101 protein-coding genes, 1 tRNA gene, 3 pseudogenes and 2 riboswitches (2 of these 107 cut by a window edge) are annotated in these 114104 nt (G+C 74.1%); of the genes and pseudogenes, 32 read left to right on the top strand and 73 right to left on the bottom strand.

The annotated features are described in order from the left end of the window. The 3 genes from rplT to infC form a co-directional block, all read right to left on the bottom strand. On the bottom strand, positions 1 to 75 hold the 5' portion of the coding sequence (gene rplT / locus RVR_RS04545; protein ID WP_202232605.1) for a 50S ribosomal protein L20. Its footprint begins 309 nt before the window's first position; only the first 75 of its 384 coding nucleotides appear in the window; it begins with the start codon at positions 73 to 75; its stop codon lies beyond the left edge, outside the window. Positions 76 to 173: 98 nt separating this feature from the next. Further along, a complete protein-coding gene (gene rpmI / locus RVR_RS04550) occupies positions 174 to 368 on the bottom strand; it encodes a 50S ribosomal protein L35 (protein WP_103886374.1) in 195 nt (64 codons plus the stop codon). A 133-nt stretch (positions 369 to 501) separates the two neighbouring features. Further along, on the bottom strand, positions 502 to 1143 hold the full coding sequence (gene infC, locus RVR_RS04555; RefSeq protein WP_202238382.1) for a translation initiation factor IF-3: 642 nt from the start codon (positions 1141 to 1143) through the stop codon (positions 502 to 504). Positions 1144 to 1508: 365 nt separating this feature from the next. Between infC and RVR_RS04560 the strand changes: the two genes are divergently transcribed. Then, positions 1509 to 1901 carry a DUF1844 domain-containing protein gene (locus tag RVR_RS04560; protein WP_202232606.1) on the top strand — a complete coding sequence of 131 codons (393 nt, stop codon included), beginning with the start codon at positions 1509 to 1511 and terminating at the stop codon, positions 1899 to 1901. Positions 1902 to 1921: 20 nt separating this feature from the next. Here the strand turns inward: RVR_RS04560 and RVR_RS04565 are convergent, their stop codons facing one another. The 4 genes from RVR_RS04565 to RVR_RS04580 all read right to left on the bottom strand — a co-directional run bounded on the left by RVR_RS04565 (position 1922) and on the right by RVR_RS04580 (position 5927). Then, positions 1922 to 2722, bottom strand: coding sequence for an MIP family channel protein (locus RVR_RS04565; RefSeq protein WP_202232607.1), 801 nt, complete (start codon positions 2720 to 2722; stop codon positions 1922 to 1924). A gap of 216 nt (positions 2723 to 2938) precedes the next feature. Then, positions 2939 to 3676 (bottom strand): SseB family protein, encoded by a 738-nt coding sequence (locus tag RVR_RS04570; protein WP_202232608.1) that lies wholly within the window; start codon positions 3674 to 3676, stop codon positions 2939 to 2941. Positions 3677 to 3852: 176 nt separating this feature from the next. Next, entirely contained in the window at positions 3853 to 4995 is a 1143-nt protein-coding gene (mycP, locus tag RVR_RS04575) for a type VII secretion-associated serine protease mycosin (RefSeq protein ID WP_346731437.1), read from the bottom strand. Between the two features lie 173 nt (positions 4996 to 5168). Continuing rightward, positions 5169 to 5927, bottom strand: a complete 759-nt coding sequence (locus RVR_RS04580; protein ID WP_202232610.1) for a hypothetical protein — start codon at positions 5925 to 5927, stop codon at positions 5169 to 5171. Positions 5928 to 6614: 687 nt separating this feature from the next. Here RVR_RS04580 and RVR_RS04585 point away from each other — a divergent pair. Then, positions 6615 to 7820, top strand: a complete 1206-nt coding sequence (locus tag RVR_RS04585; protein WP_202232611.1) for an amino acid deaminase/aldolase — start codon at positions 6615 to 6617, stop codon at positions 7818 to 7820. Positions 7821 to 7994: 174 nt separating this feature from the next. Here RVR_RS04585 and RVR_RS04590 read toward each other — a convergent pair whose 3' ends face one another. Then, on the bottom strand, positions 7995 to 8999 hold the full coding sequence (locus RVR_RS04590) for a DUF2510 domain-containing protein (protein ID WP_202232612.1): 1005 nt from the start codon (positions 8997 to 8999) through the stop codon (positions 7995 to 7997). 58 nt (positions 9000 to 9057) lie between these two features. Next, positions 9058 to 9945, bottom strand: a complete 888-nt coding sequence (locus tag RVR_RS04595; RefSeq protein WP_237404568.1) for a helical backbone metal receptor — start codon at positions 9943 to 9945, stop codon at positions 9058 to 9060. 96 nt (positions 9946 to 10041) lie between these two features. Here RVR_RS04595 and RVR_RS04600 point away from each other — a divergent pair, with 96 nt between their 5' ends. Continuing rightward, positions 10042 to 10941: a 5'-3' exonuclease gene (locus tag RVR_RS04600; protein ID WP_202238384.1), complete on the top strand. Its 900-nt coding sequence runs from the start codon at positions 10042 to 10044 to the stop codon at positions 10939 to 10941. 13 nt (positions 10942 to 10954) lie between these two features. Here the strand turns inward: RVR_RS04600 and RVR_RS04605 are convergent, their stop codons facing one another. Further along, on the bottom strand, positions 10955 to 12409 hold the full coding sequence (locus RVR_RS04605) for an MFS transporter (protein ID WP_202232613.1): 1455 nt from the start codon (positions 12407 to 12409) through the stop codon (positions 10955 to 10957). Positions 12410 to 12531: 122 nt separating this feature from the next. On the opposite strand from RVR_RS04605, the gene RVR_RS04610 reads away from it, so the two are divergent. Continuing rightward, positions 12532 to 13128, top strand: coding sequence for a winged helix-turn-helix transcriptional regulator (locus RVR_RS04610; RefSeq protein ID WP_237404569.1), 597 nt, complete (start codon positions 12532 to 12534; stop codon positions 13126 to 13128). Between the two features lie 87 nt (positions 13129 to 13215). Here the strand turns inward: RVR_RS04610 and RVR_RS04615 are convergent, their stop codons facing one another. Beyond that, the gene (locus RVR_RS04615; RefSeq protein WP_202238386.1) at positions 13216 to 15048 is read right to left on the bottom strand and encodes a 2-isopropylmalate synthase; all 1833 of its coding nucleotides are present in this window, start codon (positions 15046 to 15048) and stop codon (positions 13216 to 13218) included. 342 nt (positions 15049 to 15390) lie between these two features. Between RVR_RS04615 and RVR_RS04620 the strand changes: the two are divergent. From RVR_RS04620 to RVR_RS04635, 4 genes and pseudogenes are all read left to right on the top strand, one after another. Further along, positions 15391 to 15795, top strand: a pseudogene (locus RVR_RS04620) (FadR/GntR family transcriptional regulator); the annotation flags it as partial. Positions 15796 to 16167: 372 nt separating this feature from the next. Then, positions 16168 to 16506, top strand: a pseudogene (locus tag RVR_RS39060) (FCD domain-containing protein); the annotation flags it as partial. Then, positions 16503 to 17162 carry an alpha-ketoglutarate-dependent dioxygenase AlkB family protein gene (locus tag RVR_RS04630; RefSeq protein WP_202232614.1) on the top strand — a complete coding sequence of 220 codons (660 nt, stop codon included), beginning with the start codon at positions 16503 to 16505 and terminating at the stop codon, positions 17160 to 17162. The pseudogene RVR_RS39060 and the gene RVR_RS04630, both read left to right, overlap by 4 nt. 162 nt (positions 17163 to 17324) lie before the next feature. Continuing rightward, on the top strand, positions 17325 to 18176 hold the full coding sequence (locus RVR_RS04635; RefSeq protein ID WP_202232615.1) for a siderophore-interacting protein: 852 nt from the start codon (positions 17325 to 17327) through the stop codon (positions 18174 to 18176). A 142-nt stretch (positions 18177 to 18318) separates the two neighbouring features. Here RVR_RS04635 and RVR_RS04640 read toward each other — a convergent pair whose 3' ends face one another. The 19 genes and pseudogenes from RVR_RS04640 to RVR_RS04730 form a co-directional block, all read right to left on the bottom strand. Continuing rightward, positions 18319 to 19524, bottom strand: a complete 1206-nt coding sequence (locus RVR_RS04640; RefSeq protein WP_202232616.1) for an NAD(P)/FAD-dependent oxidoreductase — start codon at positions 19522 to 19524, stop codon at positions 18319 to 18321. Next, positions 19521 to 19715, bottom strand: coding sequence for a ferredoxin (locus tag RVR_RS04645; protein ID WP_202238388.1), 195 nt, complete (start codon positions 19713 to 19715; stop codon positions 19521 to 19523). Before RVR_RS04645 ends, RVR_RS04640 begins: the two co-directional genes overlap by 4 nt. Before the next feature lie 41 nt (positions 19716 to 19756). Further along, positions 19757 to 20998, bottom strand: coding sequence for a cytochrome P450 (locus RVR_RS04650; RefSeq protein WP_202232617.1), 1242 nt, complete (start codon positions 20996 to 20998; stop codon positions 19757 to 19759). A gap of 111 nt (positions 20999 to 21109) precedes the next feature. Then, positions 21110 to 21727 (bottom strand): TetR/AcrR family transcriptional regulator, encoded by a 618-nt coding sequence (locus RVR_RS04655; protein WP_202232618.1) that lies wholly within the window; start codon positions 21725 to 21727, stop codon positions 21110 to 21112. Between the two features lie 171 nt (positions 21728 to 21898). Continuing rightward, positions 21899 to 22579, bottom strand: coding sequence for a hypothetical protein (locus tag RVR_RS04660; protein ID WP_237404570.1), 681 nt, complete (start codon positions 22577 to 22579; stop codon positions 21899 to 21901). A gap of 32 nt (positions 22580 to 22611) precedes the next feature. Beyond that, on the bottom strand, positions 22612 to 22752 hold the full coding sequence (locus RVR_RS04665) for a hypothetical protein (RefSeq protein ID WP_202232620.1): 141 nt from the start codon (positions 22750 to 22752) through the stop codon (positions 22612 to 22614). A 144-nt stretch (positions 22753 to 22896) separates the two neighbouring features. Then, positions 22897 to 24147 (bottom strand): acyltransferase family protein, encoded by a 1251-nt coding sequence (locus RVR_RS04670; protein WP_202232621.1) that lies wholly within the window; start codon positions 24145 to 24147, stop codon positions 22897 to 22899. A gap of 289 nt (positions 24148 to 24436) precedes the next feature. After that, positions 24437 to 27256: a DEAD/DEAH box helicase gene (locus tag RVR_RS04675; RefSeq protein ID WP_202232622.1), complete on the bottom strand. Its 2820-nt coding sequence runs from the start codon at positions 27254 to 27256 to the stop codon at positions 24437 to 24439. A gap of 132 nt (positions 27257 to 27388) precedes the next feature. Next, the gene (locus RVR_RS04680; protein WP_202232623.1) at positions 27389 to 28300 is read right to left on the bottom strand and encodes a diacylglycerol kinase; all 912 of its coding nucleotides are present in this window, start codon (positions 28298 to 28300) and stop codon (positions 27389 to 27391) included. Between the two features lie 205 nt (positions 28301 to 28505). Further along, positions 28506 to 29453 (bottom strand): twin-arginine translocase subunit TatC, encoded by a 948-nt coding sequence (gene tatC / locus RVR_RS04685; protein WP_202232624.1) that lies wholly within the window; start codon positions 29451 to 29453, stop codon positions 28506 to 28508. A 112-nt stretch (positions 29454 to 29565) separates the two neighbouring features. Further along, positions 29566 to 29841 carry a Sec-independent protein translocase subunit TatA gene (gene tatA / locus RVR_RS04690; protein WP_202232625.1) on the bottom strand — a complete coding sequence of 92 codons (276 nt, stop codon included), beginning with the start codon at positions 29839 to 29841 and terminating at the stop codon, positions 29566 to 29568. Positions 29842 to 30051: 210 nt separating this feature from the next. Further along, entirely contained in the window at positions 30052 to 30255 is a 204-nt protein-coding gene (locus RVR_RS04695) for a hypothetical protein (RefSeq protein ID WP_202232626.1), read from the bottom strand. A 164-nt stretch (positions 30256 to 30419) separates the two neighbouring features. Next, the gene (locus RVR_RS04700) at positions 30420 to 30689 is read right to left on the bottom strand and encodes a hypothetical protein (RefSeq protein ID WP_202238389.1); all 270 of its coding nucleotides are present in this window, start codon (positions 30687 to 30689) and stop codon (positions 30420 to 30422) included. 25 nt (positions 30690 to 30714) lie between these two features. Further along, a complete protein-coding gene (locus RVR_RS04705) occupies positions 30715 to 31671 on the bottom strand; it encodes a helix-turn-helix transcriptional regulator (RefSeq protein ID WP_202232627.1) in 957 nt (318 codons plus the stop codon). Positions 31672 to 31697: 26 nt separating this feature from the next. After that, a pseudogene (locus tag RVR_RS04710) lies at positions 31698 to 32639 on the bottom strand (helix-turn-helix transcriptional regulator). Positions 32640 to 32816: 177 nt separating this feature from the next. After that, the gene (locus RVR_RS04715; RefSeq protein WP_202232628.1) at positions 32817 to 33188 is read right to left on the bottom strand and encodes an FKBP-type peptidyl-prolyl cis-trans isomerase; all 372 of its coding nucleotides are present in this window, start codon (positions 33186 to 33188) and stop codon (positions 32817 to 32819) included. 49 nt (positions 33189 to 33237) lie between these two features. Next, a complete protein-coding gene (locus RVR_RS04720) occupies positions 33238 to 34263 on the bottom strand; it encodes an FKBP-type peptidyl-prolyl cis-trans isomerase (RefSeq protein ID WP_202232629.1) in 1026 nt (341 codons plus the stop codon). Between the two features lie 207 nt (positions 34264 to 34470). Beyond that, entirely contained in the window at positions 34471 to 35832 is a 1362-nt protein-coding gene (gene pafA, locus RVR_RS04725; RefSeq protein ID WP_202232630.1) for a Pup--protein ligase, read from the bottom strand. A 9-nt stretch (positions 35833 to 35841) separates the two neighbouring features. After that, complete coding sequence (locus RVR_RS04730; RefSeq protein ID WP_202232631.1) at positions 35842 to 37098, bottom strand: MFS transporter; 1257 nt, start codon at positions 37096 to 37098, stop codon at positions 35842 to 35844. Between the two features lie 47 nt (positions 37099 to 37145). Between RVR_RS04730 and RVR_RS04735 the strand changes: the two genes are divergently transcribed. Next, positions 37146 to 38210: a LacI family DNA-binding transcriptional regulator gene (locus RVR_RS04735; protein WP_202232632.1), complete on the top strand. Its 1065-nt coding sequence runs from the start codon at positions 37146 to 37148 to the stop codon at positions 38208 to 38210. Between the two features lie 108 nt (positions 38211 to 38318). Here the strand turns inward: RVR_RS04735 and prcA are convergent, their stop codons facing one another. The 5 genes from prcA to arc all read right to left on the bottom strand — a co-directional run bounded on the left by prcA (position 38319) and on the right by arc (position 43826). Then, the gene (gene prcA, locus RVR_RS04740; protein ID WP_202232633.1) at positions 38319 to 39068 is read right to left on the bottom strand and encodes a proteasome subunit alpha; all 750 of its coding nucleotides are present in this window, start codon (positions 39066 to 39068) and stop codon (positions 38319 to 38321) included. A gap of 81 nt (positions 39069 to 39149) precedes the next feature. Beyond that, positions 39150 to 39995, bottom strand: coding sequence for a proteasome subunit beta (prcB, locus tag RVR_RS04745; RefSeq protein ID WP_202232634.1), 846 nt, complete (start codon positions 39993 to 39995; stop codon positions 39150 to 39152). A 108-nt stretch (positions 39996 to 40103) separates the two neighbouring features. Continuing rightward, entirely contained in the window at positions 40104 to 40322 is a 219-nt protein-coding gene (locus RVR_RS04750; protein ID WP_202232635.1) for a ubiquitin-like protein Pup, read from the bottom strand. A 132-nt stretch (positions 40323 to 40454) separates the two neighbouring features. Then, a complete protein-coding gene (dop, locus tag RVR_RS04755; protein ID WP_202232636.1) occupies positions 40455 to 41966 on the bottom strand; it encodes a depupylase/deamidase Dop in 1512 nt (503 codons plus the stop codon). Positions 41967 to 42059: 93 nt separating this feature from the next. Further along, positions 42060 to 43826 carry a proteasome ATPase gene (gene arc, locus RVR_RS04760; RefSeq protein WP_202232637.1) on the bottom strand — a complete coding sequence of 589 codons (1767 nt, stop codon included), beginning with the start codon at positions 43824 to 43826 and terminating at the stop codon, positions 42060 to 42062. Between the two features lie 253 nt (positions 43827 to 44079). On the opposite strand from arc, the gene RVR_RS04765 reads away from it, so the two are divergent. After that, positions 44080 to 44382 carry a ferredoxin gene (locus RVR_RS04765; protein WP_237404571.1) on the top strand — a complete coding sequence of 101 codons (303 nt, stop codon included), beginning with the start codon at positions 44080 to 44082 and terminating at the stop codon, positions 44380 to 44382. 84 nt (positions 44383 to 44466) lie between these two features. Here RVR_RS04765 and RVR_RS04770 read toward each other — a convergent pair whose 3' ends face one another. From RVR_RS04770 to RVR_RS04780, 3 genes are all read right to left on the bottom strand, one after another. Continuing rightward, entirely contained in the window at positions 44467 to 45048 is a 582-nt protein-coding gene (locus RVR_RS04770) for a hypothetical protein (RefSeq protein WP_202232639.1), read from the bottom strand. 196 nt (positions 45049 to 45244) lie between these two features. Further along, positions 45245 to 46156, bottom strand: coding sequence for a tRNA (adenine-N1)-methyltransferase (locus tag RVR_RS04775; protein ID WP_202232640.1), 912 nt, complete (start codon positions 46154 to 46156; stop codon positions 45245 to 45247). A 77-nt stretch (positions 46157 to 46233) separates the two neighbouring features. Then, positions 46234 to 47454, bottom strand: coding sequence for a site-2 protease family protein (locus RVR_RS04780; protein ID WP_202232641.1), 1221 nt, complete (start codon positions 47452 to 47454; stop codon positions 46234 to 46236). Between the two features lie 133 nt (positions 47455 to 47587). On the opposite strand from RVR_RS04780, the gene RVR_RS04785 reads away from it, so the two are divergent. Both RVR_RS04785 and RVR_RS04790 read left to right on the top strand, forming a co-directional pair. After that, positions 47588 to 48622, top strand: a complete 1035-nt coding sequence (locus tag RVR_RS04785; protein ID WP_237404572.1) for a RecB family exonuclease — start codon at positions 47588 to 47590, stop codon at positions 48620 to 48622. A gap of 73 nt (positions 48623 to 48695) precedes the next feature. Beyond that, positions 48696 to 49367: a response regulator gene (locus tag RVR_RS04790; RefSeq protein ID WP_202232642.1), complete on the top strand. Its 672-nt coding sequence runs from the start codon at positions 48696 to 48698 to the stop codon at positions 49365 to 49367. Positions 49368 to 49459: 92 nt separating this feature from the next. Here the strand turns inward: RVR_RS04790 and RVR_RS04795 are convergent, their stop codons facing one another. The 3 genes from RVR_RS04795 to metH all read right to left on the bottom strand — a co-directional run bounded on the left by RVR_RS04795 (position 49460) and on the right by metH (position 55646). After that, positions 49460 to 51055, bottom strand: coding sequence for an ABC transporter substrate-binding protein (locus RVR_RS04795; protein ID WP_202232643.1), 1596 nt, complete (start codon positions 51053 to 51055; stop codon positions 49460 to 49462). A gap of 211 nt (positions 51056 to 51266) precedes the next feature. Next, on the bottom strand, positions 51267 to 51974 hold the full coding sequence (locus RVR_RS04800) for an HAD family hydrolase (protein WP_202232644.1): 708 nt from the start codon (positions 51972 to 51974) through the stop codon (positions 51267 to 51269). A 141-nt stretch (positions 51975 to 52115) separates the two neighbouring features. Continuing rightward, the gene (metH, locus tag RVR_RS04805; protein WP_202232645.1) at positions 52116 to 55646 is read right to left on the bottom strand and encodes a methionine synthase; all 3531 of its coding nucleotides are present in this window, start codon (positions 55644 to 55646) and stop codon (positions 52116 to 52118) included. 285 nt (positions 55647 to 55931) lie between these two features. On the opposite strand from metH, the gene RVR_RS04810 reads away from it, so the two are divergent. The 4 genes from RVR_RS04810 (at position 55932) to RVR_RS04825 (ending at position 61190) form a co-directional block, all read left to right on the top strand. Further along, positions 55932 to 56696: an IclR family transcriptional regulator gene (locus RVR_RS04810; RefSeq protein ID WP_202232646.1), complete on the top strand. Its 765-nt coding sequence runs from the start codon at positions 55932 to 55934 to the stop codon at positions 56694 to 56696. Positions 56697 to 56913: 217 nt separating this feature from the next. Then, entirely contained in the window at positions 56914 to 57792 is an 879-nt protein-coding gene (locus tag RVR_RS04815) for an MIP/aquaporin family protein (protein ID WP_202232647.1), read from the top strand. 262 nt (positions 57793 to 58054) lie between these two features. Next, positions 58055 to 59569 (top strand): glycerol kinase GlpK, encoded by a 1515-nt coding sequence (gene glpK, locus RVR_RS04820; protein ID WP_237405237.1) that lies wholly within the window; start codon positions 58055 to 58057, stop codon positions 59567 to 59569. Between the two features lie 7 nt (positions 59570 to 59576). Continuing rightward, entirely contained in the window at positions 59577 to 61190 is a 1614-nt protein-coding gene (locus RVR_RS04825; RefSeq protein WP_202232649.1) for a glycerol-3-phosphate dehydrogenase/oxidase, read from the top strand. A gap of 151 nt (positions 61191 to 61341) precedes the next feature. On the opposite strand, the gene RVR_RS04830 is transcribed toward RVR_RS04825, so the two are convergent. After that, positions 61342 to 62112, bottom strand: coding sequence for a nucleotidyltransferase family protein (locus tag RVR_RS04830; RefSeq protein ID WP_202232650.1), 771 nt, complete (start codon positions 62110 to 62112; stop codon positions 61342 to 61344). Between the two features lie 165 nt (positions 62113 to 62277). Here RVR_RS04830 and RVR_RS04835 point away from each other — a divergent pair, with 165 nt between their 5' ends. Then, positions 62278 to 62949 (top strand): FadR/GntR family transcriptional regulator, encoded by a 672-nt coding sequence (locus tag RVR_RS04835; RefSeq protein WP_202232651.1) that lies wholly within the window; start codon positions 62278 to 62280, stop codon positions 62947 to 62949. Between the two features lie 160 nt (positions 62950 to 63109). Here the strand turns inward: RVR_RS04835 and RVR_RS04840 are convergent, their stop codons facing one another. The 4 genes from RVR_RS04840 to RVR_RS04855 form a co-directional block, all read right to left on the bottom strand. Next, positions 63110 to 63985 carry an amidohydrolase family protein gene (locus RVR_RS04840; RefSeq protein ID WP_202232652.1) on the bottom strand — a complete coding sequence of 292 codons (876 nt, stop codon included), beginning with the start codon at positions 63983 to 63985 and terminating at the stop codon, positions 63110 to 63112. A gap of 8 nt (positions 63986 to 63993) precedes the next feature. Next, complete coding sequence (locus tag RVR_RS04845; RefSeq protein WP_202232653.1) at positions 63994 to 65004, bottom strand: aldo/keto reductase; 1011 nt, start codon at positions 65002 to 65004, stop codon at positions 63994 to 63996. Between the two features lie 430 nt (positions 65005 to 65434). Then, positions 65435 to 66280, bottom strand: coding sequence for an SDR family NAD(P)-dependent oxidoreductase (locus RVR_RS04850; RefSeq protein WP_202232654.1), 846 nt, complete (start codon positions 66278 to 66280; stop codon positions 65435 to 65437). Beyond that, entirely contained in the window at positions 66277 to 67593 is a 1317-nt protein-coding gene (locus RVR_RS04855) for an L-fuconate dehydratase (RefSeq protein WP_202232655.1), read from the bottom strand. Before RVR_RS04855 ends, RVR_RS04850 begins: the two co-directional genes overlap by 4 nt. A gap of 384 nt (positions 67594 to 67977) precedes the next feature. Between RVR_RS04855 and RVR_RS04860 the strand changes: the two genes are divergently transcribed. Further along, positions 67978 to 68949, top strand: coding sequence for a PAC2 family protein (locus RVR_RS04860; protein ID WP_202232656.1), 972 nt, complete (start codon positions 67978 to 67980; stop codon positions 68947 to 68949). A gap of 111 nt (positions 68950 to 69060) precedes the next feature. On the opposite strand, the gene mshC is transcribed toward RVR_RS04860, so the two are convergent. The 4 genes from mshC to RVR_RS04880 form a co-directional block, all read right to left on the bottom strand. Then, the gene (mshC, locus tag RVR_RS04865) at positions 69061 to 70290 is read right to left on the bottom strand and encodes a cysteine--1-D-myo-inosityl 2-amino-2-deoxy-alpha-D-glucopyranoside ligase (RefSeq protein ID WP_202232657.1); all 1230 of its coding nucleotides are present in this window, start codon (positions 70288 to 70290) and stop codon (positions 69061 to 69063) included. 83 nt (positions 70291 to 70373) lie between these two features. Beyond that, complete coding sequence (locus tag RVR_RS04870; RefSeq protein WP_237404573.1) at positions 70374 to 71432, bottom strand: SCO1664 family protein; 1059 nt, start codon at positions 71430 to 71432, stop codon at positions 70374 to 70376. Then, entirely contained in the window at positions 71396 to 71986 is a 591-nt protein-coding gene (locus RVR_RS04875; protein ID WP_202232658.1) for a DUF3090 domain-containing protein, read from the bottom strand. Before RVR_RS04875 ends, RVR_RS04870 begins: the two co-directional genes overlap by 37 nt. 172 nt (positions 71987 to 72158) lie before the next feature. Beyond that, the gene (locus tag RVR_RS04880; protein WP_202232659.1) at positions 72159 to 72917 is read right to left on the bottom strand and encodes a histidine phosphatase family protein; all 759 of its coding nucleotides are present in this window, start codon (positions 72915 to 72917) and stop codon (positions 72159 to 72161) included. 435 nt (positions 72918 to 73352) lie between these two features. Between RVR_RS04880 and RVR_RS04885 the strand changes: the two genes are divergently transcribed. Beyond that, positions 73353 to 73940, top strand: a complete 588-nt coding sequence (locus tag RVR_RS04885) for a hypothetical protein (protein ID WP_237404574.1) — start codon at positions 73353 to 73355, stop codon at positions 73938 to 73940. 212 nt (positions 73941 to 74152) lie between these two features. Here RVR_RS04885 and RVR_RS04890 read toward each other — a convergent pair whose 3' ends face one another. After that, on the bottom strand, positions 74153 to 75208 hold the full coding sequence (locus tag RVR_RS04890; RefSeq protein WP_202232661.1) for an LLM class F420-dependent oxidoreductase: 1056 nt from the start codon (positions 75206 to 75208) through the stop codon (positions 74153 to 74155). A 133-nt stretch (positions 75209 to 75341) separates the two neighbouring features. On the opposite strand from RVR_RS04890, the gene RVR_RS04895 reads away from it, so the two are divergent. Both RVR_RS04895 and RVR_RS04900 read left to right on the top strand, forming a co-directional pair. After that, positions 75342 to 76319, top strand: a complete 978-nt coding sequence (locus RVR_RS04895) for an aldo/keto reductase (protein WP_202232662.1) — start codon at positions 75342 to 75344, stop codon at positions 76317 to 76319. A 289-nt stretch (positions 76320 to 76608) separates the two neighbouring features. Continuing rightward, positions 76609 to 78996: a helix-hairpin-helix domain-containing protein gene (locus tag RVR_RS04900; RefSeq protein WP_430393215.1), complete on the top strand. Its 2388-nt coding sequence runs from the start codon at positions 76609 to 76611 to the stop codon at positions 78994 to 78996. Between the two features lie 200 nt (positions 78997 to 79196). Here RVR_RS04900 and RVR_RS04905 read toward each other — a convergent pair whose 3' ends face one another. Then, complete coding sequence (locus RVR_RS04905) at positions 79197 to 79802, bottom strand: hypothetical protein (RefSeq protein ID WP_202232663.1); 606 nt, start codon at positions 79800 to 79802, stop codon at positions 79197 to 79199. 48 nt (positions 79803 to 79850) lie between these two features. Here RVR_RS04905 and RVR_RS04910 point away from each other — a divergent pair, with 48 nt between their 5' ends. Next, positions 79851 to 80039 (top strand): DUF5703 family protein, encoded by a 189-nt coding sequence (locus tag RVR_RS04910; RefSeq protein WP_202232664.1) that lies wholly within the window; start codon positions 79851 to 79853, stop codon positions 80037 to 80039. A gap of 248 nt (positions 80040 to 80287) precedes the next feature. Here RVR_RS04910 and RVR_RS04915 read toward each other — a convergent pair whose 3' ends face one another. From RVR_RS04915 to RVR_RS04925, 3 genes are all read right to left on the bottom strand, one after another. Beyond that, the gene (locus RVR_RS04915) at positions 80288 to 81004 is read right to left on the bottom strand and encodes a chaplin family protein (protein ID WP_202232665.1); all 717 of its coding nucleotides are present in this window, start codon (positions 81002 to 81004) and stop codon (positions 80288 to 80290) included. A 202-nt stretch (positions 81005 to 81206) separates the two neighbouring features. Beyond that, the gene (locus tag RVR_RS04920) at positions 81207 to 81440 is read right to left on the bottom strand and encodes a chaplin (protein WP_202232666.1); all 234 of its coding nucleotides are present in this window, start codon (positions 81438 to 81440) and stop codon (positions 81207 to 81209) included. Positions 81441 to 81594: 154 nt separating this feature from the next. Further along, positions 81595 to 82932: a M20/M25/M40 family metallo-hydrolase gene (locus tag RVR_RS04925; protein ID WP_202232667.1), complete on the bottom strand. Its 1338-nt coding sequence runs from the start codon at positions 82930 to 82932 to the stop codon at positions 81595 to 81597. A 221-nt stretch (positions 82933 to 83153) separates the two neighbouring features. On the opposite strand from RVR_RS04925, the gene RVR_RS04930 reads away from it, so the two are divergent. Continuing rightward, positions 83154 to 83241, top strand: a tRNA-Leu gene (locus RVR_RS04930). Positions 83242 to 83675: 434 nt separating this feature from the next. Here RVR_RS04930 and RVR_RS04935 read toward each other — a convergent pair. From RVR_RS04935 to RVR_RS04965, 7 genes are all read right to left on the bottom strand, one after another. Then, positions 83676 to 84530 carry a hypothetical protein gene (locus RVR_RS04935; RefSeq protein ID WP_202232668.1) on the bottom strand — a complete coding sequence of 285 codons (855 nt, stop codon included), beginning with the start codon at positions 84528 to 84530 and terminating at the stop codon, positions 83676 to 83678. Next, positions 84511 to 85416, bottom strand: a complete 906-nt coding sequence (locus tag RVR_RS04940; RefSeq protein ID WP_202232669.1) for an aldo/keto reductase — start codon at positions 85414 to 85416, stop codon at positions 84511 to 84513. Before RVR_RS04940 ends, RVR_RS04935 begins: the two co-directional genes overlap by 20 nt. Continuing rightward, positions 85413 to 86600: a cupin domain-containing protein gene (locus RVR_RS04945; RefSeq protein WP_202232670.1), complete on the bottom strand. Its 1188-nt coding sequence runs from the start codon at positions 86598 to 86600 to the stop codon at positions 85413 to 85415. Before RVR_RS04945 ends, RVR_RS04940 begins: the two co-directional genes overlap by 4 nt. A 14-nt stretch (positions 86601 to 86614) precedes the next feature. Next, the gene (locus RVR_RS04950; RefSeq protein ID WP_202232671.1) at positions 86615 to 86752 is read right to left on the bottom strand and encodes a hypothetical protein; all 138 of its coding nucleotides are present in this window, start codon (positions 86750 to 86752) and stop codon (positions 86615 to 86617) included. 495 nt (positions 86753 to 87247) lie between these two features. Further along, a complete protein-coding gene (locus RVR_RS04955) occupies positions 87248 to 88081 on the bottom strand; it encodes a helix-turn-helix domain-containing protein (protein WP_202232672.1) in 834 nt (277 codons plus the stop codon). Then, positions 88078 to 88590: a DUF6879 family protein gene (locus RVR_RS04960; protein ID WP_202232673.1), complete on the bottom strand. Its 513-nt coding sequence runs from the start codon at positions 88588 to 88590 to the stop codon at positions 88078 to 88080. The genes RVR_RS04955 and RVR_RS04960 overlap by 4 nt, the downstream gene beginning before the upstream one ends. Beyond that, entirely contained in the window at positions 88574 to 88783 is a 210-nt protein-coding gene (locus RVR_RS04965) for a hypothetical protein (RefSeq protein WP_202232674.1), read from the bottom strand. Before RVR_RS04965 ends, RVR_RS04960 begins: the two co-directional genes overlap by 17 nt. A 502-nt stretch (positions 88784 to 89285) precedes the next feature. On the opposite strand from RVR_RS04965, the gene RVR_RS04970 reads away from it, so the two are divergent. From RVR_RS04970 to RVR_RS04990, 5 genes are all read left to right on the top strand, one after another. Further along, positions 89286 to 90116, top strand: coding sequence for an ABC transporter ATP-binding protein (locus RVR_RS04970; protein ID WP_202232675.1), 831 nt, complete (start codon positions 89286 to 89288; stop codon positions 90114 to 90116). Positions 90117 to 90161: 45 nt separating this feature from the next. Then, positions 90162 to 91016: an ABC transporter permease gene (locus RVR_RS04975; protein ID WP_237404576.1), complete on the top strand. Its 855-nt coding sequence runs from the start codon at positions 90162 to 90164 to the stop codon at positions 91014 to 91016. A gap of 159 nt (positions 91017 to 91175) precedes the next feature. Next, positions 91176 to 92300 (top strand): ABC transporter substrate-binding protein, encoded by a 1125-nt coding sequence (locus RVR_RS04980; protein WP_202232676.1) that lies wholly within the window; start codon positions 91176 to 91178, stop codon positions 92298 to 92300. Positions 92301 to 92366: 66 nt separating this feature from the next. Next, on the top strand, positions 92367 to 93428 hold the full coding sequence (locus RVR_RS04985) for an LLM class flavin-dependent oxidoreductase (RefSeq protein WP_202232677.1): 1062 nt from the start codon (positions 92367 to 92369) through the stop codon (positions 93426 to 93428). A gap of 181 nt (positions 93429 to 93609) precedes the next feature. Then, positions 93610 to 94794 carry a beta-ketoacyl-[acyl-carrier-protein] synthase family protein gene (locus tag RVR_RS04990; RefSeq protein ID WP_202232678.1) on the top strand — a complete coding sequence of 395 codons (1185 nt, stop codon included), beginning with the start codon at positions 93610 to 93612 and terminating at the stop codon, positions 94792 to 94794. Between the two features lie 25 nt (positions 94795 to 94819). On the opposite strand, the gene RVR_RS04995 is transcribed toward RVR_RS04990, so the two are convergent. Then, the gene (locus tag RVR_RS04995; RefSeq protein WP_202232679.1) at positions 94820 to 96985 is read right to left on the bottom strand and encodes a SpoIIE family protein phosphatase; all 2166 of its coding nucleotides are present in this window, start codon (positions 96983 to 96985) and stop codon (positions 94820 to 94822) included. A gap of 352 nt (positions 96986 to 97337) precedes the next feature. Between RVR_RS04995 and RVR_RS05000 the strand changes: the two genes are divergently transcribed. Next, on the top strand, positions 97338 to 98144 hold the full coding sequence (locus RVR_RS05000; RefSeq protein WP_202232680.1) for a phosphatase PAP2 family protein: 807 nt from the start codon (positions 97338 to 97340) through the stop codon (positions 98142 to 98144). A 119-nt stretch (positions 98145 to 98263) separates the two neighbouring features. On the opposite strand, the gene RVR_RS05005 is transcribed toward RVR_RS05000, so the two are convergent. Next, positions 98264 to 98680, bottom strand: a complete 417-nt coding sequence (locus RVR_RS05005; protein ID WP_237404577.1) for an SH3 domain-containing protein — start codon at positions 98678 to 98680, stop codon at positions 98264 to 98266. 140 nt (positions 98681 to 98820) lie between these two features. Continuing rightward, positions 98821 to 99426 (bottom strand): TetR family transcriptional regulator, encoded by a 606-nt coding sequence (locus RVR_RS05010; RefSeq protein ID WP_202232681.1) that lies wholly within the window; start codon positions 99424 to 99426, stop codon positions 98821 to 98823. Positions 99427 to 99574: 148 nt separating this feature from the next. Here RVR_RS05010 and RVR_RS05015 point away from each other — a divergent pair, with 148 nt between their 5' ends. Both RVR_RS05015 and metE read left to right on the top strand, forming a co-directional pair. Beyond that, positions 99575 to 101068, top strand: a complete 1494-nt coding sequence (locus RVR_RS05015) for an MFS transporter (protein WP_202232682.1) — start codon at positions 99575 to 99577, stop codon at positions 101066 to 101068. A 129-nt stretch (positions 101069 to 101197) separates the two neighbouring features. Next, positions 101198 to 101417, top strand: a riboswitch (cobalamin riboswitch). 158 nt (positions 101418 to 101575) lie between these two features. Next, positions 101576 to 103924: a 5-methyltetrahydropteroyltriglutamate--homocysteine S-methyltransferase gene (gene metE / locus RVR_RS05020; RefSeq protein ID WP_202232683.1), complete on the top strand. Its 2349-nt coding sequence runs from the start codon at positions 101576 to 101578 to the stop codon at positions 103922 to 103924. A 93-nt stretch (positions 103925 to 104017) separates the two neighbouring features. Here the strand turns inward: metE and cobF are convergent, their stop codons facing one another. The 8 genes from cobF to RVR_RS39065 form a co-directional block, all read right to left on the bottom strand. Beyond that, positions 104018 to 104842, bottom strand: a complete 825-nt coding sequence (gene cobF, locus RVR_RS05025) for a precorrin-6A synthase (deacetylating) (protein ID WP_202232684.1) — start codon at positions 104840 to 104842, stop codon at positions 104018 to 104020. A gap of 274 nt (positions 104843 to 105116) precedes the next feature. Further along, positions 105117 to 105956 carry a DUF1684 domain-containing protein gene (locus RVR_RS05030; protein ID WP_202232685.1) on the bottom strand — a complete coding sequence of 280 codons (840 nt, stop codon included), beginning with the start codon at positions 105954 to 105956 and terminating at the stop codon, positions 105117 to 105119. A gap of 138 nt (positions 105957 to 106094) precedes the next feature. Then, on the bottom strand, positions 106095 to 106739 hold the full coding sequence (locus tag RVR_RS05035) for a flavin reductase family protein (RefSeq protein ID WP_202232686.1): 645 nt from the start codon (positions 106737 to 106739) through the stop codon (positions 106095 to 106097). Continuing rightward, the gene (locus RVR_RS05040; RefSeq protein ID WP_202232687.1) at positions 106736 to 107869 is read right to left on the bottom strand and encodes an LLM class flavin-dependent oxidoreductase; all 1134 of its coding nucleotides are present in this window, start codon (positions 107867 to 107869) and stop codon (positions 106736 to 106738) included. Before RVR_RS05040 ends, RVR_RS05035 begins: the two co-directional genes overlap by 4 nt. Before the next feature lie 14 nt (positions 107870 to 107883). After that, positions 107884 to 109083 (bottom strand): LLM class flavin-dependent oxidoreductase, encoded by a 1200-nt coding sequence (locus RVR_RS05045; protein WP_202232688.1) that lies wholly within the window; start codon positions 109081 to 109083, stop codon positions 107884 to 107886. Further along, the gene (locus RVR_RS05050; RefSeq protein WP_202232689.1) at positions 109080 to 110477 is read right to left on the bottom strand and encodes an NtaA/DmoA family FMN-dependent monooxygenase; all 1398 of its coding nucleotides are present in this window, start codon (positions 110475 to 110477) and stop codon (positions 109080 to 109082) included. Before RVR_RS05050 ends, RVR_RS05045 begins: the two co-directional genes overlap by 4 nt. A gap of 35 nt (positions 110478 to 110512) precedes the next feature. Next, a complete protein-coding gene (locus RVR_RS05055; RefSeq protein ID WP_202232690.1) occupies positions 110513 to 111718 on the bottom strand; it encodes an LLM class flavin-dependent oxidoreductase in 1206 nt (401 codons plus the stop codon). A gap of 386 nt (positions 111719 to 112104) precedes the next feature. Beyond that, a complete protein-coding gene (locus tag RVR_RS39065) occupies positions 112105 to 112344 on the bottom strand; it encodes a putative leader peptide (RefSeq protein WP_430393105.1) in 240 nt (79 codons plus the stop codon). Beyond that, positions 112301 to 112415: riboswitch (SAM riboswitch) on the bottom strand. (Overlaps the previous gene by 44 nt.) Before the next feature lie 714 nt (positions 112416 to 113129). Between RVR_RS39065 and RVR_RS05060 the strand changes: the two genes are divergently transcribed. Further along, positions 113130 to 114104, top strand: the 5' portion of a protein-coding gene (locus RVR_RS05060) for an amino acid ABC transporter permease (RefSeq protein WP_202232691.1). The gene runs 78 nt beyond the window's last position; the window shows 975 of its 1053 coding nt (coding positions 1-975); its start codon is at positions 113130 to 113132; the stop codon falls past the right edge of the window.

The following is a 114104-nucleotide window of genomic DNA, read 5'->3' on the forward strand; positions in this document are numbered from 1 at the left end:
GCGGTAGCCGCTGGCCTGCTCGAGGATCGCCCGGCGCTTCTTCTGGGCGTTGACTGCCCGCTTGACGCGTGCCACTTGATAACTCCTTCTGCGGGACCGCGGTATGCGTCACACGGTCCGAAAGCGATGGGGGTCCCGGATCGGACCGCGCGCCCCGGTCGGGGGCGCGCGGCTCACTTGCCGAGAAGCTTCTTGATCTTCTTGGCGTCGGCCGGGGCCACCTCGACGGTGCCGGTCAGGGCGCGCGTCTTGCTGGACGGCTTGTGCTCGAGCAGGTGGCGCTTGCCCGCACGCTCGCGGAGCACCTTGCCGGAGCCGGTGATCTTGAAGCGCTTGCTCGCACCACTGTGGGTCTTGTTCTTCGGCATGGCGCCGTGGTCTCCTCGTCGCTGGCCCTCCCGGGCGCCCGCGTGAGGGCGTACGGGGAGCGTCAGTCCTGCTATTACCACCCGAAGCCGCCAGGTGCGGCGGGGCTTTCGGGGTACCTCTCGAACCGCGGTGTCAGCCGGCGTCGGCCGGGGCCTCGACCTGCGACTGGGCGTCGGCGGCCTCGCCGTCGCCCTCGTCGTCACCCTGGCGGCCCGCCTTGCGGGCTGCCTGGGCCTCACGGGCCTCGGCCATGGCCTCGGTCTTCTTCTTGTGCGGACCGAGGACCATGATCATGTTGCGGCCGTCCTGCTTCGGGTTCGACTCGACGAACCCGAGGTCCTGGACGTCCTCCGCGAGCCGCTGGAGCAGGCGGTAGCCCAGCTCCGGGCGGGACTGCTCACGGCCGCGGAACATGATCGTGATCTTGACCTTGTCGCCCTGCTTGAGGAACCGGACGACGTGACCCTTCTTGGTGTCATAGTCGTGCGGGTCGATCTTCGGCCGGAGCTTCATCTCCTTGATGACCGTGTGCGCCTGGTTCTTGCGCGCCTCACGGGCCTTCATGGCCGACTCGTACTTGAACTTCCCGTAGTCCATGAGCTTGCACACGGGCGGACGGGCGTTCGCCGCGACCTCGACCAGGTCGAGGTCGTACTCCTGCGCAAGCTCCAGGGCCTTGGCAAGCGGCACGATGCCGACCTGCTCGCCACTGGGACCGACAAGTCGCACCTCGGGAACGCGAATCCGGTCGTTGATGCGGGGCTCGGCGCTGATGGGGCCTCCTCGGTTGCACGACGCGACTGACTGGCCGACAGCCGCGCTTCGGGTCTTCTTCTGCTCCTACCCCGTGCACCGTGCCCGGACGTCAGAAACGCCCCGTACGGCACACAGGCGGGCTCCTCACAACCGGGAGCACCGCCGCGTTATTCCGCGGGGCGCATCGGACGGCGGAGGCCGGACGCGGGAAACGCCGACCGAAGCCGTCTGACCGGGGACCCCTCGGCCGACAGGCCGAGCAGGTGGGAGTTCGGAGCCTCCACTTGGTGGCCGGACACGCTGATGTCCGACCGGTCGTCTTCAAGCATAGCAGCGCGGGCCCCCGGGTCGTAATCGGCCGGACGGGGCATATCGTGGCGGCCATGAGCGACGCACCGGCCTCCACCTCCGCCTCCACCCCCGCCGCGGCACCCGCGACCGCACCCGGCTTCGACGACATGACCCGCGACATCGCGGACGTCCCCGCGGTGGAGGTGATCACCACGGTGGCGGTCCACCTGATGAGCGCCGCCGCGGTGAACCTGGGGCTGGCCGAGAGCGGCGAGCAGCACAAGGACCTCGACGAGGCCCGCAAGCTCATCCAGGCGCTGGCCGGACTGGTCACCGCCGGCGCGACGGAGATCAGCTCCTTCCACGCGGCCCCGCTGCGGGACGGCCTGAAGTCGCTCCAGCTCGCCTTCCGCGAAGCCTCCCTCGTGCCGGACGAGCCCGGCCAGGGCCCCGGGGAGAAGTTCACCGGCCCGGTGTACGGCTAAGGGCCGGACTCCGGCCCGTCCTAGGCGCCGCCCTCCTTGGTGCGGGCGGCCGCCTCGGCCTCGACGGCGGCGGCTCGGGCGGCCCTCGCCGCGGCCATCGCGGGGTGGGTCGCCTGGTGCACGAGCGCGGCGATCGCCGCGCCGACCAGCGGGGCGACCAGGAACAGCCAGACCTGGGTGAGCGCGGGGCTGCCAGCGAACAGCGCGGGCGCCAGGCTGCGGGCCGGGTTCACGCCGGTGCCGGTGAGCGGGATGCCGACCAGGTGGACCACGGCGAGGGCCAGGCCGATCGCCAGACCGTCGAAGCCGACCACGGCGATCTTGTGCGTCACCGCGAGCACCACGAAGACCAGCAGGAACGTCATGAGCATCTCCGCGACGAACGCGCCGAAGATGTCGATGCCGACCGCCGACCGCGTGCCGTAGCCGTTGGTGCCGAACGCACCGTGCCGCTGGAAGCCGGGGACCTGCTCGGACACCAGCAGCAGGAGCGCGGCGCCCACGATCGCCCCGACGAACTGCGCCACCCAGTACTCGACCGCCCGGCGCAGCTCGATCCGCCCGGCCAGCAGCATGCCGAGCGTCACCGCGGGGTTGACGTGGCTGCCGGAGATCGGCCCGATCGCGTACGCGATGGCGAGCAGCACGAAGCCGAAGGCCAGCGCGATGCCGAGGGTGCCGATGTACGACCCGGACAGCACCGCGGCGCCGACCGCGAAGAAGACGAGTGCGAGCGTGCCGACGAACTCGCAGACGACGGCGCGGGGGTCCGTGAGCCGGTAGCTCGTCACATCCGCCGCGGTGAAGGTTCGCCGGTCCATCGTGCCTCCTCGAAACGACCAGGCCCCGCCCATTGCATTGTCAGCACCATGGGCGAATCCCACATCTCGGGGCATATACGGCATGCGGCGGCGCGCCGGGCGTCCGGCCGTCCGGCACTACGGGGGTCCGGCGGAAGTCCGGCGGTCCGGGCCACGGAAGGCCGGACGGCCGGTGTCCGGCGCTACGACGCCGGGGCGATCCGGCCCGCGCGGCGCTCAGCGGGCGAAGAGCGGCTCCCCGGGAGGGCTCGCCGTCGGCGGGAGGAGCGCCAGGTCGAGCCCCTGGAGCAGCGCGGCACGCAGCGTCTCGTCGGCGGCCAGGGCACCGGCCACCCGGTTCGCGGCCGCGGAGACGTCGGTGTCCTCGGCGAGCACCAGGCTCAGGGTTCCGTCGCTGCCCGGGCCGCCGGGGGTGAGGTGCGCGCGGGAGATCCCCGGTTCCGCGGCCACGGCGGCCCGCAGCGCCGACCGCACCGCCGGGTCGGCCAGCGGGTCGGTCCGGTCCGGTCCGGCCGCCGCGGCGCGCAGCGCGGCCCCGGTCAGTTCGTACGTCACCGGTCCGGCCATGTCGATCAGCAGGGTGTCCGCCCGCTCGTGGGCGAGCGCCTGGAGCGCCTGGTGCAGCGGGACCGCCACCGGGCGGGCGTCCGCGCGCCAGCGCGCCAGCGAGGCGACCCCGGTGAAGGCCGGCAGCGCGCGTCGGCCGTCGGGTGCCTGAATGGTCGGCACCGCCATGTCGCTGCTCTTCTCGCGGGTCAGCCCGTCGGGCCCGGTCTCCGCCTCGCCGAGCACCGCCACCACCGGGACGAGCAGCCGGGCGCCGTGCAGCGCCGCCACCACGTCCGCGTCCGCGGCCCGGCCGGCCGCGTAGGCCGCGAGCGCCTCCGCCAGCCCCGCGTCCGCCGATCCGTCGTCCTGCGCGAACCCTGGGTCCGGAATGTTCTTCAACGCCACACCGGCACCCTATCCGCCGCCCTGCCGGGCCCCGGCGACGGGCCGCTTCCCGCCCGCGGAGCCGCCACCCGCGCGGCCGGGTCGGCACCGGGGCCGCACCCCGCGGCGGCCGGCGCCAGGCGACGGACCGGCGGCGAGTGGCCGGCGGTCGGCCGGCGGGCAGCGGCCGGGGGTGGTCAGCGGGTGCGGCGGAGCCGGAAGTGCAGCAGGGCCGCCACGGCGATGAGCACCGCGCCGGCGGCGGCGAACCCGGTGGCGGCGCCGTTGGCGAGGAGTTGCGAGGAGGAGCCGGCCTTGGCCGGGTCCGCCGGGCCGGGCGCGAAGTACGCCTGCGGGTAGGCCGCGGGCGTGGGCTGCACGGGCCCGGGCGTGAGTTTCCCCGCCGCGGCGAGCGCGGCCGCCGGGTCGATCAGCCCGGTGCCGACCTCGTCGTCGCGCCCTCCCGCGGGCTTGTCCCGCGTGGTGTCCTCCAGCACCTGCTTGACCTGCGCCGGGCTGAGCTTCGGGTACGCGGAGCGGATCAGCGCCACCGCGCCCGAGGCGTACGCCGAGGCGGCGCTGGTGCCCCAGCCGTTGTAGTACGTCCGGTCCGGGTCGGCGATGACGACCTCGACGCCGGGCGCGGACACCGACGTGTACCAGCGGTGGGTGGAGAACGAGGCGTGCTCGCCGTGCCGGTCGACCGCCGCCACCGCGATCACCCCGGGGTAGGCGGCGGGGTACGAGGAGCGGTCCGCGGCGTCGCCGCCGTTGCCCGCGGACGCCACGACGACCGCGCCCTTGCCGAGCGCGTAGCGGATGGCGTCGTCCTCGGCGGCGACCGGCGCCGCGGTGGCGCTGTCGTCGCCGAGCGAGAGGTTGATGACGTCGGCGCCGTGGTCCACGGCCCAGCGGATGCCCGCGGGCAGCGCGTCCCCCCGGTCGGTCCTGGCCTTCTGCCGCTGCGGGTCCTTGTCCTCCAGGATCACCCGCACCGGCAGGATGCGGGCCTCGGGGGCGATGCCGAGCACGCCGTCGCCGTCCCCGGGGCCGTGGCCGTGCCCGGCGATGATCGCCGCCATCCCGGTGCCGTGCTTGGCCCACGCCTTGTCGCCGGGCTTCGCGCCGAACCCGACCTCGTCCTTGCCCTTGAGCACCTGGCCGGTGAGGTCCGGGTGGGTCGCGTCGACCCCGGTGTCGAGCACCGCCACGGTGACGCCCGCGCCCTTGGTGGTCCGCCACGCCTGCTGCGCGTGCAGCGCGGACAGCGCCCAGTCCGAGGCACGCGCGCTGTCGGCGGCAGCGGGGGCCGCGGCGAGCGCGACGGTGCCGACGGTCACGGCCAGCGCGGTGAGGGCCCGTCCGAGGGCGTGCGGACGACGGGGCGGGCGCGGAAGGCGTGACCGGCGCGGGCGGCTCCCGGCGGGGGCGGGGCGGGCCGTGCGGCGGTGGCGCTCGCCCGCGGCGGTGCCCGTCGCGGGCGGCAGACGGCGCGGGGAGGGGGCGGCGGGGGTCATGCGTGGTGCTCCGAGCCGGTGGTCGGCGGTTGGCGGAGGGCCTTGACGGCCGTGTGCAGCCGGTCGTCGACGGCGGAGGCGAGCCCGCTGGCGTCGAACCCGAGGCCGGCCTGCCCGGTCGCGGTGGTGCTGCCCTGGGCGTCGGCCTTGTCCGCCGGCTCCGGCTGGGCGACGGTGCGGCCGTCGGCGAAGCCGCTGACGGCGTAGACCACGAACGGCAGGTCCGAGGAGACCCGGACGTCCCAACTCCCGCGCTGGTGGTCGCCGAAGCCGGCGGCGGGGGTGCCGGGGAAGGCGACCGGCCGCGGCAGCAGGTCGATGCGTTCGCCGAGGTGCTGGCCGGTCCACCGCTTGCCGAGCGCGCTCATGGCGGCGGCCTCGCCCGAGCCGACGAGCAGGCCCACGGTGGTGACGGTGGTCGAGGTGCTGTCGACGTACGTGGCGCGCAGCAGGCGCACGCAGCCGGCCGGTGCCAGCACTTCCTGGAGCAGCGGGTCGAAGGCGCCGGCGCAGCCGGCGGGGGTGGCCACGCCGACCCGGACCCAGGAGCGGTCGGCGCCTCCGGGCCCGCCGTCGCTGCCGTCGACGGTGGGCGGGAACAGCTTGTCCACGGGGGTGTCGCGCCAGACGTCGCGGGCCTGTGCGAACGCCTGCGGGCTGCCGTCGGCGACCGGGGCGGGCCGGTCGGGCGTGTGCGTGACGGCGGCGCCGGCGACGGCCCCGCCGACCAGGCCGAGTCCGACGACCAGGCTCACCGCGGCGAGCAGTCGCCGCCCGCGGGTGGCCGCCGGCCCGGCGGGTGCGGCGGCCGGGTACGACGGCGCGGGCGGGGCCGTGGGCGGGGCAGGCGGCGCGAACGCGGCCGCCGGCCGGTCGTCTGACGGTCGGTCAGGGGAGCGGCGGCCGACGGAGGGCTGCCGCACGGGCGGTGGGGGCACGGCCCGCGCGGGCGGCGCGCCCGCCGGGGGCGCCGGGGCCGCTGCCGGGCGGGCGGTGGGCGGGGCACCCGGCGGAGTCGGAGGGGGCGCGGCGGCCGGGTGCGCGGCGGGCCGGGGCGGCGTGGAGGGCGGCGGGGGCACGGGAGTCGGGCGCCCCGGCCCCGGTGGTCCGGACGGCGGCGGCCCTGCCATGGATCCGGTCGGGGAGCCGCTCGCGAACCCTCCCGGGGGCGGCGCGGATGCCCCGGCCCGCGCTCCGGACGAGGGTCCGGCCGGCGGTCCGGACGGCCGCTCCCCCGGTGGTCGCCCGGAGGTCGGACGCAGCGTGGGGAAGGAGGCTGGCGGGGTGCTTCCGCTGTCCACTCCGGTGCTCACCCGGCGCTCCCTCGTGACCGTTCCCGTCGATGTGCGCGTCACTCTACGGGGTTGCCGGGGGGTGCGGTTGCCACCGGGCGGAGCCGCGAGGTCTACCGCTCGGTAGGGCGGGTCTGGCAGGCTGCGGTCATGTCCCACCGCACTGCCGACCGCGCCCGGTATGACCGGGCCACCGCACACCTCGACGCGCCGCTGGCGATCGTCGACCTGGACGCCTTCGACGCGAACGCCGCGGACCTGGTCCGGCGGGCGGGCGGCAAGCCGATCCGGATCGCGTCCAAGTCGGTGCGCTGCCGCGCGCTGCTCGAACGGGCCCTGGCCCGCGAGGGGTTCGAGGGCATCATGTCCTTCACCCTCGCCGAGTCGCTGTGGCTGGCGCGCACCGGGTTCACGGACGTCCTGCTGGCGTACCCGTCGGCGGACCGGGACGGCTTCGCGGAGCTGACCTCGGACCCGAAACTGGCCCGCACGGTCACGGTGATGGTCGACGACCTCGCCCAACTCGACCTGATCGACGCCTCGCGCGGCGCCGGCGGCACCGAGAGGGTCCGGGTCTGTCTCGAACTCGACACGAGCCTGCGGAAGTTGGGCGGCCGGCTGCGGATCGGCGCGCTGCGCTCACCGCTGCACTCACCGGAGCGGATCGCCGACACCGCCCGCGCCGTCGGCGCCCGCCCGGGGTTCCGGGTGGTCGGGATCATGGCCTACGAAGGGCACATAGCCGGGGTCGGCGACGCGGTGAGGGGCCGGCCGGCGCGGTCGCTCGCGGTCCGGCTGATGCAGTCCGCGGCGCGGCGGGAGTTGGCGGTGCGGCGGGCGGAGGCGGTGCGGGCGGTCCGCGCGGTCGTGCCGGACCTGGAGTTCGTCAACGGCGGCGGCACCGGCAGCGTGCAGTCCACCGCGGCGGAGAACGCGGTCACCGAGATCGCGGCCGGCTCCGGCCTGTACGTGCCGCGGCTGTTCGACAACTACACGTCGTTCACCGGGCGTCCGGCCGCGCTGTTCGGGATGCCCGTGGTGCGCCGTCCCGGGGTCGGCGTGGTCACCGTGCTCGGCGGCGGGTACCCGGCCTCGGGGGCGCCGGGCGCGGACCGGCTGCCGGTGCCGTACCTGCCCGAGGGGCTGCGCTACGACGCGCAGGAGGGCCCGGGCGAGGTGCAGACGCCGCTGCTCGGCTCGGCCGCCGACGACCTGCTGATCGGCGACAAGGTGTGGTTCCGGCACGCCAAGGCGGGCGAACTGTGCGAGCGCTTCGACCGGTTGCGGCTGATCGAGGGCGACCGGGTGGTGTCGGAGGTGCCGACCTACCGCGGCGAGGGCAAGACGTTCCTGTGAGCGGCGGGCCGGCGGCTTCCCGGTGGCCGGGAAGCCGCCGGCCGGGTGCCGACCGGGCTGCCGGGGCTGTCAGGTCCCAGGGGCCGTCGGCTGCCGGGCGCGTCCCCGCGCGGGTGCGGGGGGACGCGCCGGCCAGGGGGGCGGGTGGAAGGTCGAGGGGCCGGGCCGGCCGGCTCAGACGCCGGTGCCGCCCGTGCTGCCGCTGGACGATCCGGTGCTGTCGGCCTTGATGCCGTCGGTGATCTGGTCGATGACGTCCTGCCCGGGCGCCTTGGCGGAGATGTCGAACCCGAAGCGGACGATGACGATCTGGCTGCTCTTGCCCGGTGCGGGGAAGGCCAGCGACTCGACGTACCCGTCGGTGCCGGACTTGGTGGCGACCTTCCAGCGGACCAGGTAGCCCTTCTGCCCGGCGACCGTGACCGCCTTGGACTGGAGCTCCTGGTGCGAGGTCGTCGCGCCGTAGGTGTCCGAGCTGTAGGCGGTGGAGGCGTTGCCGGAGATGTCCTGCTTGGCGGCGGCCTCCGCGGTGGTCGCGGTGACCTTCAGTTCCTTGGCGGGCTCGGAGTACGCGCCGCCGAGCGAGCACGCCTGGTCGCCGCTGGTGTCGTTGGGGCAGTCGTAGCTGCCGGTCGAGATGCTGGCGCTGCCGTCCTGCGCGGTGCCGCCGGTCCAGCCGTCGGGTACCGGCAGGCTGATGCCGTCGAGGAGGTCGACGGCGGGGCCGCCGGTGGAGGGGGCGCCGGGCGCGTCCGGGTCGCTCGGGTCGTCCGGGTTCTGCGACTGCGGGGCCTGCGGCTGGCCGGAACGCTGCGGCAGCGTGGCGGTCGGCCCGGGGCCGTTCTTGCTCGCGCTGTCGTCCCCGTTGTTGTTGCCGACGGCGACGACCGCGGCCACGATGCCGCCGATGACGACGAGGGCGACGCCGATGGCTATCGCCACGGTGCGCGTACGCCGGCTGCCGCCGCCCGGCGAGCCTATGACGTCGCCCGAGGGGTACGGCGCGTACGCGGGCGGTCCGCCGTAGGGCTGCTGCCCGTTGACCGGAGCCCCGGCCGGCACGGGCGCCGTCCTGGTGTACTCCGTCCACGCGGTCCCGTCCCACCAGCGTTCCATGGCCGGGCCGTTGCCTGTGTGCCCGGGCTCCTGGTACCAGCCGGGCGGGGTCGTCGTCGTCACGGGCGTCACCTTATGACCCCAGGATGAGAATCCTGTAAGGACGGGGGTCACATCCCGGTCACGCCCCGCGGGCCGGCCCCGCCGGGCGGGTGCGCGCGGATCGCAGCGCCGCCCCGAGGACCGCGGGCGCCTCGACGAGCGAGGGGCCGTACCAGGTCAGGTGCCGGCCGCTGACGAGCGCGGCGGGCAGGGCGGGGAACGCCTCGGGGCCGTCGTCCGCGGTGAAGCGGTAGGGCTCGTCGGGCAGCACCACGAGGTCGGCCGGGGGCAGGGCCGACGGGTCGAAGCGGGGGTAGCGCTCGGCGTGGCCGGCGAGGACGTGGTCGACGCCGAGGCGGGCGAGCAGGTCGCCGGCGAACGTGTCGCGGCCGAGCGCCATCCAGGGGCGCCGCCAGACCGGCACGATCGCGCGGCGCCGGGCCGCGGTGCGGACGGCGTCCGCGGCCCCGCCGCGGCGAGCGGTTCCGGGGCCCGTGCCGGAGCCGGCCCCGGCACCGGGGCCCGTGCTCCCGCCGGGTCCGGCGTCCGCGGACGTCTCGGCCCGCCGCGCCAGGCCCCACGCGGACCGTGCCGCGTCCAGCCAGCCGGGGCGGGGCAGTCCGCACCCGTCGACCAGCACCCGGTGCAGTTCGGTGAACGCCTGCGGCAGCGAGCGGACCTCGGTGACCAGCACCCGCAGCCCGGCCGCGCGCAGCTCCGCCAGGTCGGGCGCGCGGTTCTCCTCCTCGTTGGCGATCACCAGGTCGGGGGCGAGGGCGGCGACCGCCCGTGGGTCGGGGTTCTTCGTGCCGCCGATCCGCACCACGTCCAGGCCGGCCGGGTGGGTGCACCAGTCGGTGGCGCCGACGAGCAGGCCGGGCGCGCTGCGGGCGACCGCCTCGGTCAGCGACGGCACCAGGGACACCACCCGCCGTACCGGCGGTCGGACGGACTCGTGTGCGGTCACCGTCCCACGGTACGGCCGGCTGTCGGTGGGGCGTGCGATGCTGACCGCGTGACCAACGTGAAGCCCGGCGACGGCGACCGTACCTCCGGGGAACTGCTGCTGCTCGACACCGCGAGCCTGTACTTCCGCGCGTACTTCGGGGTGCCGGAGTCGGTGCGCGCGCCGGACGGCACACCGGTCAACGCGGTGCGCGGGCTGATCGACTTCGTCGCCCGGCTGGTGGCCGACCACTCCCCCGCCGCGCTGGTGGCGTGCATGGACGCGGACTGGCGGCCGCAATGGCGGGTCGATCTCATCCCCTCGTACAAGGCGCACCGCGTCGCCGACGAGGAGGCGGGCAGCGAGGAGGTCCCGGACACGCTCTCCCCGCAGGTCCCGGTGATCGAGGCGGTGCTCGACGCGGTCGGCATCGCCCGGGTCGGCGTGCCCGGTTACGAGGCGGACGACGTGATCGGCACCCTCGCCACCGCCTCCGCGGCGCCCGTGGCCATCGTCACCGGCGACCGCGACCTCTTCCAACTCGTCGACGACCGGCGCGGGGTGCGTGTGCTCTACCCCCGCAAGGGCGTCGGGGACTGCGACGTGGTCGACGGCGAGGCGATCGAGACGCGGTACGGCGTGCGCGCGGAGCAGTACGCCGACTTCGCCGCGCTGCGGGGCGACCCGAGCGACGGGCTGCCCGGGGTGAAGGGGATCGGCGAGAAGACGGCCGCCGAACTGGTCACCCTCTACGGCGACCTGGCGGGCGTGCGGGCCGCGGCCGGCGAGCCCTTCTCCAAGCTCACCCCGGCCCGCCGCCGCAACATCCTCGCGGCCTCGGACTACCTGGACGTCGCCCCCCGGGTGGTCCGCGTCGCGACGGACGTCCCGCTGCCGCCGTTCGACCCGGCCCTGCCGGGCGGCCCCGCCGACCCGGCGGCCTTCGCCGCCCTGTCCGACCGCTGGGGCCTGAACTCGCCGCTGTCCCGGCTGTCCGCGGCCCTCGGCTGGACCTGACGGCCGGCCGGCGTCAGCGGCGGGCCCACCGGCCGGGCTCGGCGAGGAGGACGCCGCCCGACGCGAGGCCGACGGCGCCCAGCACCCACCACACGTGGTGGTACGCGGACACCAGCGCCGTGGGCGCGGGGGTGCCCAGCAGCGCCACGAAGAGGCTCACCCCGAGCACCGCCCCGAGCTGCCGGAAGCTCGCGCTGATCGCCGATCCCACGGCGAACCGGGCCGGCGGCAACTGCGCCACCGCGGCGCCCGACTGCACGGGCAGCGTGCACCCGATCGCGACACCGGTCCCCACCGACAGCGGCAGCCAGTGCGTGAGCCACTGCGGCTGCTCCCCGACCGCGAGCGCGAAGCCCGCCAGCGTGGCACCCCAGACCACCGCGCCGGCCAGCAGCACCGGGCGCGGCCCGATCCGCCCGGCCAGCTTGCTGGACTGCCGGGCGAGGAGGGTGACGACGACCGGGCCCGGCGCGTTCGCGAGGGCGGCGCGCAGCACCGAGTAGTGCCATCCGGTCTGGAGGAAGACGATGTTGGCCAGCAGCATCCCGTAGAACGCGGTGGAGAACAGCAGCGACGCCGCGTTGACCAGGCGGAACTGCCGGACCCGGAAGAGCGACAGGTCCATGACGGGCTGCGCGGCGCGCGCGGTGCGCAGCAGGAACACCGGCAGCAGCGCCGCGGCCAGGACGAACGACCCGACCACCCGGGCGTCGGACCACCCCCACGACGAGCCCTCGATGATGCCGAGGCTCAGCAGCGCGGGTACCGCGGCGACCAGCAGCACACCGACCGGGTCGGGCAGGCCGTGCGCGCCGGGGTCGCGGGACTCGCGCAGCATCCGCCGGGCGAGCAGCGCGATCACCGCGCAGATCGGCACGTTGACCAGGAAGATCCAGCGCCAGGAGGCGTACTGGGTGAGCAGCGCGCCGAGCGTGGGTCCGAGCGCGGCCGCCGCGGCGCCCATCGCGCCCCAGGTCCCGACGGCGACGCTGCGCCGCGCGGGCGGGAACTCCGGCAGGACCAGCGCGAGCGACGTCGGCACCACCAGCGCGGCGAAGACCGCCTGGAGCGCGCGGCCCGCGTCGAGCACGCCGGGGTCGGGCGCGGCCCCGCACAGCGCGCTCATCGCGGCGAAGCCCGCCAGCCCGGTCAGGAACATCCGCTTGCGGCCGTAGCGGTCGGCCACCCGTCCGGCCGGGATGAGCATGGCGGCGAAGACCAGGCTGTAGGCGTTGAGCACCCACGCCAGGTGGTCGGTCGTGGTGTCGAAACTGCGGCTGATCGTCTCGAAGGCGACGTTCACGATCGTGGTGTCGAGGAACACCACGAACACGCCGAAGCTGCCGAGCGCCAGCACGCGCAGCGCGTGGCGGCGCGCGGCCGGCGACGGCGGGTCGTCCGCGCCGGCGGCCGCGGGCGGGCCGGGCGGCGCGGTCTCGGGGGTGGGCGGGGTCCCGGAAACGGTCATGACGGGCCTCACGGGGGACGGGCGAGGGTCTCGCGGCGAGTGTGTTGTGATATCCAACCGACTCCGAAGGACGCTAGCAGCAGTCGGTAGGAAAGGACAACCGACCCGGTTACAGTGGGTTCATGGACACGCGAACGGAATCCGCGCCGGCGCGGGCGGACGAGCCGGCGGACGGTCGGACGAAGGCCCCCTCCGCGGACGGACCGGCGACGGCGCGGACGGACGGATCGGGGCACGGAGCGGGGGCGGGGCGGGCGATGGTGGACATGGCCGGGGCCCCGCTCGGGGTCCGCCCCTGCTCCATGGCCGCCGCGCTCGACGTCCTCGGCGAGCGCTGGTCCCTGCTGGCGGTGCGCGAGATGGCGTACGGCGTGCACCGGTTCGCGCGCATCGCGGCCTTCACCGGGGCGTCGCGGGACATCCTGGCCGACCGCCTGCGGAAGCTGGAGGCCGCGGGCGTGGTCGAGCGGCGCCGCTACAGCGAGCACCCGCCGCGGTACGAGTACCACCTCACCGCGGCGGGACGGGAGCTGTTCCCGGTGATGGTCTCCCTGCTGCGGTGGGGCGACCGCTGGGCGGTGGACACCCCGGCGGTGGACGTACGGCACACCTGCGGTCGCGTGGTGGACGCCGAGTTGCGGTGCGCGCACTGCGGCGAGCCGGTCACGCGGGAGTCGCTGGCCCTGTCGCCGCACCGGGACGAGGACGCACGGGCGTGAGGGCGGGGCGCCCGGCCTGCCCCACCCCGGTGCGGGCCGGCCGCGGGGGGCGGCCGGCCCGCACAGGCTGTCGGCTCCGACCGGCCGTCACGAACGGTCGGCGCGGGCCCGGTTGACGGCCGACAGCACGGAGCGGACCGAGGCGGTCAGGACGGAGGTGTCCTGCCCGGCGCCCCACCAGCCGTCCTCGCCCGACCTGATGCGGACGTAGGCGACCGCGGGGCTGTCGGGGCCGGGGCCGGTGGCGTGCTCGGCGTAGTGCTCGATGTGCACCGGGACCCCGGCGGTGGCGAGCGCCCCGGCCAGCGCGGACAGCGGCCCGTTGCCGGTGCCCGTGATCGTGCGACCGCCGCCGTCCCGGCCCCCGGCGCCGTCCCCCGGGCCGCGCAGGATGCCGGTGAACTCGTGCCGGCCCGGGGCGGCCTCGACCGCGCGCCAGCCGGTCAGCGTGAGCGGGCCGCGGTCGGCGGGCGCCAGGTAGGCGGCGTCGAACAGGTCCCACAGCGCCTTCGCGGTGATCTCCTCGCCGCTGTCGTCGGCCGCGGCCTGCACGATCCGGGAGAAGTCCGCGCGCAGGGCCGGCGGCAGGTCCAGGCCGTACCGGTCCTTGAGCAGGTAGGCGATCCCGCCCTTGCCCGACTGGCTGTTGACGCGGATCACCGCTTCGTAGTCGCGGCCGAGGTCGGCCGGGTCGATCGGCAGGTACGGCACGTCCCACGGCGCCCGGGCCGCCGGCACGCCCAACTCGGCGGCGCGGCGGGCGTGGTGCTCGAAGCCCTTCTTGATCGCGTCCTGGTGGGTGCCGGAGTAGGCGGTGTGCACCAGGTCGCCGACGTAGGGGTGGCGGCCGGGCACCGGCAGGCGGTTGCAGTGCTCGACGGTGGCGCGGATCGCGTCGATGTCGGAGAAGTCCAGCATCGGGTCGACGCCCTGGGTGTGCAGGTTCAGCGCGAGGGTGACCAGGTCCACGTTGCCGGTGCGCTCGCCGTTGCCGAACAGGCAGCCCTCGACGCGCTGCGCCCCGGCCAGCAGGGCGAGTTCGGCGCAGGCCACACCGGTGCCGCGGTCGTTGTGCGGGTGCACCGACAGGATCACCGCGTCCCGGCGGTCGAGGTGGCGGTGCATGTACTCGATCTGGTCGGCGTAGACGTTGGGCGTGGCGATCTCCACGGTGGCCGGCAGGTTGTGGACCACCGGCCGGTCCGGGGAGGCGTCCCACAGCGCGGTCAGGCCGTTGCACACCTCCAGGACGAAGTCGGGCTCGGTGAGGTTGAAGACCTCCGGCGAGAACTGGAAGCGCACGCCGGGCGCCCGGTCGGCGAGCCGGGCCATCAGGGTCGCCGCCTCCTCGACCAGTGACCGCAGCTCGGCCCGCTCCCGGCGGATCACGACCTCGCGCCAGACCGGCGCGGTCGCGGTGTACAGGTGCACCACCGCGCGCGGCAGGCCGGCGATCGAGGCGAAGGTGCGCTCGATCAGGTCGGCCCGGGCCGCGGTGAAGACCACCGCGGTCACGTCGTCGGGCACCGCGCCGGAGTCGGCGAGGTGGCGGACGAAGTCGAAGTCGGCGCGGCTGGCCGAGGGGTAGCCGACCTCGATCTCCTTGAAGCCCATGGCGACCTGGACGTCGAACATCCGGCGCTTGCGGGCGGGGTCCATCGGTTCGGCGAGTGCCTGGTTGCCGTCCCGCAGGTCCACCGGGACCCACAGCGGCGCCCGCTCGATCTGCCGGGAGGGCCACTGCCGGCCCTCGGGATTCGTCCGTACCTCGACGCGCTCCCGCGCCGGGCGGTAGCGGTGGAAGGGCATCGCGCTGCCGCGCTGCGGGTTCCACCAGGGGGCGCCGGCGGGGACCGGGCCGGCCGGGGTGCGCAGGGCGGGTGCGGCCGCGGGTACGGCCATGGCCGCGGACGCGGTCATGGCGCCGGGCGCGGCGGGGCCGGTTCCGTCGCCGGCGGAGGTGTCGGCAGATCGGGGCGCGGGGTGCGGGTCGCCCGGGCGGGCGCCGCCGCGCGGGTGGTCTGCGGAGTGCGTGGTCATGGTGGGGCCGTTCCGTTCGTGGTCGCCGGTGTTCGACCGGCAGCACCGAACCCCGCGGCGGGGTGCCGGTCCCTCAGGCCCCGCCGCGGCGGCCGAGGAGAAGGCTCCGCTGCGTCATGGGCGCCACCCTAGCCACCTCTCAGGTCCTCAGACAAGCTGAGCGGTCGCGGCAGCCGATAGAGTCGGCGCACACGAGGGCGGACGACGAGGTGGGAGACGGCGATGACGCTCGGTTCGCTGCGGCCCAGCCCGCTGGTGGAGCAGGCCGCGGAGCGGTTGCGGGAGCAGATCACCGGCGGGCAGTGGCCGGTCGGCACGAAGCTGCCCGGCGAGACCACGCTCGCCACGCTGCTGGGCGTGGGCCGCTCGACCGTGCGCGAGGCGCTGCGGGCGCTGGCCGGGGCGGGGATGGTGCGGACCCGCCAGGGCGCGGGCGTCTTCGTCATCGCCGACCGTCCGGTGCAGGACTGGCCGGCGAGGCTGCGGCGGGCCGCCCTGGCCGACGTGTACGAGGTGCGGGTGCTGATGGAGGTCCAGGCGGCCCGGCTGGCGGCGGCCCGGCGCACCCCCGAGGACGTGGCGGCGCTGCGCGCGGCGCTCGCGGCGCGGACGGTGGCCGCGACGGCGGCGGGCCTGCGCGGGGCGCGCCCCGCAGGCGAGGTCCCGGGCCCGGCCGCGGCCGGCGGATCGGCACCCCCCGCCGCCGGCGGCCTCCAGGCCCCGACCCCGAGCGGACGCTCGGCGCCCTCGTCCGCCTCCGACGTCCCCGGCCCGGCCGCGGCCGACGTCCCGGCGCCGTCCGCCGCCGGCCTTCCCGGTCCCGCCGCCGCCGGCCTTCCCGGTCCCGCCGGCGGCCTCCCGGCCCCCGCGCCCGGGGGCGCCGCGGGGCGCTCGGCGGCGGAAGGCGGCGCCGCCCCCACCGCGGTCGTCCGCTCCCGGGCCGGCGAGGACGCCGGAGTCCTGGGGCCCCGCGACGTCTCCGGCCTCCGCGCGGAGCGCGCGCACGGCGGCACGGCCTCCGCCGCCGCCCGGGCCGCCTTCGTCGACGCGGACATCGCGCTGCACACCGCCGTCGTCGCCGCCGCGTACAACCCGGTGCTCACCGACCTGTTCGCCGAGTTCACACCGGTGCTCCGGGAGAACGTGCTCGCGCTGCTGGACCTGATGGACGTGCGCACCCACGACGAGGAGCACGGCGAGGCCGCCCACGCCGCCCTGGTGGAGGCGATCGCCGAAGGGGACGCCGACCTCGCCGCGCGCGTGCTGCGCGACGAACTTGCCACCACCCAGGCCCACTTGGCGGACCGCCACGCACCGGTCGGGGACGAACCGTCGTGAACGCGCTGCTTCCGCGCCCCCGCAGCAGCCCCGCGCCCGGCGCGGTCCACGTGCCCGGCTGGCTCGACCTGGACCGGCAGCGCGAACTGGTCGCCGCCTGCCGGGAGTGGGCGAGGGGGCCGGTCCCGATGCGGCACACCCGGCTGCCGCGCGGCGGTGTGATGTCCGTGCAAAGCGTCTGCGTCGGCTGGCACTGGCGCCCGTACTCCTACTCGCGCACCGCGCTCGACGTGAACGGCGCGCGGGTCGCCGACTTCCCCTCCTGGCTGGCGGAGTTGGGCCGCGCGGCCGTCGCCGACGCCTACCGGGACCCGGCGGCCAGCGCCGCGTACGCGCCCGACACCGCGCTGGTCAACTTCTACGGCGCGGACGCCGTGATGGGCATGCACCAGGACCGGGACGAGCGCAGCGACGCGCCGGTGGTTTCCCTGAGCATCGGCGACACCTGCGTCTTCCGCTTCGGCAACACCCGTACCCGCACGAAGCCGTACACCGACGTGGAGCTGGAGTCCGGGGACCTCTTCGTCTTCGGCGGGGCGTCGCGCCACGCCTACCACGGCGTTCCCCGGGTCCGTCCCCGCACCGGCGACCCCGCGACCGGCCTGGCCGCCGGCCGGCTCAACCTCACGCTGCGCACGACCGGCCTGCCGGGCTGATCCCCCCGGGCCCCGCGCCGGGCGCGCCGGGCGCGGAGGGACGCGTGGGGGTCCGGCGGGAAGGGCCGACACCCGGCACAGGGCCATCGGTTAGGCTTACCTAAGTACACGAGGACACGGAGAGCCGAGCGCGCGAGACAGCGCGAGGAAGCGGGCGCACCGATGGCGGACCGACCGCAACGCAGGACCCCCACCCCGAAGCGCGCGACCGTGGTGCGCGGCGAGAGGATCACCCCGCACATGGTCCGGGTGGTGCTCGCCGTGGACCCGGCCGCCGCCCTCGACATCGGGGAGTACACCGACCACTACGTGAAGCTGCTCTTCCCCGCCGAGGGCGAGACCTTCCCCGAGCCGCTGGACATCGAGGCGATCCGCCGCGACCTGCCCCGCGAGCGCTGGCCGCGCACCCGGACGTACACCGTGCGGTCCTACGACGCGGCGACCCGCGAGATGACCGTGGACTTCGTGGTGCACGGCGACGAGGGCGTCGCCGGGCCGTGGGCGGCCGCGGCCAAGCCCGGCGAGGTGCTGTACTTCATGGGCCCGGGCGGCGCCTACGCCCCGGACCCGGCCGCCGACTGGCACCTGCTGGTCGGCGACGAGAGCGCGCTGCCCGCCGTCGCCGCCGCGCTCGACCGGCTGCCGGCCGACGCGACCGCGAGGGTCTTCGTCGAGGTCGCCGGCCCCGAGGAGCAGCAGGAGGTGCAGGCCGGCCCCGGCGTCGAGGTGGTGTGGCTGCACCGCGGGAGCGGGCAGGTCGGCGCCGCGCTGGTCGACGCCGTCACCGGACTCGACTTCCCGGCCGGCCGTGTGCACGCCTTCGTGCACGGCGAGGCGACGTTCGTCCGCGAGTTGCGGCGCCACCTGCGCCTGGACCGCGGCATCGGGCGGGAGGACCTGTCGATCTCCGGGTACTGGCGCCGCGGCAAGGACGAGGACGGCTGGCAGTCCTCCAAGCGCGAGTGGAACGCGGAGATCGAGCGCGAGCAGGAAGGCGCTCCCGCGGCCTCCTGACCCGTCCCGCCGACCGCGACGACCTGCGGGACGCCCCACCCGACGACCACCTCGGGCGGCGCCCACGGCGACGGCCCTGCCCCGGCACCGGCGTGCCCGGCAGGGCCGCGCTCGTTCGGCGGCCGCGCGGCGGACCCGCCCGTCACGGCACGGACAGGGCCTCCTCCCACGCGGTGCGGTCGGCCACCGCGGTCCGCCACCCGCGCAGGGTCCGCGGCGGTATGCCCGCACCCAGCACACCGGTCAGCCGCTCTCCGGTGCGGTAGGCGACGAGGAAGCGGCCGTCCGCGAGGTCGCCCTCGACCACCCGTGCCTGGCTGCTGCCGCGCAGCACGCCGTACGCCTGGAACTTCACGTCGTACTGGTCGGACCAGAAGTACGGGACCGGGGCGAAGGGCCTGGCCTCCCCCGGGTGCAGGAGGTTGCGGGCGGCGGCCATGCCCTGCTCGGCGGCGTTGGTGCGGTGCTCGATCCGCATCGGTGTGCCGAAGAGCGGGTTGGGCCAGCGCGCGACGTCCCCGGCGGCATAGACGCCGGGCGCGGCGGCGCAGTGCTCGTCGCACTCGATCCCGTCCGCCACGCGCAGGCCGCTGCCCCGCAGCCATTCGGTGTTGGGGGTCGAGCCGATCGCCACGAGCACGTCGTCGGCCGGCAGCCGGGTGCCGTCCGCCAGCCGTACCCCGGTCACCCGGCCGTCCGCCGCCACGATCTCCGCGACCGCCGTCCCGGTCCTCAGGTCCACCCCGCGGTCGCGGTGCGTGCGCGCCAGGTGGGCGCCCACCTGCTGCCCGACCAGGTGGGCGAGGGGTACCGGGGCCGGCTCGACGACGGTCACGGCGGCGCCGAGCGTCAGGGCGGCGGCGGCCACCTCGGTGCCGAGGAACCCCGCCCCCACCACGACCAGGCGCCGTCCGGGGCCCAGCCGCTCCCGCAGGGCGACGGCGTCCTCCAGGTCGCGCAGCACGTGGACCCCGTGGGTGCCGGCCGGCACCAGCCGCCGCGGGCGCACGCCGGTGGCCAGCACCAGGCCGTCGTAGGCGAGTTCGGCGCCGTCGGCGAGGGTGACGCTGCGCGCGGCCACCGACAGGGCCGCGGCCGGCACACCCAGGCGCAGGTCCACGTCGAGCGCGTCCAGGTCGGCCTGCCCGCGCAGGGCGGTGCGCTCGACCGGCCAACTGCCGCTGAGCACCTGCTTGGACAGCGGCGGCCGGTCGTACGGGAGGTGCTTCTCCGCGCCGACCAGGGTCAGGGAGCCGTCGTACCCGTCGCGGCGCAGGGTCTCGACCGCCGCCAGACCGGCGGCCGAGGCCCCGACGACCACCACCCGGCCGGGGTGGGCGCCCGTCACTCACTCACCAGCCGGATGGCCGCGGCGGGGCAGAGGGCGGCCGCCTCCTTCACGTCGTCGTGCCGGTCGGCGGCGGGCCGGTCGGTCAGGATCTCGACGATGCCGTCGTCGTCCTGGTCGAAGACGTCGGGCGCCGCCAGGACGCACTGCCCGGACGCCACGCACTTGGGCTGCTCCACCTCGACACGCATGTCGGCACTCATGGGAACCTCGCTTTCGAAGGGGACCGCTGCTACCAGGTGACGGGGAGTTCGTACACGCCGTAGACCAACCCGTCGTGCTTGTACTCCAGTCGGTCGGCGTCCACGGCCAGCCGCAGGGTCGGGATCCGGGAGTACAGGGTGCTGTAGACGACCTGCAGCTCGACCCGGGCCAGCGGCTGGCCGAGGCACTGGTGGACGCCGTAGCCGAACGCGACGTGGTGCCGGGCGTTGCGGGTGACGTCGAGCCGCTGCGGGTCGGGGAAGGCCCGCGGGTCGCGGTTGGCGACGTCGCCGGCCAGGATGACGCCGTCTCCGGCGCGGATCAGCCGGCCGTCGATCTCGATGTCCTCCAGGGCCACGCGGCGCCGCCCGGAGTGCGTGATGGTGAGGTAGCGCAGCAGTTCCTCCACCGCGCCCGCGACCACCTTCGGGTCGTCGGTGTCGCGCAGCAGGGCGAACTGGTCCGGGTGCTGGAGGAGCGCGACGGTGCCGAGCGCGATCATGTTCGCGGTCGTCTCGTGGCCGGCGCTGAGCAGCAGCACGCCCATCTGGGCGGCCTCGCGCCGCGTCATCTGCCCGGTGTCCACGCGCTGTCCGGCGAGCTTGGACAGCACGTCCTCGCCGGGCCGGGTCAGCTTGTCGCCCAGCAACTCGTCGAGGTAGTCGATGAGGGCGGTCTGCGCGGCGACGACCTCCTCCGTGGTGGAGGTGCGGCGGACGATGACCCGGGTGTTGCGCTGGAAGAAGTCGTGGTCGGCGTACGGCACGCCGAGCAGGTCGCAGATGACCAGGCTCGGCACCGGCGTCGCGAACGCCTCGACCAGGTCGACGGGTTTCGGACCGGCCAGGAGGCGGTCGATCAGGTCGTCGACGATGGCCTGCACGGCCGGGCGCAGGGCCTCGACGTTCCTGATCGCGAAGGGCCCGGTGACCATGCGCCGCAGCCGGGCGTGGTCGGGGTCGTCCATGGTGATGAAGGTCCGCCGGACCTGGTCGCTGACCCGGCCCGCCTCGCTGCGGTGCGGGTAGCCGGCGCGGGTGGTGTCGGAGCTGATCCGCGGGTCGCCGAGCAGGGCCCGCACCTGGTCGTAGCGGGTGACGATCCAGGGGGTGGTGCCGTCCCATATGCGCGCCCGGGCCAGGGGCTGTTCCTCCTCGTGCAGGGCCAGCAGCGCGGGCGGCGGGTCGAAGGGGCACCCGGTCGCGCGGGGCGCCGGGTATTCGAGGTCTTCGAGGTGTTCGGACGGTGCGACGGTCGAGGGCTCGGCCATACGTGCCTCCTCGGCAGGAGCGGCCACCCAACATCCCTAACGGCGTTAGGTGCCATGGCCAACGGTATCCACCCCGCGTGTCACATCAACACCACGCAGTCACCGCCGCCGCTATTCGGCCATCACGCGGTCGAACAGGTCGTCCGCCCGGCGCGCGATCCCCTCCCGGTCGGTCTCGAAGGGCAGCGCCATGGCGATGGCCACGATCCCGTGCAGCGCCGACCACAGCAGCAGCGCGTCCTTGCGGTCCCGCTCGGCGCACGGACGCGCGGTGCGGCAGGCGGCGACCGCGTCCTGCCAGGCGCCGTACAGCAGCCACACCGGGTGCTGCGGGGACTGCTCGCGCGGCGCCGTCACCCGCTCCAGGCCGAACATCAGCCGGTACCGGGTCGGGTTCTCCAGTGCGAAGCCGCAGTACCGCCGGGCCATGGCGCGCAGCGCGGGCAGCGGGCCGGCGCCCGCCTCCCGGTCCCAGGTGGCGCGCAGGTCGGCCAGCAGCGTCGCGTACGCCTCCTGCGTCACCGCCGCCACCAGGTCGGAACGGTCCTTGAAGTGCAGGTAGATGCTGGGCGCGGAGATCCCGACCTCCCGGGCGACCGCGCGCAGCGAGACCGCGTCCTCCCGGCCGGACGCCGCCAGCAGCCGCGCCGCCGCCGCCAGGATCTCCGCCTTCAGGACGGCGCCCTCCCCCCACTGGCTGGGCGTGCGCCGCTTGAACCCCTCCGCCATCCCCACTCCTTCTGCCGCCTCCCGCCCTGTCGAAGCTGACCGGAATACCCCGCCCCGGCACCCCGCCCCCTTGCGCCGCGCCCGGGACCGACCGTAGGGGCCCGCGCGGGCGGCCCGCCCGCCTTCGGACGCCCAACCCGGACGCCCACCCGGCACGCCGCCGGACCGGCCCTAGACCAGGAAGGCCGTGGACGGGCGGGGGCGCCGCGGCCGCAGCGACTGGGCCGCGGCACTGGTCGCGAGGAACAGCAGGGTGCCGACGAGCATGCACCAGAACCCGAAGTCCACGTGGACGGCGTAGGACATGTCGCGCCGCCCCGGGTCGGTGCCGCCGACGGCGAAGACGGTCAGGCGGGTCGGCACGGTCGCCCGGGTCACTTCGAGCAGGGCCCGGGCCTGTCCGGCGGATCGTGCCGGTCGAGCTCGCGGCGTCCGGTGCCGTGCATCGCAAGGCGGAGAACCGTCCTCGTACCGGGTCGTACGTGGAGGGTTCGACAACGCGGGGAGGTGCGGCGCCGGGCGTCGCGGGCCCGGCAGGATCCGCCGGACAGGCCCGAGAGCGCCGAGACCGATCAGGGCGCCCGGCAGGGCGCCCCGGGCCGGATCACCGCCCTCCTCCCGGCGGGCGCCGCGCCGCCAGTCCGACGGCGCGGGGACGCGCGACCACCCGCGCGCCGCACCGAGCCAGCGCGCGGCCTCGTAGATCATGAAGACCGGTCCGAGCACGCCCAGCCAGTCGAGCGAGAACGCGCCGTAGCCGTGGCCGGCGGTGCCGAGCGGCGCCCCCGCGGGCGGCACCGTGGTGTACCAGTGCGCGAAGAGGCCGAGCAGGGCGGCGGCCCCGCCCGCCACGAACCCCCACCCCCACCAGGGCGCCGGCCCGTTCACCGGGCGTCCCGCCCGCGGACGTCCGGGCGGGTGGACGGCGCCACCGTGCCGTCGGTCCCGACGCCGTGCACCAGGTCCACCCCGAGCGCCCGCGGGTGCTCCCCAAGCAGCGGACCGAGCCGCACTGTTGTGGCCATGGCGTCGAACCTACGCGAACGACGCGGGAGTTCGGGGACGATCCGCCGGAGTCGCCGGGCCCCGGCGGCCGGACTCCGCGCACGGGGCGTGACCGGTGCGGGAGTCGGGCCGCGAGGGGCGTGAGGGGCCGGCGTGCGGGGCCGCTACCCGGCCTGGCCGGGCACCGCGACCGGCGCGGTGACGAGCGGCTCCTGCGGCCGCTCTCCCCCGCCGCGTCCGCTCGGCTTGCCGCGGCGGCGCTGCTTGAGGCGCCGGCAGGGCTCCTCCACCAGGAAGTAGGACGCCAGCGCCATGATGAACGTGGCCAGCAGGGTGGACGGGAAGAGCATCCGCTGCACGCCCAGGTCGCTCAGCAGGTGCATGAGCGGGTAGTGCCACAGGTAGAGGCCGTAGCTGAGGTTGCGCCCGATCCACGCGACCGGAGCGACCGAGAACACCTTCGTCAGCGGTGAGGACGGCAGCAGTTCGAGCGCGGTGAGCAGGACCACCGCGAGCAGTGCGGTGACGAGGAACCCGACGGTGTACTCCGGCGCGATCCAGGCGCTGTTGCCGGTGATCTGGACCTGCCAGACCATCAGGCCCAGCAGCACGACGGCGGGCGCCCACAGCCGCGCCGCCCAGGTCCGCATGGTCTCCCGCCACGGGTCGTCCGGGGCGAGCCGGGCCAGCACGATCGCCAGCACCGCGCCGGCCAGGAGCTGGTCGGCGCGGGTGTCCGGGCCGTTGTAGATGCGGTGCGCGGCCCCCGAGCCCCACAGGTGGAAGCGCCAGAGCACCGGCAGCAGCGTCAGCACGACCGCGGCCACCAGCACCGTGCGGGCCTTGAGCCGGCGCAGCAGCAGGAGCAGCACCGGCGGCCACACCAGGTAGAACTGCTCCTCGACGCCGAGCGACCAGGTGTGGCCGAGCGGCGCGGTGACGCCGCTGTACGCGCCCGGCTGGGCCGCGCGGACCAGGTTCACCAGCGAGAACGCCGACAGCAGGGACGCCGAGACGCCGTGCCGGAAGGACTGCACCGGCGTGAAGCTGAGCAGCGCGGTCAGCACGCAGACCACCAGGAGCGCGGGCACCAGCCGCAGCCAGCGGCGCCGGTAGAACTGCCGCAGCCCGATGTCGCCGGTCCGGGCGAACTCCGCGATCAGCAGCCGCGTGATCACGAAGCCGCTGATCGTGTAGAAGATGTCCACCCCGATGGAACCGCCCGGCAGTATCTCCGGGTGGAAGTGGTAGACGATGACGAGCATCACGGCGAGCGTGCGCAGCCCGTCGATGCCGTCGACCCGTTTGCCGGGCACCCGGACGGCCGACGGGAACGGCTCGGCCTCCGGTCCTTCTCGTACCGCTTCTCGCTGGCCGTCGTGCTGCCGCGTGCTGGTGGGGGGTTGACTGCTCACGCAGGTACCGCTTCCCTGCTGTCGCTGATTGATGGCAAATGCATTCGCCTCAGCCAAGCAGTGTTTCGGTAAACGCCCGATAAAACGGAACCGGTCCCTCACACGATCCTCACAGCTCAGCGCCCGTCGGCGGGGCCGATCCGCAGGTCGCGGCGGGACCCCGGGAGGCTCCCGGAACCGCCGGACCACCGGGCGTGGCCAGGGAGTTGACCGGCCGGGGCCAGACCGCCGCGGTGCGCCGCCCCCGGGGAGGGCGACCACCGCGACCGTCAACACGGCGTGGCGAATTTCACCCCACCGAGGAGTACGCCACCACGCCCCGCAGCAACCCGTCGACCGCCTTGTGGGCGTTGCGCCGCACCGGGCTCCCCTCCGGTGCCGCGTTGCCGATCTGGCCGAGCACGTCGATGAGCTGCTTGCACCAGCGCACGAAGTCGCCGGCGGGCATGTCGGCGTCGGAGAGCACCGTGTCCAGGCCGTGCCCGGACGCCCACCGGTACGCCGGCCAGGCGAAGCCGAGGTCGGGCTCGCGCTGCCCGACCCCCTCGGTCTGGTTGATCCGGTGGTCCTCCTCCAGCGCGTCCAACCGCCCCCAGATCCGCACCATCTCGCCGAGCGCCGCCTTCGCGTTGCCGGTGGGCAGCTTCGGCATCACCGCGTCGTCGGACTGCCGGGACTCGTAGACCAGCGCCGAGGCGCACGCGGCCAGTTCGGCCGGGCCCAGCCCGTCCCACACCCCGTCCCGCAGGCATTCGCTGGCCAGCAGGTCGAGTTCGCCGTAGAGCCGGGCCAGCCGGCGTCCCTCGGGGGTGACGGTGTCGCCCTCCAGGTAGCCCAACTCGTCGAGCACCGAGCACACCCGGTCGAAGGTGCGCGCGATGGTGTTGGTCCGGCCGGCGATCCGCCGCTCCAACTGCTGGGTGTCGCGGCGCAGCCGGTGGTACCGCTCGGCCCACCGGGCGTGGTCCTCGCGGTCGGCGCAGCCGTGGCAGGGGTGCGCGCGGATCTCGGCGCGCAGCCGGGCGATCTCGGTGTCGTCGGCGGCCGCCGAGCGCTGCTTGCGGTGCCGGGCCGGCGCCGCCCAGCCGGCGGTGCCGGCCTTGGTGCGCATCGCCGAGGCGAGGTCGCGCCGGGACTGCGGGCTGCGCGCGTTGAACGACTTGGGGATGCGCATCCGGTCCAACGCCTCGACCGGCACCGGGAAGTCCATCTGGGCCAGCCGCTTGACCTGGCGCTCGGCGGTGAGCACCAGAGGGCGCGGCCCGTCGTGGTACTCCTCGCCGCGCCGGTGGCCGGCGGCCCGGCCGGCGGGCACCCCCGGGTCCAGCACCAGCGCGAGGCCGGCGTACTTCCCGGCCGGCACGTGGATGATGTCGCCCGGCTTCAGCTTCTCCAGCGCGTCCGAGGCGGCCGCGCGGCGCTGCACGGCCCCCTGCCGGGCCAGGTCGGCCTCGCGGTCCTTCAGCTCGCGGCGCAGCCGCATGTAGTCGCCGAAGTCGCCGAGGTGGCAGGTCATCGACTCCTGGTAGCCGTCGAGCCCTTCCTCGTTGCGCTGCACCTGCCGGGAGATGCCGACCACCGAGCGGTCCGCCTGGAACTGCGCGAACGACGTCTCCAGCAGTTCCCGCGAGCGGTGCCGGCCGAACTGGCCGACCAGGTTGACCGCCATGTTGTACGACGGCTTGAACGACGAGCGCAGCGGGTAGGTGCGGGTGCCGGCCAGGCCGGCCACGGCCGCCGGGTCGAAGCCGCGCTGCCACAGCACCACCGCGTGGCCCTCGACGTCGATGCCGCGCCGTCCGGCGCGCCCGGTGAGCTGCGTGTACTCGCCGGGGGTGATGTCGGCGTGGGTCTCGCCGTTCCACTTCACCAGCTTCTCCAGCACCACCGAGCGGGCCGGCATGTTGATGCCGAGCGCCAGCGTCTCGGTGGCGAACACCGCCTTGACCAGGCCCTTGACGAACAGCTCCTCGACCACCTCCTTGAAGGTGGGCAGCATGCCGGCGTGGTGGGCGGCGATGCCGCGCTCCAGGCCCTCCAGCCACTCGAAGTAGCCGAGCACGTGCAGGTCCTCGTCGGGGATGGCGCGGGTGCGCTCCTCCACGATGGACCGCACCCGCAGCCGGGCCTCGTCGTTGTTCAGCCGCAGGCCCGCGTAGAGGCACTGCTGGACGGCCGCCTCGCAGCCGGCCCGGCTGAAGATGAAGGTGATCGCGGGCAGCAGCCCCTCGTTGTCGAGCCGGTCGATCACCTCGGCCCGGCTCGGCGTCCAGATCCGGCTGCGGGCACGCCGCTCGCGCTCCCGGTCGGCCTCCCGGCCGCGCCGGCCGCGCGGGTAGGTGCGCTGGTTCTCCATCCGGGCCAGCCGTTCGAGGTCGGCGTTGACCTCGCGGCGCCCGCCGGGGTCGGCGGGCCCGGACTTCTCCTCGAACAGGTCGTACATCCGCCGCCCGGCCAGGACGTGCTGCCACAGCGGCACCGGCCGGTGCTCGGAGACGATCACCCGGGTGTCGCCGCGCACGGTGTCCAGCCAGTCGCCGAACTCCTCCGCGTTCGAGACCGTCGCGGACAGCGACACCAGCGTCACCGACTGCGGCAGGTGGATGATCACCTCCTCCCACACCGCGCCGCGGAAGCGGTCGGAGAGGTAGTGCACCTCGTCCATCACCACGTACCCGAGGCCGTCGAGCGCGGCGGAACCCGCGTAGAGCATGTTCCGCAGCACCTCGGTGGTCATGACGATGACGGGCGCGTCGCCGTTGACGCTGTTGTCACCGGTGAGCAGGCCGACCTTCTCGGCGCCGTAGCGTTTCGCCAGGTCGTTGTACTTCTGGTTGGACAGGGCCTTGATCGGCGTGGTGTAGAAGCACTTGCGGCCCTCGGCCAGGGCCAGGTGGACGGCGAACTCGCCGACGATGGTCTTCCCGGAGCCGGTGGGCGCGGCGACCAGGACGCCGCTGCCGCCCTCCAGGGCCCGGCAGGCGTCTATCTGGAACGGGTCGAGGCCGAACTCGTACAGCTCGCGGAACTGCGCGAGCGCGGTGGCGTTCTCTTCGGCGCGGCGACGGCTTGCGGCGTAGCGCTCGGCTGGCGACATCTCTTCGGTCATCTCCCGCACGAGCCTACCCGGGGCGGCCGACACCGTGCGTGACCTTTACCGCCCGGCTTCCCTTCCGCCGGCGGTACGGCCCCGGGTCGCGGCCCCGGGGCGGCGTCCGGGGCCGCGCACCGCGGGCGTGGTTCAGACCAGCAGCCGGAGGGCGCCGGGCACGGTGGCGGCGGTCAGCGGGAGCGGGCCGATCGGCTCACCGTCGGCGTACCCGGTGACGCCTTCGGCGCTCAGCCGCACGCGCGCGGCGCGGTGCACGGTGACCACCGGGTGGCCGGGGTGGGTGCCGCGGTAGACCCGGGGGAAGACCCGCAGCAGCGTGGTGCGGCTGCACGGCCCGACCACGCACACGTCGAAGAGCCCGTCGTCCATCCGCGCGTCCGTGCAGATCCGCATCCCGCCGCCGTAGGAGGAGCCGTTGCCGACCGCGACGAGGGTCGCCTCCAGCTCCCGTTCGTCGGTGTCGTCGAAGGCCACGGTGTAGCGGATCGGGCGCAGCGCGGCCAGCTCGGCGAGCATCGCCACGTCGTAGCGGAAGCGGCCGCCCGGGAAGCGCATCCGGTTGCCGCGGTCGTTGACCCGCGAGTCGAAGCCGGAGGCGAGCACGGTGCCGAACCAGCGGGGGGCGCCGGGGCCGCCGGGGCCGCCCTCGACCCGACCGAGGTCGAGCGACCGGGTGCGGCCCGCGGACAGCGCCGCCGCGACCACGGCGCCCGCGGCGGCGGGGTCGCGCACCGGCAGGCCGTTGACCCGGGCGAAGTCGTTGCCGGTGCCGACGGCGACGACGCCGAGCGGGGTGCCGGTGCCGGCGACCGCCTGGAGTGCCAGGGAGACCAGGCCGTCGCCCCCGACGGCCACGAGGGCGCGGGTGCCGCCGGCGACGGCGGCGCGTGCCCCGGCGAGCGCGTCGGCGGCGTCGGCCCCGACCACCTCGCGGACGTCGAAGCCGGCGGCGCGGAGGGCGCCGGCGGCGGGCCCGGCCGCGCGGGCACCCCGTCCGCGGCCGGCGGACGGGTTGACGAACAGGGTGATCTCGCTGGTCACCGGCGTGACGATATCCGCCCCCGGCCGACCAGCGGAAGATCCCCGCCACACCAACGCTTCCGGGTGCCCGCGGCCCGCCTCGTGCGCTGCGGAGGGACGCCTCCCCAGGGGCGCGGGAGGACTGCGCGACCAGCCCACCACCGGGCGGCAGCCGGGAACGCGGCGCGGGCCCTACGGCGGGAAGCGGTGCGACGGGGAAGCGGGATCAGGTCGCGTCGTCGTAGCCGTCGTCGGCGGCGCGGCGCTCCGCCTCCGCGTCGAACGCCTGCGCGTCGACCTGCTCCGGCACGTAGTCGAGGTTCGCCGCCTCGTCCGGGTCCAACCCGAAATCGGGGTCCGCCGCGCGGCGGCGGTCCCTGCGCCGGTCGTTGAAGAAGCAGACCGCCATCGCCAGGAAATACAGCAGCACGATCGGCGCGGCCAGCAGCGACATCGTCAGCGGGTCGCCGGTCGGCGTGGCGACCGCCGCGAAGACGGTGATGCCGACGACCATGCCGCGCCACCACCCCAGCATCCGGCGCCCGGTCACGATCCCGGTGAAGTTCAGCAGCACCAGCACGAGTGGCAGCTCGAACGCGAGGCCGAAGACGACGATCATCCGGGCCACCAGGTCCAGGAAGTCGTCCAGCGGCAGCAGGTTCGTGGTGTCGCTCGGCACGAACCCGATCATGATCCGCGCGGTCTGGGGCAGGATCGCGTAGGCCAGCACCGCGCCGGCCAGGAACAGCGGGACACCGGCGGCCACGAAGCCGAGGGTGTAGCGCTTCTCGTTCTTGTGCAGGCCGGGCGCGAGGAACGCCCAGAGCTGGTAGAGCCACACCGGGGAGGAGACGACCACGCCGGCCATCAGCGAGACCTTCAGCGCGATCGAGAAGCCGCCGAGCAGACCGCTGACGGTCATCTGCGCGCACGCCTCGGTGTGCGTCTTCTGGTCCGCCGAGGGCATCGCGCCGTTCACGCAGCGCACGGTGGACGGGATGCGGTGCTGGAGCAGCTCGATGATGTGCTTGTAGAACACCGCTGCCACGATCGTGACGACGAGGATCGCCAGGACCGACTTGAACAGCCTGTTGCGCAGCTCACGCAGATGGTCCGCGAGGGGCATCCGACCCTCGGGGTCCTTCGTCGCCTGCTTGCGGGCAGTCTTGAGCACCCACGTCCTCGTCTCGTGCGGCAGCCGCCACCGGAGCGACCGGTCCCGGCTTGGTCCTTCACCTGTCGCCGGTCGCCGCGGAGAACGGCCGGGCGCGGTTATCGGTCTCGGATCAGCTCTGGCTGGTGGTGCGCTCCGGCTCGCTCACCGGGCGGGCGCTGGCGGTGTCGCCCGGGGCGGACTGGATGGTGCGGGCCGCGGTCTGCGGCGCGGTGGAACCCTCGGCCGGCGACGCGCCCTCGCTCTTCATCGCCTTGGCCTCGCTCTTGAGGATGCGGGCGGACTTGCCGACCGAGCGCGCCAGGTCGGGAAGCTTCTTCGCACCGAACAACACGACGATGACGGCGACGATGAGGAGGATTTCCAGGGGCTTGAGGTTGCTGAGCATTAAGGTCCACCTTGTCACCTTGGCGGCGTGGTCCGTGCGTCCACGGTACTGAGCCGGGCGGGTGCCCGAAGCCGGTGCCGCGCAGTGATCGTAGCGCGCGACTGCGGACGTCGGAGTGTGCCGCCGTCCACCCGGCTGCGGCCCGAGTCGCGCCAGGTTCGCGGGCCGCCGGGGCAAGAGTACCCTCACCTGCCGGAATCGCGGCAGGCTTCAACGGCGTGAGATCTCCCCGGTCCGCTCGGCCAGCGGGCCGGCGGCCCGGCGCAGCCGCTCGCTCGCCGCGGTCAGCGCGTCGGTGCTCGCCGCGACCTGGTGCGTGAGTGCCTGCACGGCCGCGAAGACCCGGACCGCCAGGACGCCCAGCACCAGCAGGCCGGCGGTCGACAGGCCGACGTAGAGAAAGAGCCACCACATGGGTCGGGAGCCTATCGGTGGACCGCCCGGCCCCGCGCGCCCGGCCCCGGGCCGGAGAGCGGGCGTCCGCCCCGCCGCCGACCCGGCGTCCGGTGTGCGAGGTGCCCGTCCGGCGCCCGGTCAGCGCCCGGTCAGCGCCCGGTCAGCGCCCGGTCAGCGCCCGGTCAGCGCCCGGTCAGCCGGATCGTCGGCACCCCGCCACCGGTGAGCAGCTCCACGATCCGCTCCCCGGCCGGTTTGCGAACGGCCTCGCCGCACTCCGGGCAGGTGAAGGAGTAGAAAGTGGTGCGGGACGAGGCCCCGATGGCCAACCGCAGCGCGCCGGCGTCCAGTTCGAAGCTGCTGCGGCAGTGCGTGCAGTTCGCCCGGAACAGCACCGCGGGCGCCGCCGGGCCGTCCGCGGTGGCGGGGGCGTCCTCCGGCGGGCGGACCACGCGCAGGGTGCCGCCGTCCGTGCCCTCACTCACCGTAGGCGGCCAGGGCCCGCACCGCGGCGTCGCGGGCGCCGTCGGCGAGGTCCGGCGGGGAGACGATCCGGCCGTCGCGGCCCAGCCGCAGCGCCAGCCGGCGCAGCGAACCGGGGTCGGGGGTGCGCAGGGTGATCCGCAGGCCGCCGTCGGGCAGCTCCTCGGCGCTGTCGTGCGGGTAGTACTCGGCGACCCAGCGCCCGCCGGGGCCGACCTCGACCACCACCTCGGGGTCGTCGCCGGCCGGCTGCACCAGTCCCTGCGACAGGTCGCGCGGCTCGATCCGGGGCGGGTCGGCCGGCTCGTCGAGCAGCCGGATCTCGGCGACGCGGTCCAGCCGGAAGGTGCGGCGGTCCTCCGACAGCCGGCACCAGCCCTCGACATAGGTGTGCCCGACGGCGAAGAGCCGGATCGGGTCCACCTCTCGGTCGGTCAGCGTGTCGCGGGCCGGCGAGTAGTAGCGCATCCACAGCCTGCGCCGCTCGGTCAGCGCGCGGTCGACGGTGGCGAACACGCTGCCCTCGGACTCGAAGGTCACCGACAGCCGCCCGCTGGCGCCGGCCGCCTCGCCGGCCGCCGTCTCCAGCTTGGCGGCCGCCCGCTGGAGCGCCTGCCGGTCGCCCTCGCGCAGCCCGGGCAGGTTCGCCACCGCGCGGGCGGCGACCAGCAGCGCGGTCGCCTCGTCGGCGGCCAGCCGCAGCGGCTGCGCCACGTCGTCGGCGGTGCCGGGGTTGTGCCACCAGATCCGCTCGCCGTCGGTGTCGATGTCCAGCAGGTCGCCGCCCCTGAAGCTGGTGCCGCACAGCGGCAGCACGTTCAGGTCGCCGATCAGCTCGGCCTCGCTCACCCCGAAGGCCCGCGCCACCTCGCTCACCCGCGCCCCGGGCCGCTCGCGCAGATACGTCACCAGGGACAGCATCCTGCGGGTCTGGTCGATCGCGTTGCTCATCGGTCACTCCCCCACTGGCTCACAGATCAGCCCTTCGCCACGGCGCGCAGCCGGTCCACCAGTTCCGCGCGCAGCTCCTCGGGGGCCAGCACGACGACGTCGGGGCCGAACTCGGCCAGCCACGCGTCCAGGCCGTGCCCGTAGGGGACCTACAGCTCGTCCCACTCCGCGTCGACCGGGGTGGTGGTGACCGCGCGGGCGCGCAGCGGGTAGCCGCTGTCCCGGCGGAGCCTGATCCGCGCGGTGGCGGCGGTGGCGCCCTCGCCGGCCCAGCGGGCCACCGTCTCGCGCACGTCGATGTGGTCGGGCACCTCGACGGTGAAGGCGCCGCGCACCTTGACCCGGCCGGAGATCCGCGACAGCCGGAAGACCCGCACGTCACCGCGGTCGCGGTCGTGGCCGGCCAGGTACCAGTGGCCGCGCCAGCACTCCAGCGCCCACGGCTCGACCAGCCGGGGCTCGGGGCGGGCGGCGTTGGCCTTGCGGTAGTCGAAGGCGACCGCCTTGCGTTCGCGGGTGGCCACCATCAGCGCCTCGAAGGCCGGCTCCGGCGCCGGGATGCGCGGTTCCAGCGCGCTGGTGGTGTCCTCGTACGGCACCCCGGCCGCACGCAGCTTCTGCAACGCCCCGCTCGCGGCCTCCGCGAGCCGGGCCTGCTGCCAGACCTTCGCGGCCAGGGCGAGGGCGGCGGCCTCCTCGGGGTCCAGGGCGATGTCCGGCAGCCGGTTGCGGTCGCTGCGGGCGAGGTACCCGAAGTCGCCGTCGATGCTCTCCACGGTGTCGATGACCAGGCCCAGTTCGCGCAGGTCGTCCTTGTCGCGCTCGAACATCCGGTTGAACGCCTCGTCCGAGGTGACCTCGTGGTACGCCTCGATCGACGCGCGCAGCTCGCGCTTGCTGACCGGGCGGCGGGTGTTCATCAGGCACAGCGCGAGGTTCATCAGCCGCTCGGCCTTGGCGATCGCCATCAGTACGCCCTCATCCGTCTTCTCTGCCGCCCGGCGCGCCCGCGGGCGTGGCCCCCGCTGAACCGTACCGCTCCGCGGCGCCGCCCCAAAACCGCGGCCCCCGCCGTTCGGGCGGGGGCCGGGTCCACGGGCGGCTCGCCCCGGGTCAACGCTCCCGGAGGCGCCCGAACACGGGGTTCAGACGCCCACCAGGTCGCAGACGAAGATCAGGGTCTCGCCCGGGGCGATGGCGGCGCCGGCGCCGCGGTCGCCGTAGGCGAGGTGCGCGGGGATGGTGAGCTGGCGACGGCCGCCCACCTTCATGCCCTGCACGCCCTGGTCCCATCCGGCGATGACCTGGCCGACGCCGAGCTGGAACTGCAGCGGCGTGCCGCGGTTCCAACTCGCGTCGAACTCCTCGCCGGTGGAGAAGGCCACACCCACGTAGTGGACGGAGACGGTGTCGCCGGACTTCGCGACCGGGCCGTCGCCCTCCCAGATGTCCTTGACCTGCAGGTCGGCCGGCGGCTCGCCGCCCGGGAAGTCGATCTCGGGCTTGTCGATGCTCACTGCGATGCTCCTTGTGCTGTTGCGGGCAACCCGGACAGTCTCGCAGACCTCACAGGACGGCCAGCACGTCGAGCGTGAAGACCAGCGTGGCGTTCTTCGGGATGCCGCTGCCCGAGGGCGGGTTGGCCCCGTAGGCCAGCGAGCCGGGGGTCACCAGCAGGACCCGGCTGCCGGCCTTCTTGCCGACCAGGCCCTGCTGCCAGCCCTGGATGAGCTGGCTCAGTTCGAACGCCGCCAGCTCGCCGCGGCTGTAGCTGGAGTCGAACTCCTTGCCGGTGCTCCAGACCTTGCCCTGGTACTGCGCGAGCACCGAGTCGGTGGACTTGATCACCGGTCCGTCGCCTTCGAGGATGTACGCGGAGACGAGCTTGGTGGGGGCCTTGACGCCCTTCGGGATGGTCAGCGAGGGCATCTTGCCGTCGGTGTTGGTGCCGGACTTGGGCAGTTTCGCGTCGGTCTGCGGCACTACCTTCCCCTTCGACGAGCTCTTGCCGTCGAAGCGCTCCAGCACGTCGATGACGAACACCAGGGTGTCGGTGCCCTTGATGCCGGCCTGCGCGTTGCCGCTGTCGCCGTAGCCGAGCGACGGCGGGATCGCCATCTCCACCCGGCTGTTCGCCTGCTGGCCGATCAGGCCCTGGTCCCAGCCCGGGATGAGCTTGCCCTGGCCGATCACGTTCGTGTACGGGCTCTTGCCGAAGGAGGTGTCGAAGACCTTCCCGGTGTTCCAGATCTGGCCGACGTAGTTCACCTGGACGTAGTCGCCGCCGGCGATCTTCGCCCCGTCGCCCTTGATCACCGTCTTCACGGCGAGCTTGTCGGAGGGGGTGCCGGTGCCCTTGGCGACGGTCGGCTTCTGGTTGAAGCCCGTGCCCGCGGTGATCGCCGGGACCGGGCCGGAGACGATCTCCGCCGACGGTGTCGCCGAACCGGTCGCCGAGTCGGTCGGCGAAGCGGGCGGGGTCGTCGAGGACGACGAACTGGGCGTCGACGAGCTGCCCTTGCTGTCGTCGCCGCAGCCGGCGGCGGTGAGCATGAGCGCGGGGACGGCGAGCAGTACTGAGCGTCGGCGCACGGAATTCCTCGTAACTGTCGTCGGGGCGGGGGGTCGTGCCGGGTGTGGTGCGTGGGGGGAACACGAGTGCAGGCCACACCCTACGGCGTGCGACAGGCCCCGTACGAGATACGCACGGGGCCTGTCGGGGCGGGTGTGGCGGGCGCGGGCGGCCGGGGCGGCAGGCGGGTCGTGGACCGCTTCCCGCCCCGGCGGCGCCGCGCCGGGTCACATGCCGGCGATCAGCTTCTCCACCCTGTCGTCCACCGACCGGAACGGGTCCTTGCACAGCACGGTGCGCTGCGCCTGATCGTTCAGCTTCAGGTGCACCCAGTCGACGGTGAAGTCGCGGCGCTGCTCCTGGGCGCGGCGGATGAAGTCGCCGCGCAGCCGGGCCCGGGTGGTCTGCGGCGGCACCGACTTGGCCTCGAAGATCTTCAGGTCGCTGCAGATCCGCTTGGCCTGCCCCTTGCGCTCCAGCAGGTAGTACAGCCCGCGGCGGCGGTGGATGTCGTGGTACGCGAGGTCTATCTGCGCGACCCGCGGGTGGGACATGGTGATGTTGTCGCGGTTCCGGTACCGCTCGATGAGCTGGTACTTCATCACCCAGTCGATCTCGGTGCCGATCTTCGACAGGTCGCCGCTGCCGATCGACTCCAGGGCCCGGCCCCACAGCTCCAGGACCTGGTCGATGACGCCGCTGCGGATGCCGCGGCGCTCGCAGAACTCGACGGCCTTGGAGTAGTACTCCTGCTGGATGTCGAGCGCGGACGCCTCCCGGCCGGAGGCGAGCCGCACCTTGCGGCGCCCGGTGATGTCGTGGCTGACCTCGCGGATGGCCCGGATCGGGTTCTCCAGCGTCAGGTCGCGCATCACCGTGCCGGCCTCGATCATCCGCAGCACCAGGTCGGTCGCGCCGACCTTGAGCATCATCGTGGTCTCCGACATGTTGGAGTCCCCGACGATGACGTGCAGCCGGCGGTACCGCTCCGCGTCGGCGTGCGGCTCGTCACGGGTGTTGATGATCGGCCGGGACCGGGTGGTCGCCGAGCTGACGCCCTCCCAGATGTGCTCGGCGCGCTGGCTGACGCAGAAGACCGCGCCGCGCGGGGTCTGGAGCACCTTGCCCGCGCCGCACAGAAGCTGGCGGGTGACGAGGAACGGAATGAGGATGTCGGCCAGCCGGGAGAATTCGCCGTGCCGGGCGACCAGGTAATTCTCGTGGCAGCCGTAGGAGTTGCCTGCCGAGTCGGTGTTGTTCTTGAAGAGGTAGACGTCACCCGCGATGCCCTCTTCGTGCAGGCGCCGCTCGGCGTCCACCAGCAGGCCCTCGAGGATGCGTTCACCGGCTTTGTCGTGCGTGACGAGTTCGGTGACGTTGTCGCACTCGGGAGTGGCGTACTCCGGGTGCGAGCCGACGTCGAGATAGAGGCGGGCCCCATTGCGGAGGAAAACATTGCTGCTGCGGCCCCATGACACGACACGGCGGAAGAGGTACCGCGCCACCTCGTCAGGGGACAGACGCCGCTGTCCCCTGAACGTGCATGTGACGCCGTACTCGTTCTCCAGCCCGAAAATGCGGCGGTCCATGTCTGAACATTACGCCTGATGCGACGTGCTGAAACGGGGATCGGGGCCACGGTTTGGATCTTTTTCCGTGACGGCCCGACCGGTTTCGACCTCGCGGACGGTCAGGATTCGCCCCGTCGACAGCAGTACGCCCAGCGCCACGGCCCCGCACACGGCGCAAACACCGAATCCGGCCGGGGTCCCGAGGTGTTGCGCGACCGCCCCGGCGGCCGCGGTGCCCAGCGCCGAGCCGACCCCGATGGCGGTCACCACCCAGGAGAACGCCTCCGTGACCGTTCCCGGCGGGGCGTGCCGGTCGACCACCAGGAACCCGCACGCGAGGGTGGGGGCCAGGAAGAGCCCGGACAGCGCGGCGAGCGGCAGCATCCAGCCCAGCGCCGGCACCAGCATCAGCGGCGGGTAGCAGGCCGCGAGGCCCACCGCGAGCAGGCGCAGCCGCCGCTCGGGGACGCCGGCGAAGGTGCGGCTGCCGTAGAGCAGGCCGCCGGCCAGCGCGCCGGCGCCGTTGGCCGCCAGGACGTAGGACGCGGCCGAACCGCCGCCGTGCGCGTCCCCGTAGGCGACCGCGGCCAGCGAGAAGGCGCCGAGCGCGATGCCGACGAAGAAGCAGGCGCCCAGCAGCGCCAGCAGGCCGGGCGAGCGCAGCGCGCCCAGCCAGTGCGGCTCGCGGGCCTCGGCGCGCCACTGCCGGGAGGGCCCGGAGGTGACGACGACCAGGGTGCCCGCCACGCCGAGCAGCCCGGTCAGGACCAGCGCCGCGGCCTGCGAGGCGGCCGCGACCGTCGCGGTGACCAGCAGCGGGCCGAGCGTGAACAGCACCTCCTGGGCGGCGGCGTCCAGCGCGTAGGCGCGCCGCACCTGCTCCTCGTGGTCCAGCACCGCCGGCCACAGCGCGCGCAGCCCGCCCTCCAGCGGCGGTGTGGCGACGCCGGCGAGCAGCACCGCGGCGACCGCGACGGGCAGCGGGCGCGGGCCGTTCGCCGCGAGCAGCCCGAAGCCGGCCGCGGCCGCCAGCGCCGCCGAGGCCATCACGCGCGGCTGCCCCCTGCGGTCCACCGCCCGGCCGAGGAGCGGCTGCCCGACGGCGACCGCGAGCCCGTAGAGCGCGGACAGGGCGCCGGCCAGGCCGTACCCCTCGCCGTGCGCGCGCACGAACAGCACGACGGCCAGGGCGGACATCGCGTTGGGCAGCCGGCCCAGCAGGGTCCCGCCGAGCAGCCGCGCGGCATGCCTGGTCCGCAGCAGGTCGCCATAGCCGCTCGCCATCGCCCCGCCCCTTTCGTGTTACGTATAACGTCGCCGTCATACGTACCATGACGGCAGCTCACGGGTCCAGGCCGTGGGACGGGTTCCGGAAGGCGGCGGACGAGGTGGCCGGGAGCGATCGACCCACATCGCGCGACGTGGCGCGGGCGGCCGGCGTGTCGCAGGCGACGGTGTCGCTGGTGCTCGGCGGGAAGTGGCGCGGGCGGGTCTCGGAGCGCACCGCGGGCACGGTGCGCTCGGTGGCCGGCGAGCTGGGCTACCGGCCGAACGCGGCCGCGCGCAGCCTGCGGCTGGGCCGGACCAGGACCGCGCTGCTGGTGGTGCCGGCCCTCACCCACGAGTACTTCGCCCGGGTGTACGCGGGAGCGGCCCGGGTGGCCGACGCGCACGGCTTCGGCGTGGTGCTCTACCCGTCACCCGAGGGCATCGGGCCGGCCCGCGACCCGTTCGGACCGGCGCGGGCGGCGATCGACGGGGTGATCGCCTCCTCGATGGCGGCCGACGCGCTCGCCGGGATCGCCGACGGCGGGCTGCCGCTGGTGATGCTGGACAGCGGGCCCGGGGCGCAGGACGGCCCGCCGACCGTGGACCTCGCCGTCGCCGACGGCATCCGGCAGGTGGTGCGGCACCTGGTGGCCCTGGGGCACCGCCGGATCACCCACCTCGCCGCCGACGTGGACACCTGGACCTTCAAGGTGCGCGCGCGGACCGTCGGCGAGGAACTCGCCCGGGTCGCGGGGGCGCGGCCGGCCACCGAGCGGTGCGGGCTGGACGTGGCCTCCGCGCGGGACGCGGCCGTGCGCGCGCTGACCGCCCCCGGCCCCCGGCCGACCGCCCTGCTGTGCGACGGCGACGTGCTGGCCGCGGGTGCCTGCAAGGGCGCGCGCAGCCTCGGGCTGCGGGTGCCCGAGGACGTGTCGGTGTCCGGCTTCGACGACCTGGAGCTGGCGACCGCGCTCGACCCGGAGCTGACCACGGTGCGGCTGCCCGCCGAGGAGGTGGGCGCCCGCGGCATGGCCGCGCTGCTCGCCCTGCTCGACGGCGCGCCCGTCCCGCCGGTGGAGCTCCCGGTGGAACTGGTCGCCCGGGGCTCCACCTCGGCGGCGCCTTGACGGTTCGCGTCCGCGCGGTCGCGTGACCGCGCGGCCGGGGCCCCGGAGGGCAGGGGCGCCGGAGGGCGGGGGCGCCGGAGGGCAGGGGCGCCGGAGGGCGGGGGCGCCCTACTCCTCCTCGTCGGACGGTTCGTCCGTCTTCGTGGTGGCCGCGCTCTCGGTGTCGAGCAGCCGCGAAAGCTGCCGGCCGAGGATGCGCCTGAACTTCCGCTGCTGCGGCCGGGTCCGGTCGAGCACCGCCACTTCGAGCTGCTCGGCGGTGAGCTGGCGGTCGCTGCCGCCGTTCGCGTCGCGCCCGAGCGACTCGACGGCCAGCGCCAGCGCCTCCGCGAGGGTCATCCCGTCGCGGTGCCGCTGGTCGAGGTAGCTGCCGATCTGGTCGGAGTTGCCGCCCACCGCGACCGCGCCGTGCTCGTCCACGATGGAGCCGTCGTGCGGCAGGCGGTAGATCTGGTCGTCCTCGGGGGCGGCGCCCACCTCGGCGACGATCAGCTCCACCTCGTACGGCTTCTCGCCGACGCTGGAGAAGATGGTGCCGAGCGTCTGCGCGTAGACGTTGGCCAGGCCGCGGGCGGTGACGTCGTCGCGGTCGTAGGTGTACCCGCGCAGGTCGGCGTAGCGGACGCCGCCGATCCGCAGGTTCTCGAACTCGTTGTACTTGCCGACGGCGGCGAAGGCGATCCGGTCGTAGATCTCGCTGACCTTGTGGAGCGCGCGGGAGGGGTTCTCGGCGACGAAGACGATGCCGTCGGTGTACTGGAGCACCACGACGCTGCGGCCGCGCGCGATGCCCTTGCGGGCGTACTCCGCGCGGTCCGCCATGGCCTGCTGGGGCGAAACGTAAAAGGGCGTGGACACCGGCTCAACCGTGCCTTTCTGCTGTCGTCGGCGCTGCTGCGTGAGTCAGGGGCCGCGGCGGGCGCGGCGGGTGAACGGGCGTCACAGCACCTCGGCCTGCGGGCCGTCGGGGTGTTCGAGCCGGCCGTCGAGCACCGAGCGGGCGATCGCGGCGACCTCGGACTCGTCGAGCCTGCGGAAGCCGTCCTCGGTGATGACGGTGACGATCGGGAAGATCTGCCGGGTCAGGTCGGGGCCGCCGGTGGCCGAGTCGTCGTCGGCCGCGTCGTAGAGCGCCTGGATGACGGCGGTGACGGTCTGCCGCTCGGTCTGGCCACTGCGGTGGAGCTTCTTCAGCGAGCCACGGGCGAAGACCGAACCGGAGCCGGTGGAGGCGAAGTTGACCTCCTCGGTGCGGCCGCCGGTGACGTCGTAGGAGAAGATCCGGCCCTTGGCGCGGTCCGTGTCGTACCCCGCGAAGAGCGGGACCACGGCGAGTCCCTGCATGGCCATCGCCAGGTTGCCGCGGATCATCGTGGACAGCCGGTTGGCCTTGCCCTCCAGCGAGAGGGTGGCGCCCTCGATCTTCTCGTAGTGCTCCAGCTCGAGCTGGAAGAGCTTGACCATCTCCACCGCGAGGCCGGCGGTGCCGGCGATGCCGACCGCGGAGTACTCGTCGGCCGGGAAGACCTTCTCGATGTCGCGCTGGGCGATCACGTTGCCCATGGTGGCGCGGCGGTCGCCGGCCAGCACGACGCCGGAGTCGAAGACCGCGGCCACGATGGTGGTGCCGTGCGGGAGCTCCACCGCGCCCTTGACCGCGGGCAGCGCGCGGTTGCCCGGCAGCAGCTCCGGCGAGTGCTCGCCGAGGAAGTCGAGGAACGACGACGAGCCGGGCGTCAGGAAGGCAGCCGGCAGATGCCCGGGCTTACGAGTGTTGGCTTCCACGCGATTCCTTCCACACGATCATGGTGTTTTCTACGGACCCTACCCATGGGCCCCGCATCCATCCGCCCCGCGGTCCACGGACCGCGGGGCGGAGAGACGGGCGAGCGGCTACTCGCCGCCCTTCTGGACGAAGGAACGCACGAAGTCCTCGGCGTTCTCCTCCAGGACGTCGTCGATCTCGTCGAGAACCGAGTCCACGTCGTCCGAGAGCTTCTCGTGGCGTTCCTTGAGGTCCTCGGCGGCCTTGGCGTCCTCCTGGACCTCCTCGACCTCGTCCGTGGAACGCGTAGCCCGCTGCTGTCCGCCGTCGGTGTCCTTGGTAGCCATGTCCCTCACCCCGCTCGGTTGCGTGCGTACAAGATCAGACCCTACAAGGAGGGTCCGACTACGGCCCTCGAATACGACAACGTCCGAGTGCTAGGAACTTGATTCCCGGTTCCGGACCGTTTCAGCCGCGGATCAGCCGCCGGACAGGATGCGGACCAGCTCGTCGGCGGTGCGGCAGCGGTCCAGCAGTTCCTTCACGTGCTGCCGGGTGCCGCGCAGCGGCTCCAGGGTGGGAACGCGCTGGAGGGAGTCGTGGCCGGGCAGGTCGAAGATCACCGAGTCCCAGGACGCGGCCGCCACGTCGTCCGCGTACTGCTCCAGGCAGCGGCCGCGGAAGTAGGCCCTGGTGTCCTCCGGAGGGTGCTGCACGGCCCGCGCGACCTCGTCCTCGGCCAGGAGCCTCTTGATCCGGCCGCGGGCCGCCAGGCGGTTGTACAGGCCCTTGTCGGGGCGCACGTCGGCGTACTGCAGGTCGACCAGGTGCAGGCGGGCGGCGTCCCAGTCCAGGCCGTCACGGCGCCGGTAGCCCTCCAGCAGCTCCAGCTTGGCCACCCAGTCCAGCTCGCCGGACAGGCTCATCGGGTCGCTCTCCAGCCGCCCCAGCACGTCCTCCCAGCGGGCCAGCACGTCCCTGGTCTGCTCGTCGGCGTCGGCGCCGTACCGCTCCTCGACGTACTTGCGGGCGAGGTCGAAGTACTCCATCTGGAGCTGCACGGCCGTCAGCTTCCGGCCGTTGCGGAGGGTGACGAGGCGTCGCAGTCCGGGGTCGTGCGAGACCTCGTGCAGGGTGCGCACCGGCTGGTCCACCGCGAGGTCCACCTTGATGAACCCCTCCTCGATCATGGACAGCACCAGGGAGGTGGTGCCCAGCTTGAGGTAGGTGGAGATCTCCGACAGGTTGGCGTCGCCGATGATGACGTGCAGCCGGCGGTACTTCTCGGCGTCGGAGTGCGGCTCGTCCCGGGTGTTGATGATCGGGCGCTTGAGGGTGGTCTCCAGGCCGACCTCGACCTCGAAGTAGTCCGCGCGCTGGCTGAGCTGGAAGCCGTCCTCGTGGCCGTCCTGGCCGACGCCGACCCGGCCGGCGCCGGTGACCACCTGCCGGGAGACGAAGAACGGCGTCAGGTGCCGGACGATGTCCGAGAACGGCGTCTCCCGGCGCATCAGGTAGTTCTCGTGGGTGCCGTAGGAAGCGCCCTTGTTGTCCGTGTTGTTCTTGTACAGCAGGATCTGCCGGGCGCCGGGAAGCTGCGCCGCGCGCACCGCCGCCTCGGCCATGATCCGCTCGCCGGCCTTGTCCCACAGCACCGCGTCGCGCGGGTTGGTGATCTCCGGCGAGGAGTACTCAGGGTGGGCGTGGTCGACGTAGAGCCGCGCGCCGTTGGTCAGGATCACGTTGGCGAGGCCGATGTCCTCGTCGGTGAGCTGGGTGGAGTCGGCCGCCTCCCGGGCGAGGTCGAAGCCGCGGGCGTCCCGCAGCGGGTTCTCCTCCTCGAAGTCCCAGCGTGCGCGCCGCGCCCGGTGCATCGCCGCCGCGTAGGCGTTGACGATCTGGGACGAGGTGAGCATGGCATTGGCATTGGGGTGGCCGGGGACGGAGATGCCGTACTCCGTCTCGATGCCCATTACTCGCCGTACGGTCATGCGGCCCTCCTTGCCCGGCTCCGGCCCGTCCGGGTCGGAAACACACCGGCTGCGGGTACCCGCTGGTCGGGACCCGCAGCCGGAGGGTAGTGCTTACAGATACTGTCCGGTGTTCGCCACGGTGTCGATGGAGCGTCCGGTGTCCGCTCCCTGCTTTCCGGTCACCAGGGTGCGGATGAAGACGATCCGCTCGCCCTTCTTGCCGGAGATCCGCGCCCAGTCGTCGGGGTTGGTGGTGTTCGGCAGGTCCTCGTTCTCCTTGAACTCGTCCACGCAGGCGGCGAGCAGGTGGTTCACGCGCAGCCCGCGCTGGTCGTGGTCGAGGAAGTCCTTGATCGCCATCTTCTTCGCCCGGTCCACGATGTTCTGGATCATCGCTCCGGAGTTGAAGTCCTTGAAGAACAGGACCTCCTTGTCACCGTTGGCGTAGGTGACCTCCAGGAAGCGGTTCTCCTCGCTCTCGGAGTACATCCGCTCGACCACCGACTGGATCATGGCGTCCACGGTGCCCGCCCGGGACTGGCCGTGCTCGGCCAGGTCGTCGGAGTGCAGCGGGAGGGTGTCGACGAGGTACTTCGAGAAGATGTCCTTGGCCGCCTCGGCGTCCGGACGCTCGATCTTGATCTTCACGTCGAGACGGCCGGGGCGCAGGATGGCCGGGTCGATCATGTCCTCGCGGTTGGACGCGCCGATCACGATGACGTTCTCCAGGCCCTCGACGCCGTCGATCTCGGCGAGGAGCTGGGGGACGATGGTGTTCTCCACGTCGGAGCTGACGCCGGAGCCGCGGGTGCGGAAGAGGGACTCCATCTCGTCGAAGAAGACGATGACGGGCGTGCCCTCGGACGCCTTCTCCCGGGCCCGCTGGAAGACCAGGCGGATCTGCCGCTCGGTCTCGCCGACGTACTTGTTGAGCAGCTCGGGGCCCTTGATGTTCAGGAAGTAGCTCTTGCCCTGCGGCCGCCCGGTGACCTCGGCGACCTTCTTGGCCAGCGAGTTGGCGACCGCCTTGGCGATGAGCGTCTTGCCGCAGCCGGGCGGGCCGTACAGCAGGACGCCCTTGGGCGGGCGCAGTTCGTACTCCTTGAAGAGGTCGGCGTGCAGGTAGGGCAGCTCGACCGCGTCGCGGATCTGCTCGATCTGGTTGCCGAGGCCGCCGATCTGCCGGTAGTCGATGTCGGGGACCTCTTCGAGGACCAGCTCCTCGACCTCGCTCTTGGGCACGCGTTCGTACACGTATCCCGAGCGGGGTTCGAGCAGCAGCGCGTCGCCGGTGCGCAGGGTGCCGTCGAGCAGCGGCTCGGCGAGCCGGACCACGCGCTCCTCGTCGGTGTGCCCGATCACCAGGGCCCGCTCGCCGTCCTCCAGGATCTCCTTGAGGGTGACGATGTCGCCGACCAGCTCGAACTCCATCGCCTCCACGACGTTCAGCGCCTCGTTGAGCATCAGCTCCTGGCCGCGCTTGACGTCGTCGAGTTCGACGGACGGGCTGACGTTGACCCGCAGTTTGCGTCCGCCGGTGAAGATGTCGGCGGTGCCGTCCTCGTTGGCCTGTAGGAACACGCCGAAGCCGGCCGGCGGCTGCGCGAGCCGGTCGACCTCCTCCTTGAGGGCCACGATCTGGTCGCGGGCCTCGCGGAGCGTGTTCGCGAGCCGTTCGTTCTGTGCGGAGACACCCGCCAGATTGGTCTGCAGCTCGACGATCCGCTCCTCGAGAATCCTCGTGTGCCGCGGAGAGTCGGCGAGCTTGCGTCGCAGGACGGCGATCTCCTGCTCAAGAAAGGCGACCTGGCTCATGGGATCTTCCGAACCACGAGCGGGTCGGCCGCCACGGTTGAATTCGTCGTCGTGGGCCGCCACGGTCCTCACCTCCTCCAAGGGGAGCTGGACGTTCCCAGACCCTACCTGGGCTGGTAGGGGTTGAAACCCCTAGATCACAAAGACGATCGCGGTGTGTCCGATCTTCACCCTTGCGCACGTCCCTCCGCCACTGGGATACCCGCCGATCTCCATCCGAATGCCGCCGGTTGTATCGTCGTTTGGGTCAACAGCCGCCGGGGGCTGTTGCTTCCCCGGTGATACCGGAACGACGAACGGCAGGGATGGGTTCCGCGTGAGCGACAGCCAGGGCCAGAGCACAGCCGAGGCACTCGAGGTCTGGATCGACCAGGACCTGTGCACGGGCGACGGAATCTGCGTGCAGTACGCGCCCGAGGTGTTCGAGTTGGACATCGACGGCCTGGCGTATGTCAAGGACTCCGACGACGAGCTGCGCCAGTCCCCCGGCGCCACCGTGCGGGTGCCGCTGCCGCTGCTCACCGACGTGGCGGACTCGGCCAAGGAGTGCCCGGGCGAGTGCATCCACGTGCGGCGGGTCTCGGACCAGGTCGAGGTGTACGGCCCGGCCGCGGACTGAGCCGGGGCGGACGGCCCCGGCGGCGACCGGGCGTCCGTCCCCTGCCCGGCACGGGTCCGGCGCGGGCAGGGGGCGGACGAGCGGTCAGACGGCGCCCGCGGCCGGGCCGGGCAGCGCCACGTACCGGTCGCCGCGCCACTCCCAGGTGTAGGTGCGCTTCATGTCGGGGCAGCAGCGGGCCACGTCGTCGCTGGAGAAGCCGAGCACGGTGGCCTTGACGGTGTCGCCGTCGAGCCGGAAGTCGGAGATCTGCCGGTCGTCCTTCGGGTCGACCAGGGTGACCGCGATCTTCGGGGCGCCGCCCGGGTGGGCGGGCGCGGACAACACGTACACGCCGCTGGGCGGGGTGCCGGTCTCGGAGTCGCAGCGGACCACGACGGCGGTCTCGGGCCGCCCGTCGCCGTCGAGGTCGGCCGAGACGTGCGAGACCACGTCGACCTTGACGCCGGGGGCGCAGGTCAGCGGGTAGTGCGCGGCGTTCGCGTTCGGCGCGGCCACCGGCGGCCCGGAGGGCGTCGCGGGTCTGGCGGCGGCCTTGGGGGTGGCGTCCGCGGGCTGCACCAGGGCCGTGGCCCCGACCAGCGCGGCCACGGCCAGGGCCGTGGTGATCCAGTGCACGGCGCGGCTGTGCGTGTGCGGGAGGGCCGGACCTGCGGAGGGCTGCACTCGCCTGACTCCTGGGGGGTTCTGGTCTGCGGGGGTGGCCAGCATGGTGCCACACGTCACACGGGCGCGGAACGGCGGGGCCCGGCCCCGGGGCGGACCGGGCGGGTCCGGGCGAAGGGCTCCCACGGACGCGCCGCCGCCGGTGTCCGGGCGGACAAACCGGCGGCGGCGCGGTGAAGTTGGCCGGAAAGGGACCTCAGTGGTCGGGTCCGCTGCCGCCGCTCCCGCTGCCCGGGCCGGCGTAGTCCTCGCCGTAGGCGCCCTTGGCGGGGCGGCGGCGGCGCAGGGGCGGCTCGACGCCGTCGGCGAGCCGGCGGGCGGTCAGCAGGAAGCCGGTGTGGCCGATCATCCGGTGGTCCGGCCGCACCGCGAGCCCCTCGACGTGCCAGGTGCGCACCATGGACTCCCAGGCGGCCGGCTCGTTGAAGGTGCCGTGCTCGCGGATCGCCTCCACGGTGCGGGCGAGCTGGGTGGTGGTGGCCACGTAGGCGCACAGGATGCCGCCGGGCACCAGGGCCTTGGCGACCGGCTCCAGGCACTCCCAGGGGGCGAGCATGTCCAGCACGACGCGGTCCACGTCGGTGTCGGACAGGTGGTCCTGGAGGTCGCCCACGGTGAGCTGCCAGGCCGGGTGCGGGCCGCCGAAGTAGCGCTCGACGTTCTGGGTGGCGATCTCGGCGAAGTCCGCCCGGCGCTCGTAGCTGTGCAGCATGCCGTGGTCGCCGATCGCGCGCAGCAGGAAGCTGCTCAGCGAGCCGGAGCCGACGCCTGCCTCGACCACCCGGGCCCCGGGGAAGATGTCGGCCATCGCCAGGATCTGCCCCGCGTCCTTGGGGTAGACCACGGCGGCGCCGCGGGGCATGGACAGGACGTAGTCGGGGAGCAGGGGGCGCAGCGCGAGGTAGGCGACGTTTCCCGTGGTCCGCACCACGCTGCCCTCGGGGGCGCCGATCAGCTCGTCGTGCGGGAAAGCGCCCTTGTGGGTGTGGAACTGCTTTCCGGCTTCGAGCGTGAACGTGTAGTGGCGTCCCTTGGGGTCGGTGAGCTGGACCTGGTCCCCGACTCTGAAAGGCCCGCGCCTGCGGGCTGCACCAGTCGGTTCGGACATAGGGACACCTTAGTGGCTCGGTGGGGCCGCTCCCGACCGCGCCCGCGGGGCCGCGCCCGAGCGCGTCCGCGCCGCGGTCAGGCGGCCCGGGACATCGCGGCGACGAAGGCCCGCTCGACGTCCGCGGTGGACAGCACCCCGTAGATCTCCCCGGTGGGCTCGACCACGAGGTACTCCGTGGAGGGGGTGGCGCGCAGGGTGTCGAGGAGGTCCTCGCCGGTGAGGTCGGCCGAGACCCGCATCCCGGGGCGCAGGTCGTGCGACAGGCCGCTGACCGCGACCCAGGGGCGGCGGTGCTCGGGGACCGAGATGATCGCCGACTCGCGGACCAGGGCCGTCGGGTCGCCCTTGCCGTCCACGACGACCAGGGCGCGGGCGCCCGCCTCGTTGGCCCGGCGCAGCGCCTCGGACAGCGGGGTGTCGGAGGAGACCGGGACGGCCCGCCGGGTCAGGGTGCGGGCCCGCAGGTCCGGCAGGCGCTCGCGCAGCCGGGCCATCCGCAGCCCGTTGCCGGCGCCGGTCCACATGATCGCGGCGAGGACCGCGGCGAGCAGGGCGTCGGTGAGGGAGTCCGCGCCGCTCTCGCCGTTGCCGCGGAGGTAGGAGAGCATCGGCATGCCGATCAGGACGGCGAGGGCGAGCACCCGCCCGGCCCACGCCGCCGCGACGGTGCCCTTCATCGGGTCGCCGCTGGCCTTCCAGACCACCGCCCGCAGCATGCGGCCGCCGTCCAGCGGCAGTCCGGGCAGGAAGTTGAAGATCGCCACGATCAGGTTGCTGACCATCAGCCCCGCGAGCAGCACCCCGGGGACGGTGCCGCGGTCCACGAGCTGCATCCCGCCGAAGAAGGCGCCGGACAGCAGCAGCGACAGCAGCGGCCCGACGAAGGCGAGCACGAACTCCCGGCCGGGGGTGTCGGAGTCCTTCTCGATCTCCGACACGCCGCCGAAGAACTGGAGCTGGATGCGGCGCACCGGCAGGTCGAACCGGATCGCGGCCACCGTGTGGGCCAGCTCGTGGACGAGCACGGAGGCGTAGAAGGCGACCGCGAAGAAGAGCGACACCAGGTAGCGGGCGCGGCCGAGTTCGGGCAGCACCGTGTCGAGCTGCCCGCCGAACACCCAGGTGATCAGCGCGGCGACCAGGAACCAGCTCGGGGCGACGTAGATCGGCACGCCGAGGAACCGGCCCATCAGGATGCCGCCGCCGGGCTCCCTGGGCTGCTTGTCGGTGCCGTCGCCGCCGCCTCGGCCCGGCGCGCGGGTGCTCCGGGACGGCGGACCGCCGCTCTCGCTCACTGGTTCCCCTTCTGAAAACAGACCCCCGTGCCGATCATGCGGCACGAGGGGCATCACACCCATGATATTGCCCCGTCGCACGGCACACACCGGCGCGTGTCCGTGTCGGTGCCAGGCCGTAAGGTCGTCTGCCATGGGGACCCCCACCGACAGCACCCGCCCGGGCGGCAGCGCGCCGTCCGATCCCGCGCGGCCGGCCGCCGCGCCGACCACCGCCGCAGACCCCGCGCCGACCACCGCGACCGGCCCCGCGCCGGTCCCGCCCGGCCGCACCTCCCCCGAGCACGGCGCCCCCGAGCACGGCGCCCCCGAGGCCGGCGGCCCCCGCGGCGGGCTGCCGCCCCGCCCGCCGGCGTCCCTGTCGCCGTCGCGCGCGGCGGACTTCATGCGCTGCCCGCTGCTGTACCGGCTGCGGGTGATCGACCGGCTGCCGGAGAAGCCGAGCGAGGCGGCCACCCGCGGCACCGTCGTGCACGCGGTGCTGGAGCGGCTGTTCGACGCCCCCGCGGCCGAGCGCACCGCCGAGCGGGCCCGGGCGCTGGTGCCCGGTGAGTGGCAGCGGCTGCTGGCGGCCCGCCCGGAGCTGGCCGGGCTGTTCACCGCGGCCGAGGGCGCGCTCGACGACGCGGCGCTGTCGGCCTGGCTGGCCAGCGCCGAGCGGCTGGTGGAACGCTGGTTCACGCTGGAGGACCCGACCCGCCTGGAGCCCGCCGAGCGCGAGCTGTACGTGGAGACGGTGCTGGAGTCCGGCCTGACGCTGCGCGGCTACGTCGACCGGCTGGACGTGGCCCCGGCCACCGGGGACCTGCGGGTGGTGGACTACAAGACCGGCAAGGCGCCCCGCCCGGAGTACGCCGACGAGCCGCTGTTCCAGATGCGCTTCTACGCCCTGGTGCTGTGGCGCTTGCGCGGGGTGGTGCCGCGCCGGCTCCAACTGGTCTACCTCGGCAGCGGCGACGTGCGGACCTACGACCCGTCGCCGGAGGACCTGCTGCGCACCGAGCGGCGGCTGCTGGCGCTGTGGGAGGCGATCCGGCAGGCGACGGCCAGCGGTGACTGGCGGCCGCGGCGCACCCCGCTGTGCGGCTGGTGCGACCACCAGGCGCTGTGCCCGGAGTTCGGGGGCACTCCCCCGCCCTACCCGCTGGCGCGCGCCGGTGGCGCGTGACGGTGGCGCGTGACGGCCTGCCGGGCGGGGGGCCGTGGGCGAGAATGGTCCGGTCGAGCGAAGAGGAGTACCCGTGGCGATCCGCGTCCTGCTGGTGGACGATCAGCCCCTGTTGCGCACCGGCTTCCGGATGATCCTGGAGGCGGAGCCGGACCTGGCCGTGGTCGGCGAGGCCGGTGACGGGCAGCAGGCCCTGGACCAGGTGCGGGCGTTGCAGCCCGACGTGGTGCTGATGGACATCCGCATGCCCCGGATGGACGGCGTCGAGGCGACCCGGCAGATCACCGGCCCGGACCGGTCGGGCCCGGCGAAGGTGCTGGTGCTGACCACCTTCGACCTGGACGAGTACGTCGTGGAGGCGCTGCGCGCCGGCGCCAGCGGCTTCCTGCTCAAGGACGCGCCGGCCGCGGAACTGGTGCAGGCGATCCGGGTGGTGGCGGCCGGCGAGGCGATGCTCGCGCCGAGCATCACCCGGCGGCTGCTGGACAAGTACGCGGGCCGGCTGCCGTCGGGCGAGGAGTCGGTGCCGCAGCCGCTGCACGCGCTGACCGAGCGCGAGGTCGAGGTGCTGAAGCTGGTCGCGCGCGGCCTGTCGAACGCCGAGGTCGCCGCCGAGCTGTTCGTCAGCGAGACCACGGTGAAGACGCACGTCGGCCATGTGCTGACCAAGCTCGGCCTGCGCGACCGGGTCCAGGCGGCGGTGTACGCCTACGAGAGCGGTCTGGTGCGGCCCGGGTCGAGCTGAACTGCCCGGGCTCCCCGCCGTCACGCGGACGCCCCCCGCACCGGGCCCGGAAGGGCCGGTACGGGGGGCGTCCGCGTGACGCGTGCGGGAGGTCAGCCGGAGGCGCCCCGGCCCAGCTCCCAGAACTGCGTGGTGGTCGAGGCGTTGAGCGCCCACTCCGCGCCGGTGATGTCGTTGCGGGCGGCGATGTACTGGTTGGCCTGCCACAGCGGGAGCATCGGCACCTGGTCCGCGACGAGCTTCTGCGCCTCGCCGAAGGCGTCCGTGGTGGCGCTGCGCTCGGCCTGGCGGCGGGTCTCCGGCAGGATCGTGTCGCGGATCTGCGTCAGGTCGAAGGGCAGCGGGATGAACGTCTCCTTGTCGAAGAACGGCGCGATGTAGTTGTCCGGGTCCGGGAAGTCGGGCAGCCAGCTCAGCGCGAAGACCTGGTACTGGCCCTCGCCGGCCGCCTTGAGGAAGGCGTTCCACTGCTCGCTCTTCACCTTGACGTCGAAGAGCCCCGAGGCGTTGAGCTGCTTGGCGATCGTCTCGGCCTCGGCCTGGTTCATCGTGCCGCCGTTGTCGCGGCGGAAGTTGATGGTCAGCGGCACCTTCTCGGTGATGCCGGCGTTCTTCAGCGTCTTCTCCGCGTTCTTGACGCTGGGCTCGCCGTAGGTGTCGTAGAACGAGTTGACGTGCGTGGTGATGCCCTGCGGGACGACCGAGTACAGCGGCACCGCGGTGCGCTGGTAGACGTCGCGGGTGATCGCCTGGCGGTCGATGATCTGGGCCATCGCCTGGCGGACCGCGACCTTCTTCAGCGACGGCGCGTCGGTGTTGAGGAACAGGTAGCGGGCCTCGCCGCCGGAGGACTCGGTGAGCTTGAAGTCCGGGTCGGGGTCGCTCTCCAGCTTCTGGATCTGGTCCGGCGAGATCTGGCGGCTCATGACGTCCAGGTCGCCGGCCTTCAGCGCGTCCTCCATCTTGTTGGAGTCGGCGTACATCTTGAGCGTGACGGCGCTGTTGTGCATCTTCAGGGTGCCGTCGTAGTGGCTGTTCTTGGTGAACACCGCCTGCTTGCCGGCGGTCCAGGAGTCCAGCTTGTACGGGCCGGAGCCGACCAGCCGCCAGCCGGTGTACGGCTTCGTCGCCGGGTACACGCTGCTGTCCACGATCGCGGCGGCGGGGGTGGCGAGCTTCGCGGGGAAGGTCGCGTCGGGCTGCTTGAGGTGGAAGACCACGGTCTGCGCGTCGGGCGCGTCCACGCTCTTGACGTCGGATATGAGCGAGGACGGGCCGTCGGCCCAGTGGATCTTCTGCATCCGGTCGATGGAGAACTTCACGTCCGTGGAGGTGAGGCTGCGGCCGGTGGAGAACTTCTCGCCGTCCCGCATCGTGCACTGGTACGTCAGGCCCGAGGTGCCGTCGTAGTGGCACTCCTTGGCGGCGTCGGGCGTCGGTGTGGTGCTGCCGCGCTGGTAGGTCAGCAGCATCTGGAAGGTGTTGTAGAAGACGTTCCAGGTGGCACTGTCGTAGGACGTGGCCGGGTCGAGCGGCGCCGGGTTGTCCTTGGTCAGCTCGATGCTGTCGGTGGTACCGACGACGATGGGTTTGCCACTGCCGCCGCTGCCGCCGGAACTGCCGCACCCGGAGATCGCGGGTGCCAACGCGCCGAGCAGGGCCGGCAGCACCAGAAGCTTGCGGTTCATCGTTGCTCGTTCTCCTCTTGCGCAAGTGCCGGGGGGCTCATGACGCGCCCGGAAGGCCCAACAGAGCCGCCCGCTCACCCGGGTCACGGGCGTCGGGCGGGAGGCGGCGCGGGGCACGCTGGGGCGACGATACCCAGGTCTCCCGTGATCAGCACCAACGGGTGGGCCTAAAGTCAGCAGTCTGCACAAGCGGAGCGGGCCGGTCGCACACTCAGTGAAGAGCCGTGCGCAGGGAGCGCAGAAAAGGGACGTCGAGGTCCTCCAGGGAGCGCACGACGGTGCGCCCCGGCCCCGGCGGGATCGGCACCACCGAGGGCACCGCCACGACCTGGCAGCCGGCCGCCTCCGCGGAGGCGACGCCGGTGAGGGTGTCCTCGACGACCACGCAGTGCGCGGGGTCCGTGCCGAGGCGCGCGGCGGCGGCCAGGTACGGGTCCGGGTGCGGCTTGGTGCGGCCGATCTCGTCGCCGGCCAGGGTGAAGGAGAAGTGCTCGGGACCGAGCGAGCGCAGCATGACGTCGATGGTGCGGCGGTGCGAGGCGGACACCAGCGCGGTGGGCACGGTGTGCGCGGCCAGTTCGGTGAGCAGCCGCCGGGCGCCGGGCATCAGCGGCGCGCCGCGGGCGACCAGGTGCTCGAAACGGCCGTTGATGGCGGTCATCAGCTCGGCCGCCGGCACCCGGATGCCGGTGACGTCGATCAGGTGGCCCACGCTGCGGGACATCGGGCCGCCCACCACCACGGAGCGGTGCACCTCGTCCAGCACGTGCCCGAGGTCGGCGAAGACCTCGGACTCGGCCGCCCACCACAGCCCCTCGGTGTCGACCAGGGTGCCGTCCAGGTCCAGGAGCACGGCCCAGGGCCCGTCGTCGGGCCCGTCGTCCGCGCGGGTGGCGGCGACCGGGATGCTGCTCGTCATAGGCCCCACTCCTCGGGTCCGGAGGACACGAAGGCCGGTCGCCGCACCCCGCGACACGCGCGGGGAGGCGACCGGCCCCTGCCGGACCGTCCAGTGTACGTCGGGGCCCTTCGGCCCGCTGGACAACGGATGAACCGCTGGTCAACGGGCGTTGAAGTACTTCGCCTCCGGGTGGTGGATGATGATCGCGTCGGTGGACTGCTCGGGGTGGAGCTGGAACTCCTCGGAGAGCTTGACCCCGATCCGCTCCGGCTCCAGCAGGCCGGCGATCTTGGCCCGGTCCTCCAGGTCGGGGCAGGCCCCGTAGCCCAGGGAGAAGCGGGCGCCGCGGTACTTCAGGTCGAACATGTCCACCACGTCCGCCGGGTCCTCGCCGGCGTAGCCCAGCTCGGCCCTGACCCGGGCGTGCCAGTACTCGGCCAGCGCCTCGGCGAGCTGGACGGACAGGCCGTGCAGCTCCAGGTAGTCGCGGTAGGAGTCGGCGGCGAACAGCTCGTTGGCCGCCTCGGAGACCCGGTTGCCGACGGTGACCACCTGGAAGCCGACCACGTCGGTCTCGCCGGAGTCCTCGGGGCGGAAGAAGTCCGCCAGGCACAGCCGCCGGCCGCGCCGCTGCCGCGGGAAGGTGAACCGGGTGCGCTCGGTGCCGTCCTCGTGCAGCACGATCAGGTCGTCGCCCTTGGAGACGCACGGGAAGTAGCCGTAGGTGACGGCCGCCTCCAGCAGGTGCTCGGACTGGAGCTTGGTCAGCAGCCCGCGCAGCCGGGGCCGCCCCTCGGTCTCCACCAGTTCCTCGTAGCCGGGTCCGTCGGCGCGCGACTGCTTCAGGCCCCACTGGCCCTTGAAGAGCGCGCCCTCGTCCAGCCAGGAGGCGTAGTCGGCGAGCTGGATGCCCTTGACCACCCGGCTGCCCCAGAACGGCGGGGCCGGCACGGGGTTGTCCACCGCGACGTCGGAGCGGACCTGGCCGAGGTTCGGCTCCTGCGGCTCCTCCGGCTGCTCCCGCTTCGGCACCCGGCGGGCCTTCAGCTCCGGCAGCGCCGCGCCGGGCACGCCGCGCTTCACGCCGATCAGCGCGTCCATCAGCCGCAGCCCCTCGAAGGCGTCGCGGGCGTAGCGCACCTCGCCGGCGTAGATCTCGTGCAGGTCCTGCTCGACGTAGGCGCGGGTGAGGGCGGCGCCGCCCAGGATCACCGGGTAGGTGGCGGCCAGGCCGCGCTGGTTCAGCTCCTCCAGGTTCTCCTTCATGATCACCGTGGACTTCACCAGCAGCCCGGACATGCCGATCACGTCGGCGCGGTTCTCCTGGGCGGCCTCCAGGATCGAGGAGACCGGCTGCTTGATGCCCAGGTTGACGACGTTGTAGCCGTTGTTGGACAGGATGATGTCGACCAGGTTCTTGCCGATGTCGTGCACGTCGCCGCGCACGGTGGCGAGCACGATCGTGCCCTTGCCGGCCTCCTCGCCGTCGGCCACCTTCTCCATGTGCGGCTCCAGGTAGGCCACCGCGGTCTTCATCACCTCGGCGGACTGGAGCACGAACGGCAGTTGCATCTGGCCGGAGCCGAACAGCTCGCCGACCACCTTCATGCCGGCCAGCAGCGTGTCGTTGACGATGTCCAGGGCGGAGCGCTCGGTCAGCGCCTCGTCCAGGTCCGCGGCCAGGCCGTTCTTCTCGCCGTCGATGATCCGGCGCTGGAGGCGCTCCTCCAGCGGCAGCGCCATCAGCTCCTCGGCGCGGCCGGCCTTCAGCGACTTGGAGTCGACGCCCTCGAAGAGCTGCATCAGCTTCTGCAGCGGGTCGTACCCCTCGGCGCGCTTGTCGTAGACGAGGTCGTACGCGGTCCGGCGCTGCTCCTCGGGGATGCGGGCGATCGGCAGGATCTTGGCGGCGTGCACGATCGCGGAGTCCAGCCCGGCCTTGACGCACTCGTCGAGGAAGACCGAGTTGAGCACGGTGCGGGCGGCCGGGTTGAGGCCGAAGGAGATGTTGGACAGGCCCAGCGTGGTCTGCACGTCGGGGTGGCGGCGCTTGAGCTCGCGGATCGCCTCGATGGTGGCGACGCCGTCCTTGCGGGACTCCTCCTGGCCGGTGCAGATGGTGAAGGTCAGGCAGTCGATGAGGATGTCGGACTCGCGGATGCCCCAGTTGCCGGTGAGGTCGGCGATCAGCCGCTCGGCGATCTCGACCTTCTTCTCCGCGGTCCGCGCCTGCCCCTCCTCGTCGATGGTCAGGGCGATCAGGGCCGCGCCGTGCTCGGCGGCCAGCGCGGTGACGCGGGCGAAGCGGGACTCGGGGCCGTCGCCGTCCTCGTAGTTGACGGAGTTGAGCACCGCGCGGCCGCCGAGCTTCTCCAGCCCCGCCTTCAGCACGTCCACCTCGGTGGAGTCCAGCACGATCGGCAGGGTGGAGGCGGTGGCGAAGCGGCCGGCGATCTCGGACATGTCGGCGACGCCGTCCCGGCCGACGTAGTCCACGCACACGTCGAGCAGGTGGGCGCCCTCGCGGATCTGGTCGCGGGCCATCTCCACGCAGTCCTCCCAGCGGCCCTCCAGCATCGCCTCGCGGAACTTCTTCGAGCCGTTGGCGTTGGTCCGCTCGCCGATGGCCAGGTAGGACGTGTCCTGGCGGAACGGCACGGTCTGGTAGAGGGAGGAGGCGCCGGGCTCCGGACGCGGGTCGCGCGGCGCGATGTCGTGGCCGCCGATCCGGTCCACCAGCTCGCGCAGGTGCTCGGGGGTGGTGCCGCAGCAGCCGCCGACCAGGGACAGGCCGTACTCCTGGGCGAACGTCTCGTGCGCGTCGGCGAGTTCGGAGGGGGACAGCGGGTAGTGCGCGCCGTCCTTGGTGAGCACCGGCAGGCCGGCGTTGGGCATGCAGGTCAGCGGGATGCGGGAGTGGCGGGCGAGGTAGCGCAGGTGCTCGCTCATCTCGGCGGGGCCGGTGGAGCAGTTCAGGCCGATCAGGTCGATGCCGAGCGGTTCCAGCGCGGTCAGCGCGGCGCCGATCTCGGAGCCGAGCAGCATGGTGCCGGTGGTCTCCACGGCGACCGAGCAGATCAGCGGGAGGTTGACGCCGGCGGCGGCCATCGCCCGGCGCGAGCCGACCAGGGCGGCCTTGACCTGGAGCAGGTCCTGCATGGTCTCCACGACCAGCGCGTCGGCGCCGCCGGTGATCAGCCCGGCCGCGTTGGCCTGGTAGCCGTCGCGCAGCGTCGAGTAGTCGATGTGGCCGAGGGTCGGCAGCTTGGTGCCGGGGCCGATCGAGCCGAGCACGAAGCGGCGGCGGCCGTCGGCGGCGAAGCCGTCGGCGACCTCGCGGGCCAGCCGGGCGCCGGCCGCGGACAGCTCCTCGATCCGCTCGGGGATGTCGTACTCGCTCATCGCCGCGTGGTTGGCGCCGAAGGTGTTGGTCTCGACGCAGTCGACGCCGGCCTGGAAGTACGCCTCGTGCACGGAGCGGACGATGTCCGGGCGGGTGACGTTGAGGATCTCGTTGCAGCCCTCGAGCTGCTGGAAGTCGTCGAGCGTCGGGTCCTGCGCCTGGAGCATGGTGCCCATCGCGCCGTCGGCGACGACGATGCGGGAGGCCAGTGCCTCCCGGAACGCGGTGACCCTCGCCGCGTCGTGCGCGGACGCGGCGGGACTGGACGAGGGGGACGGCAAAGCCATGGGTGCTCCCTGGAGTGCGACGGCTGTCGGCTATGCGCCGCCGAGCCCCGGGGGCACGGCACGCACCACGCCAGCGTAGCGGGCGCGGCCGGAAAGGCTCAGGCGATTCCAGGTGGCGGACGGGTGGCACGGGTGGGGTGCGCTCCCTGGTCTGCCATGATGAAGAATGACGAAGGTCGACATTGTCGACCCGGGGCATCGCCGACCGCCCTCGTTCCGGCCACACCGGCCGGAATCCGCGGCGGCCGGCGACCCGCACCGTCCCGCACTTCTTGGAGCGCCGCCATGCCAGGTCCCATCCAGTCACTGGAACGCGCCGCGGCGATCCTGCGGCTGCTGGCGGGCGGCGAGCGGCGGCTGGGGCTGTCGGACGTGGCGTCCTCGCTCGGCCTGGCCAAGGGCACCGCGCACGGCATCCTGCGCACCCTCCAGCAGGAGGGCTTCGTCGAGCAGGACCCGGTGTCGGGGAAGTACCAGCTCGGCGCCGAGCTTCTGCGGCTGGGCAACAGCTTCCTGGACGTGCACGAACTGCGGGCCCGCGCCCTGGTGTGGACCGACGACCTGGCCAGGTCCAGCGGCGAGGCCGCCTACCTGGGGGTGCTGCACCAGCAGGGCGTGCTGGTCGTGCACCACGTCTTCCGGCCGGACGACAGCCGGCAGGTGCTGGAGGTCGGCGCCATGCAGCCGCTGCACAGCACCGCGCTCGGCAAGGTGCTCGCGGCCTACGACCCGGTCGCCCACAGCGAGGCGGCCGAGGGCGAGCGGGCCGCGCTGACCGGGCGGACGGTGACGGCGGCCGAGGACTTCGAGGCGGTGCTCGACCTGACCCGGGCCCGCGGGTGGGCCGCCGACCTGGAGGAGACCTGGGAGGGCGTGGCGTCGGTCGCGGCCCCCGTCCACGACCGGCGGCGGATGCCGGTCGGCGCGGTGGGCGTCACCGGCGCGGTGGAGCGGGTCTGCGACGGCGACGGGATCAGGCCGCAGCTTGTCGCGGCGGTGCGGGACTGCGCGCGGGCGGTCTCGCGCGACCTGGGCGCCGGCCGGTTCTGAGGCGCCCGCGGGCGGCCGGGGGCGGCCCGCCGGGCGGTCTCCCGGGCGGCCCGCGCGCGGCGCGCCCGGACGGCCGGGCGGCAGGTGGTGCGTCTGGTCCGTCACACGGCTATTGACCTGGTCATCGCGGGGGGCGAGACTTTCGACCTGCGGTCGACAATGTCGAACAACGGACGGATGCCGACCGCGGCTCAGGGACTGGGACAAAGGAGTCGACGTGTCCAACGGCCACATAGTCATCGGCGAGCTCTTCGGTACCGCCGTTCTAATCCTGCTCGGCGGCGGCGTGTGCGCCGCGGTGACCCTCAAACGATCCAAGGCCAAGGACGCCGGCTGGGTGGCGATCTCCTTCGGCTGGGGACTGGCGGTGCTGGGAGGCGCCTACATCGCGAACGGCTACTCGGGCGGCCAGCTCAACCCGGCCGTCACCTTGGGCGTCGCCATCAAGACCGGCGACTGGAGCACCATGCCGTACTACCTGATCGGGGAGTTCGGCGGTGCCCTCATCGGCGCGGTGCTGGTGTGGGCGGCCTACCTCGGCCAGTTCCACGCGCACCTGACCGACCCCGCCGTGGTGGGCCCGGCGGCCGGCACCGCGCCGGACGGCGACACGTCCGGTACCGCGCCCGGCACGGCGGCCACCGCCGCGGCCGACGGGGCCGGCTCCGCGCCGAAGCCGGACCCGGCCGGTCCGACCACCGGCCTCCCCGCGGCGCAGCCCGGCGGCCCGGTGCTCGGGATCTTCTCCACCGGCCCGGAGATCCGCAACCCGGTGCAGAACCTGCTCACCGAGATCATCGCCACCGCGGTGCTGGTGCTGTTCATCCTCACCCAGGGCATGACCAAGGGCCTGGCGCTCAACGGCACGGGCATCCTGCTGACCTCGCTGCTCGTCGTCGGCATCGGCCTCTCGCTCGGCGGGCCCACCGGCTACGCGATCAACCCCGCGCGCGACCTCGGCCCGCGGATCGTGCACGCGCTGCTCCCGCTGCCCAACAAGGGCGGCTCCGACTGGGGATACGCGTGGATTCCGGTGGTCGGCCCGCTTGTCGGCGCCGCGATCGCCGGCGGGCTGTACAGGCTGGCCTTCATGTAGCGCACGCGGCGCGCGCGACCCCTCGCGCGCCGCGGCCGCCCGTACCGACCACCGCCGCCCGCGCACCGCGCACCGCGCACCGCGCACCGCGCACCGCGCACCGGCCGAGCCCACCGCCCACCGACCCGCCCGCACAGGACGCCAGACCCAGCAGGAGCACACCGTGACCGACACCCCGAACGAGACCGGCACCGCCGCCACCGGCACCGCCACCGACTCCGCCCCCCGGAGCGACGGCGGCTGCCACGGCACCGGCCCGTTCATCGCCGCCATCGACCAGGGCACCACGTCCAGCCGCTGCATCGTCTTCGACCGGGACGGCCGGATCGTGGCGGTGGACCAGAAGGAGCACGAACAGATCTTCCCCAAGCCCGGCTGGGTGGAGCACGACGCCGCCGAGATCTGGACCAACGTCCAGGAGGTGGTGGCCGGCGCCGTCCGCAAGGCCGCCCAGGACGTCCCCGGCTTCCAGCCGTCCGACGTCAAGGCGATCGGCATCACCAACCAGCGCGAGACCACCCTGCTGTGGGACCGCCACACCGGCGAGCCGGTGCACAACGCGCTGGTCTGGCAGGACACCCGCACCGACGCGCTCTGCCGCGAGCTGGGCCGCGACGAGGGCCAGGACCGGTTCCGCGCCACCACCGGGCTGCCGCTCGCGTCGTACTTCGCCGGCCCGAAGATCCGCTGGCTGCTGGACAACGTGGCGGGCCTGCGCGAGCGCGCCGAGGCCGGCGACATCCTCTTCGGCACCATGGACTCCTGGGTGATCTGGAACCTCACCGGCGGGGCGGACGGCGGCGTGCACGTCACGGACGTCACCAACGCCTCCCGCACCCTGCTGATGGACCTGCGCACCCTCGACTGGGACCAGGACATCCTCGACGCGATCGGCGTGCCGGCCGCGGTGCTGCCGCGCATCGGCTCCTCCTCGGAGGTCTACGGCACCACGGACGTCGGCGGCCTGTCGGGGGTCCCGGTGGCGTCCGCGCTCGGCGACCAGCAGGCCGCGCTCTTCGGCCAGACCTGCTTCTCCCCGGGCGAGGCCAAGTCCACCTACGGCACCGGCACGTTCATGCTGCTCAACACCGGCGAGACCCCGGTGGACTCCCGCAACGGCCTGATCACCACGGTCGGCTACCGGATCGGCGAGGCCGCCCCCGTCTACGCCCTGGAGGGGTCGATCGCCGTCACCGGCGCCCTGGTGCAGTGGATGCGCGACCAGATGGGCCTGATCAGCACGGCCGCCGAGATCGAGACGCTGGCCCTGACCGTCGAGGACAACGGCGGCGCCTACTTCGTCCCCGCCTTCTCCGGGCTGTTCGCGCCCTACTGGCAGGACGACGCCCGCGGCGTGATCGCGGGGCTCACCCGCTACGTCACCAAGGCGCACATCGCCCGCGCCGTCCTGGAGGCGACCGCCTGGCAGACCCGGGAGATCGCCGACGCGATGACCAAGGACTCCGGGGTCGAGCTGGCCGCCCTGAAGGTCGACGGCGGCATGACCTCCAACAACCTGCTCATGCAGACCCTCGCCGACGTGCTGGCCGCACCCGTGGTGCGCCCCATGGTCGCCGAGACCACCTGCCTGGGCGCGGCCTACGCCGCCGGACTCGCGGTGGGCTTCTGGCCGGACACCGACGCGCTGCGCGCCAACTGGAAGCGCGCGGCGGAATGGACGCCCCGGATGGCCGACGCCGACCGGGAGCGCGAGTACCACAACTGGCGCAAGGCCGTGACCCGGACCATGGGCTGGATCGAAGACGAGGAGCACTGAGAACGCCATGACCACCCTGCAACGCGTCCCCGCGCTGGGGACGCACCCGACCGCCGGCACGAACCCCGGGCGGGCCGAGACCCGCGCCCTGCTCGGGCACGCCACGTACGACCTGCTGGTGATCGGCGGCGGCATCCTCGGCATCACCACCGCCTGGCACGCCGCCCAGTCGGGACTGCGGGTGGCGATGGTGGACGCCGGCGACTTCGCCGGCGCCACCTCCTCGGCCTCCTCCAAGCTGCTGCACGGCGGCCTGCGCTACCTCCAGACCGGAGCGGTGCGGCTGGTCGCCGAGAACCACCTGGAGCGGCGCGCGGTCTCCCACGACGTCGCGCCGCACCTGGCCAACCCGCTCACCTTCTACCTGCCGGTCTACAAGGGCGGCCCGCACGGCGCGGCCAAGCTCGGCGCGGGCGTGTTCGCGTACTCGGCGCTGTCCGCCTTCCGCGACGGCGTCGGCCACGTGATCAGCCCCGCCCGGGCCGCCCGCGACGTGCCCGAGCTGCGCACCGACGACCTGCGCGCGGTCGCGGTCTACGAGGACGGGCAGATGAACGACGCGCGGATGGCGCTGATGACGGTGCGCGCGGCCGTCGAGGCCGGCGCGACCGTGCTCAACCACGCCGAGGTCACCGGGCTGCGCTTCACCCGCGGCCGGGTGACCGGTGCGGACCTGCGGGACCGTACCGACGGCACCGAGTTCGGCGTGGACGCCCGGCTGGTGCTCAACGCCACCGGCCCGTGGGTGGACCACCTGCGGCGGATGGAGGACCCGACGGCGGTGCCGTCGATCCGGCTGTCCAAGGGCGCGCACCTGGTGCTGAAGCGGACCGCGCCGTGGCGCGCGGCGCTGGCCACGCCGATCGACAGGTACCGGATCACCTTCGCCCTGCCGTGGGAGGACATGCTGCTGCTCGGCACCACCGACGAGGCGTACGAGGGCGACCCCGGCGACGTGGCGGTCACCGAGGCGGACACCGCCCAGATCCTGGACGAGGCGGCCTTGTCGGTGCGCGACCACCAGCTCACCCGGGACCTGATCACCTACTCCTTCGCCGGACTGCGGGTGCTGCCCGGCGGGCCCGGCGACACCGCGAAGGCGAAGCGGGAGACGGTGGTCACCGAGGGCCGCGGCGGCATGCTGTCGGTCGCGGGCGGCAAGTGGACCACCTTCCGGCACATCGGCCGCACCGTGATGGCGAAGCTCGCCGAGCTGCCCGGACATCCGCTCGCCGACGACATGGAGCCGCTGTCCCGGCTGCCCAAGCGCGCCCCGCTGCCCGGTTTCGCCAGCCGGGAGGCGGTCGCGCACCGCCTGGTGGTCGACGGCGCCGCGCCCGGCCCGCGAATGGCCGCGGACACCGCGGGACACCTCGCCGGGCACTACGGCTCGCTCGCCTTCGACATCGCCCGTCTGGCCAACGAGGACCCGGCGCTCGCCGAGCGCGTCCACCCGGACGCCCCGGAGATCTGGGCGCAGGTGGTCTACGCCCGCGACCGCGAATGGGCGTACGACGTGGACGACGTGCTGCGGCGGCGCACCACGCTCACCATCCGCGGGCTGGACACGCCGGAGGTGCGGGAGGGCGTGGAGCGCGTCCTGAAGGCGCGCCGGGACTGAGCGGGGCCGGGGCCGGCCGCCGCGGCGGAGGCCCGCCCGGGTCGGCCGGCGGCTCCCGGCGGGGTTGCCGGACGGCTGCTCGCGGCTGGTCGGCACGGCGCAGGGCCGCGGGCGGTCGGCACGGCGCAGGGCCGCGGGCGGTCGGCACGGCTCAGGGCCGGCCGGGGGCCAGCAGCGCGTCGAGTTCCGCGAGGAGCGCGGCGGGGTGCTCGCGTCCGATCCGGTCCAGCAGGGCCAGCCAGCGGCACCGGCCCTCCCGCCACAGGCCGGCGGGCGTCCCCGCGGCGACCGCCTCGACCGTGGCGCGCGGCAGTTCGGCCTCCGCGGCGCGGGACGGCGTCAGCCAGTGCGCGGTGCTCCCCTCGGCCAGGCGGGCCATCCACAGCAGGTGGCGGGCCGCGTGCGCCAGGGCGTCCTGGGCGCGCAGGTGCTCGCCGCGGGCGGTGACATGGGCGGCGAGCACCATCCAGTTCACGAACCGCCCGCACAGGTCGGCGACCTCCTCGGCGGTGCCGGGGAGCGCGGGCCGCTCGGGCAGCGCGGCCAGCACCGGGGCGAGCGCGCCGTCGCGGTCCACCACGACCATCGCGCCGACGGCCGCGCCCCGGGCCGGCCACTCCCCCACCGACGCGATGTCCGCCGTGGTGGCGAAGTGGAACTCGCCGCGGACGGGACCGGGGAAGAGCGCCACATGGGTGCCGAACTCGTTGCGCAGCACCAGGTGGACCGGGGCGACCTCGGCGCACCACGCCGCCGGGTCGAGGGCCGCGCGCGCCTTGGGGTCGAGAAAGAGCCAGAACTCCACGTCGCTGTGCGCGTCGCCCTCGCCCGCCGCGAAGGAGCCGTACATCAGGGCCGCGCGGACGGTCTCGTCGGCGCGGCACAACGCCCGCACCCGGTCGATCAGTTCGTACTGGAGCACGCGGGCCAGTATGGGCGCGCGGCCGGGCCGGCTCCAGCGGTTTCCGGTGCGGTGGCGGCCGCGCGGGGCCGGCGGTGGGACAGGGCGCGGCGCTGACCCCATAATGGGAGACATCGGAGGTCTGGCCCAGCGTGGCGCCGACGGATGGACAACGGGGAGGGCCTGATGGCGGTCACGGACGAGGCGATCGAGAAGATCAAGGACATGATCGTCTCGGGAGCGCTGCGGCCGGGCGACCGGTTGCCCAAGGAGAGCGAGCTGGCGGCCGAGCTGGGGCTGTCCCGCAACTCGCTGCGCGAGGCGGTGCGCGCGCTGTCGCTGATCCGCATCCTGGACGTGCGGCAGGGCGACGGCACCTACGTCACCAGCCTCGACCCCCAGTTGCTGCTGGAGGCGCTGAGCTTCGTGGTGGACTTCCACCGCGACGACACGGTGCTGGAGTTCCTGGCGGTGCGGCGCATCCTCGAACCGGCGGCCACCGCCATGGCGGCGGTCCGGCTCACCCCGGCCGAACTCGACGCGCTGGAGGGCCGGCTGGACGCCCTCGGCACGGCCCCCTCGGTGGAGCAACTGGTCGCCTCCGACCTGGACTTCCACCGCGGCATCGTGCAGGGCTCGGGCAACTCCGTGCTCTGCTCGCTCCTCGACGGCCTGTCCGGCCCCACCACCCGCGCCCGCATCTGGCGCGGGGTCACCCAGGAGGACGCCATCGCCCGCACCCTCCACGAGCACCGGGCGATCCTCACCGCGCTGCGCGACCGCGACCCCGACGCAGCCCGCGCCTGGGCGACGGTCCACGTCGCGAGCGTCGAGCAGTGGCTGCGCTCCACCCTCTGAGGGCGGACCGCGGTCCCCGGCGGACCAGCCCTCAGGACGACGACGCGGCCGCGGGGTCCGGCCCGGCCGGCGGCGCCCGGCGCGCCGCGGTCAAATGGTCACCGGTCCGGGCGGTCTCCCGGAGCCTCGTCCCGGCGGGCCGCGCGGGTCGCCCGGCCGGTCACTCGGTCGCCTGGTCGCTCACCCGCTCGCCCGGTCCGGCCAGGCTGTAGACGCGGAAGGCGTTGCCCCCGAGCACCGCGTCCCGTTCGTCCGGCGTGAGGGCGGCCGTGGCCTGTTCGGCGAGGGCGAACGCGTCGGCGTAGCGGCCGGCGAGCGTGCAGACCGGCCAGTCGGAGCCGAACAGGACCCGGTCGGCCCCGAAGGAGGCGAGCACGTGGCGGGCGTAGGGCAGGACGTCCGCCGGCCGCCAGGACTCGTGGTCCGCCTCGGTCAGCAGCCCGGACAGCTTGCACACCGCGTTCGGGTGGTCGGCGATCCCGGCGACCTGCTCGGCCCACGGCTCCCACCGGCCGGCCGCGATCGGCGGCTTGCCCGCGTGGTCCAGCACGAACCGCACCTCGGGCAGCTCCTCGACCGCGGCGAGCGCCGCGGGCAGCTCCCGCGGGGTGACGAGCAGGTCGTACGCCAGCCCGGCGGCCCCCACCGCGCGCAGCCCGGCGCGCACGTCGGGCCGGTCCAGCCACTGCGGGTCGGCCTCGTCCTGGACCTGGTGCCGGACGCCGACCAGCGGTCCGGCCTCGGCGAGTTCGGCGAGTACGCCGGGCAGCCGGTCGGGGTCGGTGAGGTCGGCCCAGCCGACCACGCCGGCGATCCGGCCGTGCGAGGCGCGGGCGGTGGCGAGCAGGTCCCGGGTCTCGTCGAGCGAGGCGCTGGACTGCACGACGACGGTGGTGTCGATGCCGTGGGCGTCCAGCAGCGGCAGCAGTTCCGGCAGCGCGAAGGTGCGGCGGAGCGGTTCGAGCGCGTCACCCCGCAGCCAGGGCTGCGGGCGGCGGTCGAGGTCCCACAGGTGGTGGTGCGCGTCGATCCTCATCCGGCCGCTCACCTTCCCGCCGCCGGTCGCGCGGACGGCTCGGCCGGCGGTGCCGTGGGCAGCGGCACGTCCGGGTCGAGCAGCCCCCGCTCGACGAGCGCGTGCCACAGGTCGTCGGGGATCTCGCGGTCGAAGAGCGCCGCGTTGTCGCGGGCCTCGGCCTCGTTGGCGGCGCCGACCACCGCGCAGTCCACCGAGGGGTGCGCGAAGGGGTAGCGCAGCGCGGCCGCCCGCAGCGGCACCCCGAACTCGGCGCAGACCCGTTCCAGGCGCCGGGCCCGCTCCACCAGGTGGGCGGGCGCGGCCCGGTAGTCGTAGCGGGCGCCGGGCCGGGGGTCGGCGAGCAGCCCGGAGTTGTAGACGCCGCCGACCACCACCCGCGTGCCCCGCCGCGCGCAGACCGGCAGCAGGTCGTCGTAGGCGGTGCGCTCCAGCAGCGTCCAGCGGCCCGCGCACAGCACCACGTCGACGTCGAGGTCGGCGACGAGGTCGGCCGTCACCCCGCTGTGGTTCATGCCGAAGCCGATCGCCCGCACCACGCCCTGGTCGCGCAGGGCGGCCAGCGCCGGGAAGCCGCTGGCGCGGACCTCCCGCAGGTGGTCCTCGACGTCGTGCAGGAAGACGATGTCCACGCTGTCCACGCCCAGCCGGCGCAGCGAGCCCTCCAAGGTGGCCTCGATCCCGTCGGCGGTGAAGTCCCAGACCCGGGCCCGGGCCGGGTTGTCCACGTATCCCTGGCCGTCCGGGGTCTCGCCGGGGCGCAGGTCGCGCAGCCGCCGGCCGACCTTGGTCGACAGCACGTACGACGCCCGGTCCCGGCCGGCCAGCGCCCGGCCGAGCCGTTCCTCGGCGCGGCCCAGGCCGTAGTGCGGGGCGGTGTCGAGGTACGTCACCTCGCCGGGGAAGGCGTCGAACGCGGCCGCGACCGTGGCCTCGGCCTGCTCGTCGGAGATCGCGGTGTAGAGGTTTCCGAGCGGGGCGCAGCCGAGGCCGAGCCGGGGCAGTGCCGGTACGGGCATGCGGGGGTCTCTCCTTGCGCTGGACGTCAGGGGTGGGCCGCTGCGCGCGGGCGCGGCGGGCCGGCCCCCGGAGGCGGACCGGGTACGGCTGCGGCCGGCCCCGGGGAGCCGGTCCGGCGGATCGTGCCGGTCTCGCGGCGTCCGGCACCGCGCCTCCCGGACGCCGAACCGCCGACGGACGACCCGGTACGAGGACGGTTGTCCGCCGTGCGATCCACGGCCCCGGGCGCCGCGGGCCCGACCGGCGGGATCCGCCGGACCGATCCTAAGGGCTGTCCCGCAGTCCCCGGCGGATCAGCGTGCGGCGTCCGATGCGGTGGATCGCACGGCGGAGGGTCGTCCTCATACCGGATCGTCTGTGGATGAGCCCGGCAACGAAGCGAGGCGCCGTAGCCGTCGTCGCACGCCCGCCGGGGATTGCGGGACAGCCTTAGTCGGCCGCCGGGCGCAGCCGCAGCCCCTGCATGCCGCCGTCCACGGCGAGGGCGGCTCCGGTGACGCTCGCGGCCGCGGGGCTCGCCAGGTAGACGATGGCGGCGGCGACCTCGTCGGCGCTGACCAGGCGGCCCATCGGCTGCCGGGCGGCGAGCGCGGCCCGCTCGGCGGCCGGGTCGTCGGCCTGGTCGAGCAGCCTTCCGACCCACGGCGTGTCGGCGGTCCCGGGGTTGACGCAGTTCACCCGGACGCCCTCGCGCACGTGGTCGGCGGCCATCGCCAGCGTCAGGGAGAGCACGGCGCCCTTGCTGGCGCTGTACAGGGCCCGTTGGGGCAGGCCGGCGGTGGCGGCGATGGAGCAGGTGTGGGTGATCGAGGCGCTGCCGGGCCGGGCGGCCGCGGCCTCGCGCAGGTGCGGCAGGGCGGCGCGCGCGGCCCGGACCAGGCCCAGGACGTTGATGTCCAGCACCCGCCGCCACTCGTCGTCGGCGTTGTCCTCCACGGTGCCGACGGCGCCGATCCCGGCGTTGCCGACGAGGATGTGCAGGCCGCCCAGCTCGGCCGCCGCCTCGGCGACGCCGGCCCGGACCTCCTGGTCGGAGGTCACGTCGGCCCGCACGGGGAGGGTGCCCGCGGGCGCACCGGCGGGGTCGCGGTCCAGGACGGCGACGCGCGCGCCCCGGGCGGCCAGCAGCCGGGCGGTGGCGGCGCCGATCCCGGAGGCGCCACCGGTGACCAGGGCGGACAGCCCGGCGAGGTCCTGGGGGTGGCCGGCGGGAACCCGGGAGGCGGCGGTGGCGGGGGCGGGGAGGTCGGCGGGGGTGTGCGGGGCGTCGGTCATCGGGTCGGCTCCTGTCGGGCCACCCAGACCGGACCGTCCGGGTAGCGGTAGTCGGTGAGGGTGGCGGGCAGCATGCGGGCGGAGAACCCGGGGGAGGCGGGCGCCCGGTAGCGGCCGCCCTCCACCACCGCGGGGTCGGTGAAGTGCTCGTGCAGGTGCGGGACGTACTCGATCACGCGGTCCTCCAAGCTGCCGGAGACGGCCACGTAGTCGAACATCGAGAGGTGCTGGACGAGTTCGCACAGGCCGACCCCGCCCGCGTGCGGGCAGACGGGCACCCCGTACTTGGCGGCGAGCAGCAGGATCGCCACGTTCTCGTTGACGCCGGCCACCCGGGCCGCGTCGATCTGCACGAAGTCCACGGCACCGGCCTGGAGGAGCTGTTTGAACACCACACGGTTGGCGACGTGCTCGCCGGTGGCGACCGGGACCGGCTGCCCGGCCCGCACCGCGGCGTGTCCGAGGATGTCGTCGGGGCTGGTCGGCTCCTCGATCCAGTACGGGTCGTACGGCGCGAGCGCGCGCATCCAGGCGACCGCCTCGGCCACCTCCCAGCGCTGGTTGGCGTCGACCGCGATCCGGATGTCCGGGCCGACCGCCTCCCGGGCCAGCCGCATCCGCCGCAGGTCGTCGCCGAGGTCGGCGCCGACCTTCAGCTTGATCTGGGTGAAGCCGGCCGCGACCGCCTCCCCGGCCAGCCGGGTCAGCTTCTCGTCGCTGTAGCCCAGCCAGCCGGGCTCGGTGGTGTAGGCGGGGTAGCCCTCGCGGCGCAGCAGTTCGGCCCGCGCGGCGCGGCCGGGCTCGGCGCGGCGCAGGATCTCCAGGGCGTCGTCCGCGGTGAGCGCGTCGCCAAGGTAGCGGAAGTCGACGAGGTCGACGAGCTGCTCCGGGGTCATGCCGGCCAGCAGCTCCCACACCGGGCGGCCGGCCTGACGGGCGGCCAGGTCCCAGGCGGCGTTGACGACGGCGCCGGCCGCCATGTGCACCACGCCCTTCTCCGGTCCGAGCCAGCGCAGTTGCGAGTCGTGGGTGAGCAGCCGGTGGAAGCCGCCGAGGTCGCCCGTGACGCCGGCCACGGTGCGGCCCACCACGAAGGGGCGCAGGGCGGCGATCGCGGCGGCGACGACGTCGTTGCCGCGTCCGATCGTGAAGCACAGCCCGTGTCCCGCGAGTCCGTCGGGCGCGTCGGTGCGCAGCACCACGTAGGCGGCGGAGTAGTCGGGGTCGGGGTTCATGGCGTCCGAGCCGTCGAGCTGCTCCGAGGTCGGAAAGCGGATGTCGTGCACCTCGACCCCGGTGATGGTCGGACTCATGCCCACTCCCGTCGCAAGACATCGGATCTCTCTCGGTGATCCGATGTATAGCCGCGAACGGTGCCGCCCGTCCAGGGGCCGGCCCGCAACGGCCGACGACAGATCGGACGTATGGACGCCGTGGCCGGCCGGGAGCCGCATCGCGTCGGCCGGCGCGCCGCACGGCGGGCGCGGTCCGCGGCGCGGACTGCGGTGCACCGCCCCCGACGCCGTAGGCTGGTTCCCGCACGTGGAAGTGCGCCGGTGAACGCCCGAGACGGCGGGAATCGGCGCGGTACGGCGGGAAGCGCCGGAGGACGTCGAAGGACGCCGAGGGCGCCGCGCGAACAGCAAGCCGGTACGGGGACGGGCCAGCCGCCCCCGCCGGCCGGAAGGAGGAGCTGGGTGATCGAGCTGGAGGGTGTTCCCGAGCTGATCGACCCGGTCATGGTGGCCGCGTTCGAGGGCTGGAACGACGCCGGGGACGCAGCCTCCACCGCGGTCGACCACCTCGACCGGGAGTTCAAGGGCGAGGTCTTCGCGGCGCTCGACGCGGAGGACTACTACGACTTCCAGGTCAACCGGCCCACGGTGTGGATGGACGGCGGCACCCGGAAGATCACCTGGCCCACCACCCGGCTGTCGGTGGTCCGCATCCAGTCGCCCAAGCCGCGCGACCTGGTGCTCGTGCGCGGCATCGAGCCGAGCATGCGGTGGCGCTCGTTCTGCAACGAGATCCTGGGATTCGCCCACGAGTTGGGCGTCGAGATGGTCGTCATCCTCGGCGCGCTGCTCGGCGACACCCCGCACACGCGGCCGGTCCCGGTCTCCGGCGTCACCTCCGACGCGGACCTGGCCGCCACCATGAACCTGGAGGAGTCCCGGTACGAGGGCCCCACCGGCATCGTGGGCATCCTCCAGGAGGCGTGCACGCACGCGGGCATCCCCGCGGTGAGCCTGTGGGCCGCGGTGCCGCACTACGTCTCGCAACCGCCCAACCCCAAGGCCACGTTGGCCCTCCTCAACCGCCTGGAGGACCTGCTCGACCTGCGCGTCCCGCAGGGCGAGCTGCCCGAGGACGCCCGCGCCTGGCAGGTCGGCGTGGACCAGCTCGCCGCGGAGGACAGCGAGGTCGCGGAGTACGTCCAGACACTGGAGGAGGCCCGCGACACCGCGGAGCTGCCGGAGGCGTCCGGCGAGGCCATCGCCAAGGAGTTCGAGCGGTACCTCAGGCGGCGCGACCCCGGGGACTACGCGACCAGCGAGGGGACCGACGGGGTGCCCAACTTCCGCGGCAGGCCCGAGCCCCGGGAGGACCCGGCGCCCGCTCCCGGCGAGGACGACGACGAGGACGACGACCCCGACGGCGGCGCGTAGCCCCTCACCGGGCGGTGGACCGGACCCGCGCCGCGGGGGCCGGACCAGGCGCCCGCGCCCCCGGCCTCGCGGCCGGGCGCGCGGGTCCCCGCACCCCGTGGAGCGCCCTGCCTACAGGGCGACGCCCAGCAGCGCGTCCACCGTGCGGGAGACGAGCCCGGGCGCACCGGTGTCCGTACCGCCCCCGGCGGCCTGCTCGGCCGCCCAGGCGTCGACGGCCGCGAGCGCGCGGGGCGCGTCGAGGTCGTCCGCGAGCGCGGCGCGCACGTCGTCGAGCAGCGCGTCGGCGGACGGACCGTCGGGCCGGGAGACCGCTTCGCGCCAGCGCCCCAGCCGGGCGACGGCGTCGGCGAGGACGTCGTCGGTCCACTCCCAGTCGGAGCGGTAGTGGTGCGCGAGGAGCGCCAGCCGGATCGCGGCCGGGTCGACGCCGGCCCGGCGCAGCGTGGAGACGAAGACGAGGTTGCCCTTGGACTTGGACATCTTCTCGCCGTCGAGGGCCACCATGCCGGCGTGGACGTACGCCTTGGCGAACGGGTACTCGCCGGTGAGCACCTGGGCGTGCGAGGCGCCCATCTCGTGGTGCGGGAAGGCGAGGTCGGAGCCGCCGCCCTGGACGTCGAATCCCATGCCGAGGTGGTCCAGGGCGATCGCCACGCACTCGATGTGCCAGCCGGGCCGCCCGCGCCCGAGCGACGCGCCGTCCCAGCTCGGCTCGCCGTCCCGCTCGGCGCGCCACAGCATCGGGTCGAGCGGGTTCTTCTTGCCGGGCCGCTCCGGGTCGCCGCCGCGCTCCGCGGCCAGTACCCGCATCGCGGCGTCGTCCAGCCCGGACACCGAGCCGAAGTGCGGGTCGCACGCGACCGAGAAGTACACGTCGCCGTCCACGTCGTAGGCGGCGCCGCTCTCCCGCAGCCGCTCGATCAGCGGCACGATGCCGGGTATGGCCTCGACCGCGCCGATGTAGTGGGCCGGCGGCAGCAGCCGCAGCGCCGTCATGTCCTCGCGGAACAGCGCGGTCTCGCGCTCGGCGAGCGCGGTCCAGTCGTCGCCGGTGTCCGCGGCGCGCTCCAGCAGCGGGTCGTCCACGTCCGTGACGTTCTGCACGTACTCGACCTGGCGCTTCGTGTCGAGCCACACCCGCTGCACGAGGTCGAACGCGTTGTAGGTCGCCGCGTGCCCCATGTGGGTGGCGTCGTACGGCGTGATGCCGCAGACGTACAGGCGGGCGACCGGACCGGGCTCGACGGACACGAGTCCCCCGGTCGACGTGTCGTGCAGACGGAGAGGGCGTCCGGTGCCCGGAAGGGCGGGGACGTCGGAAGCTGGCCAGGCATGCATGAGACGAGGGTAACCGGGAGGGCGGCCGGCCCTCTCCCGCGGGCTGGCCGCCAGCGGAGGGCGGCCGGCCCCGGGGACAGCCCTCAGACCGGGGGCCAGGGGATGGCGGGCCATTCGCCGGAGGGCGAGGGGTGGACGCCGGTGTCCAGGAGCCGGTCCACGCGGGCGCGCAGCGCGGCCGTCTCCGCAGGTGTGAGGAGCTCGCCCAGCCGGTCGCCGAGCGGGCCCGACAGGTCGCCGGCGAGCCGCCCGAGCACGTCGGTGGCCTCGGCGGGCAGCGGCTCCCCCGCCCATCCCCACAGCAGCGTCCGCAACTTGTCGTCGGTGTGGAAGGTCACGCCGTGGTCGATGCCGTGGAGCCGCCCGTCGGCGGACACCAGCAGGTGGCCGCCCTTGCGGTCGGCGTTGTTCACGACGGCGTCCAGGACGGCCAGGCGGCGCAGCCGCGGGTCGTCGGCGTGCACGAGCAGCGCGGTGCCGCCCCCTTCGAGTTCGGCCCGCACGACCGCCTTCCAGCCCGGTGCCGGCTCGGTGTCCTCGGTCAGCGCGAGCAGCGCGCCCGCCCCGCCGGCCGCGAGGTCCCCGTCGTCGCCCTCCGCGTCGTCCGCGGACCCGCCGCCGTCCCCGTCCCCGTCCTCGCTGTCCCCGTTCTCGGCGTCCTCGCCGTCCCCGTCCTCGTCCGCGGACTCGATCCAGAGCTGCACCATGCCCTCGCCGTACGGGCCGTCGCGCAGGACGGTGGGCGGCACCAGGCCCCAGCCGGTGGCCTCGGAGACGAGGTACGCGGCGACCTCGCGCTGGGCCAGGGTCCCGTCCGGGAAGTCCCACAGCGGCCGCTCGCCGCGCACCGGCTTGTAGACGCACACGACGGTGTGGCCCTGGTGCGTGCTCTCGCACAGCAGCACGGCGTTGGACGCGTCGCGGATCTGGCCGCGGACGGTCAGCTCACCGTGGCGCAGCGCCGCCAGGTCCCGGGGGTCGGCGGCGGGCGTGCCGGAGCCCCCCGCCGGGTCCGTGCGCAGGCCGACCGCCGGTCGGGCCGCGCCGGCCGTCCCCGCAGTCCCCGCCGGACCCGCGGTGCCGGTCCGCGGGTCCGTGCCGGTGCTCAGGCCGACCTCCGGTACCCGTTCTGGCGCGGGCATACGTGTCCTTCCGGGTCCAGGGGCAGACTGCACAGCGGGCAGGGCGGGCGGCCGGCGGAGACCACGTCGAGCGCGCGCTTGGCGAAGGAACGGGCCTGTGCGCCGGTGAGCAGCACCCGCAGCAGCGGCGGGCCGTTCTCGTCGTCCTGGAGCAGCTCCTCCTCGGCGGCCTCCAGGTCCTCCTCGTCCTCGCCGGCCAACTCGACCAGGGCCTGCGCCTCGATGACCATCCGCTCGTGGGTGCCGTCCCACGCCAGCGCCATGGTGCCGACCCGGAACTCCTCCTCGACCGGCACCTCCAGCGGGCCGGCGTCCAGCATCTCGCTCGGGGCGACCGCGGGCACCGGGGCGTTGCCCCCGGTGCGGCGGACCACCTCGTCGAGGAGTTCGTCGACCCGCTCGGCGAGCGCGGCCACCTGCGTCTTCTCCAGCGCCACGCTGGTGGTCCGGCCCAGCGCGGTGGCCTGGAGGAAGAACGTCCGCTGTCCCGGCTGACCGACGGTCCCGGCGACGAAACGCTCCGGGTGTTCGTAGAAGAAGACCTGGCGGGGCACGTCCTGCTCCGTTTGCTCGGGGTGATCGACTTGATCGACTGTGCTGGTGGCTGCTGGGTGGTGGTCGGGCTGCGGTCGGCGGTGGCGGTGGTCGCGCGGTCGGCCGCCGCGGCGCCCGCGGGCGGTGTTCAGGGCACGGGCCGCCGGTCGCCCACCCTACTGCGGAAGGCGATCACGGGGCGCCGGTCGAACCGCCGACCACCGCGTCCCCGGGGTCGAGCCGGCCCTGCGAGCGCGCGGCGTCGGCCGGTCCAGCGGCGTCGTCGGCGTCGTCGGCGCCCTCGGCTGGCAGCGGCGGGATGAGCCCGGTGAGGTCCCCGGTGTCGCCGAGCCGCAGCAGGAACGGCCGGTGCGGGGTGTAGCGGACCACCGTGACGGAGCAGGGGTCGGCGTTGATCCGCTGGAAGAGGTCGAGGTGCATGCCCAGGGCGTCGGCGACCAGCGCCTTGATGACGTCGCCGTGCGAGCAGACCAGGTACAGCGCGTCCGCGCCGTGCTCGGCCTCGATCCGGGCGTTCCAGTCGCGGACGGCGTCCACCGCGCGGGTCTGCATCGCGCGCAGCGACTCCCCCTCGGCGCCGGGGAAGACCGCGGCGGAGGGGTGGCGCTGCACGGTCGTCCACAGCGGTTCCTCGACCAGCTCGCGGATCTTCCGGCCGGTCCAGTCGCCGTAGTGGCACTCACCGACCCGGTCGTCGGTGTGCAGCGGCAGTTCGGGCCGGGTGGCGAGCAGCGGTCCGACGGTCTCCTGGCAGCGCTGGAGGGGGCTGCTCACCACTGCGGCCAGCGGAAGTGCGGCGAGGCGGGCGGCGAGCGCGGTGGCCTGGGCGCGGCCGGTGTCGTCGAGGGCGACGCCGGGGGTCCAGCCGGCCAGCACTCCGTCGGTGTTGGCGGTCGAACGGCCGTGCCGGACGAGGATCACGGTGGGCATGTCCGCCACCGTAACCCCTTCCGGGCAGGCGCGTTGTGCTGGGTGACGGCCGTGGCGGGGAAGATCCCCCCGAGCCCCCACCACGGCCGCTGTGCGGAGCGTGCCCCGCGCGGGCCGGTTCCGTGCCCCGCGCGGGGAGGCGTCCAGGAGGCGGTCGGCGAGCACGGCCGCCGGGCCCGCGCCCGCTTTCCGAGCGCGTTTGCTCACTCCTGCCCATGTTTTGCTCGTACCCTGACGGTCCGTTGCCTCTGCTTTGCATGCCTGTCGAGAGCCGTGCGTTCCGCGGCCCGTTGCGGTTTGCTTGTCCTCGCCGTCAGGTCCCGGGCTGTCACTCCCCGTGGGTAGGGTGCAACCGGGGGACGGGTCGAGACGGCCCGCTGTGTCGGGACCGCGAAGCAGGTGGAGATGTTCGGCAAGGCGACGAGGAGCCGCCCGATGACCGATCCGGGCGTGGGGGGCGCGGGCGCGGACTGGTCTCCTTACGGCCGGCTGCGGGACGCCGCGGAAGCCTACTTCCTGCACCCGGAGATCGCGTTGGACGCGATCTCCGGGGTACTCGGCAGGCGGCGGGTGCGGGGCTTCACCCTGGAGCGCGTGGTGGACCTGACCGAGGCCGGCGCGTCGGTGTGGCAGGAGGCGGCGGTCTGCGACGGGCGGCGGCTGATCCTGTGGCACAGCGAGGAGTTGGCCGACGAGAACTCCCCCGGCGGGACCGTGCTGGACTCCTCGGTGCAAGTGCTCCCGCTCGACGCCATCGGCCACATCGGGATGCGCACGCTCGTCGGGCGCGACGAGCGCGGGCACCGGGTCGACCGCGGGGTCTACCTGGTGCTGGCCACCGCCACGCCGCACGAACTGACCGCCGCGCAGCCGGACCCCGACGCGCAGCCGCCGCTCGCCGCCGCGAAGATCCGGCCGGAGTCCTTCCGCTTCAGCAAGTCCCTCGATGACGGCGGGCCCGGGCAGATAGCCCGCCTCATCGACTTCGGCCGCCTGCTGTCCCGCCTCGTCCCGGTGGGCTGACGGCGCCGGCCCGGCAGGATCCGCCGGACAGGCCCTGGACAGGTGCCTAAGGGCTGTCCCGTAATCCCCGGCGGATCAGCGTGCGGCGTCAGATGCGGTGGATCGCAAGGCGGAGGGTCGTCCTCATACCGGGTCGTATGTGGATGAGCCCGACAACGAAGCGAGGCGCCGTAGCTGTCGTCGCACGCCCGCCGGGGATTACGGGACAGCCCTTAGGCCAGGCCCGCCCGGGAGAGCGCCTCCATGCCGGCCCGCAGCCCCGCGATCCGCTCCTCCAGGGTGAAGCCGGACGGCGCCAGCGAGAGCGTGGTGACGCCCGCGGCGGCGTACTCCCCCATCCGGTCCGCGATCCGCTCCACCGGCCCCAACAGGCAGGTCGAGTCGATGAGTTCCTGCGGAACCGCCGCCGCGGCGTCGTCCTTCCGCCCGTCCAGGTACTTCTCCTGGATGTCGGCGGCCTCCCGTTCGTACCCCATGCGCTGCGCGAGCTGGTTGTAGAAGTTCTGCTTGCGGCTGCCCATCCCGCCGACGTACAGCGCGGTGTAGGGGCGGAAGGTGTCCGCGAGCGCGGGCAGGTCCGCGACGGAGCCGAGCGCCAGCGGCAGTGTCGGGCAGACGTCGAACCCGTCCATCCCCAGCCCGGCCTTCTCACGGCCGGCCCGCAGCGGGCGGATCGCGGTCTCCTCCAGGTGGGCCGCGGACGGGAAGATCAGCAGCGCGCCGTCGGCGATCTCGCCGGTCTGCTCCAGGTTCTTCGGGCCGATCGCCGCGATGTACAGCGGGATGTGCTCGCGCTCCGGGTGCACGGTCAGCCGCAGCGCCTTGCCGGGGCCGCCCGGCAGCGGCAGCGTCCAGTGCTCGCCCTCGTAGGACAGCCGCTCGCGGGTCATCGCCTTGCGGACGATGTCCACGTACTCGCGGGTGCGGGCCAGCGGCTTGTCGAACTTGACGCCGTACCAACCCTCGGAGACCTGCGGCCCGGACACGCCCAGGCCCAGCCGGAACCGGCCGCCGGTCAGGGAGTCCAGGGTGGCGGCCGTCATCGCGGTCATCGCCGGGGTGCGGGCAGGGATCTGGAGGATCGCCGAGCCGACGTCGATCCGCTCGGTCTGCGCGGCCACCCAGGACAGCACCGTCGGCGCGTCGGAGCCGTACGCCTCGGCGGCCCAGCAGACGGAGTACCCGAGGCGGTCGGCCTCCTGGGCGACGGCGAGGTTGTCCGCGTCCATTCCGGCGCCCCAGTAGCCGAGGTTGATCCCGAGCCGCATACCGCTCCCCTATCTGCGTACTGGCCAGTAACGTCGTTGTCCCCCCGGACTTTAGCGCCTCGGCCCGACGAACGCGCCTGTCGGGTACGTCACTGCTCCCCATTTGCGGGGCCGGGCGCTAGCCTCAGCGGTCATGGAGCACAGGCATCTCGGCCGCACCGGCCTGCGCGTGTCCCGGCTCGGGCTCGGCACCCTCACCTGGGGGCGCGACACGGGCGAACGGGACGCCGCCGACCAGCTCAAGTCCTTCTGGGAGGCGGGCGGGTCACTGGTCGACACCGCGGACGTGTACGCGGACGGAGGCGCGGAGTACCTCCTCGGCCGCCTCATCGAGGACCTGGTGCCGCGCTCCGACCTGGTGATCGCCACGAAGGCGGGCAGCGTGCCCGACCCCGAGCGGCGCTTCGACACCTCCCGCGGGCACCTGCTGGCCGCCCTCGACGCCTCGCTCCAGCGGCTCGGCACCGACCACGTGGACCTCTGGCAGGTGCACGCGTACGACCCCGGCACTCCGCTGGAGGAGACGCTCCAGGCCCTGGACATCGCGGTCAGCAGCGGGCGGGCCCGCTACGTGGGCGTCTCGAACTTCTGCGGCTGGCAGCTCGCCAAGGCCGCGTCCTGGCAGCTCGCGTCGCCCGGGCGGACGCCGCTTGCCAGCACCCAGATGGAGTACTCGCTGCTCCAGCGGGGCGTCGAGCGCGAGGTGCTGCCGGCCGCGGTCGACCTCGGGGTGGGGCTGCTCCCGTCGTCGCCGCTCGGGCGCGGCGTGCTCACCGGCAAGTACCGCAACGGCACCCCGGCGGACTCGCGCGGCTCCTCCGGGATGGCCGCGTTCGTGGCGCCGTACCTGGACGACACCGCGGGGCTGATCGTGGACGCGCTCGCGATAGCCGCCGACGGCCTGGCCGTGTCACCGCTGCACGTCGCCCTCGCCTGGGTGCGTGACCGGCCCGGCGTCACGGCGCCCATCCTCGGCGCGCGCAACGCCGCGCAGCTCGGCGCCGCCCTGTCGGTGGAGGGCCTTACGCTGCCGGAAGAGATCTGCTCGGCCCTGGACGACGTCTCGGCGCCGCTGCACCGCTACCCGGACCACGACTGGACCACTCTGTGAGTGCCGCGTGTCGTGGTCGTCCCGCTCCACGGAGGCCTTCCGCGTGACCAGCCCGACCCCGCCCGACGACTCCACCGCGCCCGCCGCTCCTCCGGCTCCCGCGAACCCGCCGGCTTCCGCGGCCCTCGCGGACGGCGGTTCCGTGCCGGCGGCACGGCCCCGCCCGGCCGGGAAGCCGGATCTGGCGGGCCTGGCGGCCGCGATGCGGTCGATCGAGCGGGGCGAGAACCCGGCGGCGCCCGCCCCGCGCGGGGACGCGGCGGAGGCCCGCCGCAAGCGGCGCGAGGCGATGGCCGAGGAGACCGCCCGCCTCCAGGCACTGGAGGCGGCCGAGGCGCCGGGTGCGCCCGGCGGCGCGGACGAGGCGGAGCCCGCGGAGCCCGGCGGCGAGCACCCGGACGCGGAGGGCCGCACCGCCCCCTCGGCGAGCGAGGAGGCTCCGGCGGGCGCCGAGGGCACCGAGCCGACGCCGGAGGACGCGGAGGACGCGGAGGATACGGAGGCCGTCGGACGAGAGCGGGACGCGAGCGGGGAGGACGATGCCGCAACGGCGGCGGACGCCCCCGGCGGAGGGACGCCCGAGGGGTCGGCGCAGCCCGCCGGTGGCACGGAGGCCGACCCGGACACGGAGTTCGACCCGGACACGGCGGCGAACCCGAGCGGACCGGACGACGAACACGGAACGGCCGGCGCCGAAGCGGCACCGGCCGCGGCCGACGGGCGCCGCCGGGACGCCGACTCCACCACCCCGGGCCCGGACCACCCGGACGACCAGGACGCCCGCCTCCGGGGCGGCGGACCGGGTGGGGGCGACCGGGGCCGTTCGGCAGCCGCGACGCCGTCGCGGGGCCCGCAGGCCGCGGGGGCGGCTCCTGGCGCCGCGCGGCCGGCTTCCGGGGCCGACGCCCGGGGCGCGGGAGGGGCCGCCGCGTCCGGTGCCCCCAGGGCGCCGTTGGACGCCGCCGCGGTGGCGGCCGCCCGGGAGGTGCTCGCCGGAGGCGGGGCGCCCGGCGAGCTGGCGGAGCCGGTCGTGCGGGCACTGGGCGAAGGCGCGGCCGAGCTGGTGCGGCAGGACCCGTGGGGCGTGCTCGGCCTGCCGGGGGTGCGGGTCGGGGTGGAGCAGGTGGACGCGTTCGCGCGGGCGGTGCTGGGCGGGGCGGTCGGCCCCGGCGACGCACGGCGGGTGTGCGCGCTGGTCGGCCACGTGCTGGACCGGGCCGCCGAGCAGGGCCACACCGCTCTCGGCGGGGACGCGCTGCGCGCGGCCCTGGCGCGCTGGTCCGTGCCGGACCCGGACGCCGCCCTCGCGGCCGCCGTCGAGGAGGGCCGCGTGCTGGTCTTCCGCGCGGAGCCCGAGGGCGCGGACGCGGCCGCCGAGGACGCCGAGGACGCCGAACCGGCCCCCGTGCCCCTGCTGTTCGGCCTGGACCGGTACGCCCTGGCCGAGGAGAGCCTCGCGGACGGCTGCGTGCGGCTGCTGCGCTCGTTCGAGGGCGCCGGGGACGGCGCGGAGCCCGACTGGGAGGCCGCCGCGGCCGCCGCCCCCTCCCCGTCGGCCGCGGAGCTGATCCGCGCGGCCGCCGCCGACGGCCTGGTCCTGCACACCGGCGGCGAGGCGGCCCGCGCGGAGCCCGCCGCGCTGGTCGCGGCCGCCCGCGCGGCGGGCCTGCGGGCGTACGCCGCCGCGTACACCGACAGCGGACGGCGCCGGCTCGCCGCGGTCCCCGGGATCGGCGAGGAGGGCGCGCGGACGGTCGCCGGCCTGCTCGCGGGCGCCCGCGCCGCCGACGGCAGCCTCCCGGTGGACCTGCTCGCGGTGCTGGACGCCCCGCAGTTGTCCGTCGAGGAGGCCGCCACGCTGGTCGAGGCGGTCCCGGACGGCGCCCGGCTGGTGCTCAGCGGCGACCCGCACACGCTGTGGTCGGCCGGTCCCGGCCGGGCGTTCGCCGACCTGCTGGCCTCGAAGACGTGCCCCCGGGTCGCCTCGCGCACGCCCGATCCGGGGCCGATCGGCGAGCTGACGTCCTGCGTGGCCGTCGGCGAACTCGCCCCGGTCGACGCGCCCGGCAAGGAGGTCGTGGTGGTCCCGGTGCGCGCACCGGGCGAGGCGGTGCACCGCGCGGTGCAGTTGGTCGCGGACTCGGTGCCCCGGGCGTTCGGAGTGCCGCCGGAGCACACGCAGGTGATCACCCTCGCGCACGGCGGCCCGGTCGGCACCCGCGCGCTCAACGCGGCCCTCAAGGAGCGGCTGAACCCCGGTCCCGGACGGTTCGGCGGCTTCGACGAGGGCGACCGGGTCGTCCACGTGCCGGCCCCGGGCCGTACGCACCCGGCGGTCGTCGTGGGCGCCGAGCCGGACGGACTGCGGCTGGACGGCGAGGGCGGTCCGGTGCTGGTGCCGCGCGCGGAGGTCGCCGCCACCGTCCGGCACGGCTGGGCGGTCACCGGCCACCAGGCGGCCGGCATCCGCTGGCCGGCCGCGGTCGTGGTGGTGCCCGGCGACGCGGGCGCCCTGCTCACCCGTGGCTGGGTCTACACCGCCTTCAGCCGCGGCGAGCGGCACCTGTCGGTCGTACAGGGCGCGGAGCAGGCACTGGCCGCGGCGGTGGCCGGCCCGGTCGCGAGCGAGCGTACGACGCGGCTGGCGGCGGTGCTGCGGGAGCTGGCCGCGGAGTAGGCGCGGCGGGGCGCGCGGGGGCGCCCCGCCCACGGGTCCCTCGGTTCACCGGTCCCTCAGCCCACCGGCCGCCCCGCCCGGCCGGGCGCCTGTCGTCGGCGGTCCGGTCGGCCGGCGGTCCTGGCCGGACCGGCGGCCAGCGCCGGTCCGCCCGTCGCCCGAAGCGGCGGCGGGGGCACCGGCGGCCCCCGCCGCGGCGCTCACTCCTGGTCGAGCGCGCCGAGTTCGTCCTCGAAGACCAGGCTCATGTCGAAGCGGCACAGCGCGAGTTGCGGATCGGCCTGCTCGAAGGGCGCGTCCAGCCACTCCCCCGGCTCGGCCGGCTCGACCGCGCACACCCACAGCGTGGAGTCGCCCTCCTCCAGGCCGAACTCCTTGTGCCGCTGGGCGATCTCGTCGGGTTCGTACTCGCCGAAGACCGCCGCGACCGCCGCGTTGACCGACTCGCCGGCCTCCGCGTCGCCCTCGGCGGCCCTGCGGGCCTGGGCGAGCAGGCGCTCCGGCTCGACCACGGTGTAGTCCCGGCGGATCAGCACGCTGATCGCCTCGGGGTCCTCGGGGCCGGCGTACTCCGGTGCCCCGTCGCCCGCGGGCACCTCGAACGGGGTCACCTCGTCGTACGCGTCGTACAGCAGCTCGTCGTACGACTCGGCGGCCGAGGCCAGAGCTTCGAAGGCCGTGTAGACGGACGGGTCGTCGTCCCCGGCACGGTTCTCGATCGCGTCGAGGTGGCGGTCGAGCGCGGCTTTGAGCGCTTCCACCGCGGCACGGACCTCGGCGACGGTGGGCTGTACGTCATCAGACATGGAGCAGACGCTATCCGCAGAGGGGTGTTGCCCGCACAATAGATTGCGATGCCGGAATACGAATTCAGAGAGATGTACGTGCCGCGCGGTACCTCGCGCAAGGAAGCGGCACGTCTGCTGACCGACGAAGCCGAGTACAGGAACTGGGAGCTGGACCGGGTCCGGCTCTATCCGGACGGCAGCCGCAGGGTGCGGCTGCGCCGCCGGATCATCCGCCAGATGCGGGCCACGTGGTGAGGCGCACACCGGGACGACCGGTGGGCGCCCGCCGCCGGGACGGTGCGTTCCGGGCCGCCTGACGGCCCGCCCGACCGGGGCGGGTGGCCAGGGCCCGCGACGCGGTGCCGGGCCGCGGGCGCGGTCGTGGGCGCCCGCCACGGGCACCCGGCCCGGGGGCATGGATGCCCGCGGGCCGGATCACCGGGGCCCGCGGGTCCGCCTGTCGTCGGCGGTCGCGGCCCCTCCTGAGCGCTGAGGGCCGGCGCTCAGCGGCGCGCGGCGCGTCCGCGACGGTAGAGCAGGGCGCCGCCGAGCAGCAGGGCTCCCGCGGCGCCGGCGATCATCCCCATGTCGTCCGCGCCGGTGTGGGCGAGGGTGGGAGTGGTGGCGCCGGTGGGCGTCACCGTCTGGGAGACGGGTACGGCGCCGCCGGGGGTGTCCGGGGTGTCCGGGGTACCCGGGTTCGTCGGAGTGCCCGGGGTGGCGGGCGTACCGGGGGTGGTCGGTGTGCCGGGGGTGCCGGGGTTCCCCGGATTACCGGGGTTCCCGGGCGTACCCGGGTTGCCAGGGTTCCCCGGCGTACCCGGGTTGCCAGGCGTGCCCGGGTTACCGGGGCTCCCCGGCGTGCCCGGATTCCCGGGGTTGCCAGGCGTACCCGGGTTGCCCGGCGTGCCCGGATTCCCCGGGTTCCCCGGCGTACCCGGGTTGCCAGGCGTACCCGGGTTGCCCGGGTGGCCGGTGTCGCTGTTCCCGCAACTGTTCCCGAACGCCGGGTTCAGCAGGGCCAGCACGTCGACCGTGTTGCCGCACACGTTCACCGGAACGTGCACCGGCACCTGGACGGTGTTGCCCGACACCACCCCTGGCGAGCCGACCGCCGCGGCGCCCGCACCGGCGTCCGCGTGGGCGAGCCCGCCGCCCGCGACGAGCACCCCGCCCGCGGCGACCGCGGTGAGCAGGCCCTTCTTCGTGACCTGACGCATGGATCGTTTCCTGCCTTCGCTTACGACTCTTGACCGGAGCGGCAGGGAACATCCATGCCCCCGCACTCCCCGGAAATGGCGAGCGGCCCCGGCGCGCCGCGCGGGCGTCCGGGGCCGGCCTCCCCCGCGCACTCGGGCGCGGGAGGGTTCCCGAACCGCGGCCGGAGGGGCCGCGGAAGGTTCCAGTGCTGCCAGGACGTGCCTAGCCGTTGACGCAGGTGTTCCCGAAGGCGGGGTTGAGCAGCCCGATCACGTTCACCGTGTTGCCGCACACGTTCACCGGGACGTGCACCGGGATCTGCACGACGTTGCCGGACAGCACGCCGGGGGACTGCACGGCGGCGCCCTGCGCGCCCGCGTCGGCGAACGCCAGGCCGGCGCCCGCGAGCACCAGACCGCCGGTGGCGGCCACGGTGGCCACGACCTTCTTGATCATTGTTCCTCCTGGAAGGGGACGGCGTGGTCCAGGAGCCGCGGACCACACCCGACGTAACGACAAGGAGGAAGCGGGGCAACGAAGGGGGCACGGCATTCACCCGTACCGGCGACCTGGAGCCACCGGTACGGGCAGGGCCGGGCGAGGGGGCGGGTCAGCAGTTGTCGAGGAAGCGGTCCAGCACCCGGACGCCGAACCTCAGGCCCTCGGTCGGGACGCGCTCGTCCACGCCGTGGAACATGCCGGCGAAGTCCAGCTCGGGCGGCAGTTGCAGCGGGGCGAAGCCGAAGCAGCGGATGCCCAGGTCGGAGAAGGACTTCGCGTCGGTGCCGCCGGAGAGCATGTACGGCACGGTGCGGGAGATCGGGTCCTCGGCCTTGAGCGCGGTCCGCATCGCCTCGACCAGCGCGCCGTCGAAGTCGGTCTCCAGCGCCTTGTCCGAGTGCAGCGACTCGCGCTTCACCCGGGGGCCGAGCACCCGGTCGAGGTCGGCGAGGAACTCCTCCTCGTACCCGGGCAGGAAGCGCCCGTCCACGTGGGCGGTGGCCTGGCCGGGGATGACGTTGACCTTGTAGCCGGCGCCGAGCATGGTCGGGGCGGCGGTGTTGCGCAGCGTGGTGCCGATCATCCGGGCGACCCCGCCGAGGCGGACCAGCGTCTCCTCCATGTCCTCCGGGTCGAGCTCGATCCCGAAGGCGTCGGACAGCTCGTCGAGGAAGCCGCGCACGGACTTGGTCAGCCGCACCGGGAACTGGTGCCGCCCGAGCCGGCCGACCGCCTCGCACAGCTCGGTGATCGCGTTGTCCTTGTTGGTCATCGAGCCGTGGCCGGCGGTTCCGTCCACGGTGAGCCGCATCCAATGCATGCCCTTCTCGGCGGTCTCCACCAGGTACAGCCGCAGGTTCTCGTTGACGGTGAAGGAGAAGCCGCCGACCTCGCCGATGGCCTCGTCGACGCCCTCGAAGAGCCCGGGGTGGTTGTCGACCAGGTACCGGGCGCCGTAGGTGCCGCCGGCCTCCTCGTCGGCGAGGAAGGCCAGCACGACGTCCCGCGGGGGCTTGCGCCCGCTGCGGACCCGGTCCCGGATGACCGCGAGGGTCATCGCGTCCATGTCCTTCATGTCGACCGCGCCACGGCCCCATACGCAACCGTCGGCCACCTCGCCGGCGAAGGGGTGCCGGGTCCAGTCGTCGGCGTTCGCCGGGACCACGTCCGTGTGCCCGTGGATCAGCAGCCCGGGCCGGCTGCGGTCCTCGCCCTCGATACGCACCACCGTGGACGCCCGTCCCGGGTGCGACTCGAAGATCTCCGGCTCCAGGCCGACCTCGGCCAGTTTCTCCGCCACGTACTCGGCGGCGGCGCGCTCCCCCGGGCCCGAGTGGTCGCCGTAGTTGCTGGTGTCGATCCGGATCAGCTCGGCGCACAGGTCGACGACCTCGTCCTCGCCCGCGACCCTCCCGTTCTCCGCCCTTGCGGGCCCCGACTCACTCACACTGTCTCCTCGCTCGTTCCGCGCCGCGGCGACCGCGACCGGTGCGCCTCCCATCCTCCCTCGCCGTCCGGCCTCTTCCCACCCCCCGCCCCGCAGCCGACACGCGCCCGACATGCACCGCGCGCACCGGCGCACCGGCCCGGCGGCCGTGATTTCCCGGTCTGGATCTTTGCTATGGTTTACCTCGTCGCCCCGGCCCCGTCGCCGCGGTGACACACCCGGTCCGGGTGGCGGAATGGCAGACGCGCTAGCTTGAGGTGCTAGTGCCCTTTATCGGGCGTGGGGGTTCAAGTCCCCCCTCGGACACCAGCAGAGACCCCAGTTGACCTGGGGTTTTTCTGTTTCCCCGGCTGTGGCGTGGCCAACGACGTGACCAAAAGCCGAGCGAATCTCCTGGTCAGACCAGGGATGACAGGCCGAGTCGGCCCGCTCCGGAGGCGGCCGGTCGCGCGCTCTGTCCTTACGTGCGTGCCCGTACCGGGCCATGGTGTAGCCGGGCGAGCGAGCTTGCTCCGGTTTGACGGACAGCGGCCTGACCACCAGCGAAAGTGACGAGCCGGCTGCATTGCGGCGGGAGAACCGCCGTCTGCGCGAGGACGTGGAGGTCCTCAAGCGAGCCACGGCCTTCTTCGCGAAGGAGACCCGGTGACGGTGCACCCGTTCATCGAGGCGGAGAAGCAGGCGGGCCGCAGCGTCAAACGGGCGTGTGAGCGAGCGCCTGAGACCGGCGCACAGCCACGCAGTCAGGCGCTCACCTCGGAGTGCACCGGGACGGGCGGGCGAACTCCGGTGAGCGCCTCTGCACGGGCCACGAGGCGGGGCGCAAGCTCGGGATACCAGCCACGGGCGACGGCTTGCAGCATCTCGGCCAGGGCTGCCAGTTCCCCCATTCGGCCGGCGGGGGTGTCGAGGGTCGGCGCGAACTCCTTCCGGATGCGGGCGGCAACGTCGGGCACGAGCAAGCTGTTGGCGTGGAGGAGCCCCGCGTCATAACCGAACGGCACTCGGCCCCACCGCTCCCAGTCCAACAGGCACAGGGGTGCGGCAGTGAGGTTGCCCCAGTGCAGGTCACCGTGACCGGTCACCCGCTCCACCTTGGCGGGGGCCGGGACGCCGAGAAACTGGGGGAAGGCCCGTTCAATCCACCCGTCCCGCACGGTTGCCTTCACTCCCTCCGCTTCAGCGAGGAGGACAAGGGCTCGGCGAAGGTCCGCCCACCACTCGTCAGGCAACCCCGGGTCATGGTCGATGTCGGCCCGTTCCGGGGACACGATGGGTTGCGTGAGGTAGTCCAGGACTTCCGACTCGAAGGCCCACTCGCCGTCAGTCCAGTCATGCACCGCGTACAGGTGGGGGCGGGGCACGCCGTCAGGCACCAGCTCCGAGGCACCCACGATGCCTTCCCTCGCCTTCCTGCCCGCGTTCCTCCTCGCCGTCCGGCTCACCCGTAGCCACCGGTCCCCCGCTCGGCGCCCGAGGGTGACACCGAGGAAGCCCCACGCCAGCGGCCCCGTGCAGGTAAGGCCCAGTGCGTTGGCCGCCCGGTCGTGGGCGGCCTCCATCAGGGCCCGCACCTCCTCATTCACCGGCGAGTTCATCCGTCACCCTCCTGAGTTCCCGGGCCGTCAGCGGCGCAGCCAGAGCCTTGGCCACATCGTCCCAGTGCTCGCGGGTGCTCGCGGAGGTGAGGACGACATCGAGGCCGGGGCACGAGCCGGCGGCCAGCAGGGCTGCGGCTGCGGCCGACAGGCCGGGGCGGATGAAGTGCACCAGTTCGGGTGTCATGGTGTCGAGGAGTTCGCCCCCATGCAGGGGAGCAGAGCCGAACGTGATCAGCCCCGCGTCCTTCGCCTGTACCAGTGGTCCGCCACCGTTCAGGGCCTGTGTGATCGGGGCATCCATGATCAGGCTGACGGGCATCTGCAAGCCCGTGAAGTGGTGATCGGCGGAACCGGCCGCCTGACGGGCGAGCGTGAGCAACTCGGGGACGCTGAGCGCTCCGGAGGTCAGGCCCGACCAGGTGGCGACGCCGTACCCGCCGATCCTGTCCGCATGGGCGGACTCTTCCAGCGCGGTGAAGGCTTCCCGTACGCGCCCGTGCAGAGCGGCACGGTCAAAGCCGTGCCCGTGATGCTCGGGGTTGTGCACGAACACCAGGTCCACGCGCCCGAGCGCGGCCAAGGATCGCTCCGTCTGCCAGCGGACGAAGCCCCGTTCAAGGCTGTGCCTACCGGCCGCTTCCTCCCGGGTGAGCACTCCCTCAGTCAGGGCGGTACGGCCTTGGTCCTCCGTGAAGAACCCCGTCTTCGTGGCTACCCGCACGGTCGGGTACTCCCCGAGAACCGGGCGCAGCTCCTCATGCGCCAGACCGCGGGCGTAGTTGGGTGCCGTGTCCACCCAGGGACTACCAGCAGCCAGGGCTGTGCGCGCCGCCTGACGGACGGCACGCACGCGGTATGTCCCCAGGCAGAGCACGGCGGTCACAGCGCCGTCCCCACGACTACGACGGCGTGGCCGTCGATGAGGACGGAGACCAGTTCGGCCACCTCCTTCACCTCCAGCCCAGTGGAGTCGGCAAGTTCGCCCAGCGTGGTCGGCTGGTTGGTCAGCAGCGTGCCCAGCGCGGGCGCGGCGGACTCGGCGAAGTCCCACGCGGTACCAGCCGCCGAGAAGGTGACCGTGCCCTGTTCGCGGTTCGCCGTCAGGCGGCCCCTCGGGGCGGTGAGCTTCACCGTGATCTCCCGCCGTGTGGGGAGTCCGTCCACATAGGGCAGAGACGGGATCGCGTGGCCCAGGTCCGTCGTGTCGATCGACTCTGCCCACCGCTCCACGAGGCGGGGGTCCGCCATTATGTCGGCAACCTCACGGCGTACGGCGTCGGTGAAGTCCGACTGTTCCGCCAGCGAGCCGAAGCGCGGGATGTCCCTGCGGAGCGCGAGGGACGCCCGAAGCTGGTCGACGACCCAGAGCATCAGGTCAGCGCCCGTGTGAGGGACCATCCCGAACGTGAGGTGAAGGGATTCCGTCCCCTGGTCAGCGGTGACCGAGTGCCACCAGCCGCGCGGCAGGTAGAGCACGTCACCCGGGGACAGAACGAGGTCCGCCACCGGGTCGCCCTCCGGCTCCTCCGGCGACTCCACGTCCCGGAAGGTGGGCGCTTCACGGGTCATCCCCCACAGGCGCCACCGCTTCGAACCGTGCAGTTGGACCACGACCACATCGTGGTCGTCCCAGTGCCGCCCGAAGCCCTCCCGCTCGGTCCACGAGGCGTACACGTTGGCCTGTACGGATGTCCCAAGGAAGCGTTCCAGTCCCTCCGCAGCCGCCCCCACGGCGGGGTGGATCTTCTCCACCGCGTCCAGGACCAGCGACGCCCCGTCCCTGAGCTGGGCGTGGAAGTCGGACGGCTGGATGCGGGACCATGTCACCGCGCGGCGGTTCGTGGTCGGGATCGCGTAGCGGTGGAGCGGGATCATCTCGCCGTCGACCGACAGGCGAAGCCGGGGCGGCTCCAGCCGCTGCGTGGCGATGATCAGGTTCAGGTCATCCCAGGAGAACAGCCCCGCCGTGTCGGCGGCCCCGGGGAAGTGCGCGTAGGAGCGGTGGTACGTCTGGGCGAGGAACGTGTCCCCGCCCAGACGCCCCGCCCACGAGGCTGCATCAAGCAACGTGGGCACTCCCGTCAGTCGTTGCCGTCGGAACGGCCACTGCTGACGTCGGACTCCTGCTCGGCGCGGGTGCGCGCGGCCACGATCTTCCGCTTCGCGACGAGCAGGCCACCCCCCTCGGGGGCCACCGAAGCGGTGTTCTCTTCCACCATCGGACTACCTCTCTCTTCTCGGGGAACTCCCGCCGGGAATTCGGCAGGGAGCAAAGGGAGACAGCGGTGAGTGCGGCGGCTACCGGGATCGCCAGAGTTCCGGCGAGAGCCAGGACGCACGCCGCGCATCACGTCGCCTTCGGCTCCACCGCGACGGGGCGGAGAGCACTGGCAGGCAACGGACCGCGGCCCGTGCACCAAGGGCACCCGCACGGCGGGTACTTGGTCGGCAAACCCAGAATCACCGCATTGTGCGGCTCCACCTGCACCTCACGAACCGGGCCGTACGTCCGGCCGCCGTCGTACGACACCCGCAGAGTCATGCGCCCCGTCACGAGCGCGAACCACCATCAGGGCCGAACGTCCGCCGGTACTCCAGCCCCCGGCCCACGCCGTAACGCACCCGCTCTTCGTTTCGCTCGGTCGCTGTCATGGGGGAAATCATCGGCCCAGAAAGTGGCGGCTGTGCAGTTCTTTCCCGTCATGGACTAAAGATCATGAACGGCAGGCGGCAGCCCACTCCGTCAACAAGGCTCGCGCTTCGGCCCCGAACAGCGCGTACCCCTCCAGTGCCGAGAACAGTTCCACATGCATTTCGATGTCGCGTGGATCTCTCAGGATCACGACTCCGGTGGTGTTCTCCACAGTGGCCAGGGTGTTGTCGTAGACAGTGAAGGTGTCCATCGGAGCCATGGGCTTGCATCCCGCAATGGGGATGACACCGAGCTTCACATTCGGCAGATGGGTCAATGAGGCCACCCGGTCGATCTGCATCGCCATCGCGGCCGGGGGCAGGATTGGCCACCTCACGGCCTGTTCGGTGAGGATGAAGACGAACCGCTTCTTCGTATCGTAAAGAACCTCCTGCCGCTCCAACTTCCTCGCAATCGTCTTGGTGACATCAGCCGGTGAATGGGAAAGGCTGGCCCGGATGTACTCAGGAGTGGACAGGAGCCCCGTAATCATCGAGAGCAGGAAGAAGCGGAACTCGGTAGAGGAGGATTCAAGCGCGGCAAGTTCGGTCTGCTTCTTCTCCAGCCCCCTTCGCCGCAGCGAGCGCAGGTCTTGCCACTCGGTATTGGCCAGCCTCGCGAGGGCAATGACCTCCTCGATGACCTCGGGCGGAGCGACGACAGCCCGGAGGATTCTCTCCAGGTCGAGCAGGCTCGGTTGCGCTTTCCCGTTCTCGATCCGACTGATCTTCGATTGGGACATGTTGCAACGCCGAGCGAGCCGGTCCCCAGTGAGGCCGGCTCGATTGCGTAGTTCTTTCAGCAGGGCGGCCAATTCTTGCTCAGGCTGCCCCAACTGTTCAGGGTCGAACGTCACCCGCTCACGTACTCCAGGAATGGAACCGACTCGGCTACGGCGATCCGCTTCCACTGCCGATACGGCTCAGGATCACCCTTGTACAGTTCCCGGTTTATCTGCGTCCCGTCCGCCCGGTAGTTCATCAGAACCACCTTGGACTCATCGAACATCCAGAAATCCCGATCCGGAAGCCCCGGGCTCTCCCGCTCGGTGATGTCGAGAATGCGGATATCCTCGCCCGCCTTCACGTGGTGCCGGTAGTAATACTCGAACTCGAACCGGAGGTAGTCCGAGAGCGGGCGGGTCACGACGTGCACCCTGCCGACGCTCTTCCCTTCCGATGCCCATTGCCGAACCTCGTCCATCCAGGCCGACGTGTAATCGTCCGGGGACTTCTCCCCTGCGAGGAAGCGCTTCAGCTTCTCCGCTTCCTGGGGCATGGTGTAGACGGGCAGCGTTTCCAGCCGCCACGCCGCACGCTCCATGGAATCGAAGCAGTCATTCCACGCGTCACCATCCAAGTGCACGGAATGTCTCCCTGAGAACCGCCTCCGGGATTTCCACGAGCCCTTCCCCGGAGGGCGGGGTGAAGGCGTTGGACACGTCGCCCTGCACGACGAACGATCCCGTGGCCGTGCGGTACACGTTCGGGCAGTCCTTCTCTCCGCACTCGCCGTTGCCGTTGCCCGTGAGCCGGGTGAGTGCCGAACGTCCGGGCATGCCAAACCCCCTTGCTCCAGGCCCGTTCGGGCCGCCTGTCCACCGACAGTAGAAGGGGTGGCGCCACGCGTCTATGCATGAACGCGACTATGCGTGTCTTTGCATAAACAGGTCCCCGACCGCCCCGGCCACCCCCGGCACGTGGTCACGTACGCGCCCGTGCGGACTGGGCGCAGCCTCATGGCGCGGTCCGGGATGGGCTGGTGCCCAAGAGGAGAGTTCAAGCCCCCCTCGGACACGCGAGATCAGTACGGTGGCGTCCGGTCGGAATACCTTTCCGTCCGGACGTTTTTCCGTGTGCGCTCCCGCGTGGCCGAAACGCTACGGCGCCGACGGTGAGCGGTGCGTAACCGCCCGCCGGGCGGGGCAGGTACCCCACGCCCCTCGGGTCGGAGCGCTCCGCCACGGTTCCCGCGCGGCAGCCGGTCGGACGCCACCGCCGCGCGCCCTCCGGCCTCCAGGATCGGGCCGCCGCGCCCGCGACAGGGACGGGAGCGAGAAGGTGCCAGGAACTCCCGCGCTGGAGTTGCGGTCCGTGCGCCGGGTGTACGGGGCGGGGCCCTCCGCCACGATCGCCCTCGACGACGTCGCCGTGACGGTCGCGGCCGGCCGCTTCGTCAGCCTCATCGGCCCCAGCGGCTGCGGCAAGTCGACGCTGCTGCGGCTGGTCGCCGGCCTGGAGCGGCCCGACCGCGGCGAGGTGCTGGTGCACGGGGTCACGCCGGCCGAGGCGTGCGCCGCCAAGCTGATCGGGCTGGTGCCGCAGAGCCCGGCGCTGCTGCCGTGGCTGTCCGTGCTGCGGAACGTCACGCTGCCGCAGAAGATCAACCGCGGGGCCGGCGGGCGCCGCGCGCGCCTACCGGGGTTCACCGAGCGGGAGGCCGCGCCGTCGGTCGCGCACACGCGCGACCTCCTCGTCCGGGCCGGCCTGGGCGAGGTCGTGCACAGGGTTCCGGCCCAGTTGTCCGGCGGGATGCGGCAGCGCGTGGCGATCGTGCGCGCCTTCGGCCTGCGGCCGGACCTGCTGGTCATGGACGAGCCCTTCTCGGCCCTGGACGAGTTCACCCGGGAGAGCCTCCAGGACCAGTTGCTGGACCTGTGGGAGGAGTTGCGGACGACGGTGCTGTTCGTCACCCACTCGGTCACCGAGGCCGTCCGGCTCTCGGACACGGTCGTCGTGATGGCACCGGGGCCCGGCCGCATCGTGGAGACCGTCGAGATCGACCTGCCCCGGCCGCGCGGGGAGCGCCTCCTGCGGGAGCGGCGCTTCCACGCGTACGAGGACCTGCTCAGGGAGCGGCTGCGCCGCGCCTGGCACGGCGGCGGCGCGTGAGCGGGGAGCACCGGACATGACCGCGGGCGACGGGGGGAGCGGGAGATGACCGCAGTCGGGGAGCACACCGGCGCGGGGCCCGGGACGGGTCCGCCCGGCCGGCGGCCGCGCCGGGGCCGGTGCCGCCCGTGGCCGCGGGCGGCCTGGGCCCGCCCCGGCGTGTGGCTGCCGCTGCCGGTGATGCTGGCCGTCCTCGCCGCCCTGTGGCAGTACGGTGCCCGGCGCCTGCCCTACCTGCTGCCGCCGCTGCCGGCGGTCGGCCGGTCGCTGACCACGCACTTCGGGTACTACCTCTCGGGCGCGTGGGTCACCCTCGGCGAGGCGGCCGCCGGGCTCGCGACGGGCTTCGCCGCCGCGTTCGTCCTGGCGGTGCTGACCAGCGAACTCCCGCTGGTGCGCCGGGCGGTGATGCCGATCGCGGTCGTGCTCAACGTCACCCCGCTGGTGGCGATCGCGCCGGCCCTGGTCGTGGCCTTCGGTTTCGGCCCGCTGCCCAAGCTGATCATCACCGGCCTGATCTGCTTCTTCCCCATCCTCATCAACACCGCGACCGGCCTGCGGTCGGTGCCGCGGCCGGTGCTCCAGGTGTACCGGACGATGGACGCCGGCCGGATCGAGTTGCTGTGGCACCTGCGGGTCCCCCACGCGCTGCCCTACGTCTTCGCCGCGCTGCGCATCGTCTTCCCGCTGTCGCTCATCGGCGCCGTGGTGGCCGAGATGTCCGCGGCGGGATCGACCCGCGGGCTCGGCACGGCGATCAGCGTGGCCTCGTCCATGAACCAACTGCCCGTCGTGTACGCCTCCGTCCTCGTCCTCGCGGTGATGGGCGTCCTGCTCCTGCTCGCCGTCACCCTGGTCGAACGCCGGGTGCTGCGCCGGCACGACGGCGCCCCCGACTGATCCGCCCCCGACCGCGGCCCCCGCCCCAACGCTCGCGCCCAGACCGCCCCGTCCCGACCGTCCCGCGATCCGCCGCCCGCCCGGCCCCGCCCGGCCCGGACGCGGCGGCGGTCCGTGTTCCGCGCGCCACCCCTGACGCCTCGTCACCTTGGAGCCGCCATGCAGCCGCCCTCGCACCACCGCCTCCTCCGGTCCGGGCTCGCGGCCCTCGCGGCCGTCGCGCTGACGGCCGCCGCGGGATGCGGCTCCGGCCCGGACACCGCCGGCCCGACGCGCACGAAGGGCTCCGCCGTCTCCGCCGCGCGCTGCGCCGAGAACGAGGCGGCCGGGAAGATCACCTACCTGTCGGGCTACCAGTACCAGGCGTCGGCGTCGATCCTGGAGTACGTCGCCGCCGAGAAGCTCGGCTACTTCGACGACCTGTGCCTGGACGTGTCCCTCCGGCCGGGCACCGGCGACACGGCGCAGAACACCAAGCTGCTGGCCGGCGGGCGGGCGACCGTGGCCGCCGTGGCCGAGCAGGACGTCATCCAGGCCCGGGCCGCCGGCATCGACATCGAGGGCGTCTCGTCGTACTCCGACGCGGGCCTGGACGTCCTGATGACGAACAAGGACATCACCGCGCTCCCCCAGCTCGACGGCAAGGTGGTCGGCCACAAGGGCTACGTCCCGGCGGCCGTCGAGGCGATGATGGTGAAGGCGGGGGTCCGGTGGGACTCGCTGAAGCTGGTGAAGGAGGGGTACGACCCCTCGGTGCTGCCCCGCCGGCAGGGCGGCCTCGAAGCGCTCACCGGGTTCGTCTCCAACGAGCCCAACCAGCTCAGGGCGGCCGGCAAGGACGTCACCGTGTGGCAGCCGGTCGACTACGGCATCCCCAGCTCGCTCGGCGCGATGGCCGTGAACCCGGCGTTCGCGAAGGCCCATCCGCACGCCGTCCAGGACGTCCTGCGTGCGGCCCTGCACGCCTACGCGTACTGCTCGTCCGGCGCGGCGCACATCCGCGAGTGCGTCGGCTACGCGGCGGGGCTGTCCGGCCCGACGTACGACAAGACGCTCAACACGACGATCTGGAGGACCGAGACGCAGGTCGTCCGGGACAACCCCACGCCCGGGCAGCCGCTGGGCGGCCTCGACCTGTCCAACGTCACCGAACTCGTGGCCATGCTGCACCGGTTCGCGATCGTGCCGGCCGGCGTGACCGCCGCCCGGGCGCGTGGGTGGTTCGACACGTCGTACGTCGACGGGCTGTATGCCGCCGGAAAGCTGGTGTGGCCCGCACCGTAGGGGCGAGCGGGCCGGCGGGCGGCCGGTCCGGGCGGAATCCGGAATCTCACCGAAAGGGCCGTGCACATGCCTGCGAAAGAGTACGGGATCTTCCTCCCGATCGGGAACGGCGGCTGGATGCTGTCCACGTCGGCCCCGCACCCCGAGGCGAGCTACGCGTGGAACCGGCGCGCGACGCTGCATGCCGAGCGGATCGGCCTGGACTTCGTCATGTCGATGGCGAAGTGGCGCGGCTTCGGCGGGAGCACCGACCACTGGGGCCGCTCGCTGGAGTCGGTCACGATGATGTCGGCGCTCGCCGAGGCCACCAGCCGGGTCAGGATCTGGGCCACCCTGCACGCGAACGTGCACAACCCCGCCGTCGCGGCGAAGATGATCGCCACCCTCCAGGACGTCTCCGGCGGCCGGGCCGGGCTGAACATCGTCAACGGCTCCTACGCCGGGGAGTTCGAGCAGTTCGGCGCCTGGGACCCGGAACTCGGCCACCAGGAGCGCTACCGGATGACGGAGTTGTGGACGGAGGCGGTCGGGCGGCTGTGGACCGAGCCCTCCGTCACCATGCGCACCCCGTACTTCGACCTCGTGGACTGCCGTTCCCGCCCGCACCCGGCGGTGCGCCCGACCCTCATCAGCGCGGGCCGCTCCGAGGACGCGCGCCGCTTCCAGGCCCGGTACGCCGACGGCGCCTTCCTCGCCGCCGAGAGCCTCGACGAGATGCGGACGCTCTCGGCCGACGTGCACGCGCGGGCCGCGGCGAACGGCCGCGTCTGCCGGACGTACTCGATGCTCACCGTCGTCCAGGACGAGACCGACGCGCTGGCCGCGCGGAAGGTGCGCGCGTGGGGCGCGGGGCTGGACCGCGAGGCGCTGGCCCGCATGCGCCGGACCTGGGGCGTGCCGGAGGACCAGGCCCGCGCGTGGGCGGAGGGCGCGGAGGGCGAGGCCGCCTTCCAGACCGCCTACGTGGCCGGCTCGGCGCGCACCGTCACCGAGCACATCGCGTACATCGTGCGCGAAGCCGATCTGGACGGGCTCATGTTGATCTTCCCGGAGTACGACGAGGACATGCTGCTGTTCGGCGAGACCGTGCTGCCGGCCCTGCGGGCCCGCGACGGGTCGACGGCCTGATTCCACGGCGTTTCCCGTGGCATCGGCCACAGATGGGCGCCGTTCGGGGCCCATCGGAGCAAAATCGGGTTATAACTTCCGAAGTGGTGCCCAAACCCCACCAATTGATCACCACCGGGCGAAGTGACCTATTACACACCCTTCGCCGCATTTCTCCGCCCTGCGTCGAAAGGTGCGTATTGTGGCCGCTTACCTGTGTCCTCCCGCGGTGATCCACGGCGAGCACTCCGTGCCGACGGACGAGATCCTGGCCGACGTCCGCGACCGGCATCCGCGGGCACCGTGGCTGTCCCGGATCGAGGGCATCGCGGGTTCCACCGGGATCGACACCCGCGGGTGGATGCTGCCGCTGAGCGCCGCCGTGGCGCCCGGCGCCGGCGGCGGCCTGCGGACCCCGGCCCCCGGCCCGGCCCGGGAGGCGCTGGCGCGCGGCGGGTTCGGCGAGCAGGACGTGGACCGGGTGATCGCCGCGCTGGAGGCGGTCCCGGCACCGCAGACCGTGCAGGAGCGCACCGCGCCGGCCTGGGAGGCCGTGCAGGCGTACGGCGAGCGGGCGGCCCGCGGCGCCCTTCAGATCGCCGGGCTGGACCCCTCCGACGTCGACTGCCTGATCACCAGCAACTCCACCACGCCCGCACTGCCGGGCCTGGACGTCTCGCTGGCCAACCGGCTGCCGCTGCGGGAGGACGTGCTGCTGCTGCCGGCCGCGCAGTGGGCGTGCATCGCCGGCACCCGCTCGCTGGCGCTGGCCGCCGACCTGGTGGCCGCCGACCCCGACCGCGTCGTGCTGGTCGTCATATCGGAGGCGTTGAGCACCACCTACCAGCCCGCGGACGACACCCTCGAATCCCTGATCGTGCGGCTGCTGTTCGCCGACACCGCGGTCGCCGCGGTCGTCACCGGCCGGCGCCGGCCGGAGTCCGTGCTGCGGCTCGACGCGTCCTGGCACCACACCCTGCCCGGCACCGAGAACCTGCACCGGCTCGACACCCGCGAGGACGGCACGCACTTCGTGATGGACCGGCACGGCCCGCGCGCGGTGCAGCGGACGGTCGGCGCGATGTGGGAGTGGCTGCGCCGGCGCCACGCGGGCGACGACTCCCCCTGGCACCCGGACCTGCTGCTCGCGCACCCCGGCGGCACCCGCGTGCTGGAGTACATGGAGCAGACCATGCCCGAGGGCTGGCCGACGGACGTCCTGTCCTACAGCCGCGACAGCTACCGCACCGGCAACCGGGGCGGCGCCGCGGTGTTCGACATCCTGCGGCGCGCGCACGACGCCGGGCAGAAGCCCGGTGACCGCACGGTGCTGTACGCGGCCGCGCCCGGTCTGACGGCGACCGCGGTGGAAGGCGAGTGGCTCTGACCGCTCCGCCCGGCGGCGGGGCGCGCTACCAGGCCAGTTCGGCCCAGACGACCTTGCCGGTGTCCGTCCACCGCACCCCCCAGTGGGTGGTGACCTTGTGGACGACGTACAGGCCGCGGCCGCTGTCGTCGAGCAGCCCCGTACGGCCCTTGCGGGGCCGGCCGTTGCCGGTGTCGCCGACCTCGCACAGCAGGCCGCCGGCGTCCTTGATCAGCCGTACGGTGACCGGGCCGGTGGCGAAGCGGACGGCGTTCGTCACCAGTTCGCTGATCAGCAGCAGCGCGTTGTCCCGGGTCTCGTCCCGGGTCTGCCACTGCCGCAGCCGGGTGGCGGCCAGGGCCCGGGCCCGGCTCGCGGCGTCGGCGCGGGCCGGCAGCCGCCAGGTCGCGATGTCCCGCTTGCGGCGGCCGGTCATGCGGGCGATCAGCAGCGTCATGTCGTCGCGCAGGTGGCTGCGCGCGGTGAGGTCGGTCACCAGCCGCCGGGCCGCCTGCTGGAGGTCGTCCCACGGGTGCACCCGGGCGACGGTCTCCGCGAGCCGGGTGATGCCCTCGTCGATCGGGATCGCCGGGTCCTCGACCAGGCCGTCGGTGTAGAGGGCGATCAGCGAGCCGGGGGGCGCCGGGAAGGTGTGCGTGTCGAACGGCTCACGCAGCGCGAACTCGGTGCCCAGGCCCGGATGCGGCGGCACCGAGAGGATCTCGGCGGCCCCCTCCGGCAGCACCAGCACCGGCGGCAGGTGGCCGGCGCTGGACATCACCACTTGGTGGCCGACCGGGTCGTACACCGCGATGCAGCAGGTGGAGCCGAGCGCGCTGTAGCCGGCGGCCAGGCCGGCGTCCGCGTCGTCCAGCAGCGTCACGGTCTCGTCCAGGTGCTCCAGCACCTCGTCGGGCGCGAGCCCGGCCGACAGCAGCGCGCGGGCCTCCATGCTGAGCTGGCCCATGGCCGCCGCGGCCCCCAGGCCGTGGCCGACCACGTCGCCGACCACCAGCGCGGTACGACCGCCCGGCAGCGGAAAGCTGTTCACCCAGTCGCCGCCGACCCCGGCACTGTCCGGGGTGGTGGGCTGGTAGACGCTGGCGACCTCGATGGTGTCGCTGCCGGCCCGCGGCAGCAGCCGCCGCTGGAGCGCGAGCACCTGGGCGTGCTCGCGCTGGTGCTGGCGGGCCAGGTCGACGTGGTGCGCGGTCCGCGCGGCCAGTTCCTGGAGGTCGAGCAGTTCGCTGTCCCGGAAGGGGCGGTCCGGGCGCCGCCAGATCTCCGCCACGCCCAGCACCACCGGCGCGGCGCCGTCCTGGCCCTCCAGGACCAGCGGGATGCAGGCGAGGCTGGCGGGCCGGTCGCCGGGTACCAGGGCCCGGACCAGCCGCGGGTCGCCGAGCGCGCGCTCGATGGACTCCCGGTCGGGGATCACGATGGGCTTGGCGACGTCCTCGCGCTTGACGGCGACGGCCAGCAGCCGGTTCGCCTCGCCGGGGAGGTTGTCGCCGGGCGTCAGGTAGCCGTCCGGCCACGCCCGGTCCGGCACCAGCGCGGCCCGGCGCAGCCGGATGCGGCCGGGCGGCTGCTCGGTGACGGCCTCGCCCGTCCAGACCGCGTAGTCCAGGTCGATCGCGGCGACGTCGGCCCAGGCCAGCAGCGACTGGGCCAGCGACTGCGCGGTCTCGCCGATGTCCAGCGAGGTCCCGATGGCGGTCTCCGAGGCGTACAGGTGCAGCCGCTTGGCCATGGCGATCAGCGAGACCGTCAGCCCCTCCTGCGGCGCCGCGGCGGGCAGGATGCTCATGGAGACGACCAGTTCCGTGCCGTCGTCCCGCAGCAGCCGCTGCACCCGGGCGACGTGCGGCTCGCGGGTCTCGCTCACCTGGCGCAGCCGCCGGGTGACCGTGGGGATGTCACCGGGCGGCAGCAGGTCGGCGAAGGGCCTGCCGGGAGCCACGGTCAGCCCCGTGAACGCGGGCGCCTGGAGGTTGCAGCGGGTGATGTTCAGCTCGCGGTCGACGTCGACGGAACCGAGGATCTGCTCCTGGCTCTCGGTGACGGGCTCCGCGGCCGCGGCCCGGCCGCCGGGGCCCTGCGAGGCGGCAGGACCGGCCGCCGCCCGTCCGCCGTGCGGGCCATAGCTTCCCAGTGCGCGGCTGACCTGGTCGGACGGCAACGAAGACGAGGGGGATGGTGTCGAGTCCATACGCTCTCTCAGCTCGCTGGCCGGCCCCCGGCGCGTGGCCGGAGGCATACCCGAGGTTTTTGCGTGCGAAGAAGCCCCGAGATCCCCTACCGCACACCCATTGAATAACACTCGCAGCCGCTTTGCTCGCACGGTCGGTGACGCACGGGAACGCGTTGGTCACCGTCCGCGCGCCAGGGTGCGCGAAGGCCGGTACGGGCCCGGGACGCGGCGGGCGCGGACCGGCGAAAGCCGCCGCGGTCCGCCCGGGGCGTCGACGGGACGGGCCACCCGCGACTACAGTTCTGTAGACATCCGGGCCCCGCCGACGCGGCCCCTTCGGGCAACCGACACCGACGCGGAGCCACCCACGATGACCCCAGCCTTCCCCCTCGGCGGCTTCCGGCACCGGTGGCCGCGCGGCCGGTGGCAGCGGCGCGGCCGCGCGCCCGTGGGGCCGTGCCCGGGCCGCCTTCCCGGCGCCGGGAAGGCACCCGGCGCAGGCAGGGCACCGGGCGCGGGCAGGGCGCTCGTCCTGTTCACGGTGCCCGCGGCGCTCTTCGCGCTGCTGCTCTGGACGCTGGCCGCCCGCCACGGCGCGCCGGTCGGTCCGGACCTCGCCGTGCACCGCTGGGCGGTCGCCCACCGGTCGGACCGCCTGGTCGCGGCCGCCCGCCTGCTGGACTCGACCGGGGCGGGCCCGCTGCCCTACGTCGCGGTGGCGCTGGCCGGGTGGACCGGGTGCGCGCGGCGGACGGCGTCGCGGCGGGAGGTGGCGGCGGCCCTCGTCGGGGTGGCCATCCTGCTCACCGGGCAGGCCGTCCGGCTCGCGGTGCTGTTCGGGCTGGCCCGGCCCCGGCCGCCGGTGGCCGACTGGGCGGTGCTGGGCACGGACTGGGCGTTCCCCTCCGGGCACGCCACGACGTCCGTGCTGGCCGCGGGGCTGCTGGCCTGGGCGGTGCTCGGGAGCGACGCGCCGCGCGGCGCGGTGCGGCTGGACGTGCTGTGCTGCGTGTGCTGGGCGGCGGCCGTCAGCGCCACCCGGGTCTACCTCGGCGTGCAGTGGCCCACCGACGAGGTGGGCGGCTGGCTGCTCGGCGCGGCGTGGCTCGCCCTCACGCTGCCGCCGCTGTCGGCGCTCGCCGGCCGGACCGGCCGCACCGGTCCGCTACGGCCGTGACCGGCGGGCCCGCGGCGCGGGCAGCGGCGCGGGCAGTCGGCCGGCCGCGCGCACGCCGGCGCCCCGGAGCCGCACGCGGGACCTGCCGCGACTCCGGGGCGCCCGCGACCGGGCGGCGGTCAGCCCTGGGCGCCCTCGGGCACCGTGTTCGCCTCGGCGGCGCTGCCGCGCAGGACGTCCTTGCAGTAGGCGACGGAGCCGGTGTTGTCGACGTACTTCGCGGAGACCCAGTTCGCGTTGTCCCGCAGCAGGTACCAGACGTCGTTGCCCGCGATGTTCTGGGCGCGGACCTTGCAGCGCAGCCCGACCTGCTGGCGGTAGGCCAGCGAGCCCTTCACGGAGGAGTCGGTGCTCGGGTACTGGCGCTGGACGACGCCGTTGCCGGAGACGACCGTGCCGTACGGCTGGGCCGGGGTGGCGGCCTGGGCCGCGGTGGCACCGAGCAGTGCGGTGCAGATCGCCACCGCGGCGGTCAGCGCGCTCGCGCCGGCGACGAAGCGGCCTCGGAGGGTGGGAAGGGCAGCGGATGACGCCAAGGGATTCTCCTGTTCCTGGTGTGCGGTGACTCGCGTGGGGCACCGCCGAAACTACGCCGGACGATGCCGGCAACCCGGATGAATCGCCACGTTGCGCCGAACGTGTGAACCTCCCTCACCCGTCTGCGGGTGACTCCCGGTCACACCTGGCCGCGGGGCCCGGGGTCGGCCAGCCACGGGTCGGCGTCGAGCACCTCGTGGAAGAGCGCGCGGGCCTGCTCCGCCGGCAGGTCGCGGGTGGCGTCGACCGCCTCGTCGAGCCAGACCCGGAAGGCCGCGACGGCTCGCGCGACCAGCAGGCGGGTGCGCAGGGCGGGCTCCTCCTGGCCGCCGTGCCGGTTCCGCACCTGGCGGGCGAACCTCTGCTCCTGCTGCGGCAGGTGCCAGAACGCGTCGAACCGCAGGCCGGCGGAGCTGGTGATGATCCGCCGGTACAGGCCGAGCTGCCGCCGGTGCGCCAGGGCGTAGTCCGCCAGGTCCAGCATGGCCGCGCGCACCGCGTCGTGTTCGGTGGAGCCGGCCGGCGTGGCGGCGAGCGACTCGTCCAGCCGGGCCGTCATCTCCTCCAGCGGCACGTTCAGCAGCTCCTCCTTCGAGGCGAAGTAGCGGAAGAAGGTGCGCCGGCCGATGTCGGCGGCCTCGCAGATGGCGGCCACGGTCACGTCGTCGTACCCGTGCTCGCCGAAGAGCCGGAAGGCGATCTCGATCGTCGCCGCGCGGTTGTCCGCGCGCTTGCGTTCGCGCATCCCGTCGATGGAGCGCCTCCTCGGTGTGCGGGCCGTACGTCAACGATCCGATTGAATCCTATGCACGTTCGTGGCACCGTATGCCACATGGCACCGTGTGCCACGAATTGCGGTGTGCGGGCAGAGACCTTCCAGACGAGGAGTGACCGTGGTGAACCACTCGGAGGACGCCCCCGAGGAGTCGCGGACCGCCGCCGACGGCGACGGCCGGGCGGGGCCGGGAGGCGGCTGGCAGCCGGCCGAGATCGCCGCGCTCGCGGTGGTCGCGCTGGCCGGCCTGCTCGCCTCGCTGACCCAGTCCCTGCTCATCCCGGTCCTGCCGAAGATCACCACCGACCTCGGCAGCTCCACCGGCGACGTGCAGTGGCTGCTGACGTCCACGCTGCTGGTCGCCTCCGTCGCGGTGCCGGTGGCCGGCCGGCTCGGTGACCTGTACGGCAAGAAGGCCGCGCTGATCGGCTCGGCGGCCGCGCTCTGCGTCGGCTCGCTGGTCTCCGCGCTCAGCGACAGCCTGGTGCCGATGATCGTCGGCCGCGCGATCGTCGGGGTCTCCATGGCGGTGATCCCGCTCGGCATCAGCCTGCTGAGCACGATGCTGCCGCGCGCACGGGCCTCCGCGGGGATCGCCCTGGTCAGCGCGATGCTGGGGATCGGCGGGGCGCTCGGTGTGCCGCTGGCCGCCTGGATCGGCGAGCACACCGACTACCACCTGCTCTTCTGGATCTGCGCGGCCGGCGGCGCGCTGTCGGTGGCCGGCACCTGGCTGCTGCTCACCGAGCCGGCCGGCCGCTCCGTCGGCCGCCTCGACGTGCCCGGCACGGTGGTGCTCGCCGGCGCCCTGGTCTGCCTGCTGCTGCCGCTGAGCCAGGCCGCCGGCTGGGGCTGGTCCTCGCCGACGACCATCGGGCTGCTGGTCGCCGCGGTGGTGCTGCTCGTCGCCTTCGTGCTCTGGGAGCGCCGCGCCTCCTCGCCGCTCGTCGACGTCGTGGTGAACTCCGCGCCGTCGCTGCTGCTGACGAACATCGCGTCCACCTGCGTCGGCTTCGCGCTGTTCGCCACGCTGATCGGCACCGCCTCCTACGTGGAGGCACCGCGCGCGACCGGCTACGGATTCGGGTCGTCCGTGGTCGTGGGCGGCCTGTGCCTGCTGCCCAGCGGCCTGGCGATGCTCGTGCTCTCGCCGGCCTCGGCCGCCATCACCAACCGGGTCGGGCCGAAGATCACCCTGGCCATCGGCGCGACGATCGTGGCCGCGGGCTTCGTGGTGCGCATCGTGCTCACCGGCCACCTGTGGGAGGTCATCCTCGGTACCAGCATCGCGGGCGCGGGCACGGGCATCGCCTACGCGGCCATGCCGGCGCTGGTCAACCTCGCCGCGCCCCGCTCCTCGCTGGCGGCCGCCAACGGGCTGAACACGCTGTTCCGTTCGGTCGGCAGCTCGCTGGCCAGCGCGGTGGGCGGCACGCTGTTCGCCTCCCAGGTGGTCGTGCTGGCCGGGCAGGCGATGCCGTCCCTGCACGCCTACCGGGTGCTGTTCGGGATCTGCGCGGGCGCCGCGCTGCTCGGGGCCCTCATCGCCCTCACGGTGCCGGCCGCCCAGGAGCGGGAGGAGGCGCCGCGGGCCGAACCGGCCCTGGCCTGACCGGCCCGTCCGGCCCGTCCGGCCCGTCCGACCCCGCCGTCCCGCCGTCCCGCCCCGCCGTCCCGCCTGGTGGGAGGGCGGGGGTTCCGGGATGTGGGCGGCGGCGGGCCGTCGGCACCCGGGCGTTCTATGCTTGCGGGTGCAGCTGGTTCGCCCTGCCCGCCAGGCATCGGCGTCGCAAGAGGGAACCCGGTGGGAATCCGGGACTGCCCCGCAGCGGTGAGTGGGAACGAGCGCCGTCATACGCACTGGGTCCGGACCGCGGACCTGGGAAGCGACGGCCAGTAGGTGTCTGCCCCCGGCAGGCGTGCCCGCGAGTCCGAAGACCTGCCCGTTGCCCGTACGCGACCGATCGCGTGCGGAAATCCCGGTGACCTCGTGGGCGGGTCGGCGTGGACAGCAGGTGGAGGAGCACCCCCGGGTGCGTCCTCTCCCCCTCGTTCGCCGCCTTCGCGCCCGCGTCCCGTCCCCGGGATGCCAGGGAGACATCTCGCGAAGGAGAGTTCCGTGTCAGCAAAGCCCGCAGCCGCGGCAGCACGGGCCACCGTGTACGGCTACCCCCGCCAGGGACCGCACCGGGAACTGAAGAAGGCCGTCGAGGGCTACTGGAAGGGCCGCGTCACCGCGGACTCCCTCCGGCGGACCGCGGCCGACCTGCGCCGGTCCAACTGGACCCAGCTCGTGGATGCCGGCATCCACGAGGTGCCCACCGGCGACTTCTCGCTCTACGACCACGTCCTCGACACCAGCGTCATGGTCGGCGCCGTGCCCGAGCGGCACCGCGCCGCCGTCGCCGCGGACCGGCTCGACGGCTACTTCGCCATGGCCCGCGGCACCCAGGACGTCGCTCCGCTGGAGATGACGAAGTGGTTCGACACCAACTACCACTACCTGGTCCCCGAGCTGGGCCCGGACACGGTCTTCGCCGCCGACTCCGCCGCGCAGGTCGGCGCGCTGCGCGAGGCCCTGGCCCTCGGCCACGACGCCCGGCCGGTCCTCGTCGGCCCGGTGACGTACCTGCTGCTCGCCAAGCCGGCCCCGGGCGCGCCGGCCGGTTTCGCACCGCTCGCCCTGCTGGACCGGCTGCTGCCGGTGTACGCGGAGGTGCTCGCCGACCTGCGGGCGGCCGGCGCGGCGTGGGTTCAGCTCGACGAACCCGCCCTGGTCCAGGACCGCACCCCCGCGGAACTGGACGCCACCGCCCGCGCCTACCGGCGGCTCGGCACCCTGGCCGACCGGCCGAAGCTGCTCGTCGCCTCATACTTCGACCGGCTCGGCGACGCGCTGCCGGTGCTGGCCGGCGCGCCGGTCGAGGGCCTGGCGGTCGACTTCACCGGCCCGGCCGCCGCGAACCTCGACGACCTCGCGGCCACCGGCGGGCTGCCCGGCAAGCGGCTGGTGGCGGGCGTGGTGGACGGCCGCAACGTCTGGATCAACGACTACGAGAAGTCACTCGCCACCCTGGCCACCCTGCTCGGCCTCGCCGACCGGGTGGACGTCGCCGCGTCCTGCTCGCTGCTGCACGTGCCGCTGGACACCGCGCCCGAGCAGGACATCGACCCGCAGGTGCTGCGCTGGCTCGCGTTCGCCCGGCAGAAGACCGCCGAGGTCGTCACGCTCGCACGCGGCCTGGCCGAGGGCACCGACGCCGTCGCCGCGCTGATCGCGGCGAACCGCGCCGACCTGGCGTCCCGGGCCTCCTCCCCGATCACCCGTGACCCCGCCGTCCGCGCCAGGGTTGCCGCGATCACGGACGCCGACGGCCGCCGCGCCCCGGCGTACCCGGAGCGGGCCGCGGCCCAACGCGCGCGCCTGCGACTGCCGTTGCTGCCGACGACCACCATCGGGTCGTTCCCGCAGACCGCCGGGCTGCGCACCGCCCGCGCCGACCTGCGGGCCGGCCGGATCGACGAGGCCGGCTACGAGGAGCGGATCCGGGCCGAGATCGGTGAGGTCATCTCCTTCCAGGAGCGGACCGGCCTGGACGTCCTGGTGCACGGCGAGCCCGAACGCAACGACATGGTGCAGTACTTCGCCGAACGGCTGACCGGCTACCTCGCCACCCGGCACGGCTGGGTGCAGTCCTACGGCACCCGGTACGTGCGTCCGCCGGTCCTGGCCGGCGACATCTCCCGCCCTGGGCCGATGACCGTGCGATGGACGCGGTACGCGCAGTCGCTCACCGCGCGGCCGGTCAAGGGCATGCTCACCGGGCCGGTCACCATGCTCGCCTGGTCGTTCGTCCGCGACGACCAGCCCCTCGGCGACACCGCCCGCCAGGTGGCACTGGCGCTGCGCGACGAGGTCACCGACCTGGAGGCTTCCGGCACCGCCGTCATCCAGGTCGACGAGCCGGCGCTGCGCGAGACCCTGCCGCTGCGGGCCGCCGACCGTCCGGCGTACCTGGCCTGGGCCACCGAGGCGTTCCGCCTCACCACCGCGGTGGCCGGTCCGGCGACCCAGATCCACACGCACATGTGCTACGCGGAGTTCGGCGACATCGTGCGGGCCATCGACGACCTCGACGCGGACGTGATCAGCCTGGAGGCCGCCCGCTCCCACATGCGGGTGGCGGCGGAACTGGCCGGCCACGGCTACCCGCGCGAGGCCGGGCCCGGTGTCTACGACATCCACTCACCGCGGGTTCCGGACGCGCAGGAGGCGGCCGCGCTGCTGCGCGAGGGCCTGGCGGCCATCCCGGCGGAACGGCTGTGGGTCAACCCGGACTGCGGGCTGAAGACCCGCGGCTGGCCGGAGACGAGGGCGTCGCTGGCGAACCTGGTCGCCGCGGCCAGGACGGTCCGGGCGGAGCTGCCGGGCTCAGCCGGCCAGGGGGTGGTCCCGGCCGACCGGTGACGGTTGGGGCGGGCCGGGGGCGCCGGACGGCGTTCCCGCCCCGCCCCGCCGCCCGGCCGGGCTCGGGCCGGGGCGGCTCGGGCTCGGGCCGGGTCAGGCGTCGCCGGTGCGGCGCAGCAGGTAGGTGTCCATGATCCAGCCGTGCCGGGCGCGGGCCTCCGCGCGGACCTGCCGGATGCGGTCGGCGACCTCGGAGAGCCGCCCGGAGACCAGGATCTCGTCCGGCGTGCCGATGTAGGCGCCCCAGTAGATCCACACGTCGTCGCCGCCCCCGATCCCGGCGAAGGACTCGTGGGCGTCGAGCATCACGACGACGTCCCCGTCGCCCGCCGCGCCGTTGCCGTCATCGCCGTCGCCGTCGCCGTCGCCGGGGAAGAACTCGGCCAGCCGGCGGGCGGGCGTGACGTGCACGGGGCGGCCGACCTGGTTGAGCCCGATCCGGTGGCGCGCCGCCAGCGCGGAGACGCTGCTGATCCCGGGCACCACCTCGACGTCGAACCCGACGGTGCCGCGCGCCGCGATCTCTTCCAGCATGCTGAGCGTGCCGTCGTAAAGCGCCGGGTCGCCCCAGACCAGGAAGGCCCCGGCCTGACCGGGTGCCAACTCCTCGCGGATCAACTGCTCGCAGGCGTCCGCGCGACGGGTCCGCCAGTCGTGCACCGCGGCGGTGTAGGCGCCGCGGCCGGCCGCCTCCCGGTCGCGCGGCGGGTCCTGCGTCTCGACGATCCGGTACGGGCCGTCCGCGTGGGCGTCGATCACGCCGCGCCGGAAGTCCGTCAGCGACGACTTCTCCGGGCCCTTGCCGATCAGGAAGAAGACGTCGGCGCGGCGGATGGCGCGTACCGCGCCGAGCGTCAGGTGGTCGGGGTCGCCGGCTCCGATGCCGATGACGAGGAGGTGGCGCTGCTCCGTGCTCATCTGCGGGCTTTCCAGGTGAATGGTCGAAAAGCCGCTGGTCCGCGGCATTTCGCGTGCGCCGGCAGGGCGCGCGCTGCACGAAGCGTACGCTGCCGGGCGCGGCGGCCGGCCGGGGCGTCCGGCGATGCCGCGGCCGCCGCACGGTCCCGGAGCCGTGCCCCGGCCCCCGGCCCGCCCGGGCCGGGGCCGGCCCGGACCAGGGCGGGCCGAGGTCAGGCCGGGACGGGCCACGTCGGGGTCAGCCCGGACCTGGCCAGGTCGGACCGGGTCGGGGTCAGGGGAGGGCGGGGGCGGCGTGCGTCGGGCTTGTCGGGGTCTTCTCCCCCGCCTCGACCGCCACCGGCAGGCGGTTGCCGGCCGGCGGCAGCGGGCAGGTGGCGAGGTCGGTGTAGGCGCAGGGCAGGTTGGCGGCCCGGTTGAAGTCGACCAGCACGCGGCCGTCGGCGTCGGGTGCGGCCAGGGACAGCGAGCGGTTCGCCGCGTAGGTGGTCACCCCCGAGGTGGCGTCGGTGAACAGCACCAGCAGGCTGCCGGGGGCCCGGCCGTTGAACGCGGTCAGCCGGTGGGTGGTCCCGTCCAGCTCGAACTCCACCTCGCCGGGGGCGTCGTAGACGTGCTGGAGGCCCTCGACCACGGCGCCCACGGTCGTCGGGCGCGGCGCGTCGAACGGCAGGAAGCGGCCGGTCCGGACCCAGCGCGGGTCCGGATCGTAGGCGGGGGTGCCGGTGAAGTCGCGCAGCAGGTCGTTGTCCGGGTGGCGGGGGCGCAGGATGTCGTGGCCACCGCGCTTGGCGACCTCGACGACCGCGTCGCCGGCGGTCGGGAAAAGGCCGTCGCGCTCCGGGATCACCCCGAACACGTGGCGCCCGCGCAGCGCCTGGCCGTCGAGCGCCAGCTCCTCGCCGTCGTCGAGCTCCACCACCACGCCCTCCTCGGTGGTCGACCAGGCACCGGGCGCGTCGGGGAAGCGGGTCGGGGTGGCGTCGAGCCAGCGCAGGCTCGTGATGGCGAGGAAGCCGTGCGGGGCGGCGAGCACCCGTTCGTGGGCGGTGTGCCACTCCGCCCACTGGCGGGCGAAGGCGGCGCGGTCGGTCTCTTCGGCTGGTGCGGTCATGACGGCTCCGTGACGGGTCGGCGGCCCCAGGAGGGCCGGGCGGGGCGGGCTGGACTGGGCGGGAAGGCCGGGTTGGGCGGCCCGCCGGGGGCGGGGTCGGCCCTGCGAGGACGCGGCGCGCCCTCGGGCGGGCACGGCTCAGCGGTGGTCGGCGGCCTCCTCCAGCCGGCGGAAGCGGCTGGCGTGGAAGACGAGGGGCGCGACGGCGTGGTCGGCGTCGAGCGCGTGCACCCGCAGCAGGACGATGTCGTGGTCGCCGGCCCGCACGAGCTGCTCGACGGAGCAGTCGAACCAGGCGCTGCCGCGGTCGAGCAGCACCGCGCCGTCGGGGGTGGCGTGCCAGTCGAGGCCGGCGAACCGGTCGGCGCCCCGGGCGGCGAGCTGCGCGCAGTCGCGGTCCTGCTCGGCGCCGAGCACCGTGACGCCGAGCCGCGGCCGGTCGGCCAGCGCCGGCCAGGTGGTGGAGGTGTGCGCCACGCACACCGACAGCAGCGGCGGGTCGAGCGAGACCGTGGTGAAGGAGTTGGCCGCCATGCCGGCGGGCTCTCCGTCCACCAGGGCGGCTATCGCGGTCACGCCGGTGGGGAACGCGCCGAACACCCGCCGCAGTTCGGCCGAGGCGAACGCCCCCTCCTCCGAGGGCAGTCGGCGCTGCGGCCGGGGCGGTTGCGGCGGGCGGCCGCCGCCGTCGTCGCGGTGGACCCCGGCGGGCTGACGGGCCGGTGGCCTCGGGCCGTGCCCGTCGCGCCGCTCGTCCCTGCACTGCGTCCTGGTCGTCGTCATCGCCTCTTCCACTCCTCGGCCAGCAACTGGTACGAGCGGACCCGGTCCGCGTGGTCGTGCGTGATGGTGGTGATCAGCAGTTCGTCGGCCCCGGTGGCGTCGCGGAGCGTCTCCAACTGGTCGGCGACCTGCTGCGGCGTCCCGACGAACTGCGTCTCGACCCGGTCGGCCACCAGGGCCTGGTCCTCCGCGCTCCAGGCGCGGGCGCGGGCCTCCTCGGGCGTCGGGAAGCGGATGGCGCCCGCGCCGCTGCGGATGCTGTGCACCCACGGGCCGTAGCCGGTGGCCAGTTCCCGCGCGGTCTCCTCGTCCTCGGCCACGACGACGTCGGCGGACACGCTGACGTAGGGCCGGCTCAGCTCGGCCGACGGCACGAAGGCCGCGCGGTACCCCTCGGCCGCCTCCAGCACGGTGGCCGGGCTGACGTGGTAGTTCGCCGCGAACCGGAGGCCGCGGGCGCCGGCGGTCTGCGCGCTGATCCCGGCGCTGCTGCCGAGTATCCACACCTGGAGGTCGGCGCCCTCGCCGGGGACGACGTGCGCGGCGACCCCGGTGTCGGTGACGTAGTCGCCGGCCAGCAGCGCGAGGATGTCGGCGATCTGCTCGTCGTACGGCTGGGGGTGCGCGTCGGGCTGGACGAGCAGCCGCTGGTGCAGCACCAGGCGCGGCGAGGCGAGCAGCTTCTCGAAGGAGAACCGCTCGGGGATGCGCAGGCCGTTGGGGGTGCGGCCGTCGACCACCGGGGTGGCGGCGGTCAGCGCCGGCTGCCTGGCCGAGGCCGGCGGGGTCGGGCCGCCGGAGCGGCCCAGCCCCAGGTCGAACCGGCCCGGGTGCAGGGCGTCGAGCAGCCCGAACTCCTCCACGGTGGACAGCGCGGTGCGGTGTCCGAGCTGCACCGCGCCGGAGCCGAGCCGGATGGTGCTGGTGGCGGCGGCGGTCAGCGCGAGCACGACCGCCGGGGAGGTGCCGGCGACCCCGGGGTTGAGGTGGTGCTCGGCGAACCAGTGGCGTGTGTAGCCGAGCCGTTCGGCGTGCTGCGCCAGGTCGATGCTGTTGCGCAGCGCCTGGCCGGCGCTGGAGCCGGTGGAGATCGGCACGAGGTCCAGGACCGCGAGCGGGGTGTGTGCCACGGTGGTGCTCCTTGTCAGGCGGTGGCGGTGGGCGTGGTCGCGGTGCCGTCGGAGGTGGTCGGGATGCCGTCGGAGGTGGGCGCGGTGCCGTCGGGCGTGGTCGCGGTACCGGAGGGGTCCGGGGTACCGGAGGGGTCCGGGGTACCGGAGGGGTCCGGGGTGCCGGCCGGGCCCCAGGTCCAGGGCGGGTCGGGGATGTCCCGGCGCAGGGTGGGCGCGATGTCGGACTGGAAGAGCGCGAGCGCGTCGCGGTGCTGCGCGTCGGTCAGGCCGTCCGCGTCGGCGTGCAGGTGCAGCACGGAGTGGCCGAACTGCTCGTGGTAGCGGTGGACCTTGTCGATGATCTGCTGCGGGCTGCCGATCAGCGCCGAGCTGCGCTCGACGAAGTCCTCCAGGGTCGGGAAGACCGGCTCCAGCCCCAGCCGCTTCTGGAAGGCGAGCCGGCCCTCGAAGACCGGGCGGTAGGCGGCGATCGCCTCCTGCGAGGTGCGCGCCGCGTGGTAGCCGGCGCTGCCCGCGCCGACGGTGGCCAGCGCCGGGTCGTGCCCGTAGTGCTCCCAGCGCTCCCGGTAGTGGCGCACCAGTTCCGCGTACGGCTCGATCGGGTTGGTGACGTTGGCGGAGAAGAGCGGGTCGCCGTAGCGGGCGGCGAGGTCGACCGACTCCCGGCTGGTGGCGCTGCCGTGCCAGACCCGGATCGGCCGCTGGAGCGGGCGCGGCCACACCTCGGCGTCGTCCAGCTCCGGCCGGAAGCGCGGGCGTGCGGTGGTCCGGTCCTGCCGCCAGAGGGTGCGGAACAGCTCGTAGCTCTCGGCGTTGCGGTCCCACTGGTCGTCGGTGGTGACGTGGAACAGCTCGCGCTGGGCGGAGCCGTTGCCCTTGCCGACGATCAGCTCCAGCCGCCCGTCGGAGAGGTGGTCGAGCGTCGCGTAGTCCTCGTAGGCCCGTACCGGGTCGAGCAGGCTGAGCGTGGTGACGGCGGTGAACAGCCGGATGCGGGAGGTGAGGGCGGCGAGGTGGCTGAGCACCACCGGCGGCGCGGAGGAGATGAAGGGGCGCTCGTGGCGCTCCCCGACGCCGAAGCCGTCGAAGCCCAACTCCTCGGCCAGCAGGGCGTTGTCGACCACCTCCCGGAACCGGTCGCGGGTGGACTTCAGTTCGCCCGTCACCGGGTGGGGGGCGTGCACGATGAGCGTGATGGCCAGGAACTTCACGACGCCGCCTTCTCCCGGCCGGCCGCGGCCGGGTGGTCGGGGTGGGCCAGTCCGAGGTGGTCGCGCAGGGTCTCGCCCTCGTATTCGGTGCGGAAGACGCCGCGCTCCTGGAGCAGCGGGACCACGGTGTCGGCGAACTCGTCCAGTCCGCCCGGGGTGAGGTGCGGGGCGAGGATGAAGCCGTCGCTGGCGTCGGCCTGTACGAACGCGTCGAGTTGCCGGGCGACGTGGGCCGGGGTGCCGACGAAGGACTGCCGCCCGGTCAGCTCGATGACGAGGTCGCGGATGGAGAGCTTCTTCTCCTCGGCCACCGCCCGCCACCGGGCCAGCGTCTCCGCGCGGTCGTCGCGGTGGGTGTCGGCGCGGCCGCGGACGATCGGCTCCGCGTCGACCAGCGGCTCCACGTCCGGCAGCGGGCCCTCCGGGTCGTACGCGCTCAGGTCGCGGTTCCACAGCCGCTCCAGGAAGGCGGTCGCCGTGGCGCCGCTGACCTGCTGGCGCCTGATCACGCGGGACTTCTCGCGGGCGTCGTCCTCGGTGTCGCCCAGCACGAAGCTCACACCGGGCAGGATCAGCAACTGGTCCGGTGTGCGGCCGTACTTGGCGAGCCGGCCCTTGACGTCGGCGTAGAACGCCTTGCCGGCCTCCAGGGTGCCGTGCCGGGTGAAGATCGCGTCGGCCGCCGAGGCCGCGAACTCCCGTCCCTGCTCGGAGTCGCCGGCCTGGAAGACCACCGGGTGGCCCTGCGGGGGACGCGGCACGTTGAAGTGGCCGCCGATGTCGAACTGGCCGGTGCGGTGGTCGAACCGGCCGGGCCCGGCCGCGCGCAGGAAGGTGCCGTCCGTCCGGTCCGCGACGATCTCGCCGCCCTGCCAGGAGTCCAGCAACTCCCGCACCGCGGTGAGGAACTGACGGGCCCGCTCGTAGCGGTCCTCGCGGGCGAGGTAGCCGCCGCGGCGGAAGTTCTGCCCGGTGAACTCGTCCCACGAGGTGACGACGTTCCACGCGGCGCGGCCGGCCGACAGGTGGTCGAGCGACGCGAACTGCCGTGCCACCTCGTACGGTTCGTTGAACGTGGAGTTGATGGTGCCGGCCAGGCCCAGCCGGTCGGTGACCGCGGCGAGCGCGGCGAGCACGGTGAACGTGTCCGGCCGCCCGACCACGTCCAGGTCGTGGATGCGGCCGCCCTGCTCGCGCAGCCGCAGCCCCTCGGCCAGGAACAGGAAGTCGAACTTCGCCCGCTCCGCGGTCCGCGCCAGGTGGACGAAGGAGCTGAAGTCGATCTGGCTGCCGGCCTCCGGGTCGCTCCACACGGTGGTGTTGTTCACGCCGGGGAAGTGCGCGGCGAGATGGATCTGCTTGACGGGCTTGTCGGACGTGTCGGTCTTGCTCATGCGGGGTCTGCCTCCTGGGGCATCGCGCGGATCGCTCAGGCGGTGGCGTAGCGGTTGGCCGGGCGCGGCAGTCCGAGCAGCCCGCGCAGCGTGTCGGCCTCGTAGGCCGTCCGGAAGGCCCCGCGGCGCTGGAGTTCGGGCACCAGGTCGCGGCTGATCCGCGCCAGGTCGTACGGCAGGGTGGCCGGTCGCAGCCGGAACCCGGACAGCCCGGCGGCGGCGAACTCCAGCAGCAGGTCGGCGAGTTCGGCGGAGGTGCCGGCGAAGACCAGCGCGTCGCCGCTGTACGGCGCGTCCAGGCCGGCGTCCAGCCGGGCCCGGCGCTCGGCGGCCCGGCCGGGCTCCTCGTCCAGGTGGACCACCAGGTCACCGAAGACGTGTACGGTCTCGCCGCCCCGCCCGGCCCGCTCCTGCGCCTCGCGGATCTCGGCGACGATCGCCGCCGCCTGCCCGGTGTCGTGCGGGGTGGTGAACCCGAGGTCGGCGGAGCCCGCGACCAGCGCGAACGGCTCGGTGCGGTGCGCCAGCGCGGCCACCACCGGCTGGCCCTGCGGGGGGCGCGGGGTGATGGACGGGCCCTTGACGCTGAAGTGCGGCCCCTCGAAGTCGATGTAGTGCAGCTTGTCGCGGTCGATGAAGCGGCCGGTGGCCACGTCGCGGATCTCCGCGTCGTCCTCCCAGCTGTCCCACAGCCGCCGCACCACCTCCACGTAGTCGGCGGCCTCGCCGAACAACTCGGCCAGCAGCGCCCGTCCGGCCGGCGAGTCGAGTTCGGCGACCGGTAGCTGCGGCACGGTGCGGCGGCCGAAGTGCGCGGCCTCGTCCGCCCGGGCGGAGACCCGCACCTGCACACCGGCCCGGCCGGTGCTGACGTAGTCGAGGGTGGCGACGGCCTTCGACAGGTGGAACGGCTCGGTGTGGGTGACGACCGCCACCGGCACCAGGCCGACGTGCCGGGTCAGCGGCGCGATCCGGGCGGCGGTCAGCACCGCGTCCAGCCGGCCGCGCACCCGGTCGGTCCGGTCGTCCGGGCCGGTGGGCAGGGAGGACTGGAGGCCGAGGGAGTCCTCGATGGTGACGAGGTCCAGCAGGCCGCGCTCGGCCTCGGCGGCCAGGTCCGCCCAGTACGGCGCCGTGAACAGGTCGGCCGGCCGGGCGTCCGGCTCGCGCCAGGCCAGGGGGTGCCAGCCGGCTCCGTCGAGGGCGACCGCGAGGTGGAGGGGGGTGGTGGATCGGGACATGGACGTACCGCTTCCTGCTCGGACGGGCCGCGGGCGAACGGCCGGGGCGTGAGGTCGGGGCCTGGGGTTGGGGCGTGAGGTCGGGGCCTGGAGATCGAGGCCCAGGGTCGAGGGGTGTGCATCGGGCGGGAGGGACGGGGCGTGCGCGGACACCCGCCGCGGGCGTGTGGGCACGACGGCGGGCGGAACGGGTGGCGCGTGACGCGTCAGGGCCGGCGGGACCGGGTCCGGGGCGGAGCGGCACACCAGTGCACGGCACGGCGCGCCGCACGCGGGATGCGGGCGGGCCGCACACGAACCGGACGGGGCCCGCTCCGGGGAACGTCCCCGGGTGGGTCGGCGGAAGGGAGAGGGGTGCGCGCGGCGGGCGCGGGGTGGAGCGGTCCTCAGCCGGCGGTACGCGGCGGCCGGACGGTCGGCGCGCCCGGACACAGGGCGCCGGCGACGCGCTGGAGGTCGATGTGCCGGCGCGAGTACGTCACGACACCGGGGGCGCTGACGGATGCCGGGAGGGACGCCGACTGCCCGCTGTCTCCGCGCACTTCGCCACCGCCTCCCGCCTCGATCGGCTCACGCCTGCCGAGCTCGCGCTTGCCGAGCCGTCTTCGGCTCCGCCGGGTCGTCACCTGGAGCACCCCACCGCGTCGGAGGGTTGCCGGTCAGCCGGCCAGGGCCTTGTCTGCTGACGCTCATGACCTGCAAGCACGGTAACTCCGCGCCGCGTCCGAACACAATCCCCTCCCGCCGGGAGTGAGCCGCGTCGCGTCCCGGACGGCACCGCGGGGATTGTCTGGCCGCCTCCCTGCGGTTACCGTGCTGTGGGCACGGGCCCTGTCACGCGGCCCGCTGCGACCGGCACGGCCGACCGGGGGATCCGGCGCCGACGGCACCGAGAGAGCGAGGGGACGGGCATGGACGCACACCGGCACGACCTCGCGCTGTGTCCCCGCGGCTTCGCCCGGACCCGGGTGGTCCGCCGGCACGTGGACCTGCTCCGGGTCTGTAGCGCGCTGTGTCCGAGGACTCCCGCGGCCCGCTGAACTCCCTTGCTGCGGCGGCGTGTCGCCGCCGTGCTCCCGCTCGCCGTACCGCCGCCGCGCATCCGCCGCTCCGGCGCCCTGACGCTCCGCCGTCCCGTCTCCCGCCGCCTCGCCCCTCGCCGTTGAACGGCGGACCCGTGGGGCGCCCGAGCGGCTGACGGGGCGCACGGCACGAGGCCGGCCACCGCCGTCCGGCTCCCCTTCCCCTCGCCCGTCCGCGTACGGCGGCTCCCTGCCGCCGGCCGCTCGCGGCTCCTCCTTCCGTACCTCTTCCTCCCTTCCTCCCGGTGGCCCCGCGCGGCGACCGGCCCCCGCGTGGGGCCGTCGTGCCCGCACGCCGCCGCGGTCCCCGACGAGACGGGAACACCACGATGTCCCAGCACGACACCTCCGGGCCGGCCACGGCCGCGCCCGGCCATCCGCCGCCTGCGGTCCCGGAACCCCCTCCCCCGCACGCGGCGGCGGCTCCCCGCCCGCTGCACACCCGCCCGACCGACGGCGACCTGCTCGCCGCACGGCTGGTGCCGCTGCGCCGGCCCGGACAGTGGATCTCCGCGGCCGTCCTGCTCGTGCTGTTCGCCATGCTCGTCCACACCCTGGTCACCAACCCTCGCTTCCAGTGGCACGTGGTCGGCCACTACTTCCTGAGCGGGTCCATCCTGCGCGGGCTCGAACTGACCCTGTGGCTCACCGGCGCGGTCATGGCCAGCGGCTACCTGCTCGGCATCGGGGTGGCCGCGATGCGGCTGTCGCGCAACCCGGTGCTGCGCGGCCTGAGTTTCGGCTACGTGTGGCTGGTGCGCTCGGTCCCGCCGCTGGTGCAACTGCTCTTCTGGTACGAACTGGCCTCGCTCTACCCGCGGTTGTCGGTGGGGGTGCCGTTCGGCGCGGAGTTCGCCGGGGTGAGCACCGCGCACCTGTTCAGCGGCGTCCTGGCCGCCTACGTCGGACTCACCCTGGACGTGGCCGCGTTCTCCTCGGAGATCGTCCGCGGCGGCATCCTGTCCGTCGACCAGGGACAGCGCGAGGCCGCGCGGGCACTGGGCCTGGGCGAGGGGCGGATCTTCCGCCGGATCGTGCTGCCGCAGGCCATGCCGGCGATCATCCCCGCCTCCGGGAACCTGCTCATCGGCATGCTGAAGGCGACCTCGATCGTCAGCGTCATCGCGGTCCAGGACCTGCTGTACTCCAGCCAGTTGATCTACAACCAGAACTTCCTGATCATGCCGCTGCTGCTGGTCGCCACCCTCTGGTACATCATCCTGACCACGCTGCTGTCCGTCGGCCAGTTCTACGTCGAGCGCCACTACGCGCGCGGCACCGGCCGGTCCGGCGGCCGGCCGTCA

It is taken from the genome of Streptomyces sp. SN-593 (assembly GCF_016756395.1).
GTDB lineage: Bacteria > Actinomycetota > Actinomycetes > Streptomycetales > Streptomycetaceae > Actinacidiphila > Actinacidiphila reveromycinica.

Excerpts from the sequence above, each read along its gene's own strand:
- RVR_RS04980 (WP_202232676.1), top strand. The coding sequence starts at position 91,176 with ATGCAGCCGCCCTCGCACCACCGCCTCCTCCGGTCCGGGCTCGCGGCC.
- RVR_RS04845 (WP_202232653.1), bottom strand. The coding sequence starts at position 65,004 with ATGCCCGTACCGGCACTGCCCCGGCTCGGCCTCGGCTGCGCCCCGCTC.
- RVR_RS04995 (WP_202232679.1), bottom strand. The coding sequence starts at position 96,985 with ATGGACTCGACACCATCCCCCTCGTCTTCGTTGCCGTCCGACCAGGTC.
- RVR_RS04835 (WP_202232651.1), top strand. The coding sequence starts at position 62,278 with ATGGCGGTCACGGACGAGGCGATCGAGAAGATCAAGGACATGATCGTC.
- RVR_RS04560 (WP_202232606.1), top strand. The coding sequence starts at position 1,509 with ATGAGCGACGCACCGGCCTCCACCTCCGCCTCCACCCCCGCCGCGGCA.
- RVR_RS04645 (WP_202238388.1), bottom strand. The coding sequence starts at position 19,715 with ATGCGTGTCGAGGTGGAGCAGCCCAAGTGCGTGGCGTCCGGGCAGTGC.
- pafA (WP_202232630.1), bottom strand. The coding sequence starts at position 35,832 with ATGGACCGCCGCATTTTCGGGCTGGAGAACGAGTACGGCGTCACATGC.
- RVR_RS04975 (WP_237404576.1), top strand. The coding sequence starts at position 90,162 with ATGACCGCAGTCGGGGAGCACACCGGCGCGGGGCCCGGGACGGGTCCG.
- RVR_RS04935 (WP_202232668.1), bottom strand. The coding sequence starts at position 84,530 with ATGAACTCGCCGGTGAATGAGGAGGTGCGGGCCCTGATGGAGGCCGCC.
- RVR_RS04870 (WP_237404573.1), bottom strand. The coding sequence starts at position 71,432 with ATGCCCGCGCCAGAACGGGTACCGGAGGTCGGCCTGAGCACCGGCACG.
- RVR_RS04705 (WP_202232627.1), bottom strand. The coding sequence starts at position 31,671 with ATGAGCAACGCGATCGACCAGACCCGCAGGATGCTGTCCCTGGTGACG.
- RVR_RS04800 (WP_202232644.1), bottom strand. The coding sequence starts at position 51,974 with ATGACGAGCAGCATCCCGGTCGCCGCCACCCGCGCGGACGACGGGCCC.
- RVR_RS04885 (WP_237404574.1), top strand. The coding sequence starts at position 73,353 with ATGACCGATCCGGGCGTGGGGGGCGCGGGCGCGGACTGGTCTCCTTAC.
- RVR_RS04675 (WP_202232622.1), bottom strand. The coding sequence starts at position 27,256 with ATGACCGAAGAGATGTCGCCAGCCGAGCGCTACGCCGCAAGCCGTCGC.
- RVR_RS04610 (WP_237404569.1), top strand. The coding sequence starts at position 12,532 with ATGGACACGCGAACGGAATCCGCGCCGGCGCGGGCGGACGAGCCGGCG.
- RVR_RS04880 (WP_202232659.1), bottom strand. The coding sequence starts at position 72,917 with ATGCCCACCGTGATCCTCGTCCGGCACGGCCGTTCGACCGCCAACACC.
- dop (WP_202232636.1), bottom strand. The coding sequence starts at position 41,966 with ATGACCGTACGGCGAGTAATGGGCATCGAGACGGAGTACGGCATCTCC.
- RVR_RS04910 (WP_202232664.1), top strand. The coding sequence starts at position 79,851 with ATGCCGGAATACGAATTCAGAGAGATGTACGTGCCGCGCGGTACCTCG.
- RVR_RS04915 (WP_202232665.1), bottom strand. The coding sequence starts at position 81,004 with ATGCGTCAGGTCACGAAGAAGGGCCTGCTCACCGCGGTCGCCGCGGGC.
- RVR_RS04775 (WP_202232640.1), bottom strand. The coding sequence starts at position 46,156 with ATGTCCGAACCGACTGGTGCAGCCCGCAGGCGCGGGCCTTTCAGAGTC.
- RVR_RS04635 (WP_202232615.1), top strand. The coding sequence starts at position 17,325 with ATGGCGGACCGACCGCAACGCAGGACCCCCACCCCGAAGCGCGCGACC.
- RVR_RS05035 (WP_202232686.1), bottom strand. The coding sequence starts at position 106,739 with ATGACGACGACCAGGACGCAGTGCAGGGACGAGCGGCGCGACGGGCAC.
- RVR_RS04855 (WP_202232655.1), bottom strand. The coding sequence starts at position 67,593 with ATGAGTCCGACCATCACCGGGGTCGAGGTGCACGACATCCGCTTTCCG.
- mshC (WP_202232657.1), bottom strand. The coding sequence starts at position 70,290 with ATGCATGCCTGGCCAGCTTCCGACGTCCCCGCCCTTCCGGGCACCGGA.
- RVR_RS04920 (WP_202232666.1), bottom strand. The coding sequence starts at position 81,440 with ATGATCAAGAAGGTCGTGGCCACCGTGGCCGCCACCGGCGGTCTGGTG.
- RVR_RS04650 (WP_202232617.1), bottom strand. The coding sequence starts at position 20,998 with ATGGCCGAGCCCTCGACCGTCGCACCGTCCGAACACCTCGAAGACCTC.
- RVR_RS04890 (WP_202232661.1), bottom strand. The coding sequence starts at position 75,208 with ATGCGGCTCGGGATCAACCTCGGCTACTGGGGCGCCGGAATGGACGCG.
- RVR_RS04615 (WP_202238386.1), bottom strand. The coding sequence starts at position 15,048 with ATGACCGCGTCCGCGGCCATGGCCGTACCCGCGGCCGCACCCGCCCTG.
- RVR_RS04985 (WP_202232677.1), top strand. The coding sequence starts at position 92,367 with ATGCCTGCGAAAGAGTACGGGATCTTCCTCCCGATCGGGAACGGCGGC.
- RVR_RS05055 (WP_202232690.1), bottom strand. The coding sequence starts at position 111,718 with ATGTCCCGATCCACCACCCCCCTCCACCTCGCGGTCGCCCTCGACGGA.
- rpmI (WP_103886374.1), bottom strand. The coding sequence starts at position 368 with ATGCCGAAGAACAAGACCCACAGTGGTGCGAGCAAGCGCTTCAAGATC.
- RVR_RS04840 (WP_202232652.1), bottom strand. The coding sequence starts at position 63,985 with ATGAGGATCGACGCGCACCACCACCTGTGGGACCTCGACCGCCGCCCG.
- tatA (WP_202232625.1), bottom strand. The coding sequence starts at position 29,841 with ATGCTCAGCAACCTCAAGCCCCTGGAAATCCTCCTCATCGTCGCCGTC.
- RVR_RS04665 (WP_202232620.1), bottom strand. The coding sequence starts at position 22,752 with ATGGCCACAACAGTGCGGCTCGGTCCGCTGCTTGGGGAGCACCCGCGG.
- RVR_RS04965 (WP_202232674.1), bottom strand. The coding sequence starts at position 88,783 with ATGCCCGGACGTTCGGCACTCACCCGGCTCACGGGCAACGGCAACGGC.
- RVR_RS04900 (WP_430393215.1), top strand. The coding sequence starts at position 76,609 with ATGGCCGAGGAGACCGCCCGCCTCCAGGCACTGGAGGCGGCCGAGGCG.
- RVR_RS04730 (WP_202232631.1), bottom strand. The coding sequence starts at position 37,098 with ATGGCGAGCGGCTATGGCGACCTGCTGCGGACCAGGCATGCCGCGCGG.
- metH (WP_202232645.1), bottom strand. The coding sequence starts at position 55,646 with ATGGCTTTGCCGTCCCCCTCGTCCAGTCCCGCCGCGTCCGCGCACGAC.
- RVR_RS04605 (WP_202232613.1), bottom strand. The coding sequence starts at position 12,409 with ATGACCGTTTCCGGGACCCCGCCCACCCCCGAGACCGCGCCGCCCGGC.
- RVR_RS04695 (WP_202232626.1), bottom strand. The coding sequence starts at position 30,255 with ATGTGGTGGCTCTTTCTCTACGTCGGCCTGTCGACCGCCGGCCTGCTG.
- RVR_RS04850 (WP_202232654.1), bottom strand. The coding sequence starts at position 66,280 with ATGACCGACGCCCCGCACACCCCCGCCGACCTCCCCGCCCCCGCCACC.
- RVR_RS04905 (WP_202232663.1), bottom strand. The coding sequence starts at position 79,802 with ATGTCTGATGACGTACAGCCCACCGTCGCCGAGGTCCGTGCCGCGGTG.
- RVR_RS04655 (WP_202232618.1), bottom strand. The coding sequence starts at position 21,727 with ATGGCGGAGGGGTTCAAGCGGCGCACGCCCAGCCAGTGGGGGGAGGGC.
- RVR_RS04735 (WP_202232632.1), top strand. The coding sequence starts at position 37,146 with ATGACGGCAGCTCACGGGTCCAGGCCGTGGGACGGGTTCCGGAAGGCG.
- RVR_RS04795 (WP_202232643.1), bottom strand. The coding sequence starts at position 51,055 with ATGAACCGCAAGCTTCTGGTGCTGCCGGCCCTGCTCGGCGCGTTGGCA.
- RVR_RS04825 (WP_202232649.1), top strand. The coding sequence starts at position 59,577 with ATGACCACCCTGCAACGCGTCCCCGCGCTGGGGACGCACCCGACCGCC.
- RVR_RS04895 (WP_202232662.1), top strand. The coding sequence starts at position 75,342 with ATGGAGCACAGGCATCTCGGCCGCACCGGCCTGCGCGTGTCCCGGCTC.
- RVR_RS04585 (WP_202232611.1), top strand. The coding sequence starts at position 6,615 with ATGTCCCACCGCACTGCCGACCGCGCCCGGTATGACCGGGCCACCGCA.
- RVR_RS05000 (WP_202232680.1), top strand. The coding sequence starts at position 97,338 with ATGACCCCAGCCTTCCCCCTCGGCGGCTTCCGGCACCGGTGGCCGCGC.
- RVR_RS05030 (WP_202232685.1), bottom strand. The coding sequence starts at position 105,956 with ATGACCGCACCAGCCGAAGAGACCGACCGCGCCGCCTTCGCCCGCCAG.
- RVR_RS04565 (WP_202232607.1), bottom strand. The coding sequence starts at position 2,722 with ATGGACCGGCGAACCTTCACCGCGGCGGATGTGACGAGCTACCGGCTC.
- RVR_RS05010 (WP_202232681.1), bottom strand. The coding sequence starts at position 99,426 with ATGCGCGAACGCAAGCGCGCGGACAACCGCGCGGCGACGATCGAGATC.
- RVR_RS04810 (WP_202232646.1), top strand. The coding sequence starts at position 55,932 with ATGCCAGGTCCCATCCAGTCACTGGAACGCGCCGCGGCGATCCTGCGG.
- RVR_RS04950 (WP_202232671.1), bottom strand. The coding sequence starts at position 86,752 with ATGGTGGAAGAGAACACCGCTTCGGTGGCCCCCGAGGGGGGTGGCCTG.
- RVR_RS05050 (WP_202232689.1), bottom strand. The coding sequence starts at position 110,477 with ATGAGCAAGACCGACACGTCCGACAAGCCCGTCAAGCAGATCCATCTC.
- RVR_RS04785 (WP_237404572.1), top strand. The coding sequence starts at position 47,588 with ATGGGGACCCCCACCGACAGCACCCGCCCGGGCGGCAGCGCGCCGTCC.
- cobF (WP_202232684.1), bottom strand. The coding sequence starts at position 104,842 with ATGAGCACGGAGCAGCGCCACCTCCTCGTCATCGGCATCGGAGCCGGC.
- RVR_RS04750 (WP_202232635.1), bottom strand. The coding sequence starts at position 40,322 with ATGGCTACCAAGGACACCGACGGCGGACAGCAGCGGGCTACGCGTTCC.